Here is a 115,343-nt window from a genome sequence, read left to right as displayed (position 1 = left end):
ACCACACCGAGGGGCTCATGGATATGATACGCCACAGTGTGCTCGTCGATTTCCGCCATGGTGCCTTCTTGTGCACGAATACAGCCTGCGAAATAACGAAAATGATCTACGGCCAGCGGCACGTCAGCGGCCAGTGTTTCACGAACGGCTTTACCGTTGTCACAGGTCTCTGCGACCGCCAGAATTTCCAGGTTCTGCTCAATTCGGTCGGCGATCTTCAGCAGTACGTTGGAGCGTTCTGCTACCGACGTTTTGCCCCACGCATCTTTCGCTTTGTGGGCGGCATCCAACGCCAACTCGATATCTTCATGAGTTGAGCGAGGGATTTCACACAGAACGCGGCTGTCGACCGGCGAAATGTTTGAGAAGTAATTTCCCCCAACCGGGGCGACCCACTCGCCACCGATAAAGTTCTCGTAACGGGACTTGAAACTAAACAGTGAGTCTGCCTCACCTGGAAATGCGTAAATCATCTTATGACTCCATGTGTCTGGAATTTATTTGGTCTTAAAAATTAACAATCAGACCAAGGCCGATTGTATCTGTGTCTTCGGTCGCTGAGCCGATGGAAAGTTCATTACCATCGTACTCCGCGACTAAAGTGAGGTTATCGTTAAAGTTATAGAACCATGCAAATTGCGTTGCTTCCATGGTCCACTCTGCGGCGGTATCGACTTCGGTTTCACCGTAAGAGGCAACCAAACGGGACTTACCAAAAGTGTAAGATCCTTGAAACAGATAGCCATCGGTATCCACTTCATCGCCATTTTCAACGATCAGGTTAGTCAGCCCCAGCCCAGCATCGGTACCGGCTCCCAACAGAAAGCCTAAACCCTCACCAGTCACACCAGATGCGTGCAGAGACAAACCACCAAATTTAACTTGAGCGCCATAGGACAAGCCGTTGGACTCAATTGTGCCATCGACCTCACTGTCGGTTTCCTGTGATAGGAAGCCCAACCATGCGGTCACTGAACCACCATCGTATTCAGTACTGTAGGTGAATTCACCTTCAAAACGAGGCAGACTTTCTTCGCTGGTACGACCAGTGCCTCTATCCGTTGGCGCCGTGTTGCCCGGATCGACGATACCCAGTGCGACTTTAAAGCCACCCATATCCGGGGAGCGATACGTAATCTGGGCATGCGGGAAAGGGTAAAAATAACCCGTGCCAATATTACCGAAAGATACGCCCTGGCCATCGATCAATCCGAGCGTATCATTGACGTTCCCATAACCCATCAACATTTCATCAAGAAAAATATTGCTGCGACTAAAGAGCGTAAAATCTTTACCAATAAGAACCTGACCCCAGTCGGCATCGACAGTCCCGTAGAACTGACGAACATCAATACCCGTGCTGGTCAGATTGGTATCACTATCGTTAATGGTGACCCAAAAAGAGGAACGACCACCCAGTTTTAGGTCTCCCACCTGCTTACCAAAGTTAAATCCAATCCAGTTGGGTAGGAAACCCATTTTTACGCGAGCCTGGGAGCGATCGGTTCCTAAAATTTCGTTATCGGAATCACTCTGAACGTAAAAGGTATTGAAAGAACCGTCGACGGAAAACGTGGTGTCTTCCTGGTCGTATAGAGTAATCGCTGCGCTTGCCGGAAGACTGGCTGACATGGCCAAAAATAATCCGGAAACCGATACTCTGCAGGTGCTTATAGTCATTATTTGCCCTCTATTTTTCATTTGATTATTGTTAGATGTCGAGAGGCTCTAGTGACGGAATTCATCTGGTTTCACGGCGTCCAGTGAATTTTATTCCGGCCCGGCCCACTCTGCATGGCAGTATGCTGGCCGGGATCTTCAGGTAACAGTATTCGTTCTATGGTTTCAGACTACTTCTTTGGCCGAAGATTTTTTACACCTTAAGAAGTACTACCAACGAAGGACAAAAAGAGAGGGAATTTGGTAAGTTCCGCTGCGGCCAATACCAACCTGCGCAGACATTACTTATCGTATCAACCGCCCAAAATCCGCCGAACCAACGGCGAATTTTTGGGCAGAATTAACACACTAGAAGCGTAGCTTCACGCCCACCCACGCGCCTCTGGGCGCGCCGGCACCAAGAAACACCGGAGACGTCCCTTCTAGAGCGTCAATAGCCTCGCCAGGATCTTCTCCCAGCAAACCAAAGTTCTCGTACTCGGTATCAAAGACATTATCCACCTGTAAAAAAATCGATAATTGCTCAGTCAGCTGATACCAGGCATTGAGATCCACGATGCCGTACCCATCAACTTCATCCATTTGATTACTTTCATCTCCGCGTAGAACCTGACTGGAATTTGCCAGAATATCAATGGACGCATAAAGCGCATCGGTGAATCGGTAACCTGTGGAAAACTTCAATTGATGGTCTGGAATACCGGGTATACGGTCTCCCTTACTAACTTGGATTTCTCCCGCATCGTCGGCGTCGGGATGGTTCGGACTTAAGACGGCGAGAGATGAATCGAAGGTGGCATCAACCCATGCGTAATGCAGAGACCAATCCAGCGCGCCGACATCCCCCGCCAGTGAAAACTCAATCCCCTGGCGCTTGGTTGCATCAACGTTGGCAAAAAGTCCCGTCGAGCGACCGGTGGACTGAAACAGAATATCGTCGCGATTACGCGTCACGAAGCCGCCCAGGGTATAATTCATGGATTTCCACACACCTCGAGTGCCGACTTCAAAACTTTTCGCCACCACCTGTTGCAGCGGCGGGTCGGCAAGAAAGGCGTTGGGTAATCGACATTCAAAGTCGATATCATCCGGATCATCACCACGCGCCTCAGCAAATTGCCGGGCCACTTCAAAAACGCCCTCATTGCACGAGAGCTCAATGGGTGTCGGCGCTCGGGAAGACTCACTGTAGGACGCGTAGTAGAACTGCTCACTGGCCGCCTGATAGTTTAATCCGACAGAGGGATTAAAACGGCTAAAGCGGTGATCACCGTTCAACTCAGGACGCTCTCCAGATTGATCTCGTAAGGTAACGTCCGTGCGATTAAAGCGGCCCGCTATTGTCATGGTTAAAGCATCGCTCAAGCGCAGGGTATCCGCAATGTACAGGCTGCTGGTTTCATTTTCTGTCGCAACTTCAACCGCTTGATCATCCAAGAAAGTTCCGGTTCCCAAGCCTGCGGTGCTGCGTGTTACTGGATCAATATCCGACAGTTCGGTAACCGAGGTAAAATCACTTTCCCCTTTTAAATATCCGATACCGACGACCAAACTGTTGTCATAGCCAAAGAGCTCATTCAGAAAGGTAACTTGTGAATCAAAACCATAGCTTTCCTGATCCCGTGAGCTGATGTTATTAATGGCCTCATCAGACCACTCAGCGCCGGCTGGCAGATCCTGACTGATGTCCTCCAGCTCGAATTCCTCTGGATCAAGCCCCGCCGCTTCGGCTCTGGCCTCAATCAATTCTTCGAGATCATCAAAGCTGGTTACGGTATCGACACCGCCGTCACAAATATCATCCAGATCTATGCCCAAATCTTCCAGCGCATCCTCCTGCTCTTCCGCTTCATCCAGCAGAGCTTGTTGACCACCGGCGAAGGTACATTCTTCCAAATCCGAGCCATCCCCGTTAAACGAATCAGTATCGATAGCGCGGTAGAAGGCAGAACCGGCAAACTGGACAGAATCGGAAAAAAAGTGAAAGCCGTCCAACGTCACCATACGCATGTCATTTTCAGTAATGTCCGGTGCGGTGAAAATTGCGGCGCGATCTATATCCAACAATGCCGTTGGCGATGCTCCGTTGCCCGTAAGATCACTGCGACCGCTTTGCAGTGTGAGATTGACTGCGGAAAGGTCATCCTGACGCCAGCTGACTGTCGCCAAACCTCCCCAGGTATTCGACTCGGAAAGATCCCGCCAGCCATCTTCCTGCATGCCGTTAAGATTGACATACAGACCCCAAACACCATTATTCCAACCGTGCTCCAGGGAGCCACGCTGCCGATCCCAGGAACCGCTGGAGACCTCCAACTGCGTACCTTGAAAATTAAACCCGTTTTTCATTTCAAGCGTGATCGCGCCGCCCAGAGTGTTCAGCCCGAAAATGGGATTGGCGCCACTGATAAGAGTCATCTCGTTGACGGCCGACAGGGGAATCAAATCCCAACTCACTGAGTCCCCCAAAGGTTCGTTGAGCCGAGCGCCATTTTGGTAAACCGCCATGCCCTGAGGTAACCCCAACAACGGGGACGCCGTAAAACCGCGAAACTGTAAATCCGGTTGGAGTGGATTGTTCTGGGCAGAATTGATGGAAACACTGCCCAGTTTTGAATTGCTGAAATCGGTGAGATCGATCGCCAAGCTTTCATCCAACTGCTCAGCTGTCGCGCGCTGAATTGCAAATGGCAGTCGCATCATATCCGGAGTCAATCCCCTTACCGGTGATGGCGCAACAACGCGGACTTCCTCAATATTTTCTGCCGCAACCCCCGCATTGGCAGCGATTAACAGCGATAGTGGTAACTTTCGCCATAAAGCAGGACACCATGACGTCATAATCTTTTCCCTTGTTATTATTTTGTCTCAAATGTAGTCAGCTTTTTTAAACTGATCTTCCGTCGCAGTATCCCCCAGGGAATTTCGAAAGAAAACGGCCTTACGAAAATCCGGGAAAAGTTCCCTCCCCCTAAGGGATGACGCCTCTCATCAAAGAGTCTGATTGCCACGGCACCGAGGCTTGCTACCATCGGTTTTTGACACAAAAATTATAAGAAGACCTGTTTATGTCGTACAGAATGTCAGCAACCGTTGCCGGTTACTGGCTGTTGTGGGTTGTCCTGCTGTGGAACCTCGCTCTGCCCAGTTACGCCACCCCGGAAACCATTCCGGAGAAGATCGACGACGCCGCGCTTGACGCGCATATTTACAAACTCTTCCCCACCGCGACCCGTATCGAAACACCAGACTCAGAAGCGCCCGTCTGGAAAGCTTATCAACTCAATGAATTACTCGGATACGCCTATCGCAGCAACGATTATGTTGACTTACCGGGTTTTTCCGGTGATCGCGTCAACTTATTGATTGGCTTGGACCTTCAGGGAGACATTACCGGCATCGATGTTCTGCATCACCACGAGCCCATCTTTCTCCATGGATTGGGACCACAACCCATGCTGGATTTCATTGCCCAATATCCAGGTCACAAGGTCTCAGAGCGCATCATTGTCGGCCATGGTGACAGCAGTGACGACAGCGCCACGTATTTTGATGGTGTGACAAAAGCGACCGTTTCCGTAATCGTGATTAATGACACCATACTGTCCTCTGCACTCAAAGTTGCACGAGCACGATTGGAAGCCTTCGCACAACAGGCCCCGGCAGAGGTGAACCCTGAGGTATTCACCCCGCTGAGCTGGCCCCAGCTGCTAGAACAAGGATTGATAAAACGCTGGGAACTTCCCGGCCCGGTGCTGGAAGAACAACTGGGACAGGCCCTGGACGACTACCCTTTTGAAGGTGACGAAGACACCTATCCCGAAGACGGTATTACCGTTTTCTACGCGTATCTGAATCCGCCCACGGTCGGCCGTAATTTCCTTGGCGAAGACGAATATCAAAGAGTGATGGACGCCATAAAACCCGGCCAGCATGTATTGGCGGTTTACTCCCAGGGCTATCTGGATTTTATCGAGGATGACTTTCGTCCGGGAACCGCGCCACAACGCATCGGCCTGACGCAAAACGGCCTACCGTTGCCGCTGAGGGATATGAATACCTACGACCCCTCTGAAGACGCCCTACCGACATCCTTTCAGGGTGAGCCCAATGTACGGCTATTCGCGATTAATGGTCAGACTGGCTTCGATCCCAGCGCTCCGATGGAGCTCAATCTCAACCTGATCTTCGCCCGCAATCCACTCATCAAAGACTCAGCGCACTATACCGATACCTATCAGCTGCCGGCAGAATTCTTTACGACCGTCGACATTGACGCCAATGCTCTGGCGAGTCGCCCCCTGTGGATGCAGATCTGGGAGCGGCGTCTAGCGGAGATACTGGTGCTTGTCGCCGGATTGAGCCTTCTGACGGTAATGTTCTTCCGCCAACGTTGGCTCACCCGTCATTCACGCCGCACACATCTGTTCCGTTGGGGATACCTGGCTTTTACGTTGTTTTTTATCGGCTTTTATGCCCAAGGCCAACTGTCGGTGGTGAATATCTACACCCTACTGTTGGAAATCTATAACGGCTTCAGCCTCGATGTCTTTCTGCTCGATCCAATCATCTTCATTCTGTGGGTCTACACCGCCATCAGCCTGATTCTGTTTGGCAGGGGACTCTTCTGCGGCTGGCTGTGTCCGTTTGGAGCCCTACAAGAGGCTGTCGCTTGGGTGGCAGAAAAATGTCGCATTCGACAGATTAAAGTGCCCAACCGCTGGCACCGGCGGCTGATCTGGCTGAAATACGTCATCTTGCTCGGTCTGGTGGCTACCGCGTTTGTCTCTTTGCGGCTGGCAGAACAGCTGGCTGAGATCGAGCCGTTTAAAACATCAATCACACTGGTGTTCGTGCGTTACTGGCCCTTTGTACTCTACGCACTGTTACTGCTCGGTGCCGGCTTGTTCATACACAAATTTTACTGCCGCTACCTGTGCCCCCTTGGCGCGGGACTGGCCATCGCCGGCAAATTCCATCTGTTTAATTGGCTGGATCGTCGGCAGGAATGTGGTTCACCCTGCCAATTGTGTCGCCACCGCTGTGGCATCAATGCGATACGCAGCGACGGCAGAATCGACTACAACGAATGTATTCAATGCTTGGAATGTGTGGTGATTTTACGCGATGACGACCAGTGCGCACCGGCACGAGTCGCCAAGCGGAAATCTCAGGAATCGACAGGCGTGGTTGTACTGCAACCGGTCAAGGATGTTTAGGCTTGCGACGACCTTCCATCATACCCGCCAGGGCGATAATCAATACCGCAACACCTCCGATTAATAAGCCAACGCGCGCCATCTTTCCTACGATAGCCACCAGACCGTAATCCAGGTCAGCGATTACGCCCTGACGCTCACCATCAAGATAGGTGCGCATTTGCTCGTCACGGTATTCCAGAGTTATGCGCTGAGGTTGCCCCCATGCCACCGGAAAATCTCGCAGTCTCATACCGGAAAGCATGCCGCTGGACCCAGTCGCCCGTCCACGCCAGCGAGGGAAATAGCCGATGCCCACCTGGTCAATTGAGAGATTGGCGTCGTTACCAGCCCCCGACCAGCTGAACACCCGGGCTGGTCGACGTCGCTTGGTGGGATCGGGCAGGAACCACGCATCAACCAGGACGACGTCCGCCGCTTTAATTGCATGACAGAGATCGCGGGTATCCTGATTTAGAAATGAGCCGCGACCTTGGGTCAGGCTTAAGGATTCGGTGGCGCCCTCCAGATCCGGGAGATCACACTGGGGATTACTGGAACCGAGATCTGCTTTTAATACCTCACTGCCCGCAGTGATTTTCAGACACTCGAGCTTACCCCGCCAGGGATTACTCCCGTCCGCCTCACTGGCCAGCGTCAACGGCAGATTACAATCCCAGTTTGATAAGGGGCGCGCAGTAAAATAAGGAATCAGGACGATAATCGGAACGACAAGGGTAGCCAACAGGGCGAGCGGCCAGAGACTCAATAAGCGTTCGCGAGTCACCTTCCACGCCACAAAACGGATGCCAGCAAAACCGCCAATTGCCACGCCGGTACAGTTGGCAAGAAAATCGGCCACACTCATCTGTCGGTGAAACATCGACTGCAGCACTTCAATCGCCCCACCCAGCGCGATAATCAAGCCCAAAGCAATCACCCGAGACCAAGAGCGACGCGCCACATGAACGGCGGCAAACGCCCAGAGTGCGTAGGCCGACGTGTGATAAAACTTATCGAGAGGACCCGGTTGCAACTGTGGACTCAACGAGGCGGCACCGATAACTCCACCAACCAGACAAAAAACAACAAAAAACAGGGGACGACGCATTCACTACTCAGTGCAGACTCACCGCCGGAGGTTGCCAGCGAGACCATCTGCCAAATTTAAAGAAACAGCTCTGCCATTGATAATCAAACAATAGCTCATCAGCGGCATGGTGGAGTCTAGGCCACCATTATGACCGTGGGGCTATTGACCGCGAGACAGCGCTTCTGGTTCGTTACTTCGCTGAAATGAGAATTCACTTGTCAAACGAGGTAATCCGCCCCCTGAAGGATTACTGTAGGAAATCGGGATAAGCCTGTAGCTCAGCGAGCAGTCGTTGCTTGCGGTTATCCGCCAGATAGCTCGCCTCAAAAGCATTGGCCAACAGTTGCTTTACCTGCGCCCCTGACAAAGGAAAAGCACGCGCCAGGGCAGAGAAATTCTCCGAGAGAAAACCGCCAAAATAGGTGGGATCGTCGGAATTTACCGTGACCTTCACCCCCAGCGTCAGCAGCTGTAAAAGATTGTGTTCGGCCATGGTGTCGAACACACGCAGCCGCACATTGGAGAGAGGACACACGGTCAAAGGAACCCCCATTACCACCAAACGACGCAGGAGTTCTCGATCCTCAATGCAGCGAACACCGTGGTCAATGCGTGAGACCTGCAACCTATCCAACGCCTCCCAAATATAAGAAGGCGGCCCCTCTTCTCCCGCGTGGGCGGTCAAAGCAAGACCAATGTCTCTGGCTCGCTCATAGAGACGCGCAAACTTTTGCGGCGGGTTACCCACTTCAGAGCTGGCCAGGCCAATGGCGACAAAATCGTCGTACCAGGGCTCTGCCAGATTCAAAACGTTGAGGGCATCTTCTTCCGGTAGATGGCGCAAAAAGCTCAAGATTAACCCGACAGATATCCCCCAATCCTGACGCGCCTCGTGTATTGCCCGGCGAAATCCTTGCATCATCGCCGCCAAAGAGACGCCATTGGGCAAGTAGGTCTGAGGTTCCACCATGATTTCAGCGTGGCGAATATTTTCTTCGTGACAGCGAAGCAGATAATCTCGCATCAACCAATAAAAATCGCCTTCATCTCTCAGGACTGATGCGCCGAGATAATAGAGATCCAAAAAGCTCTGTAAATCAGTAAAGTCATAGGCCGCTTCAACGTCAGCAATGCGACTGTACGGTAGCTTGACGCCGTTCTTCTCAGCCAGCGACAGCATTCTGCCTGCCTGTAAGCTGCCATCAATGTGCAAGTGCAACTCGCACTTTGGAATACCCTTTAACCAATGATCAAATGCTGCTGACATGGTTTTTCTCCCGATTTTTTTGCATGCTAACACCGGCACTAAAAGCTCGCGAGCATCCCCCCCCCGGGGGAGTCAGTTACAGGATGCTTTACGCTTTTCTTAAAGCTTGCAGCAATTGCCGGGATTTCTCGGTGGAAATCGCCTCATCAGCGTAGTACCAACGCTCAAAATAGCGGGTGATATCCCCCAAAACAGAGCTTAATTGTGGCGCCTCAGTCACAACACGCGCCCGAAAACGCTCCGCCGACTCTCCCGGCAGGCGCTTAAAGCCACGTTTGCGCAATTGGGTTTCCACCCGCAGATAAAAGCGTTGTGCCGGCGTTAGAGGCTGTGGTCGGTTATGCCACCAGAGATGCAGAATCATAATGGCCAGCGCCAGCGAGCCACAGACCAAAAGAAAAACGGCGACTTTGAACGGATTCAGATGCCCAAGCAAGCGCTCTAGAAACGCATTACGGGTATTGTCATCGAAACCTAGGACCGCCCTGTCCCAACGATACTGTATGGCGTCCCACTGTAACCTCAATTTTCCCACCAAAGGGAACTCCCGATAACGACCCAGTGACGCCAAACTTTCCACCTGTTCTGGAAACGCATCGCCAAGGCTGCGCTCAATTCTCTCTGGCGCCACCGCAGCGGTGGGATCCACTCGTGTCCAACCACGCCCTGGCAACCAGACTTCGCTCCATGCATGCGCATCGTACTGATGCACCACCACGTAGTTTTCAAGGGGATTATATTCCCCGCCCAGATAGCCTGTTACGACTCGGGCTGGGATCCCTGCTGCGCGCATCATCACAACAAAACTGCTGGCAAAGTGTTCACAGAACCCGACTTTGGATTTGAACAGAAAGTCATCGACACTGTGGTAACCGAGGGTTGGTACTTCAATGTTGTAGCGGAATTCTTCGCGGAACAATTGCAAGACGCGGTTGATATACGCGCTCTCGTCGGCGGCTTCACGGCGCCAGCGCCGCGCGAGATCGACACTGCGAGGGTTCATCCGGCGGGGCAGATAGGTTTCAAACTGTCGCCGCCAAACGGGCAGGTTTTCTGATTCCAGGCGATACTCCAATGCGGAGGACACCCGGTACTGAATTCGCCGGTTCACGGTTTTTTCACTCACCAGCGTATAGTCTCGGTTCATTCCCAACACGCGGTCATCACTGGCGGCAAAGTCAGTCACCAATGGCAGGCCGAACAACCAGGGCTGCTGTGTCGGCTCCAGAATAACGCGATAATTCAGCGTTTTTCCATCGGCCCGCTTTGCGTCCATCCAATAGGGCATTTTCTGCCCCAACCAGGCGACGTTACTGCCATCGCGATAATAGTCCACCGGCCGCGCTGGTTGCCAACTGCGACCATCAAAGCGGGAAAAAACCGGCCCACGCCAGTAGAGCTGCGAAGCCGGTGGCCGCTCGCCTTCAAACGCAACGCGAAAAGCGACACCCCCGGATTTTGACAGTGCACTGAAGTCTCCCGGCGACATACTGTCAGAGATGCCTGTCACCGATGATTTCACCTCTTCAGGAACCGCCCATAAAGGATCCAACCGTGGCACCACCAAAAACATCAATAACATAAAGGGAATGCTGTGCAGCAACAGACGACCACTCAAGGCAGCGCTGCGTTTTGGGTTGCGGTTGTTTGGCGACTGGTGAATAACCAACAATGCTGTGGTGTTACACCAAAGGCAGAGCAATGCGTAGAGCGCTACCGGCAGAGATTGGATAAACAAAAAGTGGACAGCGATCAGAAAATACGTCAGCAACACCAGCAGAATGGCATCACGCCGCTGGCGCATTTCCAGCTGCTTGAGTAGCACGGCACAAGTCAGTAGCGTGACCATGGGCTCGATCCCGAAAAACCGGGTAAACGATATCATCAGGCCACACAGACACACGCCGATAAGTGCCAGGCGGGTTAACGTTGATGGCATCTGCCAGGCACCGCGATACACCTGCAGCTTCCAGAAGAAGACAATCAATGCCACAGCGGTTAGCCACAGGGGTAATTGAAACAGTAGCGGTGTCACCGCGAGTGATTGCGACGCCAATAACCAGGGAATACTGTTACGCAGTAGCGGTGGTGATTTTCGGCTGGACACCGGATACTCCTTCTCCCCGACTGGATAGCGATTCCTTGCCGTATAGCGCCAGAGCCTTCAGCAGTTGCCGACGCTGCTCATCGCCAGTGGCGGGACGAATGTCACAACCTGGCATGACAAGACCACAGGCCCGACCTTCAGAACTGAATTGAACGACCCAGTAGCTCAAGACCGACAAACGCTGCTCCACCTCCAGATTGATCAATCGCTCCCAATCCAACTGCACACTGGATGCCGCAGGTGAGACATAGTCTTTACTGAATAGGCCCTGGCCTCGGGCAAAGTGCTTCCAATCGATGTGCTTAATCGACATTCCCGGTTGATAGGGCCGCAGACCGAAGAAATCATCACTGCCGGCCACCTCACGCAAATCGCCTTCGCTGTCGGCACGCCCGCCCAATGGCGGCTGATAACTCATGACAGGTTTCGGATAAACCAAAATGTTCCGCTGGCAACCCAGCCAGGTCCAACAGCGAATCAATCCCAAAGGAAAGACGCTCTGCATTCGAATGCGTGGAATCTGCTGCCACCCTCGCTCGCTGCCGCCAACCAACAGATTCACGGTTGTACTGTCTTCGTCGAGCAGATCCAGGCGAGTTCGGGATTTATCTTGAGTTTCGAAGAAGATGCTCTCCCGATTGCCGCCTTTATCTCGACTCACACGAACCCGCAGCTCTCCCTGTTCACCAGCAAAACACGGAGACACACGCACAAACTCAATCCGCAATCCCGCCAGAGTCAGAAAGGTGTGGTATATACAGACCACCATTACGCTTAGCATAATAAAGCTAATCGACAGCACCAGGTTGTTCTGGTAATTGGTACCTGTTATCCACAACAGTAGCGCGGTAAAAAGATAGGACCAGCCTGCTTTCGTCGGTATGACCAACAAGTTGTGGCGATTGAGCACAATGGCATCCGCACGGGGAATACGTCGATCCAGCCAGCGGCCATAGTAGCGCCGACCAACTCGTACCAGCCAAAGTTGACTCCACCAAACCTTAAAAATACCGCGCAGGCGTTGCATTCGTAACATGGCATTAACTATAACCTAAACCGGAGACGTCGCCAGCACACATGCACTATGACGATCACTCAATAACCATATGCTCAATTCTTATCAAAGACCCCAAATGCCACGAAATAAAATCTAGCAACGGCGTCAAATTCAACTACACTTTCTACTATTCTTACTGTGAGCCGACCTTACTGTCAGAACACTGACACGTCAAAAGGTCAATTTGGCTTTCTCTATCGGGATGGATTCTGGTTACCAAGGCGTGGATTTGTCACCGCCGCGATGCTGGTGTGCCCTACGAGATTGTCACGCTAGGCCACATAGTTCCTAAGAGACTGTTTCCGCTACCCTCAGCTCAATTGTCAAATTGGGTGAGGAGCGATACGGCAAAAAGGAAGACCGGTCTGAAGGCGTTAAACCTCAGAATGTTTTATCTGATCAGCGGTTAAGATATGCCCATATTTGTGGTTCACGATGCGCAGGGACAGGTGGTACGCTCCGGTTGCTGCCTGCTAGAAGAAGTCACTGAACAAGCGTTATTTCCCGATGAAGTATCCCGGGAATATACAGAATTTGTCGATGGGAATGATAAGTATTGGAATGCCATATGTCGGCAGTTTCTGGACCGGCCAGTGTTGCAAATCAATCAGTCTCGCCAGTGTTTGCAAGCCGATGGTGACGACACTTTGAGATTCTCGAACCTCCCCTACGGGACGATGGTCACCATCAATGAAGACAGTCAGCGGGTCGCCAAAGGCTTTTTCTGTTTTAGTACCGATATACCCGGTCATTATGAGATAACCTTTGAGCGCTTCCCCTACCGGACGATGAGTGTCAGTGTCATTGCACTGCCTAAAGAAGAGCCTCCACAGATACTGGCCTTACCTGCACCAATGAGCGACTGACAGCGAACTAACGCTGTTCAGGCAAGTCCAACTCAACCAGCGCTTTACCTATTGTCGCACCGGACATGAGTCGACTGAACGCCATCGGCGTATTGGCAATTCCCTGGGTGATATCCTCGACAACTTTAATGTCACCTCGATGCACCCACTCCGCCAACTGGTCCAGTGCCGCAGGCACTTTGTCCTGATAGGTAAACAGTAAAAAGCCTTGCATTGTCAGCTGGCGCGCAACCACTTCCCAGAGATTGGTTATCGGGTTAGGGTTTTCGGTCTGATTGTAGTCGGCAATCATGCCGCAACACACGATACGCCCCTGTACCTTCATCGTCAGCAGCATGGCATTTAGAATGTCGCCACCGACGTTATCATAGTAGATATCCACCCCTTCCGGCGCCAACCTAGTTACCGCTCCGGCGAGGTCCTCCGTGGTTTTATAATTGATCGCCGCATCAAAGCCAAAATCCCGAGTGATCAAGTCGGCCTTTTCATCGCTGCCAACAAAGCCAATGACTTTACAATTGCGCTGCTTGGCAATCTGACCGACCATACTGCCAGTGGCACCAGCTGCGGCACTGACGACGACCGTCTGCCCCTCTTTGATCTGGCCAATTTCATGCAGGCCAACGTAAGCGGTGGTTCCAGACCCACCCAACGGGCCCACATAGTAGGACAGAGGGATGCCCTCTTTTGGCGTTAACTTTTCCAGCAACAAGGTCTGACTGTCGCAAACCGAATAATCCTCCCAGTGATTGAGGGAAAAAACGATGTCACCTTCTGCAAAATCTGCATTGCGGGATGCGATCACTCGGCCAACACTCGGCCCACGAATCACGCCATTTAAGGCGATAGGCTCAAAATAGTTGGCCTTTCCCTCCAGCCAACCTCGAATAGCGGGCTCCAGTGAAAAATACAGATTCCGGAGCAAGAACTGCCCGTCGGCAATCTCTGGCATCGGGGTTTCAATCATATCGAAATGGTCTTCATTAGGAACACCATAAACATAAGACCGTAAAACGATCTGACGATTAGCCGGCATAATGTAATCTCGTTTTAAATCATTATTTTTAGGAGCAATAGCGGGAATGGGAAAAACCTGGATGCTGCGAATCCAAGCCATCCGCAAACATTGGCGAATCACCTGAATCGCTAGCAGGAAAGCGCTGACAGCCATGCAATAAAAATGTCAGGGATTGAATTCGCCAAACGTCCTCTTGTCTGGTAAGCGTAAATTGATAGCGTCCAAAAAGTAGATCATCAACCAACGCCCCCTGCTCATCTGCAGCACGTAAGTAATTCACAAGTCCGACTTCTGCGGTGGCAGTACAATCACTGACTGAAATCGACTGAGCGGAAAAAAGATGTAATCGCCGTAGGTATGAATCTTCCAACGCTTTTACCCACGGCAGAAAATCCTTGGTCGAACCTTGCCAAATTCCAAAATCAAAATGCGCGTCATCTTCAAGAATACGCGTTAACGTCTGCCAATCTTTCCAATCCACGCAACGGCTGTAGGCTTCAAGAACTGAGCGACACTGAGCCTCTGAAATCAAACGTTGGAAAACTCGATACTCTTCATCAGAGAGAGAATGCATGACAACACCACCTCCAGGACATCAACAGCATGCTGCCCTACCAGTTACCAGGCAGCCGCCTCTTCAACAACCTGCGGTCCACAGAGCCAGTCACCGGTCACGGATATTGCAACAGAGGCGCCTTTAGGCAGATCTGCTCCGACCTCGGGCTCTGTCATCATGATACGATCTGGCGCCCATACGGAACCTTTTATTTCTTTGACGGATCCCAATTCAAGGCCAACTTTGGCAAGCATCTCCTTCGCTTTTTCAATGCCTTTACCCCGGATTTCCGGGACATAAGCACGCTCTGGATTTTCATGAATGGGCAACACCCGTGCAGCTTCTTTCTCCGCTTCTTCTCGAGCAGCATCCTCATCAAACTCTGGACCGTGATAGTCAATTTCCCAATCGAATGACATCATGTTTTCAAGGATCGATGGGAGATAAGGTGTCATGCGAAGATGAGCCCAGTGGGACATGTAACGCTCCATCGCCTCGTAAGAATCGACATCACAACAGTTCGCAAAATCAAAATCCCCACTGTGAAAGCGATGCCCGGTCACACACTGGCCGTGGCTGTAGTCCCGAATTTCTGGGTTTAAGTGCGGGAGTTTTTTCACTTCGGCAATAAACGTATCAATATCTTCCTGACGGGCGTCTTCTTTGAACTTTATCATGACAATATGACGAATCATTGCATTGGCCTTCCGTTATTATTATCCGTTTAAAACCGCTCATCTTCCGCTCACTGGCAACATTGGCGGAGGAATAGATGATGAAGGGTGACAACCGCATCCTTCAAACGGGCAGCAATGTTGAGCGATGAAAAATGGTGAACGATGAAAAAAGACTATCAGATGGAAGGAAAGGGCGTACAGAGTCCCGCGCACAATCCTATCGTATTGTATGTTTTTATGCAGGAAGGTCTTGGAAAGGTTGGCAATCCCACGCCCTAGAAAAGCTGAATAACCTCTGAAGGACGTTGCCAACCCTAGGCGCGCATAGGTGCTTGCTACTTCAGCTAAATTGATTCGTTCCCCAAACGCCACTGATGGCAACTTGCCGCGCCTGATCTGGCTCCATATGGCGCTCTTTAATGGCGGTTAAAAAAGCCTTCAGCCCCTCTTCTGCCGCTTGACGGTTAGGAAAGGGACCGACGTCAACCCCCTCGCGAGTGGCAAAAAACCATTGGTCATCAACGAGGAAATAGCGCTCGGATCGGAAGTGGGTTTTGTCAGATTCACCCCGTCGCACAGTCATAGGCAATGCCCTTTGGCAGAGTTTACGAGTAATTGGGAGCAAGTATCGTAACTGCCATCCGTAACTCAATGTACGACGCCTATTCTCTTACTGACTAGTGTAGCAGATTCATCACAAGGGATTAGAGATAGCCGCAGAAGCTCTAGTGCCTGTGGTTAGCACCCGCACGCTGGGAAGCCAAAATGGCGTCAAACTTATCACCATTAAACGCCGCCAGGTCCAGATATTCTTTTACCAGAGCATACCAGTTAGGATCACCACTGGCGCGAAACTGTTCCAGAGCCACCAACAGCAGCTTGGCGGCAGCACGCTGCTCACGCCTCTCTCCCTCTTCATAGTGGGCGACAATATCGTTGAAACACTGATCAACACGCTGCATAGGATTCATGGCAAAACACCTGTAACACGAATTAACCAATCAGCCTAAAACAATTACATGACAATTTATAGATATGGACCAACCCTCAAAGGATGTCGAGGGCGAGTTTGCGCGCCTGCTCTGGCGTGAGGTAACGCTCGTTTATAGCGCCAAGAAACACGGACAGACCTTTTGCAGCCTGCTCCTGACTGGGATATGGCCCCACCGAGAGAGCCTCCCGGGTTACAAAAAACCAGTCGGAACCGATATTAATAAAGCGATCAGAACGCTGTCGCTGCTTGGAAGAACTTTCTCCTCGGCGAATAAACATGACATTCATCTTATCCGTAAAATGTGAATACCAGGAATTGTCTGAAAGTCTATCGAACTTACCGCTTACATGAAATAGACCGTACCCCAGACGCCTTTGATGGCAAGATCCCGCGCCAGCTCCGGTGAACAATTGTTTTCAGAAACACATTTCAAAAATACGTCCAGGCCTTCCTGCGCTGAGTTACGATCACCGTAAGGGCCGACATCAACCCCCTCTCGAGTGGTAAAAAACCACTGATTATCGATAACAAAATAACGGTCGGAGCGGTACCAAGTTTTCGGTTTTTCACCAGCGCGAACATGCATAAATGAGCAATTACCATCCAGCAGTAGAGGGATAATAGCAGCCAGTCGATGACGACTTGCTGACAGCCTTCTACCAGATGTATAGCTCAAGCTACTCAATATACAAGTTTTTGACGCCAGATAACAAAGTAGCGAAAAAATATTTTAACGACAGTGCGCACGATACTGGGCGCGCAACTCCCGCCGCCTTGACTTAAGACGCGCCCCTTTACTTGCGGTATAGCCAGCCCTGAGCTGCGCCTGGATATGGTGAATACGTAACTGGATCGATTGGCAGGCGGGAGATTTTGCGTTGGATGCACCGACGAGAACGGCTTTTCCAGCCGTTGATTGTTTTATGCGGCTACTGCGTTTTGGCGGCTTTATGCGTGACAAGTTGAGATTTGGTGATATCTGCAGGTTTTCCTCTGCGTAGGCTTGAGCGTCACGACAGGAGATAGTCATCTGCAAATGCGCCCCGGCATTTTTATCTTTACGATACCATTCTTGCCAACGTTTACAGGTTGCCAGCATACGTTGATACACCGCCTTTTTCTGCGTGGCCTCGGTGCCGGAAACATGTGTTGGTTCTGGCGTCGCCTGAACGCAAACTGGGAATATAATAATCAGCACCAGTAGACGCCACGGATATTTGCCTGCTGATATCGTCTTACCCGTATGAATCCAAAGCTTTCTCAAACCCGCCATAACACATCCCTGTCGATCATCAAAACCGTCACATTGCGTGAAGATCTGGGACAATGGCCTCTTAGATCCCGAATTGGTATCCGCTAAAAGTAGACTCAGACATTCGCAATCCGATGTTAATAGGCTAACTAAGGCATAGGGGCTAGTCCGCTCTAACCTTGTTACGCCGCGCCGTCGAGCAATCCTGATCGGACACATTGAAGCGATTGACCATCGACTGCAGTTTACAACCCAAGTTTTTAACGTCTGAGCCGACGCGGTTTGCCAATTCCGAACAGTCTTCCGCGCGCTTAAAGTTTGCTTTCATTTCGGAGTACATCTGGCTGATTTGTTCGAAGTTGTTTTGTTGACTGTGAACAGCGGCCGAAATCAAGCCAACGTGACGAGTAATAACCTGGGTGGCTGCCGACACCTCATTGAGTTCTTCACACGAGGAAATAACCAACTGACGGGATTGTTCAGTACCCTCGCTGCCCCGACGCATCAGGTTGACCACGTCTTCGGTTCCGCTCTGAATGCCTTCGACCATATCAACAATCTCCTGTGTCGACTGGCGAGTCTTAGAAGCGAGCGACCGAACCTCATCCGCAACGACCGCAAATCCACGCCCCGCCTCCCCCGCCCGAGCTGCCTCGATAGCGGCATTAAGTGCCAAAAGATTGGTTTGTTCCGAGATACTTTTAATCACGTCGACAATAACAGCAATGCGATCGGTATCGGTTTTAAGTCGGTCAATCGCCGAAACCGTTTCTCCGATATTTCCCGCCAAGGCTTCCATGGAATGTTGCAAAGACGCAATCAGCGACAGCGCCTTTTTGACGACTTCATCCCCGGTTGCAGATGCGCTGCTGATCTCTTCGAGCTCCCGATCAACCGCTTGCGTCGATTCGTGAGTGGCAATCAGGCAATCATTCACACGATCGGCCTGGGCTTGTTGAACGTGGGTTAACGACCCGAGTTGCGTATTGATCTCGCCAAGGTCTTGCGAGATAGGAATCATACGTACAATCGATTTTAACAGCTCTGAAAATGTCTCATCCAGATAGGCAATAAACTGGTTGATGCCTTTTGCCAGATCACCAACCTCGCCACTGCCGGCAACCTCCAGACGCTGTGTCAGATCTCCGCATCCTTGGGAGAGATTTGATACGGTATTCACCGTTCTGCGCAGAGGTCGGGTCAACAGCGCTGCCGCGATGTAACCGAGCAAACCACCGACGCACAAGGCTACTGCACAGCTGGCAATCATTGCCAGAAAGTTTCGCTGGGTGATATCTTCAACAGGCGCCAGAGCCTCGCTCTGGTCAATTTCACTCATTACCACCCAGCGAAGTCCGTTGATATCCACGGGCTGATAGGCAGACATGACCGCGACACCTCGATAGTCAGGGAAGACATCAAACCCCGTTTTACCCGCCATCGCAGCCTCGGAGCCTCGGGTTTTCACACGCTGCAAGCCTATCGAGGTCTGCTTATTTTGCATCTGCTGGACTATATCTGCGCCGACACCGATATCAATTTGTGATTGCGCGAACGCGCTCGGGTCCTCTAACAGAAAGCGACCATCACTGCGCATGGTGAAGTCTTCACCCACCAGGTAAGTTTCGCCGGATTCACCCAGCCCCGACGCCTGCCACTGGCGATGATGAGTCATTACTGCGTTTATCCGGTCTACTGGCAGCTGAAAAACCAAAACCCCCAACAGGGTTCTTCCCTCATAAATTGGCGATGAGATAAATGACGCCGGCGCATTGTACGATGGTAAGTAAGGGGAAAAATCCGTAATAAACGTGTCGTCCGGCTGAGTGGCCGTCAGGGCTTTTTTATACGCAACACCAAGCCCGGACGAGGCATAAGGGCCGGTCTTTAACGAGGTCGCAAAATCCAACTCTTTGAAAACGGAATAAATCACATGACCACTGGCGGCATCGACGAGAAAAATATCGTAGTAACCGAACGCTTGCTGGTATTGGCGAACGACCGGATGAATGCGCTGATGAATTCTGTCGTAACGGGTTCCGGCGGCCCCCGCGTTTAACTTGTCTTTTTCACCCAACGGAAAGCTGTTTTTGCTGATATAGGACGACTGCAGAGCAATGGCTGGCTGACTGAGTTTCAGCATCTGCGCTACCGGACTCGACTGTCCGGCATTTAAAGCAGCAAATCGTTGATCAAATTCGGCGCGGTAGTAGTTTTCCAGCACGACGCGATCGGCACTGCCGGTATAGGTCTCCCGAGAAAATTGGAAGAAGGTCTCCTGCAGATCCTTCATGGCATCCACGACCATAAGATCACTGGAAAACGTGATCACCTGTTGTCGGATATCTTCAAAGTAACCGGTGATTGACTGGGCGGTCGTTTCCCGGATCGCCGTCAGTTTATTCTCCGCCTCGCGGGTCAGCGCCTTTTCCGCCGCCTGAGTAGAAATATGCGTCAACACCAAGCTGACAAGGAGCGTCGGCACGAACGCCAGAAAGGTGCCCATCAGGATAAGTCGAGTCTGAAGCCGCATGAATCCGCCGAAGTTGAAATTTATAGGACAGCAATCACCAGTATAGCCAGCAGACAAAAGGCTGAGAGATGATAGCTCAGGCAATCAAATACACCCTGCTCTTGGAGCCACCATCCTGAGATCATACGTTGACGCAACAGTTTTATTGTTATATCTATATATCGTTAATCCAATCCCCCTCACTCTCTTCGGCTCTGACAAACTCAGTCTGGGTGTTCAGTTATATAAGGAATTAGGAATACGATGTCGTTTAGCCCTCCATATTTTGGCCCCAGCGTAAGTCGCCGTGCCACATCCCGCTCTCGTCTCACTCAGCACCTACGCAGCCAGCTGAATGCCGTTAGCCTGCTCCTCGCTCTTCTGATCTCATTGTGCTCACCGAATCTCTTGGCAGCGGGAAGCCCACCCCCCGAACTGCCTGAAGCAACCATAACCGAATTGGCCGTCGGCGATCGAAAGATGCAAGTTTGGTCCTGGCCAATCGCAGGCCCCGAGCAGGGACGAATCCTGTTCTCCCATGGTGCGGCGTCGGCCCCCTGGAAATACGCGCCCTTGATCTCGCGTTGGATTGCCGCTGGCTACAAAGTCTATGCGCCTCTGCATGTAGATTCTGACGACCATCCACAGCAGAAAGACTACACCGGCATGAAATCCTGGGAGGCACGCTTGCAGGATATGCAGGTGCTGGCCGATACCTATGGCGGTGACCGCTATATTGTCGCGGGTCATAGCTATGGCGCGCTGGTCGCCTTGACCAAAGGCGGGGCAACGGCTGTTTTTCCTGAAGGTATACAGCAACCGGTGGCAGATAAGCGAGTCTCTATGGTGTTAGCCTTTTCACCGCCCGCAGCCATTCCCGGCTTTATCGAAAAAGAGGGCTATGGGAAAGTCAGCGTGCCCTCTTTGATCCAAACGGGCACCTTGGATGTTCCCCAGGGAAGCGACGCCAGCTGGAAAACACATCTCGATGCCTATGATGCCTCGCCTGCGTCCGGCAACCATTACGCTTTGGTTTTGGAAGGGGTTGACCACTACTTTGGAGGCGCCATTTGTCGACCGGAGCTCGACGCCCCCAAACAAATGGCACAGATAACCACGGCGGCAGACATCTCTCTCCTAATGATCTCGGCCTACCACGGTGAAGATTCAAGCGCCCAACAAGAACTTGAACAATGGCTCGCCGAATCAGGGCCTACCGCTCTACTGAAAAAATAATCTTACCCTGGGGCGTCTGACGCCCCTTTTTTTTGCTAAACGCTAACGCTGAGGATGGCATATGCGTAATTTTTTGTCGCGACGTTCCACATTAAAATTTCTTTCTGCCCTCGGAGCCGTTGGTGCCGGTACGGTCAGCCAAGCGAAAGAATCCCTACCCCAGAAAAGTCATCTGGTCACCAACGGCTATTCCACCGCTGATCTAGAGCTGGACACGCCGGCCAAACGCAACAGAGCCATCGCAAAAGTGATCGGAAGTATCGGCGACGATGAAGTCCATTCTTTTATGCGTTTCCATATCTATGGATTTGCCGGCAAGAATGCCGTTCCCTTTTTTTCGATGAACAACTACATCATTCAATACTGGTCGCCCACTGAAAAAGAAGATGAATTTCAGGTCAAGCACTATGAAGTGGGCTATTTTACCCAGTTTGATACAGACCAGCCGATTACGCACTGGAAGAACCCCTTTACCGATGAAACCGTAGAGTTACACCAATTCATCCTCGGCCCGGTTTTCCGCCGCTATACACCCGACGGTGTCATTTCTCTAGGCGTTGCACCGAAACCTCTGCGAGTTAACGTTATTGGTGATCGCGTATTTGTTCCCGCCCAATCGCTGGAAACCTTTCCCAATATGTTCCCCCCGTCCGAGTGGCCTGAGCTTTCCACAGACGATCAGGTGTACTGGGATTCCATGTTCACCTATTCCGCCGCATTGAAAGACGTTATCGATCCATCCGTCACAACGGCAAAAGCCGAAATTCATATGCAGAATCTGACCAGTTGGCAACCCTTTCTGCATTTAGGCAGGGTGCCAGGCCGGAGCATGGCACGAGCATTTGGCACCAACATTACTGGTTTTGAAGACCTCACCCCTGACGTCAGGCACGGTTTTGAAACCCATACGCCAGAAATTTTCGATACCAAAAACTGGACTCAAACGCGGTTTGACAATATCGATTACTATCAGAAAATGATGAAGGAGAAAGGCAAGTGAGGCTCGCTCGAACAATAACCAGCACACTGTCTATCTTGCTGGTAGGTCCTTTGTCCTCAGCTTTTGCCGATCCGGACTACGAGGCTCTCTACCAAGAACGCTTCAAGACGATAATGGAAAGCGGAGGAATGATGCCGAGCTATGACCCCATGGCGGAGGTTGTCGGCACCTCGGATTTTACACCACTCCCCAAAGCGGCCGCCGCAGACATCGAGATTCAAACCGAAGCACTGGAGGCGGCCAGAGACTACGCCAAGGCGAATAACTCCGATGCGTTTATTGTCTGGCACAAGGGTAAGATAGTCACCGCGGATTATTTTGGTGAGACCACCTCAACTACACCGCTGGTTTCCAAGTCGTTATCAAAACCCCTTTCCGCCATCGCGGTAGGGCGCGCCATTGCCCTTGGGTATATCGACTCGCTCGATCAGCCGGTCGCAGACTTTATTACCGAATGGCAAGGCACTGACAAAGCCGAAGTACTCATGCGTCATCTGCTGGATATGCGATCAGGGTTTCTCGCCCAAGGTTACAGTACCGACCCCGACCACCCCTGGAATCGCGCCTATCTCTCCTACCAGCTTGAGGATTATCTGATTCACAGCTATCCGCTGGTCGAAAAGCCTGGAGCCAAATATCAATACAACAATGCGACAGCGGACATGGTGTCCGTCTTGATCAAGCGCGCAACGGGAACGTCTTATCAAGATTTTATCGGTAAACAGGTATTGTCCCTTATCGGCGCTCGTGGCGGCAGCATCTGGACAGACCATGAAGACGGCCTCGCCCACTCAGGCTGCTGTATGTTACTGCCCGCAGACAGCTACCTGCGGCTGGCTCAGCTGTTGTTGCAAGATGGCAGCTACAATGACAAACGGCTTTTGCCGAAAGGTTATGTCCACGCCATGACGACTGCGACACCGCAAAACCCGCATTTCGGACTGGGAATCTGGATCGGCGGAGACTATACCGAAAGGCGCGGCTTTCAAGGCCCCGAGGGGAAAGGACCAAAAGTTCTTCACAGTGAACCTTACCTGGACAAAACCCTCTATCTTTTCGACGGCAACGCCAATCAAGTGGTTTATGTGATGCCCGAGTATCAAATGCTCGTTTTACGCCTCGGCAATAAACCGCCCACTTCGCCGGAATGGGATAACAGCCGTCTTCCCAACCTATTAATTCGCGGACTTCAACCACCGGTCAACTGACTTGCTTGCTGAGTGAAGGCGGCATAGCATGTTCGCCGCTTTCACGAACCTGGCTTTATCATGACCATTGATGCTCTGCTTGCTTTTATCGCCACTTCGATTCTCCTCAGCCTGGCTCCAGGCCCCGACAACCTTTTCGTTTTGACGCAGGCGGCCATTCACGGTCGCAAGTCCGGTATTTGGATTACGCTCGGCCTCTGCAGTGGTTTGATCGTTCACACCACGGCGGTCGCTCTTGGTGTTGCCGCCATCGTGCAATCTGCCCCTCTCGTGTTTACCCTTCTCAAAGTCTTGGGTGCTGGGTATCTGGCCTATTTGGCCTGGTGCGCCTGGAACGCGTCCCGGCAGGACATTGATCTCACAGGACAGCAAGCTGCCGCGCCCTTGTCCCTCTTTCGGCGCGGTGTCTTGATGAACATTACCAACCCCAAGGTATCGATTTTTTTCTTGGCGTTTCTCCCTCAATTCGCCAACCCTGACCAGGGCTCAATGGGGCTGCAGTTATTTTATCTTGGAATCTTATTTCTGCTGGTTGCACTGTTGGTGTTTTCCGCCATCGCCATAGCCGCCGGCACTTTAGGTCACTGGCTGACCCGTTCAGCTAAAGCTCAACGAAATCTCAATCGAATGTCTGCGGTCGTTCTCGCCGCACTGGCCATAAGATTGGCAACCAGTCACCACTAAACGGCTGAGAATTCTACAAATGTGTAATCCAGCCCGCCATTAACCTAAGATTGCAGAGACCTGCGCCTCGACAATTGGGAGGCTTTGCTGCCACTCAGACGCCCATACCGCCCCCGATAGAGGTTGATTGGAGTCACTTTGCGCATCGAGAATGCAAATGTTCCCCATCCGCTTTGCACCCGCATGATAGAGCCCTGCTTCCAAGGTGAGCCCGGCCCTAACAAATTGCGCATAGCCACTGTCGCCTAAAGCGATGACACCATAGTAACGACCGCGAAGATTTACCCGACCGTCATCCAATGCCAGAAACATCGGGATCAATGAGCGAGGAATATCCCCTTGGCCCGTGGTAGAACAACACAGCAGAAGTATTTCCGAGCCATCTCGGGTTAAATCCTGCGCATCCGGATCAAGATTTAATTCGACGCGATGCTCCGCTTTTTGCAAAACCAAAGCAACCGCTCGAGCGGTCTGCTCCGCACGCCCATTGACACTGCCCACCAAAATTTGAATTCTCGCCATAACGTCTACCCCAAAACCACGCTTCTACCGCAACAAGAATATCTCTATGAGCAAGAATCTCGCCCACGAAAGACGGGTGTAAAACCACGTGATTCGCCTCAAATACAGACAGGCTTGTTCTAAATGCGACCAATCCCCACAGTAGATTTGTCTCTGATATGACAAAACCCAATACCCAATCACGAAAATTAACGCAGGAGTCCAGGAATAGATCACTAAGGCGCTGTGGCATGATTTGTGAAAAACCATCGCGTATTTAGTAGCCATGAAGGACCGGCTATTTTTACGGCTTTGACATCCAGGTAATACGGCTCCCATGACCGGCCCAACGAAAATGCGTCTACCTTATGCCGCTAAGCGATTGCATCTGGTGAGCAACCCAATTGCTGAGAAGCAACATTCCAGAGAGACTCCGACGGAAAAGCTCTATCGAGGTGTCGGCTATGAACCTGAGTATCTGCAAGCTCACCCGGCGATTAGAGGCTCAGCGGATATACTTGAGCAGATAGGCGGCTTTCGATATACGTCTCAAAGCGGGAAGATAATTCCGTTGGAAACGGCGGACCGGCGTTTTCTATGGGAAGCCACACCAACAGAAAACAGTGACAATGAGTTCCGTTTACTTAATGCCAGCCTGGAAAGTCCAAGCCTTGAACAAGGCATCGACAGCACCCACCTAACGATTTCTCCGGAAATCCAATTCAGCTTCCACACCCATGCCTTCGGCGTACAAATCGGTGAAATTCGTTTGGTCAGCTCTGAACGATTTATCACAGATGTTAACGGCGAGGCCCACACGCTGATGAACACCCAAGCCGCTGAAGCGCCCGTACTCTACTATCCAGATCCTATCGAGAGCCCTTTACTCTACCAAGTCACCGATTGGCAGGCCCAGGGGCTGGATCGAACCTATGACTACAAGTACCGCATCCACCAAAGACTCTTTCCAAAATGGCAAGGGCATAACGTTCGCAGCATCACCGTACTGGAACACTATTCCAGCTACTTTTTGCAGAGAGCGATGACCCAAAATCGGTGTGACAGTATTTGGGTTCCCGTCTATGCACCCATATTCTGGGGATGGAGTGTCCGTGTCGAGCCGGATGACGATGAGTGGATGATCACGCGACGTAAATTAATCCTGCCGACCTGCGATGAAAACGGTTGGCAGCTTCCCCAATGGCAAGGCCGATCCTGCGATTTTGACAAGGAGACTTTCAGTGAGTGATGCAAATGGTGCTGTGACTGACTTTAAATCAAAGATTGCTGCCCGCTTGCCCGCCTTAAAGCGCGAATACCAACGTGGGGTAAACCGCGATCTTTCGCGGCATAGTGTCGAAGGCGTGTTTGGCAGGCAGACGGTCAATGTCATCTCAATCCTTTTAAACGACTCGTCAGGAATACTCTTGGAATTACAGGCAGAAGCAGTAACCATCCCCGATTCAGAACAGATCGCCTATCTGGATGCGCAGAAAGATGCTCTCGTCGACTATGCACTGAACTTTCAGCGCAGCTCTTGCGCCCTCTCCAACTTCCCGGATGAACATAATCCTAACACTGACTACTTCAGCCAAGTTCTCAGTGATGTCGATACGCTATGGAAAACCTGGTGCGTTGCGCACCAACATCTGCCATCAATTCAACCTGTACCTATCGGAAATAAACCATGAAGCCAGTGCTCGACTGGTCCAGCTATAAAGATGCCGGCATGGGCGATGCCTATGCCGATATTCCCAAACATGGTGGAGACTACGCAAAAGCCATTGCGGTATGTATCAATAGTGGACAATGCGAAACAGACAGCAAACTGGTTATGTGTCCCAGCTTTAAAGCTTTGGAAGACAAGGATCTGTCGACCGGCGGTCGTGTACGTCTACTCAAAGCCGCTTTGGCCAGTGATGATTGGGAAGACGCTCTTAAGGATATTCGCTTACAGAAAGCTATGGATTTGTGCCTGGCCTGCAAGGGTTGTAAGCGGGAGTGTGACAACAATGTCGACATGGCGATGATCAAATCCGAGTACCTGGCTTGGCGTATCAAACACGAAGGCGTGTCCTGGCGCAGTCGGCTTTTTGCAGCGACCCCACGATGGCTCGGCAGAAAGTCTGGCCTTGCAACGGCTATTCGCTGGCGCAATCGCAGCCCTTTGATTCGTCGCTGGATGGAAAAAAGTATCGGTATTAGCGCATCGATGCCGCTGCCCGAACCTGTATCAAAGAAAGTACTTCGACAGCTAAGAAGCCAGCAGCAAACACAGCCCATCAAGCCTCGAGATGACTCATTGGAAAGACCTGAAGTCGTCCTTTTTGTCGACACTTTTACACGGGGCTTCGAGCCTGAGATCGCCCTAGCTGCAGAAACAGTCCTTCTTACCGGAGGCTACTCCGTTCAGCGGCTAGAAACGAAGGGCAAAAAGCTCTGTTGTGGGCGCACCTATCTCGCCCAGGGTATGATTCGCGAAGCTCGTCGCGAAGTTGCGCATTTGATGGCCGCCCTGTTACCACACGTCGCCGCGGGCCGCGTTATCGTGGGACTGGAAGCATCTTGCGTTTTAGGGTTAAGGGACGATGCTTTAAAACTGGGACTTGGTGAACCTTTAGAAAACATCAGCAAGCAGGTGTTTCTGCTGGAAGAATTTCTTACCAAAGAAATTATGGCCAAGCGCCTTAAACTCCCGTTTAAATCTTGTGCAGGAAAAGAAACGCTTATTCATGGTCACTGCCATCAAAAAGCCGTTGGCGCCTTGAAAGCCGTACGCAAAGTGATGAAGTTGATACCCGATAATAATTTTAAATTCATCGATTCCGGTTGTTGCGGGATGGCAGGCACCTTTGGGTTGGAAGCAGAACATCAACAACTCGGAAGTCAATTAGCAAATCGCGAGCTGATTCCTGCTATCAATGAAGCGCCCGGCGCACGAGTGGTTGCCAACGGCTTTTCTTGCCGTCAGCAAATTCGCGCGCACAGCGACAGACAACCTGAACACTTGGCGATACTATTGCGGGACGCTCTCGACACGTGATTGCGCGTCTGATGTTAGGATTCCCTGCTCCTCAAGCCACACCAGAAACCGCGGCAACCAGAGACTTGCCGGCATCTCGAAATTTGGCCGGTTGTACATATGCAATTCAACCGGTCGCTCACCATCCCGCCACATCTGAGCTAACTGCAACAAACCATCAGTTACAGGACCATGATAGGTTTCAGTCGTTATAAACAACGGCGGCGCCTTCGGGCTAACATGAACATCGAGCAGCGACGGTCCATAATTTGACATAATAAAGGCCGGCTGCGCCTCCTCATCACCACGCAAATAAGTTGCCAAAGCAATACCACCGCCAGCCGAGGTGCCGATCAAACCGATGCGATCTTGATCGATGTTCCACTCCGACGCTTTTTGACGCAGGATGGAAAACGCCTTCACCGTGTCGTCAACCGCAAATTTAATCACTTGGTTTAAATCCGCGTCGTCAGGAGCGGGATTGGCGTTAGCATTTTCAATGGTGAGCTTTGGAAATTTTCGATTTGCATTCGGCGCTGCCGGTGTGCCGGTTTCCGGTTGATGCTGCAATACTCGATATTTGAGAACAGCAACCGCAAGCCCCTGTGCATTAAGCTGCTGAATCATGGCCTGATTATCATCACCAAGACTCAATTTACGTAATGCTCCCCCTGGCAAAATAATCGCCGCAGCACCATTAGCGACGTTTTTCTTTGGTAAATAAACCTGCAGCTCAGGAGCTGCCACGTTGTAAAAAATATGCGTGCCATCTTCTCTAACAACGACGGACTCTTTGATGCTCCAGGATTCCGATCCAGGCGCGGCGCCGTCATAAAGAGACAACACCTCTGGCGCGGCGATAACAGGCTCAACCGCGAGCAAAACAATTAAGCCAATCAATCCGTGTATTTTCATCTGTCGCGCTCTTCTTTAGACATTTTCTCTATTCTCTCTTCCCGATCAATGTAATACGTCGATTCTTCCAGTCATGCTGACCTTGACCAGAGAGATTATCGGCAACGACCGTCACATCGATGATATCGCGATCAATACCAATCCCGGTCAGGATACGAATCATTTTTTCGGCTCGCTGCTTGGCCATGCCGAGCCTTTCTGGCAATCGCTCGCCATTATCGAGTTTGGTTTCTGCTTGATAGCTGGTAAGTTCCAAGCGTTTAAATCGCGCTTGACCTCGTTCGGTGAACGTCAATAACTTGCCCGCCGTCACTCCATCGAGCCGGTCTTGGTTAAACGCAAAATACAGAGTGAAACTTTCCTCCCCGGTTGTCTTTTCCTCTTCTATCGCATCCGCCGTGGGGACGGAAACGGGCACAGGTTCAATCGACACTTCCGGTCGGGTTTTCATTTCTCGAAAAATCGGTTGATACTTGGGGTGATCGGCGCGCTTATCGGAACGCTGCTGCCCGATAATAACCCCATCGAAAGGGGTGTAGCTGTTACAACTCAAGTCGACTTCAGGCAGCACGGTGATTCGCCCAGTAAAGCGTTTGCCACCACAATAGTGCTCACCCTCCACCACTTCGCCTTCGACCAATAAGCGGTGTTTCAGCTGGGGCTCACCGGCGTCAATCAAGCCAATTGGCTGAAGGTGATATGTCTGCCCTTGATAATCGCTGTAAAAACAGACATCAACTTCTGGCCCTACATCCCTCACGATAGGACAGGTAATAAAATTAATATATTCCCCAGCACCTGCGCCTTCCGCAATGACCACAAAACTCAAGCTAGTAACGAACGTCTTCCATAGACCTAAATACCGTTTCATAGCGACCTCATAAAATTTACCAGATCGACTTTCTCTTTTTCGGTGTAGCCGATATTAAAGCGGCGATCATAAAAATCGACCAACTCACGTAACGTATTTGACGAGCCGTTGGCAAAATATGGCGGCCTTGCCGCCAGCGCGCGCATTTGTTGCGTCATGGTTGCGCCAACATCTCGGCAGCGACCGGTAATCAGCGCTCGACCTGGATCGTGGGTATAAATTTCGCGCCCCAGGTAGGAGTGAGGGTTTGCACCTTTATGGCAGGTGACTTTAAAAAGCGGAAGATCGTCACGGGCAGTTTGCCAGGGGTAGTTGTTCAATCCGAGATCCATTGGAAAAGGTCCCATGTCCATTCCCATGCCCATCGTATTGTGGCAACCACTGGCGCAGGAGCGCTTAAAAGGGTTACCCAGCCCTTTATCGTTGTACGCACCGACGTCGTTAATGTAGAAGCGCTTTTCAAAAAAGACGTCAGCACCTCTTGCCACCGAGGCTTGAAACTCTTTTTCTAAAGAAGATCCAGCATTTGAGTTTGCACCATCCTCACCCTTCCACATGGTGAAATCCCCAAACACACGATTGACCGGATTATTCCCTAAACGGCCTGGCAGTATGCTGGCAGGTGCTTGAGGGCCCAACCCAGGCGGCGAATCGTTTCCTGTCAAAGAGCCCGCGTCCTTGTCGTAGGCCTGCGCTCCGAAAATCTGCAACTCAAAAGCTTCCAGCTGAGACAGTTCGCTCTCGGTAAGCGGTCGCTTTAATTCCAGATGTTTTGCCGCGGCGTCTTTAGCTTGGTGTCGGGGGGTCAGACCTCGTACATCGGCCATCAAGATGCCTTGTACAAACTTTCCCGTCTCCGGATCTTTCGGCAATAAGGTTTTATCGGAATAGAAAAACACATCGTGAGGTCCAACCCCGTGGGGTAACTCAACCATATGTTTAATATTTAATACCGGTCTCGGACGACGATAAACCGAGATCGTTGGTGTGTCGCTGTAGAGCCCCCAGGTTTTACTTAAATTGCATCCGGTCGGATCTCGGACCACTTCGATATCAAACTCTGGTTCGACCGGATCTGGTTCAAATGGCGCGGGAGGCCAGGGCATCCCGATTCGAATTAAGCCTTTGTTTAGAAGCAGCGAATGGGACTCCGGATCTTCCTGTGGCAACTCTGGGCAATCAGAGCCGTCGTAGGCCGCGAACAGAGGGTCCTGCCCTTGAGTCGCCTGCCAGCGTTCGCGAACAGTGTTAACGGAAAGGCTCATTCCATCGGCTGGCTGATGACAGGTGACACAGGCGCGCCCGTTGGTGCTGTTGGGTTCAAAGAAGGGATGAGAGCGCGTATCGATGGGGCCGGAGGCATTGATAATACCAAGGCGACCAAACTCATTCGAATATTCCGAGTAAGCGGGAAATGTACGTCCATCGCCAGGCGCCCACCATTCCCGGTTCGCCTGATCACTTTCGGTTGTGTTGTCACCGGCTGCTTGAGGCCGCTTTCCTTCTCCGACCGCCTGACTCCAGACACCCCACGCCAAAAACGGCAGCAGGGAGGCAGCGACAGCGAGCTTCGTACGAACCAGACGTCGCTTTTTATGTGTGTGAATTCCCGAGTTCATCATACGCCCTACTGCATGCCTTTTTTCTGAACCTGCCATCCATCCTTAGTGCAAAGAACACAGTCTTCTCCGACAAACCAGTCGGCAGCGTCAGCATCTTTTTGCAGCTGCCAGGCCATCCACTGAGTTGCCACCTCACCGTAATCGCCGCCTTTCTCATCAAACAGATAGGTCCCTCCATGTCCAACGCCATTTTCCCCAAAGAAAACCGGAACATGTTCAATCAACGACAGGTCGTCCAAAGCATTCACATAAGCGATGTCTGAAGGCCCGCCGTTGATATAGGCGATGGGTCCCTGTAAACCCTGCAGGAGCGTCTTATCCATATGCAGATTACGATTTCTCTTCATCGGCCCTGGTGGCGGCGCTGTAAGAACACCACTGTTAAACGCAATCCCGGTATCAACTCGGGGATCCCCCAGTATCGTAATCGCTTGCAGGCCACCACAACTGGTGCCCATAACGCCAATACGGTCGGTGTCGATACGCTGGTAGTAAGGGCTTTCAGGATCAGCCGTCTGCGATTCGGCCCAGTCAATTCCCGCCAGTATGTCGTCGACCGTCGTATCCGGCGTTTCCTCCTCCTGTCGGTCAACAGGTGGCGAACCCGGGGGCTGAAGTTCACGCTCAAAACGTGGATGCCCGCTGGCAATTATGAAAAAGCCATGGGAGGCCACCTCCCGTAAAAATTGACTATAACGCAATCCGTTGTCACGACATCCGCCATTTCCCCACAGCACTAACGGCAGTTTTTGCCCTGTCGACTGCTGTGGATAATAGAGCGTATTTTGAGGCATGCTGGCGACGGCAACTGCTTGTGCGGGAAAACTTCCGCTGCCGGATACCTTGCCGATCGCACCCGGTGCATGCCACTGTGCTGTCGGTGATTGTTCTGTTGTTGTAGCGCAGGATGAGAGCCAACTCGATGCCAGCAGGATGGCAATAGGACGACTATAAGACATGGAAGCTTCCTTGGTGATTGATGGCCGCGACGCTCTGCGATCCTAGACGACCTCTGATTAATTACCTGCGTTGCCATCGCGGCGTTAATCAGAGGTTCCCGAGATTTCACAAAGATTGCAGATTCATCGCTAAATGAGGGGGCAACTAGAAGTTGTAACGCAGTTTTGCGCCAAACTCGCGAGGATTGCCTAACAGGTATGTCCCGATACCGTCAGCCGCCCCTGACGCCTTACTGGTGTATTCCTTATCGGTAAGGTTTTTAGCGTAGAGCTCAAAGCGCCAATCGCGGTTGGACTCATACGCAAGAAAGAAATCCACCAGAGTTTTCGATGGCGTCAGGTTGTAGTCGTAATGGTAAAAGGTGGTGTAATACTCATCCTGATAGGAAACGCGCAAGCTTGGAATCAAACTGCCGTCACCCCACTCCAATCCTTCGTAGGCTAGACCAAAGTTAACCGCCATTTCGGGCAAGTAATCGATGGGCTCTCCGTCCAGATTAATGGTTTGCGCCGTTGTTGGATTGACGGTATCAATAGCACCTACAGGCAATGCCATTTCCAACTCGCCATATTCACCATCGTTGTAAGCGACGGAGAAATCCCAGCGGAAGTCCGCCAGCAAACCAGAAAACTGCGCCTCAATGCCCTTGATGGTCGATCCATCAACATTACGGGTAACGGACAGGGCCACGTTTTCTGGATCGGGCGAGAAGGTTCTCTGGAATTGGTCGTATTCCATGTAGTAAACACTGATGGACGAATTGATTGTGTCGTCCAGCAGGCTGCCTTTCCAGCCCAATTCAAAATTGGTGACTTCTTCAGAATCGTACTCGTTAGCAAACGGTGTTATGCCACCGGGCTTATAACCACGGCTGACCGTTGCGTAAAACAATTGGCCATCCAGGGGCATCCAGTTCACCAATACCCGCCCGGTTGTTGCATCAAAGTCGAGGATATTTCCTGCCGCAGGCACCGGTGATCCCGCTGACGCTGGCGCATCGTAATGGGACAAGCGATCATCCGGGAAGGGACCGGCAGAAATGTATGAGCCACTCTCATAACCGACTTCATCCTGGTTGTAGCGCAGCCCCACTTTTACTTCGAGCGTAGAAGATAAGGCATAGCCGACTTCGCCATACACTGCTTGGTTTTTACGAGTGTTATCCAGATAAATAAACATGCGGGTATGCAGCGTTGGGTCATAGCCGGTGCCAGGATAACTCTCCTGGTTGTAACGGATAAAATTCAGGTAGTTGTCCTGACTGTAATCAAGAAAACTCGCGCCGACGGTCCATTCAAAAGGGCCATCGCTTTGCGATACCAGTGAGACTTCGCCAGTCCAATATTCGTCGTTGATGGTGAAGTTTCGACCACTTTGAACCGCGGAGGGATCTGTAAAGGGAGAACCATAATCCCCCTCACTCAACATGGTTTGGTCGGAGGCAAGAAATGACAGATTGGCGAGCACACGAAAGTAGTCATTGGCCGCCCAATCCACCTGCAAGGTCGTCCGATCATAGGTTACGTCACGGTAACCATCGAGGTCATAATTCAAATCCCGCTCGCCGGACGACGGGACGGTATTGGATCCGGGAGAGGCGAAATAGCGATAGGGAACGCCATCTGTAGAATTGTCACTGAACTCGTAGATGAGACGAGCTTCAAGAGCATCGGTAGGCTCATAGAGCAGCTGAAACCGGCCAAAAGACCGATCCAGATTTCCTGGCTGATTGTCGTAGCGACTGGGAGAAGTGCTGAGGTCTGGCCCGTGGTTATCGTAAAAACTGTCTCTTTGTTCCCAGTCCAATGCAATCCGTGCAGCCAGCGTTTCAGTTAATGGAAAGGAAACCCCTCCGCCCATACGTTTGTGGTCTTCCGTCCCATATTCCGTACTGATAAAACCCGAGGTTTCACCCAAAACCGGCTTTTTCGAATTAATGAAAATAGCACCACCGCTGGCGTTTTGACCGGAATAGGTTCCCTGAGGACCTCGCAGGACTTCGACACTTTCAACATCAAAAAACGCATCACCGTATACGTACTCGCGTGCGACATAGGCGCCATCAAGATGTACAGCCACACCCGCGGTTTGGTTGGGCGCCCCTTCTGACATACCGACACCGCGGATGTTGAGAAATTTTGTATTACCGTTATCCGAAAAGGTTAACGAGGGAACCTGATACTGCAATTGCTCAAACGTCGACACACCGCGATTATCAAGCGTGTTTCCTGTAATTGCGATTGCAGAAATAGGAATGTCTTGCAAGCTGACGGCGCGCCGCTCAGCCGTAACCACAACCTCCTCTAACTCCAGAGAAGATACTAATGGCGCCGCAAGCGCGGACACCAAACAGGCGGTTGACGTGGCAAGATATTTTGGCTGCTTGCGCAGCGGACGAGTGGATAATGACATGAGTGCCTCTGAACTATTCTTGTTATATGGCATAACAATAACAATGGATTTCCATTCATGCAAGCGCTTACATTTTGATTTTTACCGACTTCCTCCGAAAAGAGTGGCTATAAAACACCAATACAAAGCCAGAATGACCATAATTACTTCAATAACTTTGAATAAGCCTTGTAAAATCTAAACGAATCCAACCCTACATACCCTATAAAAACGATGTAAGCGCTTAATATTTGGACTAGATTCTCTGAAGTTCAGTGTTACTATGGCGCCTACGAGCACACATCTGTGCCAGCGAATCCCCATAAGATATAACGACAATAAGTCAGTGGAGTTTGTGCGAATGGAAAAGCAATTCTCAGCGTTTGCCCCCTCAATTCCGGCGTAATCCAGTGCCCCCTGTCGGCAGGACTAACAACGGCTTTCCGGCTCTGGAATGGCTCCTGGCTCTGTACCTGTGCAGCTACATCCCATTTATACTGATCACAAGGTTGTTGACCAGCCAGCCGTTACCCGAACTCGAACGGCCTCTGACCGCGTTTGAGATTCTGCCATCGCTACTGATTCTCAACGCGCTATTCACGTTTTTGTTTATCTGGAGGAGCGGTTGGTATCGGGAAGCAAAGCAGTTGACGGTTTGGCGTCGCCGCCTGCCCTGCCCCACGCGCTATACATTGCTGTCTGGAATTGGTACCGCACTGGTGCTGGTCACTGTGCCTTTATCGTACACGTTTGCCGACGTTAGTGTTCCATATATTCAATTGATTATGCGTGGCGATCTACTCATCCTCGCGCCTCTTGTGGATGTCATTTTTGGCCGACAGGTGCGCTGGTGGAGCTGGCTGTCGTTACTACTGGTGTTTGTTGCATTGACGATTACCATTACCGCGCGGGAAGGACTCGGACTCCCCCCGCTCGCCATATCGACCATTGCCCTCTACACATTGGGCCACCTTATTCGCTTGGGCGTCATGACCAAGGTCTCCAAATCCGGAGACCCTTGTTCTGCAAAAAAATACTTTGTCGAAGAAAAGCTTGTGGCGTTACCGTTAACAATTTTGATACTGGCCATACTAGGCAGCGGTGGCTTATCTGTCCATGAGGGCGAATTACAACGCGGCTTTCTCGGCATCTGGCATCAAGAAACCCTGATCTATATCGTATTAATCGCCGTCGCAATGACGTTGGTATCCGTATTTTCCGCACTGATTCTGTTATCCCCCCGAGAGAACAGTTATTGTGTGCCACTCGAGCGAGCTTCCAGTATTTTGGCGGGTATCATTGCGACCTATCTTCTGTCTGCATTCTGGCAACACAAACCGCCAACCTTTGCAGAATTGTGCGGCGCCACCATTCTGGTAGGAACCATCCTGCTGCTGTCACTCGCCCCAAGGCTCGAAGTCGCCCGAAGAAAACGGCTCCCGGCCACAGACGCCAAAACCTGGAATGCGAAATGATGAATAGCGCGGTTCGGGTTACACTTTAGCAAACGGTTATCTGTATTTTTAATGAACACCACCAATCCCCCCAAACTCAGCGACGTAGCCGCAGCGGCTGGCGTTTCATCGGCCACCGTGTCACGTTTTTTCAGTAATCCTGATTCCGTTGCCCAGAAAACCGCAGAGCGCATTCGAGCCGCCGTGAAAGCAACCGGCTATACGCCTAACCGAGTTGCCGGCAGTCTCGCCTCAAATAAAAGTCGGCTGGTCTCGATACTGATCCCTCAAATTGCGCCGTCTTTTTTTATTGAAACCATCGAGGCACTCGTTAGCAAGCTGTCCTCTTCCGGATGGATTGCAACGGTTGGTGTCACCGACTTTGATCCCGTACAAACCGAGGAACAGATCATGGCGGCTCTCGCCTATCGGGCAAGAGCCATCATTCTTACTGGCGAAGTCAGCGACGATGTAAAAACCTTTATTCGACAAAGCAACACAACCGCCATTGAAATATGGGATTTACCGGAGAAGCCTATCGACATTGCCATCGGTTTTTCTCATCGATTAATCGGTGAAAAACTCGCTCAATTTGTAAAATCCAGAGGGTATTCTCGCCCTCATTTTATTTATGGCACTGGACCAAGGGCGAAAAAACGTCGGGATGGATTTGTCGACGAATGGCATCGCCTTTCCGGAAAAAACTGCACCGAAAGCCTTCAACAAAGCCCTCTACATTACAGCTTGGGACGAGCCACCTTTGCTGAGATTCAGCGGATGGAAGAAAGACCTGATGTTGTTCTTTGTGGCCCAGACTGGCTGGCTCAAAGCTTGATCATTGAAGCAAAACACGTTGGCTTATCAATACCCAACGACTTTGCGGTCATCGGCTTTGGCAACAGCGCAATTGCCAGTGAGATGCGCCCCACCATCACCACCGTCGAAATAGATGGCGACAGCATCGCGACAGAAATCATTCGTGTGTTGGAGCAACGAGAAAATAACGAAATCCCGATAGAGCAGAAAGTTGATACCGGGTTTCGTATCATCGCTCGCGAAAGTGCATGATTTTTTCAAAAAGAATCAGCAGGGTTTCTTAAAGGACTTGCGAGCCTTAGCGACCTTCTTGCGAGAAACACATTCTTGCACATGATCATTCACCAATCCCATTGCCTGCATAAACGCAAAGGCTGTGGTCGGTCCAACAAACTTCCAACCACGCTTTTTTAATGCCTTTGAAAGCGCCACCGACTCTTCGGATGTTGTGAGTGATTGCGGCTCGATATCCGCCTTCGGATCCATTTCAAACTGCCAGAAAAAGGCCGCCAGCGAACCGGCTTCAACCACCAGTTCCTGCGCTCGCTGAGCATTATTTATCACCGATTCAATCTTTCCACGGTGGCGGACAATACCCGCATCGCTTAACAGTCGCTCGACATCTCTCTCATCGAAAGCAGCGACCTTGTTAAAATCAAAGCCTGCAAAGGCTTTGCGAAAGTTCTCCCGCTTGGCAAGAATCGTTCGCCAGCTCAATCCTGACTGAAAACTCTCAAGGCAGATTTTCTCGAATAAACGAATATCATCATCTACTGGATAACCCCATTCGTTATCGTGATAGGGAAAGAACTCTGGCACACTGCCACACCAACCACATCGGGGCTTTCCATCCGGCCCGGTTACTGTGCTACCCATATTGAATTCCTATTTCAGCTTTGTCGTTGAGTACTTGCTCGCCCACATAATTTCCGGCCTCTGTGCATCAAACCATCACGCCTCATCCGGGTTACTTTGTGGGCGCCCACATGTGTACCACGATAATGGCGGTCCCTCCAGTCGATCAATCGTTTTCCTTCAGCGATTCGATTTGACTGGTCAGTCAAAGCAGCTTTGCTACAATGCCTGTCATTCCAACGAGCAACTACTAGAAGACCATCACTATGGGTTTATCCCTTAACGACCAGCAATGGCGCAACATCACTTTTATTGCCGCTCTCTGCGAACGTCATGCCGGTAATTTTACGCTGTGGGCGGACGTCAGCGACAAGGCGCAAGACGGTGAAGAATACCGTCGCTGTTTAAATAAAATGTGGGAAGCTCTAGCGGGCCAATTGAAGTCAGAAAAAAACCTGGCCAAGGCCTTGGAACAGGCGGAATCATTGCAACCACAGCCCCAGGACGATGATGCCTATGGCATCTATCCGGCCACGGATGCCTGCCTGCTGCTGATCAGTGGACTGCAGATGCTCCTAGATGAAAGCATCGATGATTCGAGCACTGCGGCCAATCTATCACTGGCGACGGTGACTCAATTTTTGGAATTTACCGGTGAAGCCCCGGAAGCACATGAGCTTCTGGTCAATGAGCGAGATTTTCAAAACGAGCTCTTAGAACGCCTCAACACCGCCAGCGATCGCGCAGAGACGATCAAACGTCTGCGCCATCAGCTGGCTGACTACGAAACATCTAATCTCGGGATTTCTATAAACTGATTTCTGGATTAAGTGTCTTCTTCATCATCTTTATCGATGTCTTCCAAACTTAACGAGAGGCCGCTACTGCGCGGTGGACTGGACGCAGCAGGTGCTGGCTCAGGTTTCGCATGGTAGTTTCCACCCTGCTGATCCAACTTTATCCGCAAGCGCAAATTGTTCGCGGAATCCGCATTTTTGAGCGCTTCTTCCTGTGAGATTCGCCCTTCTTTAAAGAGGTGAAACAGCGCCGAATCAAAGGTTCGCATGCCTAAGTTTTCCGACTTTTCCATAATCTCTTTGATGCTTTCAAATTCACCACGCACGATCAATTCTTCGATCGTTTTCGTCCCAAGCAGCACTTCCACCGCGGCACAACGTTTACCATCCACCGTAGGTATCAAGCGCTGCGAGACAAAGGCCCGCAGGTTTTGACCTAGCCCCAATAAAAGCTGCCCCCGACGCTCCTCCGGAAACAAATTTACGATTCTCTCAAGCGCTTGGTTCGCGTTATTCGCATGCAGGGTTGAGATCGCCAAATGGCCGGTTTCCGCGAACGCCAGTGCGTGCTCCATGGTTTCTCGGTCCCGGATTTCACCAATTAAAATGACATCTGGCGCTTGGCGTAACGTGTTGATCAACGCATTGTGGAAACTGCGGGTATCCACCCCTACCTCGCGCTGATTAACGATACATTTTTTGTGTTTGTGGACATATTCCACTGGATCTTCGATGGTGATGATATGACCGCCACTGGAGCTGTTACGATGGTCTATCAGTGCCGCGAGAGACGTCGACTTACCAGATCCTGTACCTCCGACAAATAAAATCAGTCCGCGTTTGGATTCCACGACCTCTTTGAGGATGGGAGGTAACTTCAGATCATCAAAACGAGGGATCTCGGTATTGATGTTACGAGCGACAATGGAGACATCATTGCGTTGGCGAAAGATATTGATACGAAACCGGCCCGCGCTGGGAATCGAAATAGCCAGATTCATCTCAAGATCTTGTTCAAACTTCTCTCGCTGCTCAGCATCCATGATACTGTTCGCAATCTCTGCAATCTGACCATTGGCCAAGGACTCTCGTGTTAACGGTTTGAGCACCCCCTGAAACTTTGCACACGGCGGAGCGCCCGTGCTGAGGTATAAGTCAGAGCCATCGTTCTTTGCGAGTATTTGAAGATATTCTTCGATTTGCACCAGCCACTCCTGAGAAATGCGCGAGGATCGTCTCCGGCTATTGCAAGACCATCCGAGCAACGCCTCTCTAAGTGTTAACGCAGAATGACGGTTTTTCCAGCAGGATCCTACTGAATGACATCGACATCTTCGAGCATTTTCTCGACCAAGGCGTAGCCGCTTTGATCGCCGATATCCGACGAATCCCGCAAACGATGGGCTAGGACCGCCGGCATCACAGCCTGCACGTCCTCCGGCAAGACGTGATCGCGCTGATGAATCATTGCCCAGGTACGAGCACAGCGGATTAACGCGAGTGCGCCTCTCGTAGAAACGCCACACGCAAATTCTGGCGACGTTCGGGTGAATTGCACCAGCCGTTGCACATAGGCCAATAATCCGTCGCTGGCGTGAACCTCTTCAACTCGAGACTGGATGGCGGACAAGGTTCCCGCATTGATGACGGGCGTCATCGATTCCAGCAATGATGCTGGGTTCTGACCTTTAAAAATCGCCAACTCTGCCGCTGGTGGTGGATACCCCAACTCCAATCGCATTAGAAAACGGTCCAACTGGGATTCCGGCAGAGGAAAGGTACCCGATTGGCTCAGGGGATTCTGAGTGGCGATAACAAAAAATGGCTGAGGCAGAGCACGGGTTTCACCATCAATGGTTACCTGATATTCCGCCATAGCTTCAAGCAATGCACTCTGAGTCTTTGGCGTGGTGCGATTAATTTCATCCGCCAGCAGCACCTGTGTGAAAACTGGTCCTGGGTGAAAATTGAACTGATTGGTTGTGCGATCAAAGACCGAAACACCAAGAATATCTGCAGGAAGCAGGTCGCTGGTGAATTGCACCCGGTTATAGGACAACCCCAGAACGTTGGCTAAAGCATGTGCCAGAGTGGTTTTGCCCATGCCAGGCAGATCTTCAAGCAGGAGATGTCCGCGTGCGAAAAGGCACGTGAGTGCCAATTTAACCTGGGTTTCCTTTCCCATAAGAACGTTGCTGACAGCAGACAGCAAAGCACTGAAAGTGGACTCCATGATTTCAAACAACCCCTATTCCAGCAAAACAAACGATAGATCCCCACGGACCATCATTTCAGTATAGTGCTCTGGAGCGAGGCCGTCCGTTACCGAGCCGAAAATTGGCACAGGTTAAGAGTTGGCCTGCTCACTTGGCGGAGCAGACCAAAGAAACACTATCCAATAGCGTCGAGACCGCGCTGGAGATCTGCCTTCAAATCCGCAACGTCTTCGAGTCCAACGGCCAGGCGAATGAGGTTGGGACGAATGCCCGCCTGCTCCCGATCTTCGTCGCTGAGACGGCCATGGGTAGTGGTCGCAGGGTGAACGATTGTCGTTTTCGCATCGCCCAGGTTGGCGGTTAACGAGACCACTTTCGTTGCGTTAATAAAACGGAATGCTTCATCCTGTCCGCCTTTGACCTCAAAAGAGAGCACGCTGCCGAAAGCGCGCTGCTGCGCTTTGGCCAGTTCGTGACCAGGGTGACTTTCGAGCCCGGCGTAATACACCTTATCAACCAGGGCTTGGCCATCAAGCCATTGAGCAATCGCCAGTGCACTGCTACTGTGCGCATCCATACGCAAGCGCAACGTCTCTAAGCCTTTCAAAAACACCCAGGCGTTGAAAGGACTCATCGTAGGTCCGCAGGTCCGCAAGAACACTAAAACATCGTCTAAGTATTCTTTGGCGCCGACAACAACACCGCCAACACAACGCCCCTGCCCATCGAGATACTTTGTCGCGGAATGAACGACGATATCCGCACCTAAAGCCAGCGGTCGCTGTAGCGCAGGCGTACAGAAGCAGTTGTCCACGACAAGCAATGCATGAGCATCTTTTGCAATTGCTGAAATGGCGCCGAGATCGGCGACCTCACACAAAGGGTTAGAGGGCGTCTCCAGAAAGAACATGCGAGTATTGTCTTTCACAGCACGTCGCCACTCATCAACTTGTGTCAGTGAAACAAAGGTCGTTTCAACGCCGAATTTTTGCATGTAGCGGGTAAATAATGCCGTGGTTGTTCCAAAGACACTGCGCGAACAAACCACATGATCCCCAGACTTGAGGAGCGCCATGCAGGTGCTGAGAATGGCAGCCATCCCCGAGGAAGTTGCCACAGCCGCTTCCGCCCCTTCGAGTGCGGCAATCCGGTCCTGAAACATACGCATGGTCGGATTGGTATAACGTGAATACACGTTGCCAGGCTGCTCGCCACTGAATCGAGCAGCTGCGGCTTCCGCAGTGTCAAAAACATAACTCGACGTGGTAAAGATGGGCTCGCTGTGCTCTCCTTCTGCGGAGCGTGTTTGGCCCGCCCGCACAGCCAAAGTATCAATGCCCGCACCGATGAGAGGGTTGTCAGAATCGAAATCGTTCATGGTCATATCCAGTCGGGATCAAACCGACCTTAGTCAAAATTCTTGATGCCTACGAATGTACCGCGGCAAGTATCGAGATCACTTGGGCTTAGCCGGCTTCAGTGGCGCCTTCATTGTGCAAACCAAAAACCGACCCATAACCCTGGGACTTATCCGCTTTATTTCTGGCCTTGTCATTGCGACTGGCATCAAGCGCATCCAGATACTCTTGATCGACATCCCCGGTCACGTATTCTCCGGTGAAGACAGAACAATCGAATTCGTGAATGTCTTCGTTACCTTCCTGAGATGCGGCGATCAGATCATCCAGGTTCTGGTAAATTAACCAGTCGGCACCAATTTCTTGGCAGACTTCCTCATCACTCCGGCCATGGGCGATCAGCTCCCGTGCGCTCGGCATATCTATGCCGTAGACGTTGGGGTAACGCACAGCTGGCGCTGCAGACGCAAAATAAACCTTGTTAGCACCGGCATCTCGCGCCATTTGAATAATCTGCTGACACGTCGTCCCCCGTACGATGGAATCGTCTACCAACAGGACATTTTTGCCTTCAAACTCGAGACGAATCGGATTGAGTTTCTGACGCACCGACTTTTTACGCTGCTGTTGTCCGGGCATGATAAAGGTACGGCCGATGTATCGGTTTTTTACCAGACCCTCGCGAAACTTTACTCCGAGACAATGAGCCAGAGACTGGCCTGCAACACGGCTGCTGTCCGGAATTGGAATCACCACGTCAATATCGTGATTCGGACGCTCCTCCAAAATTTTTGCCGCGAGGCGCTCGCCCTGCCGCAGTCGGGATTTGTAAACGGAGATTCCGTCCATCAATGTATCCGGTCGAGCAAAATAGACATGCTCGAAAATGCAGGGAGTCAACCGGGTGTTATCGCTACAGACCTTGGTGAACAACTCCCCCTCTGTTGAGATAAACACAGCCTCGCCAGGTTGAACATCGCGAATTAATTCGTAACCGACCACATCAAATGCGACGCTCTCAGATGCCACCATATATTCAGTGCCTTCTGGGGTCTCACGCTTACCAAAAACCAGCGGACGAATGCCATTCGGATCGCGAAATGCAATCATTCCATAGCCCGCAATCAAGCCAACACACGCATAGCCACCGCGCACGCGTTTCTGCATCGCCGATATGGCTTGGAAAAAATCTTCTGGCGTTGGCTGCAGTTTATTGATTCTGTGCAGCTCTTGAGCAAAAACGTTAAGTAACACTTCGGAATCAGAATCGGTGTTCAGATGTCGCAAATCGGTTCGGAAGAGATCCTGACTCACCTGCGCGGTATTGGTCAGATTGCCGTTATGAGCCAGAGCAATGCCGTAGGGAGAATTCACATAAAACGGCTGCGCCAACGCGGGACCAGAGCTACCGGCTGTGGGGTAACGGCAGTGGCCGATTCCCGCTCTTCCTAGCAGGCGTTGCATGTGGCGGGTGCGGAAGACATCACGCACCAGTCCATTGCCTTTTTGCTGCCAGAAACGACCGTCGTTGTCCGTCAAGATTCCCGCTGCGTCCTGGCCACGATGTTGTAACATCGTTAGCGCATCATAGAGCTGCAAGTTGACGTTTGATTTGCCGACTACCCCGACCACACCACACATAGATTGGACCTATAGAGACTGTTGTTACTTATAACGACTTGGCTGCTGCCGCCGTCAAATCGCTCCAGACCGCACTCGCCCAACTTTCCATCGCTAGAAATTGCGGTATCAGTAAGCTCTGCTGCCACCATTCGTCTTCGCCAACCGGCAACAGACGCGGCACCAGCAACACAATCAAAAGGGTGAGGACGCCACCACGGGCGACACCGAAAACCAGGCCGAGTAATCTGTCCGTACCTGACAAACCGGTGATACGCACGAGCTCAGTGATTAAAAAGTTAATCAATGAGCCGACTAATAGCGTTAAGACGAAAAGGCCACCAAACGCAAGAATTCTGCGCAGAGAAGGAGTCTCAACCCATTGTGTCAGCAGGACTTCGAAAGAGTCAGCAAAGGTCACGGCGACAAACAGTGCAGCAATCCAGCACAGCAGTGCCAAAACCTCTTTCACGAATCCTCTTTTCAGCCCTATCAATCCGGAAATAACCAGAACCCCGATTATAGTCCAGTCCGCCCAATTCATTGTGCTGTACAGCTTCCCTGATATCTGTGAGGGCGGCATTCTAACAAAGCCTTGGGCTTGCTGACACTAGAACGCCACATGTGCCTGTGAAAATTCACGTAAACGCGCCATCAACCAGTCGTCGAAACTCAGCGGGTTTAGGGCTTAAAGCGGATGACAAGGGTGTCGATTCCCAACGCAGAATCCAACTCTTGCTTGAGGGATTGAGCCGAATCTCGATCCATTTTTAACCCCACATATACCCTCGATACAGTTCCCGACGCCACTTCACTGGGACGCAGAAACGCGGGATAACCCTGATTCAGCAATTTGTCCCGAAACGCTATCGCGCGAGGCTCTTGACTGAAGCTTCCAACCTGCACCGTCCAGCCTTCAGGCATGCCATCGACGCCAAGAATTTGTCTGGCATCTGCACTCGCTGTGGCTTGTTTGGATGGCGCTGAGGGGGTTTCTTTCGGACTTGGTGCCTGCTCACCGCCAGGTTCCGGAGAATCACCTTCTGGAATCGACTCACTGTCCGGAGAAACTTGGGCAACGGCTGGAGGCTCTTGGGGGGCGGGTTCCTCTTTTGCAACTAACTCGTCATTCGTTGACGGGCGTTCAATCGCTGAGGGTACTTTATCAGCTGAAGGCTCATTACCCGCTGAAGGTTCTTTATACGCTGAGGGCTCCTTACCCGCTGAGGGCTCCTTACCCGCTGAGGGCTCCTTACCCGCTGAGGGCTCCTTACCCGCTGAGGGCTCCTGCCCATCTGGAGGGGTTTCAGCAAACTCCGGAGACGGGAATTCCGTCAGAGTGGCATCCTCAGGCGGAGGAGGAATTTTCAGTGGTTCTATATGAGGTGCAGGGGGAATTTGAGAGGTTTCATCAACCTCGACAGGCGCTCCCCTGTCGAGAATGACAGGCACAAAAATGACCCCAAGCGCCAATAGCACTAAGCCGCCAGTCAAACGTTGTTTAAGCCCCTCTTCCACTCGTATTCCCTATTTTGGGGTAAGACTAATGCGCGACGCCAAAATGCTGCAACGCGTCAGCAACTGTGAAAAATGATCCCATTACCAATACACGGCTCCCTGGCGCCAACTCTTCACACAGCAATGTCAGTGCGGAGCCAACCGAATCGTATTGGTGTGCAGTAACCCCCAACCCCTCTAAATCGCTTGCCAATTGTGCAGCGGTTGCTGCCCTGTCTCCAAGGAGAGTGCAAACGTGCCAGTGCCCTACAACATCTTTGAGTGAGGCAAAAATCTGAACTCGATCTTTGTCCGCCATCATTCCTACTATACAGTGAATTGTCGAACAAGCAGATGGTTCTATGGTCGACATCGCCTGCTCGGCGTTTGCATCTGACAGGAAGCTGACACGCAGTTGCCTAGCTTGGTATTCGGCCGCGGGAGGGTTGTGGGCCACATCCAGTATAAAGTGAATCCCTTGGTGTTCCACTTTTTGAGATCGACCTGGCAACTGAATGGAAAGCAGAATATCAGCCAGGGCTTCTTTAGAAAGGTCAAATCCCAGTAATACATACGCTTGTAATGCGGCGCCGACACTCACCCTGGGCAGAGATATTGGAGGTAGGCCAGTGAGAGTCAAAGCTTCCCCTTTAGGCGTGATGCCGCGCCAGGACCAATGACCACCTGGCTCCTCCTGCAACGACATTGCCTGAGGTGGAACCCACTTGGCACCAACAGCACGGGCACAAGCAGCAACCGAATCCGGCACGGTAGTATCTGCAGTTACTGCCCAGCTACCCTCGCGAAAAATTCCCGCCTTCTCACGGCCAATTTCTGCCAACGTCGACCCCAGCCAGTCGGTATGGTCCAGCCCAATCGACGTGACAATACCGACATCCGCATCCAGAATATTCACCGCATCCAGACGCCCACCCAGTCCGACCTCCAGCAACATCACATCGACGTCATGACGAGTAAAGACATCAATGGCTGCGAGAGCGGAAAATTCAAAATAGGTTAACGAGATAGCGCCCCGAGCGGCATCGATGCGAGCAAAAGAATGGCAAATTTCTGCGTCGCTTACTGGCTTTCCCTGAAGACGAATACGTTCGTTGTAGCGAAGAAAGTGCGGCGATGTAAAAGCGCCGACCGTCCGCCCCTCTGCCAGCAGTAACGCTTCCAGCGTTGCCACACAAGACCCCTTGCCGTTAGTGCCGGCAACGGTAACAACCTTGGCGGAGGGCGAAAGAAGTTGTAGGTTGGCAGCAACTTGGCGAATGCGCCCCAATCCAAGATCAATTTCTTTTTCATGGGAGTGGAGCTGCCAGTCCAACCAGGACTGCAAGGTGTTAAAACGGGGCATAGATGATGTGTCTACTGGGTAGTGCTAAAACGGTGCATTGTAATGAAAGCTCCGACACAGCAACAGCCCACCCAGTGACAAAGATGTACCTTACGGCCGCAGATTACTGCGGCTCGTAGTCGGTTTCTTCTTTTTCTGATTGATCTTCAATCAGCTCCACCGGCTTTTCCAGTTGCTCCAGTGGCAACGCCGGGCGCTCGGTAAACTTAGCCAGCAGTCCGTAGATACGATCACGCATCTCCAAGCGGGGAATGATCATATCGATCGCTCCGTGATCCAGCAAAAATTCCGCCCGCTGAAAACCTTTGGGCAGTTTCTGCCGGATGGTTTGCTCAATAATATTTGGGCCTGCAAACCCTGCTCTGGCGCCAGGCTCAGCGGCGTTGATATCGCCAAGCAGTGCCAGGGACGCAGAAACGCCACCATAGACAGGATCGGTCATCACGGAAATGTAAGGCGTGCCCTGCTGCTTGAGCTTCTCGATAACGGCGCTGGTTTTCGCCATTTGCATCAGCGAAATCAAGGCTTCCTGCATTCGCGCGCCGCCGGTTGCTGAAAAGCACACCAATGGAATGTCTTCTTTCAGGGCAATCTGTGCAGCCCGAGTGAAGCGCTCGCCAACCGCATAGCCCATTGACCCACCGTGAAAGGCAAATTCAAAAGCAACGGCAACCACGGGCATACCCTGCAGTGTTCCCTTCATAGCCACCAGCGCGTCTTTCTCCCCGGTACTTTTTTGAGCGGTGGTCAAGCGATCCTTGTATTTTTTAACATCTTTAAACTTTAACCGGTCGATAGGCTCAATGTCTGCACCCAGCTCTTGACGCTCTTCCTGATCTAGAAAAATATCCAAGCGCCGACGACCACCAATTCGCATGTGATGATCACATTTTGGGCAGACATCGAGATTCCGTTCCAGCTCAGGCCGATAGAGTACGGCCGCGCATTTAACACACTTCTTCCAGAGCCCTTCCGGCACCTTGCTCTGGCCCCGCTGTCGCTGCGAATTACTTGACTTCACGACATTGGGAACGATCTTATCGATCCAACTCATAGCTGACTCCCTATTATTTACTCACAGTTCCCAGTCGGTTACTGCACTTGATCCAGACCTTGTCTGATTGGCCTGACGAGATCAGCCACCGCCTCAGCTACATCGGAGCCCGGCTGACCTGTGAATTTACCCATGCAATCTACCAGTAAACTGCCGACAACCACACCATCCGCCGTCGCGGAGATCGCCGCTGCTGTGGCCGCATCTTTGATACCAAAACCCACACACAAGGGCAGTGTCGTCAACTCGCGTAACTCCGCAATTTTCAGATTGACACTGTCCACATCGAGATGTCCGGCCCCCGTCACGCCTTTGAGAGAGACGTAATACAAAAAGCCTCCAGCTAGACTGACAATGTGGGTCGCGCGGTCGGCTTTGGTCGTCGGCGCCAACAAAAAGATATTTTCTAACCCCGCTTTTTTCAGCTCGACATTGAGATCAGAGGCTTCCTCCGGCGGCAGATCGACCGTCAACAGGCCGTCGACACCGGCTGCACTTGCCGCTTCGGCGAATGCGGTATAACCCATACGTTCAACGGGATTGGCATAGCCCATTAGTACGATCGGCGTGTCATTGTCAGTGGTTCGAAATTCCCGAACCAGTTCGAGTGTATCCCGCAAAGATACGTTGTTTTCCAAGGCGCGCTCGTGCCCCTTTGCGATGACGGGCCCTTCAGCCATTGGATCACTAAAGGGAACACCAAGCTCGATGATATTGGCTCCTGCCGCCACCATTTCCTTCATCGTTGCCAAGGTCGCTTCTAAAGAGGGGTCGCCACAAACGATGTAAGTGACCAACGCTTTTCGTTTGGCCACGCGTAGATCCGCGAGCGTTTGATTGATTCGATTCATCGTTTAGACCTCAATACCGTCTATCTTGGCAACCGTTAAAATGTCCTTATCTCCACGGCCAGACAAATTAACCACCAGCGTTTGCTCGGGGCTCATGGTCGGCGCGATTTTAGCCGCATAGGCCAATGCGTGACTGGACTCCAGAGCTGGCATGATTCCCTCTACACGCGTCAGCGATCGGAACGCCGCCATGGCTTCGTCATCGTTGATCGCAACATAGTTAACCCGACCGATATCTTTCAACCACGCGTGCTCAGGACCAACCCCAGGGTAATCAAGACCCGCAGATACAGAATGAGTTTCGATAATCTGACCGTTTTCATCTTCCATCAGATAGGTACGATTGCCGTGCAACACACCGGGGATGCCGTCATTGAGAGGAGCCGCGTGCTTACCGGTCTCTACCCCAAACCCGCCGGCCTCAACCCCATACATGGCGACCGTGTCATCGCTAAGAAACGGATGGAACAAACCGATCGCATTTGAACCGCCACCCACACAAGCAATCAGGGCGTCGGGCAGTTTCCCGGTCATTTCCAAACATTGGCTGCGCGCTTCACGGCCAATTACCGATTGGAAATCCCGCACCAGTTGCGGATATGGGTGCGGCCCGGCCACGGTGCCAATGATATAAAACGTATTATCGACGTTGGTGACCCAATCACGCATAGCCTCATTCATGGCATCTTTTAGCGTTCGCGACCCAGATTCTACCGCGTTGACTTTGGCACCCAGTAGGCGCATCCGGTAGACGTTAAGAGACTGCCGCTGAACATCCTCAGCGCCCATATAGACTTCGCATTCCAGGCCCAGACGCGCGGCAACCGTCGCCGATGCAACACCATGCTGTCCCGCACCTGTCTCTGCAATAATGCGAGTCTTGCCACTGTATTTCGCCAATAGCGCCTGACCAATCGTGTTATTGACCTTGTGGGCCCCCGTGTGATTGAGGTCTTCACGCTTCAAATAAATCCGAGCGCCGCCCAATTGCTCACTCCAGCGCTTGGCAAAATAAAGCGGTGAGGGTCTGCCGACGTAGTAAGCCAGATCCTCGTCAAATTCCTTTTGGAAATCCGGATCGTCTTTAAGGCGTCGATACATCGCCTCCAGCTCTTCAAGGGCGGGCATTAAAGTCTCAGAGACAAATTTACCGCCATAGATGCCGAAGTGCCCGTTTGCATCAGGAAATTGGGAATAATCAACCGGGTCGTAATTGCTGGTCTTAGTCACCTGCTCTCTCTCCACAGTCAGGTGGCGCTGCGCGCGCACCTGATAAATTTATTAATTAGGGCGGGGTCTTTTTGTCCTGGCGCGGATTCAACACCACCACTTACATCAACCGCATTCACATGCGTTGCCGCCACGGCCTCGGCCACGTTTTCCGGCGTTAATCCCCCTGCTAACACCAAGGGTAAGGACGAATCTTTGGGCACCCTTTGCCAATCAAAACATGCCCCTGTTCCACCGGGTACCCCTGGAACATAAGCGTCCAGCAATACTCCACTAGCACGCTCGTATCGACGTATTTCTGCCGCAACATCAAGCTCTGGTCGCACACGCAGTGCTTTCATGTACGGGCGTTCAAAGCTAGAACAATAATCCGGAGTTTCTTCGCCGTGAAACTGCAAAAGGTTCAAAGGGACGTCAGCCAGAGTCGCGTTCACATCATCTACAGACGCGTTGACAAATAACCCGGTTACCGTCACGAAGGGTCCCGCATGCCGAGCAATGGCAGCAGCCGTTTTCACATCGATACATCGGGGGCTGGGTTTGTAAAAGACGAGGCCAATGGCATCAGCGCCAGCATTTATTGCCTGTAGCGCTGCGTCTACAGATGTGATTCCACAGATTTTAACTCGGACGATGGACACCGGGGATTACCGAAACACGTTTTGCTGCCTGCGGTGGCCATCCATATCAACCACAAATACAGCAGAGGAAAAAAAGTGACATACCAGAAAAAGATTTCTGATAGTAGCAGAAATCAGAGTCATTTGTTGATAAATAGCAGTTAATTTCGGCCAAATTTCACCGTCACATTAAAAACCGTACAAATTTTCAACATCAGCAAAAATGTGCCGTTATCGAGTCTGCGAGAGGAAGATCGAAATGCTTGGGATAGTCCACAGCGACTAAATGTAAGCCATCAGGTTTGGCCGTTGCCCCTGCCCTACGACGGTCGCCTTCAACGAGTAATTCCGCTAACCAATCTACAGGTCGACGGCCTTTGCCAATCATCAGCAAACTGCCCATGATGTTGCGCACCATATGGTGAAGGAAGGCATTCGCCTTGATTTCCATCGTAATCACAGAGCCATTCTGGAAAAACAAAATCGACTCCACCGTTCGCACAGGACTGTGAGCCTGACACTGAGCCGCACGAAACGCACTGAAGTCATGAGTTCCCTGCAAGTAGGCCGCAGCTTCTGTCATGCGCGCCATATCCAGAGGCACATCTTCCCAAGTCATGAAGTCTCCTGCCAAGGCGGGACGCGCTTGCGAATTATATAGCAGGTAACGATAGGTCCGAGCAGACGCTGAAAATCGTGCGTGAAACGCCGGCTCAACCGCTCTGGCCCAATGAACACTCACAGCGTCCGAAAGGCGCGCATTCACACCACGGGTCCAGGCACGCACAGGACGCTCAGCCAGCGTATCGAAATGAATCACCTGTCCGCTGGCATGCACACCCGCATCCGTACGCCCCGCGCACACGAGAGTAATGGGCTCAGCTGCAATTTCTGACAGGACAGACTCCAGCGCCGCCTGAACCGTCGGAACACCACTGGGTTGTTTTTGAAAACCATGAAAACAGCGACCGTTATACTCGACGCCCAACGCATAGCGATGCATGCCCTGAGGATAGACTTCGGGATCGATAATTTCAGCGTTGCGGGTATAAGGTTTTTGAGAGGGGGGGTATTCGGCGGCCATGGGTGAATTTTAGCGATTGTGGCCGCCTGCGCCAAGCTCGAAGATCTCGAGCCTGACGCGAGGGTTTACCATTTAGCCAAGTCTAGCGAGCAGCTCTTCAGCATCGGAACGCTGACCATCATCGCCTTCTTGTACGACCTCATCCAGGATATCCCGAGCTCCGGCATGGTCGCCCATATCGATGTAGGCCCTAGCCAAATCCAATTTGGTCGCGGTTTCATCGGTGTCAGCAAGGAAGTCAAATTCGCCATCCAGATCCTCATCCGACAGCTCATCATCGGCAAAGACATCCTCCGGCGATGGCAGATCACCCAGTGCGGCAGAGAAGAGATCATCATCATTGCCTGGAGCGTCATCAGAGGAATCGCTTGCACCCAATTCTTCAGCCAGATTCGGTGAAAACTCGGTCGCCTCCCCCGTGAGATCCTCGAGAGCATCAACATCGGATGTGTCGGCACCGTCCAAATCCAAAGTCGGGAAAGGTTCTGCCGTAGCAGCTTCAGCGGTCAGCGAGTCGAGAGAAAACTCATCAGCGTCCTCTCCTCCACCAAAGGATGCAGGATCAAACTCCATGGTTTCGGAGCCATCCACCGGGCTCTCGAGCCCCATATCAACCCCAGTTTCAACCGTCAGATCCAATTCAGACTCAAGCACCTCTTCGGCGGGACGAGTATCCGGATCACCATCCAACACCTCAGCAACCGCTTCAGTTGTCGACGGCTCATCATCCAAATCGAGTACGAACTCCAATGGCTCTGCACTCGCGGCGGAATCGTCATCTGCCTCACTGTCGATCAGAGGATTCAGCGCAACCTCAGATTGCACGTCTTCACTTTCGACATCTTTTTCAGCCAGCGGCGAATCCAACGTCAGCTCAGGAATGTCAGACTCATCGGCGTCGCTCAAGGCATCATAGTCAAGCTCGGTCGCCGTCTCCGCAGCGGGCTCATCCAGGGCAGTCTGCTCTCTGAGTCTCGCCTGAAGCGTTTCCGCCCGTGTAATTTCCGCCGCAGTCGCGACAGAAGTGAGCGCCGCAAAGTTCTGCTCGAAACCGTGGGCATCGCCTCTATCAGCGCAGATCTCCATGAGCTTCAAACGCGCGCCACTGTGATCTGGATCGGCCTCCAGTGTTTGCCGTAAAAGCTCCTCAGCTTGCGCGGTCTTACCAAGCCCTAAATAGATATCTGCTTCCGCTACGGCATCAGCTGTTTGCGCTTTTACCGTAGGTGTCACTGGAGCCTCAACAACGGGAGCTGGCTCAGGAACGACTGGCGTCTCGGCATCCATCTCTGCCGCTTCCGCCGATGCAAAACTTCCCGCCGTTACCGGTGGCGCCTGCTCTGCAGAGAATGCTTCCGATGAATCTTCTTCCTGTCGGCGACTCAGCAGGAAAAAGACCGCGGCAAGCAGGGCAACCACGCCCGCACCCGCGTAGAGGATATTGTCTTTGAGGATATCCAGCCAGCCACCAGTACTCGCCGCAGGAGTCTCCGGCGCCTGACTCTGTTGTGCGGACGCAGCTGCATTCTGGACCGCCTCAAGCTCGGCATTGGAAACTTCAACCAGGCGCTCCATCGTTTCGAGCTGCGCCTCCAGCTCGGTCACTTTATCTCTCAGCTCCGTGTTTTCACGCTCCGTTGCAGCAACAACTTCTTGAGAACTGGTAAGCTCTTCCTCGAGATCGGCAATAGCAGCGGCGGTTTCCGTTGCTGTCGATGATGCAGCATCTGGATCCGCAACTTCAGTGGTCGCAACGCCAGAGCCTTGCTGAGCACCCAGCGTTAAACGCCCTTCTACAGGCCCGGTGGATTCCGCCGTGTCTTGCAGTCGATCAGCGGCCTGCACAGGAGCTTCAGCGTCGACATTTGAATTCCAATCAGTATTCTGCTGAGCAACTTCAGCAAGAGCTTGCTGTTCGGTGAGCGCGTCGATCTCATCCAGAGCAGGCACCTGCAATATCTGCCCGCGTCTCAACAAATTAATATTATTGTTTATAAAGGCTTCGGGATTCTTGCGCTGCAAGGCCAGCATGGTTTTGCGCGCAGAGACCTCGGAGGAAGGGCGAACTTCGAGAGCAATTTCCCATAAGGTATCTGAGGCTTTTACTGGCCCGTAAGTACCAGCGGGTGTCGACATGGATGATGACGGTGTCGACGCAGAAGAAGAACCTGATGTGCTACCTGCCGTCGGACGGGACTGTGTGCTGGCAGCAGGTGCAACCGACTCCGTCATTTCCCGAGGGGGATCCAGCAGCAAAGTATATTCTCGCAGGATTCGACCGCTCGGCCAGCGCCCTTCCAGCAGAAAATTCAAATAAGGTTCACGGACTGGACGCTCAGTGGAAATTCGGACTGCAGGGCCTCCAGGCGCCTCCATATCAACGGCGAACTTGAGCCCCGTCAGAAAAAATAATCGATCAACACCGGCGCGACTGAAGTCCTCTCGGGACGCCAATTGAACCATAACCTCTTCGGCACTGAGATCTTTGGTTTGCAGCAGTTTGATTTCTGCCTGCAAGGGTTGATTAAGATGAGAGTTGAGCTTGATGTCACCCAACCCGAGAGAACTGGCAAATTCAGCGTTGAATACACCCACCAGACCCATCGCCAAAGCCAGCTTTCGAAGACGCATAAAATAATCCTTGTTAACCCTGACCAGAAATGTTCCCAATAATGCCTGCGTGAAACATTCGCATCACGCAGCGCCACCCGTTCGTTTACGCCCCTGGCGCCTAAAAATCCTTACGCGTCTATCAGAGCAACAAAGATTCGCCCTATCTATAGCGTCACCGTTGTCACGTAATCGGGTCATACCTCCCTATCAGAATAGAACAGATCACCATCAGCTCAAGAGGTTTACGAAGGATTCTGTGGGTTTTATCCTCGAATTGTTACACCCATCACGTGTTTATGCGTCCTGCAAGATGCGTAACATTCTGCGCAGCGGCTCTGCGGCCCCCCAAAGCAACTGATCACCAACCGTAAAGGCATTGAGGAAATCTGGTCCCATGGACAATTTACGCAGGCGCCCTACAGGAATCTTTAGGGTACCGGTAACGTTGGTCGGAGTAAGGCGAGCCATGGTGTCGTCGCGATCATTCGGAATCACCTCAACCCAATCATTGGCTTCGGCAATGATGGCTTCGATATCACTCAGGGGCAAATCCTTCTTGAGCTTCAAGGTCAATGCCTGACTGTGGCAACGCATTGCGCCAATACGCACACAGGTGCCATCGACAGGCACTGGAGTCGAAGACCGCCCGAGAATTTTGTTGGCTTCTGCCTGGGCTTTCCACTCCTCTCGACTTTGGCCGTTTTCCAGCTGAGTGTCGATAAATGGGAGCAGACTTCCAGCCAGTGGGTGGCCAAATTTATCCGTTGGAAAATCGGAACTGCGCATCAACGCGGTAACTTTTTGATCGATGTCTAAAATCGCTGAGGCCGGTTGCGCCAGCTCTTCGGCCACACAGTCACGCAACGCGCCCATTTGTAACAGCAGTTCACGCATATTTTGCGCGCCAGCGCCGCTCGCGGCCTGATAGGTTTGAGCACTGACCCACTCAACCAGATCTTCGCGAAACAGTCCGCCAAGCCCCATCAACATCAAACTGACAGTGCAGTTGCCGCCGACAAATGTTTTGCAGCCTGCGGAGAGCGCATCTGCAATCACAGAACGGTTGACCGGATCCAGCACAATCACGGCATCGTCAGCCATACGCAGTGACGACGCTGCGTCAATCCAGTAGCCCTGCCAGCCACTGTCACGCAGCGCTGGATACACCTGCTTGGTATAGTCGCCCCCTTGACAGGTGACGATCACATCTACTGCCGACAACGCGTCAATATCATTGGCGTCTCCAAGCGCAGGGATCTCTTTTCCAATATCAGGTCCCTTGCCGCCAGCGTTGGAGGTACTGAAGAACACCGGTTCAATCGTCGCAAAGTCGTTTTCTGCGATCATGCGCTCCATGAGCACTGAACCAACCATTCCCCGCCAACCAACAAAACCAACGCGCATTGTCTCTACTCTCTATATTGACCTGTCATAAAATGACTTGGTGATGATATCTGACGAAGCTCTGTGCTGATAGCTCAACAACTTCCGTCAGATGCCTAGTAATGGACGCCCGCTCTGCCGCCTTTAAGTAGCAGTAACAGGCACCTGAATTCGAACGGGTAATTTTACCGCGATGCCGACGCGAATGCACCGGCGGAGGGAGGTTTTCAGTCAGATTGGTGTCGCTAAGTCACTGGAGTGCGGCTAGAACAGCATCACCCATGGCAGAAGTCGACACTCGCTGACAACCGTCTGACATTAAATCCCCTGTGCGCAACCCTTGATCCAACACGCTTGCCACCGCAGCTTCGATGCGATCGGCGGAAGCGCCTGCGTCGAGCGAGTAACGCAACATCATGGCCGCAGAGAGAATAGTCGCAAGAGGATTGGCAATATTCTGACCGGCAATATCTGGCGCTGAACCATGACAGGGTTCATACAGGCCTTTACTGGTCTGATTCAGTGAGGCCGATGGCAGCATGCCGATCGAACCGGTCAGCATTGAGGCTTCATCAGAGAGAATATCGCCAAATAAATTGCCGGTGACAATGACATCGAACTGCTTCGGATTTATCACCAACTGCATGGCTGCGTTGTCGACGTACATGTGGCTGAGTTCGACGTCTGGATAGTCTTTGGCGACCTCTTCCATAATTTCTCGCCACAGGACAGTCACCTCAAGAACATTGGCTTTGTCGACGGAGCATACCCGACCGTTGCGGCGCTGAGCAGCTTCGAAGGCCACCTTGGCAATACGGCGGATTTCCGACTCGCTGTAGACATCCGTATTGAAGCCCTGACGCTCACCATTTTCCAGAGTTCGCACTCCGCGCGGCTCACCAAAATAAATACCGCCGGTCAGCTCTCGCACGATCAGAATATCCAGACCGGAGACCAATTCAGGTTTCAACGGAGACGCCGCTGCCAGCTGCGGGAAGGTAATTGCCGGGCGCAAATTGGCAAACAATCCGAGATCTGAGCGGATTCCCAGCAATCCAGCCTCCGGACGCAGATGACGCTCGGTTTTACCATCCCACTGAGGCCCACCCAACGCGCCGAACAAAATCGCATCCACAGCATGGGCTTGCTCGCGCGTCACATCAGGATAGGGATGACCGTACTGATCATAGGCACGACCGCCCAGCATCCCTTCAATAAACTCTAGATCGAGATTGTCCTGCTGATTGACCAATTCCAACACTCGACGGGCCTGGGCAATGATTTCGATACCAATACCATCGCCTTCTATAACAAGAACTTTTTTCGTCATTCCTTTCTCCTTAGCCTATCGCGTCAAATAACCAGGGCGCTTCTTGGCGGCGGCGGGTTTCATAATCTTTGATCGCGTCGGCCTCCTGTAAGGTCAGCCCAATATCGTCTAAGCCATTGAGCAGGCAATGACGACGGAACGGATCCACCTCAAAGGCAATGACCTCCCCTCCTGGCGTGGTAATCTGCTGCTTATCGAGATCAATCGTCAGTCGATAACCTTCACTGGCATACATCTCCTGAAAAAGGCGGTCGACAATGGCGTCGTCGAGAGTGATCGGCAGCAAGCCATTTTTAAACGAGTTGTTGTAAAAAATATCTGCGAAGCTCGGCGCAATAATCGCTCGAAACCCATAGTCATCCAGCGCCCAAGGCGCATGCTCGCGACTGGAACCACAGCCGAAATTTTCTCGCGCCAAAAGGACACTTGCGCCCTTGTAACGGGGAAAGTTCAGAGGAAAATCCGGGTTAATCGGACGCCCGTCACAAGGCTGGTCTGGCTGCCCCTCATCGAGATAACGCAGCTCGTCGAACAGGTTTTTACCAAAGCCAGTGCGCGAGATCGACTTGAGAAAGTTCTTGGGGATAATCATATCGGTGTCGACATTGGCTCGATCCATGGGTGCAACCAAGCCGTCAACCTGAGTAAAGCTCTTCATCGTTAGTGCAACTCCAGATCCTGAACGTTGACAATATGGCCCGCAACGGCGGCGGCGGCTGCCATGGCTGGACTTAACAAATGCGTGCGACCACCATAACCCTGACGCCCTTCAAAGTTGCGGTTGGACGTAGAGGCACAGTGCTCACCGTTACCTAACTTATCGGCATTCATAGCCAGACACATTGAGCAACCTGGCTCGCGCCACTCAAAGCCCGCTTCGGTAAAAATTTTATCCAATCCTTCGGACTCTGCCTGAGCTTTTACCAGGCCAGAACCGGGAACCACCATGGCCTGCTTAACCGATGCAGCAACCTGGCGGCCCGCCACGACCTGCGCTGCGGAGCGCATATCTTCAATGCGAGAATTGGTGCAGGAGCCGATAAACACTCGATCGATAGGGATATCCGTAATCTTTTGGCCGGCAGTCAAACCCATGTAATGGAGTGCACGCTCAATACCCGCGCGACGCACGGCGTCCGCTTCTGCTTCTGGATCAGGAACATTAGCGGTAACTGGCAGAACCATCTCCGGCGAGGTACCCCAACTGACTTGTGGCAGTATTTCTGAACCATCCAGTTCAACAACCTTGTCAAAAACCGCATCTGCATCACTGACCAGCTGGGTCCAATTCGCTACGGCCTGATCCCAAACCTCGTCCTTGGGTGCAAACGGCCGACCTTTGACATAGTCGAGTGTGGTCTGATCCACGGCAACCATTCCCGCACGCGCTCCAGCTTCAATCGCCATATTGCATACGGTCATGCGACCTTCCATCGACATCGCGCGCATAACGTCGCCACCAAACTCAATGGCGAAGCCAGTTCCTCCGGCGGTACCGATCTTACCGATAACGGCCAAAACAACATCTTTCGCCGTAACCCCTGGTGCCAGCTGACCATCGATTTTGACCAACATGCTCTTCATCTTTTTGCTGACGAGGCACTGGGTAGCCAAAACATGCTCAACTTCGGAGGTCCCGATACCATGCGCCAATGCACCTAATGCGCCATTGGTAGCCGTATGAGAATCACCACAAACGACAGTCATTCCGGGCAGACAGGCTCCGGATTCCGGGCCAACCACATGCACAATACCCTGGCGCTGATCGTTAATTTTGAATTCCAGAATGCCGAATTCATCGCAGTTGTCGTCCAAGGTTTGCACCTGAATTCGAGACACGGGGTCTTCGATACCACTGACACCAGATTCCCGCTCCGCGATCGTCGTCGGTACGTTGTGGTCCGGTGTGGCGACTATCGAATCCAGACGCCAGGGTTTACGTCCCGCCAAGCGCAGTCCGGCAAACGCCTGGGGTGACGTCACCTCGTGGACGATGTGACGATCGATATAAATCAGCGCCGAACCATCATCCCGCGCTTTAACCAAGTGGGATTCCCACAATTTGTCGTAAAGGGTCTTGCCCGCCATTGAACTGACCTCCTGAAAAGTTGTGCGTATTTTAACGGGGCTGCAACAATCAAACAAATTCATTATATTTATAATTTTGATTCCAAACAGGAATACATGACCAATGGATACCCATAACCTAAAGGCGTTTTTGAGCGTTGCGGAGTCCGGCTCATTCACCTTGGCAGCGGAGCAATTACATCTGACCCAGCCTGCAGTCAGTAAGCGGGTAGCCCTGCTTGAACAACAATTAAACTGCCGGCTTTTTGATCGTATCGGTCGCTCAATTACCTTGACCGAGGCTGGTACAGCACTTCTAGGCCGCGCTCGTCAGGTCTTACAGCTGGTTGCCGATACCGAACTGACGTTGAGTAATTTGTCGGGGGATGTCGGGGGAACGCTGCGCCTCGCGACCAGTCATCACATCGGCCTCCACCATCTTCCGCAAATATTGCGTGACTTTACCCGGGCCTACCCACAGGTTGAACTGCGTCTGGAATTTGTCGATTCGGACCACGCCTTCGCGGCGATTGACAGTGGCAGTGCCGAACTGGGGTTGCTGACATTGCCCAGCCGTTTGCCCGACAACATCACCTCCCAATCGATTTTAGACGACCCACTTGCCTTTGTCGTAGCGACAGATCACCCGCTAGCTCAGCGAGACGATATCAGCCTGGAACACCTGAGCCCTTATCCGGCCATCCTTCCAGATGCCAACACCTATACCAGCCAGTTGGTCAGCAACCTGTTTGCTGAGCATCACCAGCAACTGCAAATCAGTATGGCAACCAATTATCTGGAAACCATCAAAATGATGATTTCCATTGGACTGGGATGGAGCGTTCTGCCGCTGACCATAATCGATGGTTTGCACTCACTGCCGCTGGAAACTCATCCACTGACTCGACAGTTGGGCTACATCCACCATCGCCAAAGAACCCTGAGCAACGCTGCCAGAGCGTTTATTGAAGCTTTGCATGAGCATGCCGGGCGAGCAGATTAAGCCAAACCTATCCGCGATGATTAAGCCTGTGGTGGAATCACCGGGAAATTATGTTCAACACCACCATTCTGCCCTCGATGGCGCAATAGGTGATCGATAAGGACCAGAGCCATCATCGCCTCAGCAATGGGTGTTGCACGAATGCCAACGCAGGGATCGTGGCGACCGGTCGTGCGAACCTCTACAGCTTCGCCGGCACTGTTAACACTGCGCCCGGGGAGATGAATACTGGAAGTTGGTTTGAGCGCGATGCTGGCGACGATGTCCTGACCGGTGGAAATTCCCCCTAAAACACCCCCGGCATGATTGCTGAGAAAGCCTTCCGGTGTCATTTCATCACGATGTTCCGTACCTCGCTGAGCGACTGAGTCAAAACCATCGCCGATCTCCACACCTTTCACGGCATTGATTCCCATTAGGGCGTGAGCCAGATCGGCATCCAGACGATCAAACACGGGTTCACCCAATCCTACCGGCACACCGCGGGCAACGACGGTAATCCGCGCACCGATGGAATCCCCCTCTTTATTCAGCGCTTTCATAAAGTCTTCCATTTCGGTGACTTTACTCGCGTCTGGACAAAAGAACGGATTATTGGGAATTTCCTGCCATTCTACTCGATCAATTTTGATGGGGCCCAATTGCGACAGATAGCCACCAATTTTGATTCCGTAACGATCGAATAGGTATTTTTTGGCAATGGCTCCAGCGGCAACGCGCATGGCCGTCTCCCGTGCGGAAGCACGCCCGCCGCCACGGTAATCACGAATGCCGTATTTTTGCAGATAGGTGTAATCCGCATGGGCGGGACGAAAGAGATCTTTGATATTGGAATAGTCTTTGGAGCGCTGATCGGTGTTCTCAATCAATAAGCCAATCGATGTTCCGGTTGTCTTGCCTTCGAACACACCTGACAGGATTTTGACCTGATCTGCCTCACGACGCTGAGTGGTATAGCGCGACTGCCCCGGCTTGCGGCGATCAAGATCACCTTGAATATCTGCTTCTGAAAGCTCTATGCCCGGAGGGCACCCATCAATGATGCAACCAAGCGCTGCACCGTGACTCTCGCCAAAAGTGGTTACTGTAAAAAGCTTGCCGAATGTGTTGCCGGACATACGCCTACTACCAATTTGTCTGTGTTTTCAAGAGCGTCAGTTTTCGACACCCAATATCAAGGAGCGCGGATTATACGTAACTTTCGCCACCAGGGTCACGTCGGGTCAATCTACAGGCAATCGGCAAAGTGCTTCAGTTCTTCTGCCGTAATAGCGAATACGCCGTGTCCGCCCCTCTCGAACTCCACCCAGGTGAAAGGGATTTCTGGAAATGCAGCTTCGAGGGCCGGCCAGCTATTGCCGACCTCAACAAAAAGTATACCTTCAGCGCTCAAATGTGCGTGCGCATCTCTCAAAATTCGCCGGGTAACATCCAAACCGTCATCACCACTGGCCAAAGCCATACGAGGCTCTGCGAGATATTCCTGTGGAAGACTCGCCATGTCGTCAGCATCCACATAAGGCGGATTGGCGATAATCAGATCGAAAACCTCACCTTTGAGCCCATCGAAGACATCTGACTGCCGAATAGCAACACTCTCTTCGAGCTGATGGAATTGAATATTGCTCTGCGCCACAGCCAGAGCATCGTCGGAAATATCGGCCACAACAACGTCAGAGTCAGGGTACCAAACCGCTGCAGCTAATCCGATGCAGCCACTGCCACAACACAGATCAAGAATTCGTTCAGGAGCCGTGGTCAGCCACGGCGAAAACTCCTGCTCAATCAGCTCCGCAAAAGGCGAGCGAGGAATTAACACTCGTTCATCGACAATAAACTCTAGTCCGGCAAACCACGCTTTTCCGGTCAGGTAGGCAACGGGAATACGCTCGTCAACACGCTTTTCGATGAGCGATATCAGCTGTTGTCGCTCCTCTAAAGTCAATCGCGCGTCCAACAAATGTGGGGGCGAATCGATGTCGAGACTGAGACTCGGCAGTACCAATTGAATCGCTTCGTCCCAGGCATTGTCAGTACCATGCCCAAAATACACGCCCGCGCGATTGAAACAGCTGGTTGCCCAGCGCAGGTAGTCGCGAATGGTGACTAATTCCTGAAGGGGGGATTCTCGCATGTCGTTCACTGTTATAATCCTCGCCGAAATGAGATCGAGCCTGCTTGTAAGGGCGGGGATATTACCGGAAATTGCGGACAAGCGCTCAAATTGAGTTGTCGCCAATCCGTCCTGCAGTTCAAAACGTAATCGCAGATGGCCCGCTCAAACTAGGGGCAAGCCAGAGCCTCAACTCGGAATTGCACTGAATGCACATACGGGCGCAACACGCTTAGAACTGGAAATAACTATGCAAGAAGAATTCAAAAACATCCTCCTCGCGATCGGCGAAGACCCCCAGCGGCCTGGCTTGGTCGATACCCCTCAGAGAGCCGCAAAGGCCATGCAGTTTCTGACCAAAGGGTATCAGCAAACCGTAGAGCAGGTCGTTAACAACGCTCTCTTTCCGTCAGATTCCAGTGAGATGATTATCGTTAAAGACATCGAACTGTATTCCATGTGTGAACACCACATGCTGCCGTTTATTGGTCGCGCTCATGTCGCCTACATACCCACCGGCAAAGTTCTCGGCTTATCCAAAGTTGCCCGTATCGTCGATATGTACGCGCGCCGCCTACAGATTCAGGAGCAACTCACCCTGCAAATCGCTGAAACGGTGCTAAATGTGACGGAAGCTGCTGGTGTTGGCGTCATCATCGAAGCCAAACATATGTGCATGATGATGCGCGGTGTGGAAAAGCAGAACTCCGTCATGAAGACATCTGCCATGCTTGGGAGCTTTCGCTCCGATACCGCGACTCGAACCGAGTTTCTGTCATTGATCAGTTAGGGTGTTGCCCATTACGGGTATTACTCTTCGATCAATACAATCTGCAAAACCCTCTCCCGCTGCCCAATTCTGGCGGCGGGAATCAGCGCACCGACGCCGTGGGCCGCAACGCGCTTGTCATCTACCCCGGCTTCGATCAGCTGCCCACGAACGCGATTCGCTAATTGTTCTGATGCGGCCAATTGCTCAGAGAGGGAAAGGCGCGAGAAATTGTGCCCCACCAAGGCAATATTCCATGATCGATGTCGCCGCAGAGTTTCAACCAAGCTCTTCAGGTGTTCGTCATCAAGGCCACCATCGGACTTAAAAGCATCGACGAAAGTGAAACTCTCGCCAGCATCCAAGCGAGCACTGATTGCACCATAGGAACTCGATATCCGCGGAGCTTCAGCCGTCGTCATAACATCGACTTGCAGATAATTGCGGCGGTTGCCCCTCTGCACACCATAAATGGCAACGAAAGAGCGCATCTCTTCGCTGTCGATGACTTCAAACGCAGAATAATACTGATGGGCATCAAGACCATAAAGCTCACGAACATCAAACCGGGTGGTTGCCCAAGCACTGCTGCTGCCACAGCGACGAGACTCACAATAGTAGAGCTCCCGCCCGCCTTGAGCCAGTAATTGATCACGATAGAAATTAAAGATTCGCGTAATATCCTGATCGGCAGGATACTCCCACGTTTGGCGATGTAAGTTCCCCTGCAGCCGCTGCTCCCGCTCCGCAATCCACTCGCTGTTTATTTTTTTCAGTTCACCCAGTGTTAGCCGATAGTCGGCGGATTCCACGGTTTTGTCGTGAATAACGCGTCCAGAATCATCACTTTGAAGTGTCACCGCCTGGGAAATTCCAGCGACAAGCCACATCGCCAGAGTGAATCCCCCAGCCAGCCAACCTTTATCGTGCTTCTTCATTGTTTTAATAATCACTGATGTTGATGGTTCCTCTGAATATGGAAAGCGACAACTTTGTCGCCATGCAAGGAAGTTATTTTTGCAGCCATCTTAGCGCCCCCTCGCAACTTTTGCATGCCGCCCTACCCCTCTCGCGGCAAATACCCATAGTGGTATTGGTACGCTCGAGGAACCTTGGCGACAAAACTCTACCAATTATTCAAAAGGGGCTGAATACAATATGAATACCACGCCTATTCGCTGCGAACCCAATGCAACTGACCACAATCTCGCGCAAAGATGTCCAGCTCTACCTTCGCGAGGCCGCTGGTTTCCAGAAAAGGTGCAGGTCGCCGAGAATCACATAACCACTGAATCAATCTGCTCACCAGCGGTTGGTGGCTAACCAATAAGATTCCCTGACTCTGATGTGTCTCAACACGGTTGTTAAGGGTGTCAGCCAAAGTTTCAACCGATGCATTTGGCACCAAATCAGGCAAGGTTTCGGAGGCACATTTGAGCTTTGTATTAACGATCTCCGCGGTCTGTTGGGCACGCAAATAGGGACTGACGAGAAGACAGTCAACATGTGATAGGTCGGTCGAATTTTCGTCGAGACGCGCTTGAACATTGGCGCGACCAGCGGCAGTAAGCTGCCGAAGTGAATCGACACTGGCGAAAGACTCAGCGTCTCCGTGTCGTAAAATAAAGACATCCATGATCGCAGCCTCGATGATAACTGAATAACAGTATAGATCTGTCGCGTCAGGAAATCGATGAGCTCTCGAACAGAGTGAGGAGTGATGCGTTAAAAATGAAAATCGGTCAGCAGGCTACGCCCACTTTCTAGGCGACAGCTGCTGACCATTATGCGCTTAGTGACTCAGCTCAAGTAGCAACTTGTTCAGCCTGGCAACATAGGCTGCCGGGTCTTCCAGAGCACCACCTTCAGCCAAATTAGCCTGATCAAAAAGAATATTCGCCAAATCTCCAAAACGATCTTCGTCCGGCTCCTGATCCAACTTGATGACCAACGGGTGCTCAGGATTGATTTCGAAGATCGGCTTGGTATCAGGTAGCGCCTGCCCAGCCTGTTCAAGGATACGACGCATTTGCGCCCCCATATCGTCATCACCGACGACAATACACGCGGGAGAAGACGTCAGACGATCGGTGACACGTACAGATTCAACACGATCTTTGAGGACATCAGAAATGCGCTTGATGAGATCTTCACTCTTTTTCGCAGTCTCTTCTTTAGCCTTCTTGTCTTCTTCCGTATCCAGCTCACCCAGATCAAACTGGCCCTTGCCGACATCCTGGAATTTCTTGTCTTTGTACTCGGCTAAATGGCTCATCAACCACTCATCGACACGATCAAACAAGAGAAGAACTTCAATGTCTTTTTTGCGCAAAGCTTCCAAATGAGGGCTGTTTTTCGCAGTGTTAAAATTTTCAGCCGCGACGTAATAAATTTTGTCCTGCCCGTCTTTCATCCGCTCAATGTACTGATCTAACGACTGATCTTGTACATCGGTGTTGGTATGGGTTGTCGCGAAACGCAACAGGGAGGCAATTTTCTCCCGATTTCCGAAGTCTTCCGCCGGCCCTTCTTTCAGTACCTGCCCAAATGCAGTCCAGAACTTCGCGTACTCTTCCGGTTTGTTGGCCAATTTACCCAACATATCCAGGACGCGCTTGGTCAGCGCAGAGCGCATGGCGTCAACATTCGGATCTTTCTGCAAAATCTCCCGCGAGACATTTAAAGAAAGATCATTAGAATCGACAACCCCTTTAACGAAGCGCAGATATAAGGGCAAGAACTGCTCCGCCTCATCCATAATAAACGTGCGCTGGACGTAAAGCTTTAAGCCTCGTGAACCTTCGCGGTTATAGAGATCGAAAGGCGCTTTACCAGGGATATACAGCAAGCTGCTGTACTCCAACTTACCCTCCACACGATTGTGACTCCAATAGAGCGGGTCTTCAAAGTCGTGTGAAATATGCTTATAAAATTCCTTGTACTCTTCGTCACTCACGTCAGTACGCGAACGGGTCCAAAGAGCGGTCGCTTTGTTGACGGTCTCATCTTCGGGTGCTGGCTTTTCTTCTCCCTCTTCAGCGTAGCTTTCTTTCAGCATAACGACGGGGATAGAAATATGATCAGAGTACTTCTTCACAATGGAGCGTAAGCGCCAGCCATCGGCAAACTCTGTCGCATCGGATTTTAAGTGCAAGACGATGGACGTTCCACGATCGGCTTTATCGACCGTTTCCACGGTAAATTCTGCCTCTCCAGTGCACTCCCAATGGACACCTGTCGATGAATCCTGGCCGGCTTTACGAGTGAAGACTTCAACCCGGTCAGCGACGATAAACGCCGAATAAAATCCAACCCCAAACTGCCCGATAAGTTGCGAATCCTTCTTCGCATCGCCCGACAGATTTTGCATGAACTGAGCCGTGCCCGATTTGGCGATGGTACCCAGGTTTTCAACAACCTCTTCTCGGGTCATCCCGATACCATTATCGGAAATGGTTACGGTATTAGCCTCTTTGTCAAAAGCAACCCGGACCTTAAGGTCTGGATCGTTTTCGAAAAGGCTGCTGTCAGACAGCGCCTCAAAACGCAATTTATCGGCAGCATCCGATGCGTTGGATACCAATTCCCGGAGAAAAATTTCTCGATTTGAATAGAGGGAATGGATCATCAGGTGCAGAAGCTGCTTGGCTTCTGTCTGAAATCCACGAGTCTCTTTCTGGGCTTCCACGGACATGTGAATAGAGCTCCTGAGCTATCAATATGGGACAAACAGTTGTTCAAGAGGCGAGATGGGGCCACTAGCAGGGATTTCAACCCCAGAACATGGCATCAGACAGATAGAAAGCCGAAGCACTGCAATAGAAAAAGGCCCACGGCGACGGTTACGAAACTCGCCGCAGTCGTTAGCAATAGTGCGGAGGCGCCAAAATGTCCTAAACCATAGCGGCTGCCAATGACTGGATAGAGACCAAACATCGGCACCAAACACAGAATAACCAGGCTCGCCTGGAGTACAGGATCAAAACTCGGCAAGAGTAAAATCAGCGCAACAACAACCAAAGGGTGGATAATAAGCTTGGCGAAAGCGACCAGCGCCAACTCCACACCGAATTCCGCCGATGAAACTTTCGCCAAAACCGCGCCACCATAAAAGAGAGAGACTCCGCTAACCGTGGTTGCCAATAGCGAGAGACTTCGATCAATGACCGAAGGCAACTGGACGGATAGAAGAGACAACAGTAAGCCAACACCGATAGCGGCCATGAGTGGCGTCTTCAGTGCATTGATCAACTTTTCCACAAACCCAGGGGCTGATTCACCATTCTCTGAACGGCCAGAAAAATGCTCCAGCAGAAAGATTCCGAGCGGCAACAGCAATAGATTTTCAACAATCAGGGCCATAGCAAAAGCTTCTTTCGGCGTCTCCGTCATAACTTGACTAAGTAACGGAAAACCAACTGCAATACTGTTTGGAAATGCCGCCCCAAGAGCAAGATAAGATGCATTTAGAACTGGCCGCTTCAAAAAATGACGGCATAGCGTAAAGACTAACCCCAAAATCAAGAGATTTCCGAGGGCATAAATCAGCATAAACCAGCCATTGATGACACGCCCAAGGGGCATAGACGCAAGTGACTGGATGATTAATGCAGGAATGGCGATATTCAAAACGAAGGCACCCAACGTCTGCAGGCCGGATGTCGGAATCACCTCCCTTCTGGCGGCAACAAACCCGAGAGCCAACAAGATGAAAATTGGCGCGGTCAGCGTCATTACGTTGAGCATGTTACCCACCCCGAAAAAGCTCTATCTTATAACAGTTTTTTGTCGCACAACCCGAACAATTGCGAAGGATGAATTCAAATCAGTATTTAGCAGGCAAAAAAAAGCCCTTCCGAAGAAGGGCTTTCTGGAAGATAACTGAAGCGGTAAATTACCAGCCAGTTACCTCTTTCAGTGCATCACCGATGCCTGCCAGCGAACGCACGGTTTTAACGCCTGCGTCATTGAGCGCTGCAAATTTCTCATCTGCAGTTCCCTTACCGCCAGAAATGATCGCACCAGCGTGGCCCATGCGCTTTCCAGGAGGAGCAGTTACGCCCGCAATGTAAGAAACAACTGGCTTGGAGACGTTGTCCTTGATGAAAGCAGCGGCTTCTTCTTCCGCTGAACCACCGATTTCACCGATCATAACGATCGCTTCAGTCTGTGGGTCTTTCTCAAACATACCGAGAATATCGATAAAGTTTGAACCTGGAATTGGATCACCACCGATACCAACACAGGTAGATTGACCAAAACCGTAATCCGTTGTCTGTTTTACGGCTTCATATGTCAAGGTACCAGAACGCGATACGATACCCACTTTACCAGGAAGGTGGATGTGTGCTGGCATAATACCGATTTTACATTCCCCAGGAGTTATGACACCTGGACAGTTAGGACCAATAAGGCGAACACCCAGCTCATCGCACTTGACCTTACACTCCAGCATATCCATAACGGGAATGTGCTCGGTGATACAAACGATCAACTTAACGCCGCTGTAGGCCGCTTCCAGGATTGAATCCTTACAGAAAGGTGCTGGCACGTAGATAACAGATGCGTCAGCGCCAGTAGCGTCAACGGCTTCTGCCATAGTGTTAAACACTGGCAGACCAAGGTGAGTTTGACCGCCTTTACCCGGAGTTACTCCGCCCACCATTTGAGTGCCATAATCGATCGCCTGCTGGCAATGAAATGTGCCCTGGGAACCGGTAAAACCCTGACAAAGGACTTTGGTATCTTTGTTAATTAATACGCTCATTTGCTCGCTCCCCAATTATCCCTTAGCTGCTTTAACGACTTGCTCAGCAGCATCGGTCAAACTTGTCGCAGCAATAATATTCAATCCGCTGTCAGCCAGTACTTTGGCTCCCAGCTCGGCATTGTTACCTTCCAGACGCACAACAACGGGGACTTTTACGCCCACCTCTTCGACGGCACCGATAACACCTTCAGCGATCAGGTCACAGCGTACGATACCACCGAAAATGTTGATCAGAACGGCATTAACCGCCTGGTCTGACAGGATGATTTTGAACGCTTCGATAACACGCTCTTTGGTCGCACCGCCACCGACGTCCAGGAAGTTCGCCGGCGCACCACCGTGCAACTTAACGATATCCATGGTGCCCATAGCCAAACCGGCGCCATTTACCATACAGCCGATGTTGCCTTCCAAAGCAACGTAGTTCAGATCCCATTGAGCCGCGTGAGCTTCACGGTCATCTTCCTGAGTTGGATCATGCATTTCTTTAAGATCTGGATGACGGTAAACCGAGTTTCCATCAATGACAACTTTGGCATCCAGGCAGTGCAGATCATCAGCAGGAGTGATAACCAGAGGGTTGATTTCCAACAGCGCGAGATCTTTCTCTTTGAACATCTTCGCCAAGCCCAAAAAGATTTGGGTGAACTGCTTGATTTGCTTGCCTTCCAAGCCGAGCTTGAAAGCCAGGTCACGGGCCTGGTATGGCTGCGCACCGGTCAGAGGATCGATGGTTGCTTTGAGAATTTTCTCAGGCGTTGCCTCCGCCACTTTCTCAATTTCGACACCACCTTCAGTGGAAGCCATAAAGACAATACGACGGCTAGAGCGGTCGACAACAGCACCAAGATACAGCTCTTTGGCGATGTCTGTGCATGGCTCAACCAGTATACGGCTGACCGGCTGACCTTTTTCGTCTGTCTGGTAAGTTACCAGGTTATTACCCAGCCACTTCTTGGCAAACTCTTCGATTTCCGCCTTCGATTTGACCAGCTTGACACCACCAGCCTTACCGCGACCACCTGCGTGTACCTGCGCTTTAACTACGAACTCACCGCCACCGATAATATCGGCTGCAGCGACCGCTTCCGCAGGAGTTTCCGCAGCGATACCTTTGGAGACGGGCAGGCCGTATTCGGCAAATAACTGCTTACCCTGATACTCATGCAAATTCATGTCTTCTTTCCATCCACTTATGCGCAAGGCGCGTGTTTATGATACGGCGGTGGTATAGAGCTCCAGCCGCCAGGATTGAGGTGGTAAACTGTGCACACACCACCTCCCCTTGTTTGCGCTTTCAGTCTTATTATTTGCGCTTTTTGCGGTTTGGCATGTGAATCGCGTGGCCGTTAACCGCCAGAGCTGCTTCTTTGACAGCTTCTGAAAAGGTTGGGTGACCAAATACTGTCATGCCAATGTCCTCTGCAGTGGAACCAAACTCCATTGCAATGGCCACCTGCTGCACCAAATCAGACGCCGCAGGACCCACGATATGACACCCCAGAATACGATCTGTTTTGGCGTCAGAAATCATTTTAACCATCCCTTCAGCTTCGTCGGCGGCAACCGCACGACCAATCGCCATGAATGGGAAAGTACCGACGTTATAATCTTCACCATCCGCTTTCAGCTGCTCTTCGGTACGACCAACTGATGCAACTTCAGGGTGGGTGTAAATGACGTTCGGGATAATATCATAGTTAACCAGCGTCTTTTGGCCGGCAATGCGTTCGGCGACAACAACACCCTCTTCAGAGCCTTTGTGCGCCAACATTGGGCCGCGAACAACATCACCGACAGCCCAAACGCCCGGGGCGTCAGTAGAACACAGGTCATTGACATAAATACAGCCGCGTTCATCCAGATTGACGCCACTGTCGGCAGCAAGCAGTCCTTCTGTATAGGGACGACGGCCAACACAGACAATCAACTTGTCAAAAGTTTCTTTCTGCTCGTTTCCATCTTTGTCTGAATAGGTAACTTCAACTTCTTTACCCTTAACCTCAGAGCCAGTTACCCGACACCCAAGACGAATATCCAGCCCCTGCTTAGAGAAAATTTTCTGAGCTTCTTTGGCAATCTGCTGATCCATCATTGCAAGAAAGTCTTCCAGAGCTTCCAGCAAAACGACCTCGGATCCCAGACGCTTCCATACGCTGCCAAGCTCGAGACCAATGACGCCAGCACCAATGATTCCCAAACGCTTGGGCACTTCCTGAAATTCCAAAGCACCGGAAGAATCGACAATGGTTTCGCCATCAACAGGCGCCACTGGGATATTTACCGGTACCGAGCCAGACGCGAGAATAACGTTGTCCGCTTCCAGTACTTTTACATTTCCCTCAAAGTCCGTGTATTCGACTTTGTGATTAGCCAGCACCTTGCCGCTACCGTAAAGGGAAGTGACCTTGTTTGCCTGAAAGAGTCCAGAGATGCCACCAGACATCTGCTTAACGACACCTTCCTTACGCTTGATCATCGCAGGCACATCAATGGAGACGTCTCCTGTTCCGATACCGTGACCGGAAAAAGAGGCCTTTGCCTCATGAAATTTGTGGGAGCTATCCAGCAATGCTTTCGAAGGGATACAGCCGACCTGCAGACAGGTTCCGCCATTAACACCTTTGCCTGCCTTGTCTTTCCACTTCTCGATGCAAGCCGTTTTTAATCCCAACTGCGCGGCTCTGATCGCGGCAACATATCCAGCGGGGCCAGAGCCAATGACAATGACATCGAATTTATCCGACATAAGCGGGTCCTAATGATTAAGTGAGTTGCTTTAATACATCTGCGACCCCATCGGGGGCCGCGTATGAACAGATGAGGTTGTACCGACGAGAGAATATCGGCTGGAAATTACAATTCCAATAAGATACGGGCTGGATCTTCGATCATATCCTTGATCGCAACCAGGAACTGCACAGCGTCTTTTCCATCGACCAAACGGTGATCGTAGGATACTGCCAAGTACATCATCGGCAAAATCTTGACCTCACCATTTACCGCCATTGGGCGCTCTTGGATCGAGTGCATACCCAGAATCGCCGTCTGTGGCGGATTCAAAATAGGTGTAGACATCAGTGAGCCAAATACACCGCCATTGGTGATTGAGAAAGTACCGCCTGTCATCTCCTCCATGGACAGCTTACCTTCTTTAGCACGAATTCCATAATCGCGAATGGTATTTTCAATTTCTGCCAGGCTGAGGAATTCGGCATTACGGATCACAGGAACAACCAACCCTTTATCAGTAGAAACAGCGACACTGATGTCCTGGTAACCGTGGTATACGATATCGTCATTATCGATAGATGCATTGACCGCTGGGAATCGTCTCAGAGCTTCAACTGCCGCTTTTACAAAAAAGCCCATAAAGCCTAAGCGAGTGCCATTGTGCGCTTTCTCAAACTGGTCTTTGTACTTCTTACGGAGAGCCATAACCGGCGCCATATTAACTTCGTTAAATGTGGTCAACATGGCGGTTTCATTTGACGCATACAGTAGACGCTCGGCGATACGCTTACGCATCCGAGTCATGGGTACACGCTTTTCGACTCGCTCACCGGCAAGAGCTGCCGGAGCCGCTGCAGGTGCAGCCGCAGGAGCGGCCTTGGCCGCAGGCGCTTCCGACTTGGCGGGCGCGTTAGCAACATCTTCTTTAGTGATCAAGCCACCTTTACCGGTGCCTTTAACTGCAGACAGGTCAATGCCTTTCTCACTGGCCAGCTTGCGCGCAGAAGGGCTCGCAACCACGTCACCGGAAGCAGCAGGGGCCTCAGCCGCAGCTTCTGCAGGAGCAGCTTCAGCAGGCGCTGGCGCAGCGGAACCACCGGCGCCCTCGGCAAATTTAGCAATAACTTCATTACTGAGGATGGTTTCACCCTCACCTTTCAGGATTTCGGCAAGCGCGCCGTCGGCAGGTGCAACGACTTCAAGTACAACCTTATCGGTTTCAATATCGACGATCAGCTCGTCGCGTTTGACAGCCTCGCCCGGTTGCTTGTGCCAGGTGGCAACAGTGCCATCCTGTACAGATTCCGGAAACGTGGGCGCCTTTATTTCTATAGTCATTCTGTTTTCCTTTAGCCTCGCAGGCTTCTATCTTTTCTCAAATTGCGAATGTTGTTTGTGTACATCGATGTCTTGCGCGCCCGATGCGCACACGCCACCGGCCTAGCGAACAGTTAACGCCTCTTCAACGAAACGATTCTGCTCTTCCAGGTGCACAGACATATAGCCGGCCGCCGGCGCCGCTGAAGGCTCGCGACCCGCATACAGCAGAGGCATTGCTGGATCCAACGTGTCCACAACTCTGCGCAAATGATGTTGGCTGGCATACCAACATCCCTGATTCATTGGCTCTTCCTGACACCAGACCACTTCTTTCAAGTTAGCAAAAGGCGCGAGAGCTTCGGCAAGCTCATCACCTGGGAAGGGGTAAAGCTGTTCCATACGAATCAATGCCACATTTTCGATCTGCGCTTCGGTACGGGCTTCCAACAAGTGGTAGTAAACCTTGCCGCTGCATATAACCGCACGAGTAACGCCCTCTGGAGCGAGCTGCTGCTCTCCCAGAACGTTGTGGAACTTGCCATCCGCCAACTCTTCCAGTGTCGACGTTGCAAGCTTGTGGCGCAAAATCCATTTGGGGCTCATCACCACCAACGGACGCCGCATGGGTCGAATTGCCTGACGACGCAACATGTGGAAAACCTGAGCGGGCGTCGTTGGGATGCACACCTGAATGTTGTGCTCTGCACACAATTGCATGTAACGCTCGAGTCGCGCGGAGGAATGCTCTGGCCCCTGCCCTTCATAACCGTGAGGCAGAAGCATGACTAACCCGCAAAGGCGCCCCCACTTATGCTCACCACTGGTGATAAACTGATCAATTACGACTTGAGCGCCGTTGGCAAAGTCACCAAACTGTGCCTCCCATACCACCAAAGCATCGGGTGTCGTGGTCGCATAGCCATACTCAAACGCCAACACCGCCTCTTCCGACAACAAAGAATCGAAGATGTCGAATTCTTTTTGTTCTTCAGCAAGATTCGCCAATGGCAGATAAGAGCTGCCGTCCTTCTGATTGTGAATTACTACGTGACGATGCGAGAAGGTTCCCCGACCAACGTCCTGCCCCGTCAGACGGACTCGGAAGCCATTCGTAAGCAAGGTGGCGTACGCCAGAGTTTCCGCCATGCCCCAATTAATCGGTAGCGCCCCACCCGCCATTTTACGGCGATCGTCGTAGATCTTCGTTACCTGGCGCTGTACCTGAACACCATCAGGAATATCGCAAGACTTTGCAGCTAGCGCTTGCAACTCCTTCAGATTGTAGGAAGTGTCAGCAGGCGTATACCAGTCGTGACCGATATAAGGAGACCAATCGACGAACATGCTCTTGTCTGGCTCGTTGACGAGTCCTGTTGCAACATGCTCTCCACGGTCTAGTGCGGCGCGGTAATCTGTCGCAGCTTGATCCGCCTCTGCTTGAGTCAAAACACTGTCATTGACCAGTTTTTCCGCATACAGCGTACGAGTCGTCTTATGCTTACGAATGGTCTTGTACATCAGCGGTTGTGTCGCTGAAGGCTCATCCGTTTCATTGTGGCCACGGCGACGATAGCAAAACATATCGATAACGACATCTTTCTTAAACTCGTAGCGATAGTCCATAGCAAGCAGAGATACAAACAACACCGCTTCTGGGTCATCAGCGTTAACGTGGAAGATCGGCGCCTCGATCATCTTCGCCACATCGGTACAGTATTCGGTAGAGCGAGCATCATCACGACGGCTCGTCGTGAAGCCTACTTGGTTGTTGATGACAACGTGAATTGTACCGCCAGTCTTGTAAGCACGGGTCTGAGACATCTGGAAGGTTTCCATAACCACGCCTTGACCAGCAAAAGCCGCATCGCCGTGCACAGAAATGGGAACCACTTTATTACCTAAAGGATCTTCACGGCGATCTTGCCGCGCTCTAACAGATCCCTCAACCACTGGAGATACAATTTCCAAATGAGACGGGTTAAAGGACATCGCCAGATGCACCTCGCCGCCAGGTGTCATGATGTTAGAAGAAAAGCCTTGGTGATATTTAACGTCACCAGAGCTGTCGATGATACGCTTGCCTTCAAACTCATCGAACAGAGCCGCCGGGTTTTTACCCAGGGTGTTTACCAGTGTGTTTAGGCGACCACGGTGTGCCATACCCAGCACGAGTTCTTTTGCCCCGTGCTCACCGGCACGACGAATCAGAGAGTCCAGTAGAGGGATAAAACTCTCTCCACCTTCGAGACCAAAGCGCTTGGTGCCCGGATATTTGCTATCGAGGTGTCGCTCGAGCCCTTCCGCCGCTGTGAGCCGGTCGAGCAAGCGCATTTTATCCGCTTTTTCGAACACCGGCTGCGAACGCACGCCCTCTAGACGCTGCTGCAACCACTGTTTTTCGGCATAGTTGGTGATATGCATGATTTCTGGACCAATGGAGCCGCAGTAGGTCTCCTCCAGAGCACCAATAATATCTCGCAATGGCGCTTCAGTTTTACCGAAAAACGTATTTCCAGTTTGAAACACTGTATCGAGATCAGCGCTAGTCAACCCGTGAAAATGCAAATCAAGATCAGGCACTTGATCTCGCTGCATGATTCCCAAAGGATCTAGCTGAGCTTTCTGATGGCCGCGGAAACGGTAGGAGCTAATTAACTGAACAACCTTGACTTGCTTGCGTTCATGCTCGACATCAACACCACCTGAACCTGGCGCCGCCAACGGACGTGAACGATTTTTCCCTAGGAGTTCAAAGTGCTGACGGATCACAGAATGGGGAACATCCTGAGAAACGACACCTTCTACTCGAGGCAATTGGTCGAAATAGTCCCGCCACTCACTGGAAACAGAGTTGGGATCGTGGAGATAAGAGTCGTACAACTCTTCCACATAGGCCGCGTTACCTCCGGAGATATGGGAGGTCCGGCGAAGTTGTTCCATGATACTGTCTTGCATTTACTTGCCCACCTTGCACTCATCAGTCCATGGGCGAGGAACAGCGGGGAAATGCTGTGTAAGACTCTTTGACCTAAGGCGTCGGACGATCAAATCAGGTTCTCGGTCGAACCATCCGCTCCATCGCCCGCTATACACCGCAGACAACGGTACCAGGGTTAGTGAATCTGCACTCAGATCGTGTTGATCTAAACATAAACGCCGCATGTTCGGCTTGTACTCGACCATGCATTTTTCGTTAAGCCCCGGCGCCAACCAGGTCTGCGCTTAGACGATATAGTTTAAAAAAATATCCCTCAAATCATCGTCCAACGCCATTAAAATGACACTATCTGATGTGAAAAGGGTGCTAGTTTGGTTGTGCCTGCAGACCAGCATACCAAACCCTCTTTATACACTCACCCGTGTGCTTAAAACCTTAGCAGCAAAATGCAGATTTTACCCCGGCCCTCACCACCTTGAGGGCCGGAACATAGCATCAGCTCGCGCTGCTCAACAACATACCCCGAATATGGCCAATTGCCTTGGTGGGGTTCAACCCTTTCGGGCAGACAGACACACAGTTCATGATTCCATGGCAACGGAACAGACTGAAAGGATCATCCAAGTTAGAAAGACGTGCCTCAGTCGCGTTATCCCTGCTGTCAGCCAGGAAGCGATATGCCTGCAACAATCCAGCAGGACCAATGAACTTATCAGGGTTCCACCAGAAAGATGGGCAGCTTGTAGAGCAACAAGCACACAGAATACACTCATACAACCCATCTAGCTTTGCCCGGTCCTCAGGGGACTGAAGGCGTTCAATAGCTGGCGCTGGTGTATCGTTCTGCAAAAATGGCTCGATCTTGCGGTATTGAGCATAAAACTGACTCATATCAATGACCAAGTCGCGGATAACCGGCAAACCTGGCAATGGACGCAAAATCAGTGTGTTGTTTTCAACGCACTCTGATAAAGGCTTAATACATGCCAAGCCGTTCTTGCCGTTTATGTTCATGCCATCGGAGCCACAAACCCCTTCGCGACAGGAGCGACGGTAGGCCAATGTAGGATCCTGGGCTTTAAGCAGCTCCAGCACATCGAGCACCATCAAATCCTTACCCTGCGTATCCACTTGATAGCTCTGCATGTAAGGCGCAGAGTCAGAATCCGGGTTATAGCGATAAACTTCTACATTCAACATTGCTGTAATCTCCCCGTCGTCGATTAGTAGGTACGAATTTTAGGTTCAAAAGCTTCCATAGATTTAGGAGCAAAATTCACCGCTCGCTTCCCTACGCGCTTCTCCTCTGGGAAATACATGGAGTGGCACAACCAGTTGGTATCATCACGATCCTGATAATCATCACGGGCATGTGCCCCCCTGGATTCCTTCCGCTCTTCTGCAGTAATTGCTGTCGCCTCGGCCACCTCTAGCAGATTTTGCAATTCGAGCGCCTCAATACGGGCTGTGTTGAATGAAGAGGAAGTATCGGCCAAATTCACATTCTCAATACGAGTACGCAAATCAGCAAGGTTACGGATCCCTTCTTGCATGTATTCGCCCTTACGGAATACACCAAAGAAGTTTTGCATGGTGCTCTGAAGCTCCTTGCGAAGAGCACTGGTTTCTTCTCCGCCAGTGCCACTGTTGAGCTTATTAAGGCGCACCATAGCCGCTTCAATATCACTATCAGAAGCCTCTCTATGTTCAACACCCTCGCGCAGAGCCTTCTCGATAAAGAGGCCAGAAGCACGACCGAACACGACCAAGTCAAGAAGTGAATTACCGCCGAGACGGTTGGCACCATGTACAGAAACACACGCGGCCTCACCACAGGCGTAAAACCCTTCGATGACCTTGTCTTGACCGTTGGCGTCCACAGTCAACGCTTGGCCATCAACGTTAGTCGGGATACCACCCATCATATAGTGACAGGTCGGCACGACTGGAATCGGCTCTTTGACCGGATCGGCATGTGCAAAGGTACGGGAAAGCTCCAGAATACCAGGCAACTTGGCATTCAGGGTTTCTTCGCCCAAATGATCCAGCTTCAGGAATACATGATCGCCTTCAGGTCCACAGCCACGGCCACCGAGAATTTCAAGCACCATCGAACGGGCAACAACGTCGCGGCCAGCCAAATCTTTGGCATTGGGCGCGTAACGCTCCATAAAGCGTTCGCCATCTTTATTAATGAGATAACCGCCCTCACCACGACATCCTTCAGTCACGAGAGTTCCCGCGCCATGGATTCCGGTTGGGTGGAACTGCCACATTTCGATATCCTGCACAGGAAAACCTGCGCGCAGGGCCATACCGATACCGTCACCGGTATTAATGTGGGCATTGGTTGTTGAAGCGTAGATCCGGCCGGCACCGCCTGTCGCGAAAACCGTCGCCTTAGACTTAATGTATACGACTTCACCGTCTTCGATACACATGGCAATAACGCCAGTAACAACACCATCCTGGTTTTTGACGATATCGATCGCAAACCACTCATTCAGGAAGACAGTTTCGTTTTTGACATTACTCTGATAGAGAGTATGTAAAAGTGCATGGCCAGTACGGTCTGCAGCAGCACAGGTACGGGCAGCTTGACCACCTTTACCAAAATCTTTGGATTGACCACCGAACGGACGCTGGTAGATACGGCCATTATCTTTACGAGAAAACGGCAAGCCCATATGTTCAAGCTCAAAGACCGCCTCGGGTCCAACAGAGCACATATATTCAATCGCGTCTTGGTCACCGATATAGTCAGACCCCTTGACGGTGTCGTACATGTGCCAGCGCCAATCATCATTAGGATCTTCAGACGCGATCGCGCAGGTAATGCCGCCTTGGGCAGACACAGTGTGTGACCGGGTTGGAAAAACTTTCGTAATAACCGCAGTCTTATAACCGGATTGAGCCAGTTGCAGCGCTGCGCGCATACCGGCCCCACCGCCGCCTACAACAATACCGTCGAAGGATATGGTTCTCATATTTGCCATTGCTTAAAACCCCCAGAGAATTTCTATACCCCAAACGATATAGGTAACCGTTACAACGCCGAGCACAACCTGAACCAGTGCACGGATGACTGTGGCTTTGCCGCCCATCATTCTGACGGTGAGATAATCCGTCAGAACTGACCACAGGCCGATCCACGCGTGTGCGGCGATGGAGATCAATGCAATCAGACTAAAGATGCGCATCCACAGATGGCTGAAAAGTGCGTGCCATTCTTCATATCCCATATCCGGGGTGAAGAGCACATAAAGCACCAGAAAAACCGTATAAGCAGCAAGAACAACGGCTGTACCCCGTTGAACAACCCAATCGTAAAGGCCGCTGCGACCAAAACTAGAAACTGCAGTTACCATACCCAAACTCCCGCCAGCAGAATCAATACAACAGCAACAACGGCAACGATTTTCGCGCCACTGCGGCCACTTTCCAAAGTTTCACCTATCCCCATATCCATGATCAGGTGACGCACACCTGCAACAAAATGGTACGCCAAGGCGGCCAAGGTTCCCCACACGAAGAACTTGTAGACTGGATTGTCCATTCCCTCGACGAGCGAGTTGAAACTATCTTCGGAGGACAGACTCAAATCGAGCATCAATAGGAGGATTCCGATTCCGGCGAAAAGGATAACGCCCGAAATTCGATGGAGAATAGAAACGTAGGAAGTGATGGGAAGCTTTATAGTAGCTATGTCTAAATTAACAGGTCGGTTCTTCTTCACGGCTAGGATTTACCTCTTGTGGCCCCTCAATGGGCTGAATGGGCTTGTACAGTGGCTTACTGTAAGGTTTCTTGACGGATACGCATGAAGACGCAAGATGCGCCATCCGTAGGCTCCCGCAGAACGCGCGGAATTATAGATATCACATTGTAAAAAAACAACAAAATGCCGAAGTGGATTATAGCTTGTAGACCATCGTCTAACCTGTTTGGCAGCTAAATAACCCTATTTTACGGCGCCCCTGCGCGGATTGGGCAGCTCCTCCAAAGGAATAGGGTTTTACTCCGCCTTAAGTAGCAGAACACCCCTACCTGTGGAATGATCGCTTAGCGATGCCTCTCCACCATATAACAATTGACAATCGAATCCGGCGCCTTATAGTGAATGCGCCCCTACTTCTTCAAATTGCTTCGCCGTTTTTGAAGGCTTAGAAGCGTATCATACATAGTCAACAGGAGTCCGTGATGACTGATAAGAAAGCTTACCTTTCGGTCGACGGTTTGGACGAACCACTTGAGCTACCCATGTATTCCGGAACAACAGGCCCAGACGTTATCGACGTTTCAAGCCTGAGTGGAAAAGGATATTTCACTTACGACCCCGGATTTATGTCCACCGGCTCGTGCGAATCCAAACTAACCTACATCGACGGAGGTAAAGGGGTTCTACTGCACGGCGGTTACCCGATCGAACAACTGGCAACGCACTCTGACTACCTCGAACTCTGCTACCTGCTCCTCAATGGCGAACTGCCAAATGCGACAGAAAAAGATGAGTTCGTACGCGTCATTACCAACCACACAATGGTCCATGAGAACATCGCCCGCTTCTTCCGGGGTTTCCGTTCTGATGCTCACCCGATGGCAATAATGTGTGGCGTTGTTGGCGCACTGTCTTCCTTTTACCATGACTCACTGGATATCAATAATCCAGAACATCGCAAAGTATCAGCACACCGCTTGATTGCTAAAATGCCAACTCTGGCAGCGATGTGCCACAAACATCATGTTGGGCAACCCTTTATGTACCCCAACAATGATATGTCATACTCAGAGAACTTTCTTCATATGATGTTCGGCACGCCATGCGACGAGCCCTACGTCAATCCGGTTCTGGCAAAGGCGATGGATAAAATCTTCCTTCTCCACGCCGACCATGAGCAAAACGCTTCCACATCGACTGTTCGTCTTGCAGGATCTTCCGGCGCCAACCCGTTTGCGTGTATTGCTGCTGGTATCGCCACCTTGTGGGGACCTTCGCACGGCGGCGCTAACGAAGCCGTACTGAACATGCTCAACCAGATTGGCGATGTCAGCAACATCGACAAATTTGTCGCTAAGGCCAAAGACAAAGATGATCCATTCCGCCTGATGGGATTTGGTCACCGCGTCTACAAGAACTTTGACCCTCGCGCCAAAGTGATGAAAGAGACCTGTGATGAAGTGCTTTCAGAACTGGGCATCCAAGATCCGCTGTTGGATGTCGCCATGAAGCTGGAACAGATTGCTTTGGAAGATGAGTACTTCGTTGAGAAGAAACTCTACCCCAACGTAGATTTCTATTCCGGCATTATCATGAAGGCGATTGGCATTCCAACCGATATGTTCACTGTGATCTTCGCAACAGGCCGCACCGTTGGCTGGATCGCGCACTGGCATGAAATGATTAGCAACCCATACAAGATTGGCCGTCCACGCCAGCTTTATACGGGTTACACACCTCGCGATTACGTTCCTCTGGAGCAGCGTTAAGCGTTATACACCTCCCCCTTCTGGGGAGGTTGTTCTCACTCCCTAAATCTTCAGTATTTGCTCAAATCGCCGACTCATTTCCATCCAAAACCCTGAGTTTTGTATCGCCTGCGCAGCCCCCTGGTGCTCTTCCCTCCGCATTTTTGCCATCCACAGTTCTGCACCGTCAAAGTGATAGACTGGGATCAAATCTCGTCGCTGTGACGCGAGCAAAACACTTCCCTCAATATTGTCGAGAATAAGTGGTTCAGAGCCATCTTCAGGATAATAAGCCAGCACCATGTGAGCCTGATTTTTCGTTTTAGACGTCACGTAAGTCATTTTCAATCGGCGAGAATCTAAACCCAAACTCACAACAGAAAAATACTTGGCGATGGCAAAGTCCTCTTCATCTCCGCCATCAACAGACAGCATCTCTACGGGTGTTGCCCAGTAGTCTTCAACCCCCCACACCTCAACATCGCTCGTCGCTGGAATTCGATTGAAGAAATCATTAACACGTTGAGCAATCAGATAGGTATCGACTCCAGAAAGATCTTGCAACAACTTGCGCCAGTCCGACAGTCTTCGCTGCGCAGAGTCGCCGAATTGCACACCAACTCTATCAATCATAGAGTCATCAAGTACCATCAATAAGTTAAAGCGACGCTCCCCCCACACAGCAGCAGCGACAACTAACAGGCAAAACAGCAACAAACCACGCGAAAAACCCATGAACCTCTGACCACTAAACTCATCTACTTTGACTATAGACCAGCCAGATATGGTCGATACCAAAGGCGACCTTGAAAAGCCTATGCTAGCCTTTAAACATGGAAGCCGATGCCTCACACCAATTCAATTCACTTGGCGCCGCCATCATCGAAGGCGACGTTCAAAGTCTATTGCGGGCCTTCCACATTCTCGAACAAGTCTTTCCTGTGCAGCCGTCGGCAAGAGAATCTTATTCAATAGAAGCTCTATTGGAAAAGGCGGCGTTACTCCCCGAAACACCGGTAAAAGCCAACCAGCTTCAACTAAAAGAATTTAGCCGCCAAATATTCCCGGGGGTGGCCATCGACAAGAAACATCGCGGTGCGTTTATGTTTGTTGACCTGCTTTTTTCTAAGTGGTTACACGCGACTCACTGCCACCCCAAAGCTTATCTATACGCCAGCCAGCTCACCATTGTGGCGGCCATCCGGCTAATTCAGAGACCGGATATCGCTATCCGCTCAGAGCATCCACTAAGTGCTTATCTGGAAAAGCTGTTCAACCACCTTACTCAATGGAATCCTCTTCCAGGCAAGCAGGGAGACGAACTTCCAAATTATCTCAAAGCGACATACCAACGCCTACGCACGTTGGATTTTTCAGATCACGCAGCGCTGGCAAGCCTTGAGAATGATTTATCGTCCATTGTCGATAAAGAGCTCGCTAGAGCGACGATGGTTAACCAGAGAGCGATGCAAAGTGCGCGTGACCGAGAGCGCCTCGACACTGCTAAATCGACACTGAATGAATTTGTAGACCAAACTCTTTGCAATTCACCGATGCCTCGTTGGATCACCGATTATATAGAAAGTGATTTACTCCAGTACTTGCAACACTTGTTAATGACAGATCAAAAAACAGATGACCGCTGGCAAACCTGGCGACACCTTCTCTCAATACTTGCGGAAATTTTTAACAAGATTGATCAGCAGGCCGCCCCATCCCAAACCGAGATCAATGAGAGCCTACGCATTATTGAGAATGTACCTCCACCCACACCGACAGACACGCTCGATTACACTGAGTTTTTGGACTCACTGTCAGCAATGTTAATTGCACTTGCGAACGGAACTCCGTGGGACACTTCCACGCCAATGCACACACTAGCACTACGAGGCATGCCGCCCACAATCCAAGTGTCGCAAACGATCATTGATGAACTCTCTCACTATCAAAAGGGAAGTTGGTTTCAACTTTCGACAAAAGACGAGCCACATTGCAAAGCACACTTAAGCTCAACAAACGAACTCACGGGCGAACTTACACTCACCCGATACGACGGCAAGCAATTGACTTATTCAAGCCAACAAGACTTCGCCGTCGGCATCGCCGCCAACATTGTATGCCCTCTGGCTTATCCGAATCGACACTCAGCAAACCTAAAAAAATGTCTGGCACTGCTCACGGATAAAATTAAACACGCCGAAGCGCACAGTCACACCCAAAGAAACACTGCCGCAAACAAGGCGATGTCAGAAGCCGCCACGATTGAAGCTCAAAGCGCCACGACGACCACAGAAGCGTTAGCGCAACCAGAGTATCTACCAAAGGACTACGCAGGAAACCTGAGATGCGGAGCCTGGCTAGAGTCCTATCTGGAAGGATCACCTTTGCACATGCGCCTCGCAGTAAAACTGACAGCCAAAGACTGCTATATTTTTACTGATCGACAGGGGCGTAAGCTCGCAGAACTCTCTGAACATGACATTGATCAGCACCTCGCCAGCGGCCAGTTTAGAATTCTAAGTAACGGCGAAGACATAGATAACAGCCTCAAAAAAATCGTCCGAGGGTTACGGAAAACACCATGAATTCTCAAAATAACAAACCCGAGCAGCGCCAGGAGTTGCGACTGAACACGAAGGAAACCGTGTACATTGAATTATCAGCCGCACTACCTCAATCAAATAGCATTCCTGAAATCCTGGCCTGCCAGAGTATCGACATTTCCGCGAATGGATTGCAACTGCGACTCGACCAGGCTGTGGAAATCGGCAGCTTGCTAAATATTGTCATACAGTCTGAAAATGGCGTCGCACCGCTGCAATTAGTTGCGGAAGTTCGCTGGCTGATCGAAATACCGGATAACCAAGGTTATATGGCTGGATTCTGCCTAGTTGAATCGGACCACACCCAGCTCGCAGACTGGAAACACTTTATTGCGAATAGCCTGCGACAAACAGAAGACATGTAATCCTACACCCTGAATAACCCCCTATTTCCTAAAGTATCGTGGATTTAAAAATCACGGTGACGTCCTATGACGCAGCGAAAAAAATCAAGCCAATCACGCGATTAATGATTAAAACGATCCATACCATCTGTGGCATTCACAAGCGGTTTACCCCACAGAGCATGTGTGATTCCATTCCCCAATTCGCTTGATAACGACAATAATGAAAAAGGAAATCACCCATGAATGCTCAAGATTCTTTGGTTCAACGCATGTCGGAAGATGATGCCCGAGCCGTTTCCACACAGATGCTCTATCTAGCGCCAGGATCCACCGTCAACCGACGCTTTGTTTGGCCGGGTCACGAAGTGAACACCGGTGAAAACCGCTCCTACGATGTCATCGTCAGGGATGGCCGCGGCCTGGAGGATTATTTCACCTTGGATAATCACGGTTTTAAAATCGCTCACCACCCGACTTCGGTAACAGATTTCTATAACAACGAAGCCATTGCTACATCCTATACCGAAGAGATTGCCAAATTGGTAAAAGAGGAAACCGGCGCCGATTTGGTTGCAACAACCAATTGGATGGTAAGAACGTCAGCGGAAATTGAAGAAAGAGCCCAAACGCCTGGGGACTATCAACATATTGGAGGCATTCAGCCTGTCGGAGGAGATGTCCATGTGGATTTTGATACGCGCTCGTCCGAAAGAGGCGCGCAGATGTATTTTCAAAAGCACTTTCCAGACGCCCCGGGCTTTAAACGCTGTGTGATTCTAAGCGTCTGGCGAGCCTTTTCGCCAGCGCCCCAGGACTGGCCACTGGCGGTATGTGATTTTAATTCCGTTGATGATAGCGAAGGGTTTTCCAACGCTCTCGTCGTTGTTAATCAAGAGCCGAGTCGCAAAGAAATGTATGCGCCAATGGCGAAGGAAGAGGACCTGGTGGCCGCCTGGATATTCTTACACAACCCCGGCCATCGCTGGTGGTACTTTTCCAATATGAGTATTGACGAAACCTTGCTTTTCAAGTTTTACGACACCGACCACAGTAAAGCCTGGCGGACCCCTCATGTCGCATTTAGAGACCTTTCCGCCGACAAGCCGAACCACAGAGCCAGTATTGAGTATCGCGTCTTCGCGTATTTTACCTAACACAGGCATCGCCGTCAGACGTCGGGCCGAGTTTCGATCTCCAATATGCGAAGCCTTTGCCCAGCCTCCGCCTGAGTGTTGCCACAGTAGACTGGGTCAGCCTGAAAGCGTTGGCAGACAACCGGATAATCCGGCGTATTCCAGATACGGCAAGTAAAAGCATCGCGATCAAGATTAACGCAAACTTGCCCTGCGGGCTTGCCTTCAGGCATGCCCGGTATCGGCTGAGTTATGGATATTTCGATGCAGCACATGCCACATCCTTTACGACACTCCATGACTCATCCCCACGATGGATTGAAATTAGAGGCCCGATTTTGCGGATTTTAGCGCCCATGTCTACATGAAATTACCCGAAAAAACGAGAGCGCCACAAAATGGAGGTATCGCTGCGATCAAAAATCTTCGCCTCGGCATACTGCCTCAAAAAACGTCGATTCCTGTTGGCGTCGAGATTGAAGGATGAGAGGACTCTAACCAGGATAGAAACGCGTCGGCCGGAAGTGGTTTCGCGAAGCGGAAACCCTGCCCTAAAGAACAACCCAAAATCCTAAGAGACTCACATTGGGCAGTGTTTTCTACACCTTCTGCGAGCACCTGAAGATCGAACGCTCGGGCCATTCCCATTATCCCCTGCAAAATCGCAAAATTGCCTTTATCAGAGGGAAGACCGCGAATAAAACTCTGATCAATCTTCAATTGATTGGCCGGCAGCTGCTTTAAATACATCAGCGAAGAATAGCCTGTGCCAAAATCATCCAACGCAAATGTAATGCCCATTTCCTTACAGGCTTTCATCACTGAAATGATATGGGCAGTGTCGTCAGCCAAGACCGATTCTAAAATCTCAAACTGAAACATACCCTCCTCAAGCGAGGAAATGTCACCTAAAACAACTTCAAGCCGAGAGATAAAATCCCTACGCTTCATATGAAATGCAGAGATATTAACGCTGACAGGAACTGAGACCCCCGTCTTCTCCCACGCCCGCATTTGTTGCAAGGCTTCGCAAATCACCCATTCACCGATTCTGGCCGAGAGCTCATGCTCTTCCACCGGCTGCAAAAAACTTCCTGGTAACAACACACCATATTCAGGATGCTGCCAGCGAAGTAAAGCCTCAGCACCAATACACTCGCCGGTCAGCAAGTTCACTTTGGGTTGATACATCAAAAATAATTCGCCTTGCTCCAACGCCACCTCAACACTTTCAATATGATTGTTACGGTGGCGTAATTTATCGTCGCGATGTATATCAAAAAAATGAAACTGATTGCGCCCAGAAATCTTGCAGAGGTACATCGCTCGATCCGCCTGCCGCAACAGCTGATCGGCACTCATAACACGCCCGGCTTCATAGACACTGATTCCAATAGACACCGTCAGAGAGAGCTCTTTGCCGTCAACAGTCATGGGTTGATTAATCACCCCCAACAACCCCTCAAGCAACGCGATTCCACGATCCCCGGTAGGGAAATCAACAAGCGTAATCGCAAATTCGTCCCCCCCCAAGCGTGCCACTTGATCCCTATCGCGTAGATACTCTCGAATACGCTGTGCGATTCGCAACAAGACCTGATTGCCGCCAGTGTAACCAAGCATCTCATTGATTTGATCGAAATTATCCAAGTCCAGCAGCAAAACAGCCAGACTACTGTCGAGACGCTGGGTTAGCGCCATGGCGTCATTGAGGTAATCAGAAAATAGCTGACGATTCGGCAAACCCGTCAAGGGATCGTGACAAGCCGAATGCTGTAATGCATCACGAAAAGAGATTTCTGCGGAAATATCCCGACATAATCCAACCCATTGCATCACACCAAGATCGCCGATCACCGCGGGAATCGCATCAGTACACCAGCAGCGATACAAGCCCTCACTGTCTCGAATTCGATATTCAAAATGCAATCGCTCTTCCCCAAATGAAAAAGATCGGCACGCCGCGAGAAACCGTGATTGATCGTCTGGATGTATATAGTCCGCCCAGCTGTGAAATTGGCTTCCGAGTTGATTATCTGTATAGCCGAGCGCGCGGCCAGGGTCGCCAAACCACTGCACCCTGTCGTCTCCATGGTGCCACTCAAAAACCTGGTCGTACAAGAGCTGCCCAACCAACCTCTGACGGCGTTCACTGGCTTCCAAATCTTGCGTCCTAAGGCGCACTCGCTCCTCAAGGGTCTCCTGGTATGCCGCCAATTGTGAAAGCGCCGACTCCGTTGCAATACGTTCATATTCAACGGTAGCTACGGCCTTCTTTGATTCAGTAATGTCCTCACAGAGAACCAGAATACCTCCTCTGTTACCCTCCGAATCTTTCCAGGGTTGCGCAAAGTGGCGGAACCAGCGCGGATTTCCCCGCACATCGATGATGAGTAACTCAGGGGAAAACATTTTTTCACCACTCATTGCCCGGTGATGAATTTGCTTTAAGCTGTCTGGGATATCTGGGAATAATTCGTAGTGTCGCCGCCCTAATAGTGCCTCCCTCGTCATCTCAACACCCTCACACCATAAATCGCTGACCGCCAAATACGTCATCTGCGGATCAAACATCGCAATCGCATTTGGCGCCTGTTCACTCATTACCTGATAGCAGTCAGGCCGAATCTGATTAGCGGCTTGAGGAACCGAACCTTCACCTTCCGGACCAATCGAGATTAACCAGCGACTCACTCTAGATACGGGATCGAGCAACATCCGGGCTGTCGCGACGATAGGAGCATTTAAATCAAAAGGCTCACCATCATTAGAGGCTGGCACCCTGGCCGGCTCAAAACGTCGTTCAACCAGTGCGACAGGCGACTCCATGTTGTCCACAACAGTCGACGGTTTTTTCTGCATTGCCGCAATTGCATCGCGGATTATTGCATCTGTAAATCTACCAGGGTCTTGTCGCTGTAATAGACCCAACAGTTGATGGAAAGGCGCATCTGCAAACAGCAGTTTTCCAGAATCATCACAGAGAGCAAAACCACAACATTCACTCGGGCAATAACTCAGGTACTCCGATACTACGGAATTGAAAGGCATGGGGAATAACCTTTTATCGTTGTTTTCGGTACACCCTACTTCTAAAAAAAATCAACACGCTTTTAATCAATCTAAAGCAATTCAAATACAAACCCGATCACAGAATATTTTTCGTCTGAAGACTGGTTGTCAGTCATGATGACTTGCCATTAAAAAGCGTTACAGTCGAGATAAAAATAATTTTCATTCAAAGGTGTATATCCAAAGCATGAAATAATGATACGAGCATTCCGAGTCCCGTCAATTCGAAACGGTCGTCAGAGCGATCATATTGATCTAAAACAAGCATTCAACTGCCATTATTGAATGTTCAAACGACATATCTGGATTGATCTGGCAATAATCAATGAATGTATCGAAAAGACTCACCAGGCAATAAGTAACCATGCTTACAGTTAAGGAAAACATGTCCATAGTTATTGATCGTTGCCAATGGCAGTCCAAACAACATTTTTGGCGGACTTGGTGAAAAATAGCAATCAAAATCGATCAAAAAAAATGGCAAACGATTGTGTCGCTTGCCATTGTGCCACCACATCTATTAGGTGTGGATTGCTTTTCGTTAGGAGGCGCCGTTAATTTCGATTCCAGATATCATCGCGGTATTCAGCGATCGTCCGATCACTGGAGAATCGACCACTACAGGCGGTATTGAGAATACTCATGACAGCCCAATTCATTTTATCTTTATACGCTAGGCCTGCCGCTTTTTGAGCCTCAACAAAACTGCGAAAATCTGCCGCCGTGAGCCATTGATCCTGAGGGTTAAAGATTGAATGGATAATCTGATCAAAAATGCCTGGCTCGAACAGGTTAAAGTGGCCGCTTTGCAACAAAGACATGACTCTGGCGAAGTCTTCGTCACCATCAATAATCGCTTTCGGATTGTAATCTTTACGGGTTTCGACAACTTCTTGTGCGGTCAAGCCGAACAAAAAGAAGTAATCCTCACCGACAGCATCACGAATTTCGATATTGGCGCCATCCAACGTGCCGATGGTCACAGCACCGTTCATCATGAATTTCATATTGCCCGTACCAGACGCCTCTTTACCAGCGGTAGAGATCTGTTCTGACAAGTCTGTACCAGGACAAATCACCTCCATAGCACTGACTTTATAATCGGGAATAAACGCGACTCGCAACCAAGGTTTGGCACGAACATCTTTATTGACCACTTCGGCCACGTTATTAATCAGTTTAATAATCTGCTTCGCCATCTCATAGCCAGGGGCAGCTTTACCCCCAATTAATACACAGCGGGGTTGCATACCATCTGTATCGCCGCGAGAAATTCTGTCATAAAGATGGATGACATGGAGAATATTCAACAGCTGCCGCTTATATTCATGAATGCGCTTAACTTGAACGTCATACATAAACGTTGCATCAAAGTCGACATGGCAGGCTTTTTTAACCAGTGCTGAGAGCGCCTGTTTATTATCCCGCTTAATGGCTAACCAGCGCTCAACAAACTCGGGATCATTGACGTAATTCTTCAACTTCGACAGTTGATCCAGATCCCTGACCCACTCATCCCCGATACGGCTGGAAATGAGCTTATGCAAAGCGGGATTGCAGTGCGATAACCAACGACGAGGCGTCACACCGTTGGTCTTATTGTTGAATTTGGAGGGCCACAGCTCGTAGAAGTCTTTGAACAAACCCGCCTTCAGCAAATCCGTATGCAGCGCAGCGACACCATTTACGGAGTAACTTCCCACAATGGCCAAATACGCCATACGCACTCGTGGCTCACCATCTTCATCAATAATGGACATTCGACGCTGGCGATCAAGGTCACCGGGCCACTTCTGAGCGACTTCTGCCAAATAGCGAGCATTGATCTCATAAATGATATCCAACAGTCGAGGCAACAGTTCCCGGAACAGATGCACCGCCCAAGTTTCCAACGCCTCAGGTAACAGCGTATGGTTGGTATAAGCCATTGTACGGGTGGTAATCGACCAGGCCTCATCCCACCCCATATGGTGCTCGTCGATCAGCAATCGCATCAGCTCCGCAACGGCGATGGTGGGATGAGTATCGTTTAACTGAAAGACATGCTTCTCTGCAAAATTCTCCAGTGAACTGTCATTACGATCAAGCCAGCGCGCCAGAATGTCCTGCAGGCTCGCCGAGCTCAGGAAATACTGTTGCCGCAAACGCAAAACCTTACCGGCCTCACTGACATCATTGGGGTAGAGCACCATTGAAATTTGCTCAGCCTGATTTTTTGCAGCTACGGCATCTGAATAGCTGCCTGCATTAAACTCACCCAAGTCAAATTCGTCGGTGGCCTCTGCTTTCCAGAGTCGAAGAGTGTTAATGGTTTCATTGCGATAGCCGGGAATCGGCACATCGTATGGCACAGCAAGCACGTCCTGGGTATCGACCCACCGCATACGCAAATCGCCTCGGTGGTCCGTGTAATATTCGCTGCGCCCGTAAAATTTTACTTTGCGCTTATTTTCAGGGCTTTCAATTTCCCAAATATTGCCGTTGCGTAACCAATTGTCTGGCTGTTCCATCTGGTAGCCGTTGCGAATCTGCTGATGGAACATTCCGTACTGATAACGGATACCATAGCCGGTTACCGGAATTTCTAAGGTTGCGCAGCTATCGAGAAAGCACGCGGCAAGACGTCCTAAGCCACCATTACCAAGACCGGCATCCATTTCTTCCTCTGCCAGTGTTTCCAAATCAACGGAATACTGCAGCAGCGCCTCGCGCACACCTTTTTCTAAATCGAGATTGAGCAGTGCATTATTTAAGCTACGCCCCATAAGAAATTCCAGAGACAAATAACTTACCCGCTTCGGCATTTCATTTTTATACTTCTCGCGAGTCTTGCGCCATTTTGCCACTAGCTGATCCCGCACTGTCATGGCCAGAGCAGCATAGAGATAATGGTGTGATTCATCATCTTTATCGCGGCCCAAAGTCACCTCAAAGTGCCGCATCAAATCCTCATTCATGCTGAGGACCGGCAAATTCTCAGACGTCTTCGTTGATTCAGTTTTCTTGGCGCCTGACGCCTTTAATTTTGACTTGCCGGGTTTTGCGTTTGTTGCCATTTGAACCTCACACCTTTTTCTTTGGTGACTTTTTTCGCGCCGGCATGCCCGACGCGAGTATACGGAGAGACTTCGGCGTCATAGGAAGGGACGCACCGGGGAGATAGCGATCATCATCATCAGCATCACTATCGGTATTTATAATGTTTTGCCAGAAACTGACATCATCCAGCTTTGGCAGAGTGAAGGTTTCTTCCAGAGAGGAATTGCAAAAAATGACCAGCAAGTGGGGCTTTTCCAATTGAAACGTACTGTAATCGGTCATTAATAAGCCCAACAGAACCGCCTCACGTTCGTGCCAGTGAGAGTCCATCATGGCTCTCCCCTCTGCATTCAACCAACGGATGCTGACGTCGTCCGGGCTATCGGGCTGATGCTTGTATCTGTCGGCCTGCAGAATGGGGAACTCCTGCCGCAATGACGTCAAATTGGCTGTAAATTCAATCAGGTCTAGAGCTTCGGGCGACAAATCTTGCCACGACAGCCAATTGATCTCGTTATCCTGGCAATAAGCATTGTTATTGCCCTGTTGTGACCGACCAAACTCATCCCCAGCACACAACATCGGCACCCCTTGAGAGACCAACAGCGTGGCAATCATATTACGCTGTTGCCGCCAACGAATACTGTTGATGTCATAATCATCGGTCGGCCCCTCGTGACCGTGGTTATAGCTAAAATTTTCGCGATGGCCATCATTATTGTCTTCTTTGTTTAATTCATTATGACGATGGTCATAACTCACCAAATCCCGCAGAGTAAAGCCGTCGTGAGCGACAATAAAATTAGTGGTTGCAAAGGGTTTGCGTCCGGCATGCTCAAAAATATCTCCCGAGCCGTGCAGACGTCGAGCCAGCTCAGGCAATAGATTGCGATCACCACGCCAAAAGCGCCTAACCGTATCCCGATAACGGTCGTTCCATTCACTAAAGCCAGGCGGGAAATTGCCCAGCTGGTAACCCCCCGGACCAATATCCCAAGGCTCCGCGATCATCTTCACCCGTGATAAGACAGGATCCTGACTTATCGCCTGAAAGATTGGTGCGCTTTTACTGTAGCCATGCCCATCGCGTCCAAGAATCGGCGCCAAATCAAACCGGAAGCCATCAACGCCCATTTTTGTCACCCAGTATCGCAGACTGTCCATAATCATCTGCATGACTCGGGGATGCGCTACATTAACGGTGTTGCCGCAACCTGTATCATTGATATAGAACCGTCGATCCGAAGGAAGCAGCTGGTAGTAGGAGGCATTGTCAATACCACGGAAGCTGAGTGTCGGCCCCATGTGGTTGCCCTCACAGGTGTGGTTAAAGACCACATCCATGATGACCTCTAGGCCCGCATCGTGAAACCGGTTGACCATATCCTGAAATTCCAAAACGGAATCACCCGATAGGTAAGCAGGATGCGGTGCGAAAAATCCGAGAGTGTTGTAACCCCAGTAATTCGACAGTCCCTTGGTATCCAGAAACTGTTCATTGATAAAGGCATTTACCGGTAGCAACTCCACACTGGTGATACCCAGCGACTTCAGATAGTCAATAACAGCTGGCTGCGACATACCCGCAAAACTGCCGCGCAGTGATTCAGGGATCTCCGGATGCCGCATCGTGAAGCCACGCACATGGGTTTCATAGATGACAGCTTGATGCCAAGGCGCCAACTGCTGACGACGGGTGGGCATACGCGGCAAATCATCGACAATCATCGCCTTAGGCATATAGGCAGCGTTGTCACGGGTATCAAAACTGAGGTCCTGTTCAGGACTCTCAGCCTGATAGCCGAAATGGCTGTCATGCCAGACAAAGTTGCCCTGTAACTGCTGCGCATAAGGATCTAACAGGAGTTTATGGCGGTTGAATCTCTGTCCCGCACTTGGCTGATAGGGGCCGTGAACCCGGTATCCATAACAGTAGCCGGGTAAGAGTACCGGCACATAGCCATGCCACACACCATGAGTGTGCTCCGGTAGAGGGATGCGTGTCAGTTCTCGGTTGCCCGTGGAATCAAACAAACACAGTTCGACGGCGGTGGCGTGCTCGGAAAAAAGAGCAAAATTAACACCGTGACCGTCAAAGGTGGCGCCCAGGGTGTATGGGTCGCCCGCTTCAATCACTGCTTTCACTGGAATTCTGTGCGCTCGGAAGTAGAGTTAACGAAATGTCCTCAGGAGGATCTCACCTGATCGACAACGGCCAAAATGGCTTTGGCTTCTGGTTGATCAAAAACCGCTGCGGTTGTTGCGCCTTGCTTACGTCGCCAATTAGGGTACTCACGGAAGGTCCCTGGAATGTTAATGGGCTCATCCAACAACTGAAGATCTTCAATCTGCATCAATAAAAGCTGCGAACTGGACGAAGCGGCCGCTCTGTGAATACTGCTGCACAGAGCAAGGTCAAACGCTTTCTCGGATGAATTTGCATCCCAACCGTTATCGAGAAACCCGCCCCGCTCCAGCCAACTCAACATTTGCCATTTATCTTCGTCTCTCTCTTGCAACTGTCTTTCCATTTCGTCAGATTGAATCAGTCCAAGAACTCCACGGCGCCGGATATCTGTTCCTTGCCACCAATCGGTCAAGGTTGGAACATCATGATTAGTCACCATCAACAAGGCTTTTACCTGATGGTACTCCAGATCTCGGAAGCGGCCATCTAATTCCCGTTCAAAATAAAAAAGGTTGTTGCTGTATAGGCCATTTTCAGCCATTGCGACTTTAAAGTCCTCAGGAACGACCCCTAAATCCTCACCGATGACAAGGCACTGATTGCGGTGACTTTCCAACCGCAGCAGCGCCATCAGGTCATCAAGAGGATAATACACATAAACACCGGTATTACCCTCCGGGCGGCGAATGCACCACCAAAGACGCAAAAGCGACATGGCGTGATCGATTCGCAGCGCACCACAATGAGCCATATTGCTCCGCAAAAGTTCGATAAAATGGCTGTATTGTTGCGCCTTAAGAGCTCGAGGATTGAGAACCGGCAGCCCCCAGTCTTGTCCTTCCCAGGCGAATGGATCCGGCGGTGCGCCAATGGTCGCCTTTAAATTGAACAAATCAGTGTTGCGGCCAGACTCACAACCACTGCCCACAGCGCCCACCGCCAGATCTCTTACAAGCCCAACCGCCATCCCCTGCTCAACAGCAGTACGCTGGCAAGACTCAAACTGCTCTTCAGCACGCCACTGCAACCAGGCAAAGAAGCCGTCATCTGAAACATATTTCTTGGCAAATGGATTGTTGTTCTTTTCGTATTCAACAAACTGCTGCAGCGTATCACCCTTCGCCTCGCAATAGGCTTTAAACCCACCACCAGACTGCCTTTTATCCATATCCAGGAATACGGGATATAGCCACTCAAAGCATTGATATTTCAGGATGTTAATCCGGTCGTAATCGACGTATTTCTCGTTTCTAAGTGCCGCTAGATGTTGCTTGAAATCAGCGCGATTAAGAGCCTGCTGGAGCGGCTTGCACTCCTTAGCTTCCGGTAGAGACTCAATATCGATATAAATGGGATTCAAAAAACGTCGGTCCGAAGGGCTGTAAGGACTGGCGTAATCGGGACTGCTGGTGCAAGGCGCATGCAGAGGATTGATACCCACCATATCCGCCTTCGCCTCAGCACTGGCCGTCACCAGCTCCCTCAAATCCGTAAAATCACCAACGCCCCAATTTCGCTCTGACTTCAAGGTGTAGAGCTGACAGCTGACCCCCCAAAGTTTTTCGCCAGCATCCTTAACCGGATCAAAACAACGCGGAGGACTGGCAATGAGACGACCATGATCTGAACGTTCGCCACAGGTTAAATCTGCGGTGTGATAGCCAGCGGGTAAGCCAGGTAATGGAAGCAAATAGGACGAATAACGGTCAGGCCCAATGTAGTATTCGCCCGTCTCCGCCAAATCAGCCGCTCGACACTCCCCCTGAGTTACCTCACCTGATTCCAAGGTAACGGTATAGGCAATCACCGCATGCTTTTCAGATTCGTGCACATGAAAGCGTAATCCGGGAGCGTCAGTACTGGTAATGAAAAACGGTAATACCAATGACTGCCAGGGCTTTGCATCAATGTCGTACAGATGCTGTTCCACCGCATCGTGGTTGTGGATGTCGTAACCCATAAGCTCCAGCACAGACTCACGATCCCCTCGGGGAATCGTGCAGTGCTCGCCAGAGTAGTTCAGATACTCGGTTGATATTCCACAGAAATACATCAACCTTTCAAGGCTATCCATACATCCCCTTCTTGCTGGAGACAACCGAACTCAGACTCTGGTGGTACTGGCTTCAGATGTCATGACGCACAAAAATATTTGCAAACTGACAGGCCGCTGCCAGAAAACAAAACGTTATCGGTAACAGCTTAGCGGGCAATTCAGATCGGTGCCCTGCATAACGGCTGTCGGGTAGCTACGAACATCTTTCACATTTGGTTGACCAACAGGCCGTCTTTGATGGGGATTTAACCTTTGCTCTCCCGCATGCCTAGAGTAATGCTCAAGAATAGAGCTGCTCCACATAGTCCATTGCTACATCCGACCAAAGAAATCTGGCATCGGCAGCACTTTGGCGAATCGCCTGCCAGCGTTGCGGATCATTTGCCTTGACGTGTAGGACTTCGCCAAATCGCCAAATCATCGCTTGTGCCTGCTCGAAGGTAGATTCACCGGAGAAAGAAAAACCATTGACGCCATCTGTAACCGTATCAGCCAAACCACCGACATGATGCACGAGACAGGGTTGACCTGAACGCATCGCCAGCATTTGGCTGATACCACAGGGCTCAAAGGAGCTTGGCATCAGAAAAAGATCACCACAGTTGTACAATTGTTGTGCGATCTCATCGGAATAGCCCTGGAGAAAAATGAAATTATCACGCACCTCGGCCAAATGACGGCAAAAGCCCTCCAGGTGCGCCTCACCGCTGCCCAACATGATCATCAAGCCTCCGCCGTCTATAACATCAAGCAGATGCTCAAGACAACTGCGGCCATCCCCCATCGGCTGTCGCAAAATACGTACTTTTTGATCAACAACTCGACCAACCGACGTTGCTAAAAGTCCGGGTGCCTCACCACGTTCCTGCCAGAATGAAATTTTGTGCAAGGCATCATGGTGTACTGGCTGAGGATTGAGGTGTAACCACTGCTCCAGCTTTTCGCGGATCCCCCCAAGAAGATCTGAAAAGTCATCGGTCGCAGGATAGAATCCGGAGTATTCACATCCGTTCAGAATGCCTTTTAATCTGCCCTCGTGGGAGGCCCTCTGTAGATCCAGCTCGAGACCTTCACCGCCGACAAAGCCTCTTTCAGGCTGGCTGGGCCGCTGAATTTCCTCGATATAATGTGGGGAGACCCCATGGACCCGCTGACACAAATTGATCGCCGCGCGCATCGGATTAAAACAATTTAGATAACGGGGATCATGAATCTCTGCATAGTTGTAGGCCAATTGAGGACACCAACCGTGTAGTGAAGACTCATCGCCCGCCAGCGGGCGAATACCCTGTAGCGAAAGATTATGGATGGTATAAACCAAAGGGAGCTGACGAATAGGCGCGTAGGCTGGGTCAAAACTCAGGACTACCGCTAATAACGCGGTATGCCAGTCGTGCAAATGCACAACGTCAACAGCATCGCAGCGCTGCTCTAACAGTAGCTGAGCAACCGCCAGGGAGAAAAGCGCGAATTTCGACGCATCCGAGGCGAAAGGACGTTCGGGCGGATCATCGCAATAGATACGCCCGGCCCCCATGGGAGCAAACAGCGGATGATCCAGAACCCAGGTGCGAATACCTGGGTAACGTGGATCCTCGGGCAACTGAAGCAGCTCTACGCCAATCTCTTCACCGCGAAACGGGACCTTGATAACGTCGAGACTGACCGCTCCTGGCAGAGTGGAAAAATACTGATAGCCAGGAACCACCACCTCCACCTGGTGCCCCAACCGCGCCAACGCACGGGGAATGTCTCTTACAACATCCCCCATACCGCCGACTTTTCCACCGGGCAGCGCGCCATTTTCGGCGGCTACCATCATGACCTTCATCTACGCGCGCCCGCAATCAGATTAGGTAATCACATCCGGTTCTGTGCGCCCCGTAAAGGCTTCTATCCCAGCGATGGCATCGGCTGCGGCCAACACATCAGCCAACGCTTTTTGAGGATCCATACCAATATACGCGGGATCTCTCTGGTGCTTATCACAATAGACACGCAGCGTTGCACCGGATGTTCCCGTACCCGACAGGCGGAAAACAACCCGGGAGTCATTGGTAAAGTGAATGCGAATGCCCTGCCCCGAGCTCTCGCTGTTATCGACAGGATCCCGGTAATGAAAATCATCGGCTGCGGCAACTTCGAGATCACCAAACGACTGTCCAGGCAAACTGCTCAACTTGGCGCGCAACTCAGTGAACATGGTATTGGCTTTATCAGAGTCGATCTGCTCATAATCATGGCGGGTAAAAAAGTCCCGGCCAAAGCGCTCCCAGTGTTCGCGAACGATCGAGCGAGCAGGCTTGCCGCGCTCAGCAACCACATTGAGCCAGAAAAGTACCGCCCACAAGCCATCCTTTTCCCGGACATGACTGGAGCCTGTACCGAAACTCTCTTCACCACACAGAGTAATCTTGTCGGCATCCATCAAATTGCCGAAGAATTTCCAACCTGTCGGCGTTTCGTAACAGGGAATACCCAAAGCTTCGGCAACCCGATCAACGGCGCGGCTGGTGGGCATGGAGCGAGCCACACCGGACAGCCCAGCGCGGTAGCCCGGCACCAATTTGGCGTTTGCGGTTAACACGGCCAGAGAATCACAGGGGTTGATGTAAAAACCGCTGCCCAACACCATGTTGCGATCGCCATCACCGTCAGAGGCTGCACCAAAAGCCAAAGGCTCATCACCGTTCATTAGAGCAACCAGCTCTTTGGCGTGCACCAGGTTGGGATCTGGGTGACCGCCGCCAAAATCCTCCAGAGGCTCAGAATTGATTACCGTTCCCGCTTTGGCGCCGAGACGATTTTCCAGAATTTCTTTCGCATAGGGTCCGGTAATCGCGTGCATGGCGTCGAAACACATGTGGAAGCGCGCGTGACTGAGCAGACCTTTAATCTTTTCAAAATCGAACAGAGACTCCATCAAGTCCGCATAATCCGCGACCGGATCAATAATTTGAACCGTCATACCAGCGACATCGGTCTCGCCTTCAGAATCCAAGTCGATGTCTGCGCTTTCTAGCGTCAGGTATTCGCTGATCGTCTGAGTCCCTTGATAGATCTCGTTGGTTACCGTCTCCGTCGCTGGACCACCGTTGGGACCATTGAACTTAATACCGAAGTCTTCATCAGGGCCGCCGGGATTATGGCTCGCGGATAGGACAATCCCGCCGTCGGTTTCGTATTTGCGAATCACACAGGATGCAGCTGGCGTCGACAGCCAACCGCAACGGCCGATCAGCAAGCGGCCAAAGCCATTGGCTGCTGCCATTCTGACGATGGTCTGAATGGCCTGACGATTAAAGTAGCGACCGTCCCCTCCGACCACCAGGGTTTTGCCGGAACAGTCACCCAGCATATTGAATATTGACTGGACGAAGTTTTCCAAATAGCCAGGTTGGGCAAATTCCTTGACCTTTTTGCGCAAGCCGGAGGTACCGGGCTTTTGGCCGGAAAAGGGTTGAGTTGCGACGTTAATCACTGTCATAAATAGTTTTCTCACATCATTTGTAACTGCGGCATCATGCCTGCGGTATTCATCCCATACCGCAATGAGACGGTTCACTCCGTCACAGGAGACACCTTTCCACACACTCGGTCAGAGCGCAAATCCTTCAGGCTGTCCAAGCATCCCTCGTGTGACCAGAACCACACCTTTGTCTGTGACCCTAAAGCCGTTCTTTCTATCCTGCTCGGGATCAAAGCCAATTACCATCTCGTCAGGAATCTCCACCCCGCGGTCCACAATTGTCTTGCGCATGCGGACATGCCGGCCAATCGACGCCTCGGGCAAAATGACGGACTCTTCCACTTCAGAATAGGAGTCAATATAGACATTGGAAAATAACACCGAGCGTCGCAACACGCTGCCGGAGACGATACAGCCGCCAGACACCATGGAATCCACAGCCATACCGCGCCGATCATCGGAATCAAAAACGAACTTCGCCGGCGGCATTTGTTCTTGATAGGTCCACAGAGGCCACTCAGCATCATAGAGGTTCAGTTGTGGCGTTGTCTCAATCAATTCCATATTGGCCAGCCAGAAAGAATCCAGTGTGCCCACGTCTCGCCAATAGGCTCTCTCGCCAGTTTTTGTGTCACGGAAGGGGTAGGCCTGAATATGGCCCTTATTGATCATTGAAGGAATCAGATCATTCCCGAAATCGTGGGAAGATTTCATGTTGGCCGCATCTTTGATCAATTGATCAAAGAGAAAGTCAGTATTAAAAATATAATTTCCCATAGACGCCAACGTCATACCGGGCATACCGGGAATTTCAGCGGGTTCCGCGGGCTTTTCTTGAAATGCAATAACCCGATTGGTTTCGTCGACCCCCATCACACCGAAGGCATTGGCGGCTTCCTCAACCGGCACCTCCAGACAGCAGACTGTCATGTCGGCGCCACTTTCCACGTGTTTTACCAACATCGGGCCGTAATCCATCTTGTAGATATGATCACCAGACAGAATCAAGACATACTCAGGCATTTCAGCGCGAATAATGTCCAGATTCTGATAGATGGCATCGGCTGTCCCCTGATACCAATCGTCAGAGAAGCGCTGCGAGGCTGGCAAAATTTCAACAAACTCGCCAAGCTCTTTCTTAAAGTGGCTCCACCCCCTCACCAGATGGCGCACCAGGGAGTGCGCTTTGTATTGGGTCAGAACACCTACCCGTCGAATCCCCGAGTTGATGCAATTGGAAAGCGGAAAGTCGATGATTCGATATTTGCCGCCAAAATACAGCGCGGGCTTTGCCCGCCAATTGGTCAACTCGTAAAGCCTCGAACCTCGCCCTCCAGCCAGTACCAATGCCAGGGTATTCTTTGTTAAGCGACTAACGTATCGGGGGTTTTGATCCAGCATAATGACTTGACCTGACTCGTCTAATTATCCTTGACTAGGAAAAATGGGCTTATGCAAGCCGACCCTTCACCTCTCAGTTTCGACACCAACCCAAAAGATTAACCGGTGTCGAAATTAAATCCTGTGCACTATCGCACCCTCTTGCATCCACTAGGCTTGGCAGTATTCAAAAATCACCGTCGCCAAGGGAGGAAGATCAAAAATCAACGTATGGGGTTGATCGTCCCAAGGCATGTCCTGGCTATCGACCCAACCGCCATTACCCACGTTTGAACCGCCATAGAGCTCTGAATCGGTATTGATACGCTCTCGGTAGGGACCTGGCCTTGGTACACCCAAATGGTACTGCGCCTGGGGAACAGGGGTGAAATTCGTGACCGAAATGAGCAAAGAGGTCCTGTCTGAACTGTATCTGACCCAGGCAAACACCGATGTTTCGCTCTGCTCACATTGCAGCCAGTTAAAACCGCCGGGTTCGCAATCCATCTCGGCCATAGCAGGCCGCTCCCGGTAAAGCTGGTTGAGGTCACGCACTAGCCTCTGCAGCCCCTGATGTAGTGGGAACTCCGTCAACGCCCAATCCAAACCGGTATCGTGATTCCATTCGTTCCACTGCCCAAATTCACTGCCCATAAACAGCAGCTTTTTGCCAGGATGCGTCCACATAAAACCATAATAAGCCCGCAAGTTGGCAAATTTTTGCCAGTAATCACCGGGCATTTTATCCAGCAAAGTTCGCTTGCCATGAACCACTTCATCGTGACTGAGCGAGAGAATAAAATTTTCATCGTAGGCGTAAATCATGCTGAACGTCATTTCACCATGATGATACTTACGATGAACAGGGTCTCGACTCATATAGCTTAGAGAGTCATTCATCCACCCCATATTCCATTTAAAACCAAAGCCGAGCCCATCCTGGTCAACAGGTCGTGACACACCAGGCCAGGCAGTTGACTCTTCAGCGACCATCATGACGCCAGGATGATTTGCATACACGCGTCGGTTGACCGATCTCAGAAAGGCGATCGCCTCCAGATTTTCGCGACCGCCAAACTTGTTGGGAATCCACTCGCCCGGCTGCCGACTGTAATCGAGATACAACATGGATGCGACAGCATCCACTCGCAAACCATCGAGATGGAATTCTTCCAACCAATAATTGGCGTTACTGATTAGATAACTGAGAACCTCACCGCGGCCATAATTGTAAATCAACGTATCCCAGTCAGGGTGAAAGCCCTGGCGACGATCCATATGCTCGTAAAGACAGCTACCATCGAAGTGTCCCAACCCATGGGGATCAGATGGGAAGTGTCCTGGCACCCAGTCGATCAGCACTCCCAAATCCGCTTGATGGCACTGGTCGACAAAATAACGAAACTCATCGGGATTACCAAAGCGAATTGTCGGCGCGTACATCCCTACGGGCTGATACCCCCAGGAACCGTCAAAGGGATACTCATTGATCGGCATTAATTGAATATGGGTAAACCCCAATTCCAGAACATAGGGGATTAATTGCTCCGCAAGTTCCCGGTAAGAGAGATAACGACCATGATCGGCGCGCCGCCAGGAACCGGCATGGACTTCGTATATCGAAATCGGCTGCTGCACACCATGGCGTTGCTGACGTTTTTTCATCCAGTCGGCGTCGCCCCAAGCATAAGAGCGATCGTAAACGACGCGCGATGCGGTCTCGGGTGGATGCTGCATAGACTTGGCGTAGGGGTCGGCCTTCAAAGGAAGAAGGTTACCGTTGGCGTCGATAATCTCATATTTGTAGAGCGCCAGATCTTCCACTCCGGGAACAAAGATCTCCCAAATGCCCGCCGCAGGATGCTTGCGCATCACGTGGCGACGTCCATCCCAGTGATTAAAGCTACCGATCAAGGATACCCGTAGCGCCGATGGCGCCCAAACCACGAAAAGAACGCCGTCGACGCCGTTAACCTGACGCTGATTGGCGCCCATCCAGCGCCAGACGTGTTCGTGGGTTCCCTCATTAAAGTAGTGCAGATCATCCTCGTTGAGGCAGCTCTCAAAATGATATGGGTCTTCCTGCGTCCAGGTTTCACCACTGTTATGACAGCGAAGCACGAAATCGAAAGTTTGTTTGCGATTGTGGATGACGGTTTCAAAAATTCCGTCGTCGTGAATACGAGATAACTTGTAGAGCGTTTTGCCCGACTCTCGCCCCACCATTTCGACGGTGTCGGCTCCAGGAACATAGAAACGCGCAACCAGCCCGCCTCGCTGGGCATCAGGGTGCAAACCCAGAGCGCTGAAAATGTCGTAGAAATGGCCCTCGGCAATAGCGTCTAACTCGCCAGACGAGAGCTTGGATACCACCGGTTGTTTGTTTGGCATTTACCCTTTTCCAAATCCATTTTGCAAGCAAGCTGCTATCTTGCCAAGTGCCGACGGCTCAAGGGTGTAGCATCGCGAACCGCCGCTAGCGGATGGCCCAACCAACTGTCATCCAGATTCTTTTATCTGATTTTGCTCAGCCAGCCGCGTCTTTGCAACAGGGTAATGATGTCTTAAGTCAATTAAATGACGAGATTGCGGCCGCCGTTCCCTCAGCGGCCTTAAGAACGCACTTATTCGTTCCAGCTTCGACCGTCACGCTCGATTAACAATTCAGCTTTGGCCGGTCCCCATGAGCCCGCGCTGTATGGTTTTACCTCGGTAGCCTGCTTGCCCCAGGACTCGATAATGGTGTCACACCAACGCCAGGCTTCTTCTACTTCTTCACGACCGACAAACAGCGATTGATCGCCGTTGATCACGTCGAGAAAGAGGCGCTCGTAGGCATCGGGAATCCGGTCCATTTCAGCAGTGCCGAGAAAATCCAGGCTGAGATCATGACGCTCTAGCGCCATCCGATGTTTCAAACTGTGCTTCTTCGAGACCATCTGCATTTCAATGCCTTCGTTGGGCTGCAGACGAATCACTAAACGATTGGGAATGTTGGCCCCGTTGGAGAAAATATTGTGTGGCAGGCTTTTATAAACGATGACGATTTCTGTCAATTTATCCGGCATGCGCTTACCAGTTCTGAGATAGAACGGCACACCAGACCAGCGCCAGTTATCAATGTATGCTTTCAGAGCGACGAAGGTTTCCGTATCACTCTTCTTGTTAACACACCCCTCTTCATCCATGTAGCCAGGTGCAGGATTCCCCTTGTACCAGCCCTGCGAATACTGACCGCGCACAGAGTGATCGGCAACATCCGCCGCACCGACACGCCGCAGTGCACGCAGAATCTTAACTTTCTCGTCGCGAATACCTTCAGCGGTCATAGAATTGGGCGGCTCCATCGCCACCAGGCAGAGCAGCTGCAATAAGTGGTTCTGCACCATATCGCGCAATTGACCCACCTTGTCATAATATGACCAGCGGCCTTCGATACCGACCATTTCAGCTACGGTAATTTGCACGTGATCAATACAGCCTTGATCCCATTGCGTGTTAATAAACCGATTCGCGAACCGAAGCACTAACAAGTTCTGCACGGTTTCCTTGCCGAGGTAGTGATCAATCCGGTAAATCTGCCGCTCACTAAAGTACTCGGCTACCGTTGCATTCACCGCTTTACAGGTCTCAAGATCGGATCCGATCGGTTTTTCCAGAACGATCCGCGTGGTGTCATGGACACAGTCGGACTTGCCGAGGTTGTGGCAAATGTCCATATAAATACTGGGAGGCGTCGCCAGATAAAAGATATTGGTACGGTCGGCATGGAGTCTTTCACTAAGCGCGGAAAAATCTTCTGGATTGGTAAAATCCATAACGATGTAATCCAAACGCGCGGAAAATCTCTCCCACACCTGATCACTCCAGCTGGATTCGTAGACCGCTTCACGGAGCTTGCTTTCCATATGGCTCTTGAATTCATCAACCGAAACATCGTTTCGCGCAAGACCGAGGATATTGACCTCTTTCGGCAACAGATCGGCATTGTCCAGATGAAACAGCGCACGGTATAACTTGCGTGCCGATAGATCTCCCATAGCACCAAAGATGACAAGATCCGTATTTGTAGTCATTCAGTTCTCCGAATATTGACGGCAGGGGCTGAGATCACCAACGTAGGTGATGACCTCCAACAGTGATCGAAACAGGCGTCTGGTAGCGCCTAAGGGACTAACGCAGCGCGCGACTCGCGCCAATCAAACCCAGGTTTTGACGTGTAACCAGGCGAATTGGAATCTCTTTAAGATAGCCTTCAAAACGCCCTTTATCCTCAAACCTTGCTCGCAACGGGCTGCGGGTCAAATAGGGAACAAATCGCTGCGCTATTCCACCGGCGATATAGATACCTCCGCGCGCACCAATAGTCAGCGCCAGATTGCCTGCCACAGCCCCCAATACACCACAAAAAAGTGACAGTGTTTTTTCGCAAATGGGGTCTGTTCCTGCAATCGCAGCATCGGTGACTTCCTCGGGGCGGAAGCAAGATGCGGGCTGCCCACTCATGGATATCAGGGCATCATAAATGTTCAGCAACCCCATCCCGGACAACAACCGCTCGACAGAAACATGACCGAAGCGGCCGATCAGAAATCTAAGGACTTCAATTTCTTCGTCATTGATTGGCGCAAACTCAACGTGCCCGCCTTCGCCCTCGATGACCGAAAACCCATTCTCTGAGGGCATCAAACAGCACATTCCAAGGCCAGTACCCGGCCCTAAAACGCCGATGGGTGAATGTGCTCTCGGTTCAGAACCCCCGAGCTGTACCCAGTCACCCTCGGTTAAATCCATCACAGCGTAACCGACGGCGGCAAAATCGTTGATGATGTCAACACGAGCGCCGCCCAACAAGGGTGACAGCTCCATGGGTACAATTTCCCAAGGACTGTTGGTAAATTGAATTCGTTCCTGAGACACAGGCGCGGCTACAGCAAAACAGGCTGCCACAGGCGCGCCAGCACAACCTGCCTGTAACATTTCCTGCTGGAAATGCACCACGGCGTCGTTAAACCGCGCGTAATCTGCCACGGAATAATGTCGAATATCGATGAGTTCGCCACTTTGACTGTCTGCTCTGGCGAAACGAGCGTTTGTGCCCCCAATGTCGGCGACCAGGTTCCAAGATCGATTCATAGCTAGTTCTTATCTACACACAGGCTGCATTTTAGGCTTGTCGGCAAAGGATGCAACGCCCAAGCCACGATTTCGAAAGGGTTTTCTTCCGACGCGAGGAATCATAGCAGACAGCGTTGTCAGTCTGCACTTTTTCTAGTGATAGCAGCTGTTTATGAACCTTATGCCACTGCTGGAAGGAAAACGGCTCCTCCCAACAGTGCAACCTCAGGAACCCTAACCGGTGTTGCGCATCCCTGCCGCCACCCCGGCAATGGTCACCATAATCGCCCGCTCCAGCGCCTTGTCCTGCACGGCGCGATTACGTCGCAGCAGCTCCGCCTGCAGTACATTCAAAGGGTCTGTATAAATATTGCGCAAGCCAATCGACTGACTTGACCATGCCTGATCTTGCAGTAGCTCTGCAATTCCTTTTAAGGATTTGAGCGTTTCAATATCGGTTGCAAGTTGATTGCGCAGATTTTCGCCAATGAAACGCAGCTCTGGCACCACCAGCTTCTCCTCATAATACGCCGACAGCCCCACGTCGCTCTTCGCGTAAACCATTTCAAGCATGGACAGACGCGTTTCAAAAAACGGCCAGTCTTTGCACATCTCTTGCAGCATGTCTTGCTTGCCGGATTCGATGGCCTGGCCTAACGCAGCCCCCGCCCCCAGCCACGCGGGCAGCATTAAGCGGTTTTGGCTCCAGGCAAAAATCCAGGGAATCGCCCGTAAACTGGCGATGCCACCACCGGTTTTACGGCGCGCAGGCCGAGAACCCAAAGGCAGATTCGCGAGCTCCAACTCCGGTGTCGCCTGACGAAAATACTCAACAAAACGAGGCTCATCGCGGACGTAAGCTCGATATGCATCACAGGAACTCTCCGCCATGGTGTCCATGAGTTCACGCCATTCCGGTTTAGGTGTCGGCGGTCCCATCAGGTTTGCCTGAGTTACCGCACTGGCGTACAACGCCAAGGTTTTGACCGCAACACTGCTCATTCCCAGTTTGTTGCGGATCATCTCACCCTGCTCGGTTACCCGCAGACCGCCTCGCAAAGTGCCGGGTGGCTGCGACAACAAAGCCGCATGAGCTGGCGCACCACCGCGCCCGATGGTGCCTCCGCGGCCGTGAAACAAGGTCAAGCCAACACCATAGGAATCGCAAATACCCTGCAATTCTTCCTGAGCACGATACTGGGCCCAGCCAGCCGCCAACATGCCCGCATCTTTGGCAGAATCGGAATAACCGATCATAATCATCAGCTTGTTGTCGATGCGCTGTAAATAATCCTTATCCTGCAGCAAGTCCTCGATCACCTGAGGTGCCCGATTTAAGTCGTCGAGGGTTTCAAACAGGGGCGCTACAGGTAGATGGGTACAGCCTGCTGACTTCAACAACAGCTGTACAGCGAGGATGTCCGACGCCTGACGCGCCATCGAGATTACGTAAGCAGCGATGGCACCACGGGGCTGGCGCGCCACCACCTGACACGTATCCAGAACCTCTTTAACATCCGCCGATGGGGACCAATCGGCAGGCATCAATGGACGTCGACTTGAAAGCTCTTTCTTGAGGAACGCAAGCTTTTCCGCTTCAGACCACTCGGCATAATCTCCGAGCTCATAGTGCTGGGTGAGCTCTGAAAACACCTGCATATGGCGGCCGGATTCCTGACGAATATCCAACTTGACCAGATTGACACCAAAGCACTTCACACGCCGCAACGTATCTAAAAGCCTGCTGTTGGCAATCAACGACATTCCACTATCACACAGGGACTGATAACACGCGTAAAACGGATTCCAAAGCTCACTATCGGCAGTTATGACATCGGTATCGTCAGCACTCTGGCCCGCCAACCTGGCATTGATGTACGCGAGAGTGGCTCTCAGTTTTGTACGTACTTCCCGCAGAACGGCTCGATAGGGTTCGCGAACGTTGCCTGACAAGTCGGCCAACGCGGGATTACATTCGGACATCGACAGCTCGTCGATCAAACGCGCAACATCTTTCAGATAAAGCGTTGTTGCCTGCCAGCGGGCAAGCAACAAAACTTCTTCGGTAATGGTGGCCGTAACATTGGGATTACCGTCCCGGTCACCGCCCATCCAGGACGCAAAGGTCACCGGTGCCACATCGACAGGTAAGTGAGTTCCGCAGGCACTAAAAAGAGTTTTATCGAGACGCCGCAGGAAATCCGGCACCGCCTGCCACAAGGATTCTTCGACCACATTGTAGCCCCACTTAGCCTCGTCGACCGGAGTTGGGCGCTCTTCCCGAAAGTCATGAGTGTGCCAAATTTGCGCAACCAACTCTTCCAGGCGCGTGTTAATGGCATCCAATTCCCGTGGTGTACGTCCGCTCAACTCATATTGACGCAGACAGAAATCGATTTCCGCATGCTTATGGATCAGTGTTCGTCGGGTAATTTCCGTGGGATGTGCCGTTAACACCAACTCAATGTTCAGTGACGCAATCGCTTCCAGAATTTGGTCTGAAGAGAAATCGTTCGATTTAAGCAGATCAAACAACGTTGATAGAGTTTGTGTCGCCGAAAAGACCTCATCCATCTCTCGGGACAAGGTGTGATGCTGATCAGCGATATTAGCCAGGTTGAGAAACTGACTAAACGCCCGCGATACCGGCACCAACTCTTCCGGACTTAGGTTGGCGAGAACATCCTGAAGCTTGGCCTGATCTTCAGCGACGCCGCCACGCGCGGATTTCGACAGGGTACGAATTAATTCAATTTTTTCGAGAAATTCCGGCCCGCGGGCGCTGCTAATGGAATCACCTAATATGCGCCCGAGCAACTTCACGTTACTGCGCAGCGAGGCGTAATTCTCTTCGGTCATGTAAAAAGTCCCCATCCAGTAAGAAGATATTGGCAAAAAGCCTAGCCGGCGATCTTATCGACGCCAAAGACATGCTTTGGCACATTGTCATGCTTTGGTAAACCATGCCACCGGTGGCATTACTTTACAGGAAATTCGGCAAGGGCGCACTCCACCCGCTAATTTGGCCATTAAGGTTTCTTGTAACGATCACTCTACATTCCACGTTATGGCAAACATTGAGATGACACCTGCAGTCTTCAAGCGCCGCCTGCTCCTGGTATCGGAAGGATTCCGGGCGGCGATGGCTTCTGCTTCCCGGAATGATGATCCTCTATATTGCGCCAAACAGACGGAAAAGGAAAATTCTACTTACGAAGGAATCTGAGGCGTCAAAGTGCGTTCACATTCGATCGATAGTCGCTGGCTTGTTTTAAGATGCCCTTCTGTCGAGAGGAATCCATCTTATCCCAGCTGCGATACATCATTGTCATCCGCTGATTGCCTTCGAACCGCTTGCGGTGCCGTAGCAGAAAATCCCAATACAAAGAATTGAACGGGCATGCCTTGTCACCGGTTGACTCAGATACCTTGTAGTCACAGTGGCGACAGTAATCGCTCATGCGGTTCACATAGGAACCACTGGCACAGTAGGGTTTGCTCGCGAGCAATCCTCCGTCGGCAAACTGACTCATACCACGGGTATTGGGCGACTCCACCCATTCCAACGCATCGACATAAATCCCTAAATACCAGCTCTCAACCTCGTCCGGATTAACCCCTGCTAAAAGACAAAAATTACCGGTAATCATCAGTCGCTGAATGTGATGGGCATAGGCATGGTGAAGCGACTGCTTGATCACTTCAGACAGGCAGCGCATGCGCGTATTACCATCCCAGAAGTAATCTGGCAGTGTTGTTTTTGCCTGCAATACATTGGCGTTGACGTAATCCGGCATATTCGCCCAATAGATGCCGCGGACGAACTCCCGCCAACCCAAGATCTGACGAACGAAGCCTTCGATTTGAGCAATGTCGATCTCGGCAGATGACTCAAACGCAGCAATTGCTGTATTGATCACCTCTAACGGATGTAGCAGCTTGGCGTTGAGAGCAAATGACAGACGTGAATGCAACAGAGTCCAGTTGGCAGGAGCCTGGCAGCTCATGGCATCCTGAAAACGACCAAATTCGGGCAAGCAGTAGTCACAGAAAAATGCCAGCAGATCCCTGGCTTGGCGACGGGTTATTGGCCAGGACAACCGATCAGTCGCATCACCGAAAGTGCTCACCCGATGGGATTTTAATCGTTTATCTATGGAACCCACATCATTGTCAAAGAGCAATGGTTCGGGAATCCGGTCAAAATCCTCGGCCTTTAATTTCTGCCGATTCTCTTTATCGAAATTCCAACGCCCTCCTCTAGGCGCCCCATCGGGCTCCAACAAGATCCCATGACGCTTACGCATCTTGCGATAAAAGCTCTCCATCCTCTGGGCTTTTCCCTCTGTAAACAGACCGTCGATATCATCAAAAGGCAGCAAAAAATGATCTGAATCGACTTCCACACACTCCGCCGGACAGGACATAGAACGCAGCTGTTGCAGCACCCGATATTCGTCCGGTCGCTGATACTCAAATCGGCTGGCGCCAGTGTTTTCAAGTTGATGCCTTAAAAGTTGAGGCAGATCCCGAAAGCGGCAGGTTTCGTCGAGAGTAAGGTGCACGACCTGATGCCCGGCTTTTGTCAGCGCTTCAGCAAAACGCTCCATAGCCGCAAAAAACGCCAAGACTTTCTGACGGTGATGACGCACATAATTGAGCTCTTGGTTTAACTCTGCAATCAGATACACCACCGAATCATCCCGACATTTATACCAGTGATGGCCGGCGTTCAACTGATCACCAAGAATCAGACGCAGCGTTTTAGCTGTAGGATTGTTTTTGGTTGCTGATGACATTCATGCTCCTCCGCGACTACATACGTTGCCAATCTCACAGAGGTTTTTGAGAGTCACCCTCAAAAGCCCCAGCCATGGCATGTGGCTTGCTGATTCTCTCTCGGCAAGTTTGTCCATGGGGGCAAATTCACGCCTAAGGCAGTGCCCCCTGCGCCATAAACGACACGGGAAAGAACAATTGTCGGTTTACTGACATTTTTGAAAACCAACCTGCGGATGCATGCACATGAAACTGACTGACATCGACTTTAAGGATGAAAATTTCAAACGTTGCGTTCTGGCGACAGGCGCAGAAAACGCCGAGGATATCGACGAGATCAACTGCCGAAAGTGCCGAATTAAAAGCCTTGCAGGAATAGAGTATTTTACAAACCTGAAATTTCTTGATGCCACTCGCAACAGCTTGACGGATGTCGATCTCTCAGCGAATACCAAGCTGGAAGAAGTTTTTCTCGGCAACAATGCCATATCCACCTTGAATCTCTCTGGCTGTGCTGAACTGACTCACCTTGAAGTCTTTATGAATGAACTAGAAGAACTGGACGTAAGTAGCAGCCCACTGTTGGAAGAGCTATGGGCCGACCTTAATGATCTGGAAACACTGGACCTCAGTAGCAATCCCGCATTGGTTGATATTCGCGTCAACAATAACAATTTGACTCATATCGAACTTGAGGATGGCGGTTCATTAAAGAAACTGTTCATTGCCGAAAATCCGATCGAACCGGCATTGATCAGCCAGTGGCAATCGATGGAAGCACTGCAGCTGAAACTCTGATGCTAGAGAAGCTCTCATTTCAGGGCTTCACCAGGATACATTATCGCAACTGCAACAAAAGCTTTTTGGCGTGGTATTTTTCTTCTGTAGATGAGATGCTTGTTCGTTGAGCATCTACAGAATTTTACATCACGTCAAAAGAGCTTTATGGCAATTTCCAACGATAGAAATACCCGACGACATTTCCTCAAAACCGGCATTGCTGCAGCCGCCATTGGCGCTACAGGACACTCATACGGCGATGATCGCCTGGAAAAATCCTTCAGTTTCAACCCCGAGCTTACATCAAAGGATATCAATGAAGTCGCAAGAGACGAATCCTACTGGCAATACGTCGGCAAATTTTATGACCGTACCGAAGGAATTATTAATCTTGAGCATGGCTACTGGGGCAAAATGGCCAAGCCCATTGAAGAGCACTACCAAGAGCTAACGCACCGCGTCAATCAACAGCTTTCTTACTACGCCAGGAAACACTGGCATGATGATGTCGAAGCCATCAACAAAAAAATGGCTGCCGCATTAGAGGTAAAAAGCACCGAAATAACCCTTACCCGCAACGCCACAGAATCCCTCCACAGTATCATTGGTCAGTATCGAAATTTTAAGCCAGGGGATGCCCTGCTCTGGGCAGACATCGATTACCCCGCCTTTAAACGATCGATGCAGTGGCTAGCCGAGTCTAAAGGCTTGCAACCCGTTATTCTGGAAATACCGACACAAGCTACCGAATCACAACTTGTCGAACTCTACCAACAAGCCTTCAAAGAACATCCTAATATTCGTATGGCGTTAGTCACCCACGTCAGCAATCAGCACGGTTTGAAGCTCCCTGTTAAAGCTATTGCGGAACTGGCTAGAAAAGCGGACATTGATCTCATTTGTGATTGCGCTCAATCGTGGGGATTGGTTGATTTTACGATGCCAGAACTGGGCGTAGATTGGGCACTGTTTAATTTGCATAAGTGGATTGGATCCCCGGTTGGCGTCGGCGCCCTCTACATGAAAGAAGGTACGCTTTCTAAAGTTGGTCCTTTCCCCGGCGAATCTGATCCTGACAACACCCTTCTGGCAAGTCGAGTTCACATGGCCACATCAAATTTTGCCAGTTTTCTTGCCGTTCCAGCCGCCCTGGATTTTCATTTTTTGGTGGGCGGAAAATACAAAGAAGCACGCCTAACGTATCTTCGACAACTTTGGGTCGATAGCGTCTCGGACAATGCAAAGATTGAAATACTGGGAGCGACCGATGCAGCCTCAGCGACGGGAATGGGGGGATTTCGCATTGCCGGCCAATTTCGCGAAGAAGAGGCGGATCAGCTGCAGAAAAAACTGGAAGCAGAGTATGGAATTTTCACCGTGGTCAGAACGGGGCTGAGCAGTGGCGCCAATTTACGCGTGACACCTCAGGTTTTTACTCGTGCGGATGACGTAAAACGCCTCGCCCAAGCCATTAATGAACTGTCCTGATTTGGTCACCAAACACCACCCATCAGCGTAGATTCACACAGCAGCCCGAAAGGGCTGCATTCAGCGATCCAAACATGTGCTGAAATACGCCGGCTTCACTCCATATAATCGGCACAGAGAAAGTCATCAATTTGCTGCATAATGTAAGGACTGCGAGAAATATCCTGTGCGATCGCCCGACATTCAACGGGACTGAATTCATGCAATCCAAAACTCAAGGTTCCGATAGGCTCAGCTTGATGATAAATGTGGGCGATTAATTCCGTCGAATTTGGACGCGATAAAGCCGGATGCAGGGTAACCATAACGCGGATTCCACCATCCAGACAATTTAAGAACGTCATTCCTGACAAATCTTCCATAGTCACTATCTGCGTTTTTTGAACGTGGGCTGCTACTGCAGAATATCTCATTTCCGATCTCCTGATCAGCCTGACAAGCGTGAACACGACCCCATTTAGGCGGGTTTTGGCAACACTCGTCGAAAAGTCAAATTGACTCGAGGACCACAAGGTTTTGCCAACCTGGGAATCGAGTGTACATAGCGCTGCTGAAAACTCGGTGTCATCAACAGCAAGCTGCCCGGGGGCAGATCAACAGATTCGATTTGTCCGGTTTCCTGATTCTTAACGGCAAACGTTCGAGTTGCACCGAAAGAAACGGAAGTAATAAAGGGCTTGGGCCCCATCTCCAGATCATCGTCAGCATGCCAACCGACATAATCATCCTGATTTCTATAAAGATTCACCAAAACGGCGTTATATGTCTGATTTAAAAAGTGTTCGATTTTTATCCGCAACACAGCCAAAGGTGCTGACCATTCCCGGCGAACCAGTAAGTTATTACTGTAGCTGTACTCGACACCAGGATCTGCGTGCCACGTCTGCAATCTTGGCAACTCAAAGCGACGCCCTGCCATTTCGTAGCTGTTTGCGGGCCAAGCGTGCTGCTGTGTAAAGTACTCAAGCAATGCGCCGGCAAGTTCCATATCCAAAAAATCTGGCCACAAATGCAATCCCGGTAGATTCTGCGACAGAGGGTTTGATCGCATACCGAGCGTCAGCAGATTGCTCGAGACCGTCATTGTGCGACGCACCTCCCTTTTTATGTCATAGAGTGTAGACCGACCTGGCAAAAGCGCCAGAATTTTGACTCTCAAACCGCTGAACAATTGCCCAATAGTTAATCCTACAGACAATTGGTCAGCGGCATAGCAATAAGCCTCAGGCTCGCAACAACGCTTTTACGAGACGCTCTGACAATTGCTCTTCTGTGAATTGAGGTTCATTGGGTGGGTAGAGTGAATCCTCATCGAATTGGTATCCATTGTCCCGCGCTAAAGCAAACATTTCTTTCATTTTTTGACAGGACTTTAACTGCTCACCCAACTCGGCATCATCACGAGCTTTTTGGGCAAAGGCAGCGATTTGATCAATAGACATTTTTGCTCTCCTAACTGACATAGAACCGGCAGGCATTATAGGTACACATGTGCGCCTGCCTTATATAAGACCTACGATCGCAGGTTCTCGCCTAGGCCATAGCAACAATCGAACCCGCTTACGAATGTCCTGAACAGAAACGCCTTAACCCGACAAACACTCCAATTTTCAAATAGTTAGCCGCTAGCTTATGCTGTGATTAAGCGACAATAATCGCTATAGCTTGTCAGCTATTCGACAATTTCTGTGACATATCTGCGACGAGCTGGCGATAGTGGTTGTATTCGAAGGATTGCTGCACTTCCAGAAAAAAATCCCGGGCATTATCGATAGCGTCTTCAATCACAGCCAAAACATACGCCTGAGCCCGACTTGAATTCAGCATTGTCGCCGGAACAGCAGCTTCGACACACAATGTCTTGTTGTCGGTGTCGTAGGATCGATAACGCATACCAGTAAATTCTGGCGCATCCGTCTCTCCCGGCAGCAAAAAATGCAGATCGACATCTGGCCTCGCCTGCTGAGCAGCGGACTGTCGATTGGCGGCGAGAGCGACCGCGACTTGTGTGACCGCTTGATTAAACCCGGAATCCTGCAGTTGTCTTTCTGGAAAATAGGCACCGATAAAAAGCGTCATGGGAATCTCCATAGAAAATTCAGAAAATCATCGATAAGACGCGCATCGTATTCTGGCGACAAGATGCGTACTTACGGTTCACAAGGTCTTGCAACTCTTCTGCCGTGATCCGCGGAGAAGAGCATCCCTAAAAATCAGACATCCAAATTCAGAAAACCCCTTGATTGCAAGGAAGGAAAAGATTCATTCAATCCGCTACTGATATATAGGTCTATGTTTGATTGCCGACACAGTTTCTCTCGATGCACTGATTTTGTCGCGAATCCTTCCAAACACCATGACATGATCAATAACATATGAAGACATTCACCAAAGATCACTTTGACAACAGGCTTAACAGGCACCGCCTAAACGCCTTTTTTTCCGAGCAAACCTTTCACTGACCACCATTTTCCTTTGCCGTCAATTCACTCAACAGCTGTTACACATCTATACATTCCATGGAATAGCTTTTGCTGAAGCCTCCCTAGAGAAATTGATCAGTGATAGGAGAAACCAATGACGCCGGAGCATGTTAGATCCTGGCTGGACCGAAATGCACTTTCTCCCATAGAAGTCGATTGTATAACTACGGTAAAACTAAAGATTCTTGACGGCAAATGTAAGATGCGTCCCAATTCAAAAGTCATCATGTCGTTGCTCTATGAGCAGACGTGGGACAGGCCATCCAGCCTGCTGGGAGACGATATTCATCAATTCATTGCGACCGTGGATGATGAGCCCGACGAGCATCTGCGCATGCAAATCTACGAGCGGCGATTACTGGCTGAAACGGCCATTTCACGCCCGGTGATGAAAGCCTTCA

Annotated in this window: 94 protein-coding genes (2 of these 94 running past the window's edge); 21 read left to right on the top strand and 73 right to left on the bottom strand. The window is 51.1% G+C overall.

Annotated elements, in window-relative coordinates; genetic code table 11:
* From exaC to ACXAFR_RS11295, 3 genes are all read right to left on the bottom strand, one after another.
* On the bottom strand, positions 1 to 473 hold the start of the coding sequence (gene exaC / locus ACXAFR_RS11305; RefSeq protein WP_475176771.1) for an acetaldehyde dehydrogenase ExaC. 1,045 nt of this gene lie to the left of the window's left edge; only the first 473 of its 1,518 coding nucleotides appear in the window; the start codon lies at positions 471 to 473; its stop codon lies off the left edge, out of view.
* A gap of 34 nt (positions 474 to 507) precedes the next feature.
* Positions 508 to 1,632: a porin gene (locus tag ACXAFR_RS11300; RefSeq protein ID WP_475176770.1), complete on the bottom strand. Its 1,125-nt coding sequence runs from the start codon at positions 1,630 to 1,632 to the stop codon at positions 508 to 510.
* Positions 1,633 to 2,028: 396 nt separating this feature from the next.
* Complete coding sequence (locus tag ACXAFR_RS11295; RefSeq protein ID WP_475176768.1) at positions 2,029 to 4,521, bottom strand: TonB-dependent receptor; 2,493 nt, start codon at positions 4,519 to 4,521, stop codon at positions 2,029 to 2,031.
* A gap of 227 nt (positions 4,522 to 4,748) precedes the next feature.
* Here ACXAFR_RS11295 and ACXAFR_RS11290 point away from each other — a divergent pair, with 227 nt between their 5' ends.
* Positions 4,749 to 6,899, top strand: a complete 2,151-nt coding sequence (locus tag ACXAFR_RS11290) for a 4Fe-4S binding protein (RefSeq protein WP_475176766.1) — start codon at positions 4,749 to 4,751, stop codon at positions 6,897 to 6,899.
* Here ACXAFR_RS11290 and ACXAFR_RS11285 read toward each other — a convergent pair.
* The 4 genes from ACXAFR_RS11285 to ACXAFR_RS11270 form a co-directional block, all read right to left on the bottom strand.
* Positions 6,886 to 7,989 carry a VanZ family protein gene (locus ACXAFR_RS11285; RefSeq protein WP_475176763.1) on the bottom strand — a complete coding sequence of 368 codons (1,104 nt, stop codon included), beginning with the start codon at positions 7,987 to 7,989 and terminating at the stop codon, positions 6,886 to 6,888. The genes ACXAFR_RS11290 and ACXAFR_RS11285 overlap by 14 nt on opposite strands.
* A gap of 229 nt (positions 7,990 to 8,218) precedes the next feature.
* Positions 8,219 to 9,238 carry an adenosine deaminase gene (locus ACXAFR_RS11280; RefSeq protein ID WP_475176761.1) on the bottom strand — a complete coding sequence of 340 codons (1,020 nt, stop codon included), beginning with the start codon at positions 9,236 to 9,238 and terminating at the stop codon, positions 8,219 to 8,221.
* An 88-nt stretch (positions 9,239 to 9,326) separates the two neighbouring features.
* Complete coding sequence (locus ACXAFR_RS11275; protein ID WP_475176759.1) at positions 9,327 to 11,345, bottom strand: transglutaminase TgpA family protein; 2,019 nt, start codon at positions 11,343 to 11,345, stop codon at positions 9,327 to 9,329.
* Positions 11,311 to 12,381, bottom strand: a complete 1,071-nt coding sequence (locus tag ACXAFR_RS11270) for a DUF58 domain-containing protein (RefSeq protein WP_475176757.1) — start codon at positions 12,379 to 12,381, stop codon at positions 11,311 to 11,313. The genes ACXAFR_RS11275 and ACXAFR_RS11270 overlap by 35 nt, the downstream gene beginning before the upstream one ends.
* Positions 12,382 to 12,815: 434 nt before the next feature.
* Here ACXAFR_RS11270 and ACXAFR_RS11265 point away from each other — a divergent pair, with 434 nt between their 5' ends.
* The gene (locus ACXAFR_RS11265) at positions 12,816 to 13,268 is read left to right on the top strand and encodes a hypothetical protein (protein WP_475176755.1); all 453 of its coding nucleotides are present in this window, start codon (positions 12,816 to 12,818) and stop codon (positions 13,266 to 13,268) included.
* A 7-nt stretch (positions 13,269 to 13,275) separates the two neighbouring features.
* On the opposite strand, the gene ACXAFR_RS11260 is transcribed toward ACXAFR_RS11265, so the two are convergent.
* The 9 genes from ACXAFR_RS11260 to ACXAFR_RS11220 form a co-directional block, all read right to left on the bottom strand.
* Positions 13,276 to 14,304, bottom strand: coding sequence for an NADP-dependent oxidoreductase (locus ACXAFR_RS11260; protein WP_475176754.1), 1,029 nt, complete (start codon positions 14,302 to 14,304; stop codon positions 13,276 to 13,278).
* Between the two features lie 28 nt (positions 14,305 to 14,332).
* Positions 14,333 to 14,860, bottom strand: coding sequence for a nuclear transport factor 2 family protein (locus tag ACXAFR_RS11255; RefSeq protein ID WP_475176751.1), 528 nt, complete (start codon positions 14,858 to 14,860; stop codon positions 14,333 to 14,335).
* Positions 14,861 to 14,904: 44 nt separating this feature from the next.
* Positions 14,905 to 15,537, bottom strand: a complete 633-nt coding sequence (locus ACXAFR_RS11250; RefSeq protein WP_475176750.1) for a Dabb family protein — start codon at positions 15,535 to 15,537, stop codon at positions 14,905 to 14,907.
* 322 nt (positions 15,538 to 15,859) lie between these two features.
* A complete protein-coding gene (locus ACXAFR_RS11245; protein WP_475176747.1) occupies positions 15,860 to 16,102 on the bottom strand; it encodes a DUF6316 family protein in 243 nt (80 codons plus the stop codon).
* 142 nt (positions 16,103 to 16,244) lie between these two features.
* Positions 16,245 to 16,490, bottom strand: coding sequence for a hypothetical protein (locus ACXAFR_RS11240; RefSeq protein WP_475176745.1), 246 nt, complete (start codon positions 16,488 to 16,490; stop codon positions 16,245 to 16,247).
* 76 nt (positions 16,491 to 16,566) lie between these two features.
* Positions 16,567 to 16,791 carry a DUF6316 family protein gene (locus tag ACXAFR_RS11235; RefSeq protein ID WP_475176743.1) on the bottom strand — a complete coding sequence of 75 codons (225 nt, stop codon included), beginning with the start codon at positions 16,789 to 16,791 and terminating at the stop codon, positions 16,567 to 16,569.
* A 65-nt stretch (positions 16,792 to 16,856) separates the two neighbouring features.
* Positions 16,857 to 17,189, bottom strand: a complete 333-nt coding sequence (locus ACXAFR_RS11230; RefSeq protein ID WP_475176741.1) for a DUF6316 family protein — start codon at positions 17,187 to 17,189, stop codon at positions 16,857 to 16,859.
* A 54-nt stretch (positions 17,190 to 17,243) separates the two neighbouring features.
* Positions 17,244 to 17,786, bottom strand: coding sequence for a hypothetical protein (locus ACXAFR_RS11225; RefSeq protein ID WP_475176739.1), 543 nt, complete (start codon positions 17,784 to 17,786; stop codon positions 17,244 to 17,246).
* 142 nt (positions 17,787 to 17,928) lie between these two features.
* Positions 17,929 to 20,298, bottom strand: coding sequence for a methyl-accepting chemotaxis protein (locus tag ACXAFR_RS11220; RefSeq protein ID WP_475176738.1), 2,370 nt, complete (start codon positions 20,296 to 20,298; stop codon positions 17,929 to 17,931).
* A 243-nt stretch (positions 20,299 to 20,541) separates the two neighbouring features.
* Between ACXAFR_RS11220 and ACXAFR_RS11215 the strand changes: the two genes are divergently transcribed.
* The 4 genes from ACXAFR_RS11215 to ACXAFR_RS11200 all read left to right on the top strand — a co-directional run bounded on the left by ACXAFR_RS11215 (position 20,542) and on the right by ACXAFR_RS11200 (position 24,405).
* Positions 20,542 to 21,513, top strand: a complete 972-nt coding sequence (locus ACXAFR_RS11215; RefSeq protein ID WP_475176735.1) for an alpha/beta hydrolase family protein — start codon at positions 20,542 to 20,544, stop codon at positions 21,511 to 21,513.
* A 61-nt stretch (positions 21,514 to 21,574) separates the two neighbouring features.
* Positions 21,575 to 22,513 (top strand): DUF1838 family protein, encoded by a 939-nt coding sequence (locus tag ACXAFR_RS11210; protein ID WP_475176734.1) that lies wholly within the window; start codon positions 21,575 to 21,577, stop codon positions 22,511 to 22,513.
* A complete protein-coding gene (locus tag ACXAFR_RS11205; protein ID WP_475176731.1) occupies positions 22,510 to 23,721 on the top strand; it encodes a serine hydrolase domain-containing protein in 1,212 nt (403 codons plus the stop codon). The genes ACXAFR_RS11210 and ACXAFR_RS11205 overlap by 4 nt, the downstream gene beginning before the upstream one ends.
* A gap of 60 nt (positions 23,722 to 23,781) precedes the next feature.
* Entirely contained in the window at positions 23,782 to 24,405 is a 624-nt protein-coding gene (locus ACXAFR_RS11200; protein WP_475176728.1) for a LysE family translocator, read from the top strand.
* Between the two features lie 39 nt (positions 24,406 to 24,444).
* On the opposite strand, the gene ACXAFR_RS11195 is transcribed toward ACXAFR_RS11200, so the two are convergent.
* Positions 24,445 to 24,927 carry a flavodoxin domain-containing protein gene (locus tag ACXAFR_RS11195; protein ID WP_475176727.1) on the bottom strand — a complete coding sequence of 161 codons (483 nt, stop codon included), beginning with the start codon at positions 24,925 to 24,927 and terminating at the stop codon, positions 24,445 to 24,447.
* A 316-nt stretch (positions 24,928 to 25,243) separates the two neighbouring features.
* Between ACXAFR_RS11195 and ACXAFR_RS11190 the strand changes: the two genes are divergently transcribed.
* The 3 genes from ACXAFR_RS11190 to ACXAFR_RS11180 are packed head-to-tail and all read left to right on the top strand — an operon-like array spanning position 25,244 to position 27,949.
* Positions 25,244 to 26,155 (top strand): hypothetical protein, encoded by a 912-nt coding sequence (locus ACXAFR_RS11190; protein WP_475176725.1) that lies wholly within the window; start codon positions 25,244 to 25,246, stop codon positions 26,153 to 26,155.
* Positions 26,148 to 26,597, top strand: coding sequence for a hypothetical protein (locus tag ACXAFR_RS11185; protein WP_475176722.1), 450 nt, complete (start codon positions 26,148 to 26,150; stop codon positions 26,595 to 26,597). Before ACXAFR_RS11190 ends, ACXAFR_RS11185 begins: the two co-directional genes overlap by 8 nt.
* Positions 26,594 to 27,949: a (Fe-S)-binding protein gene (locus ACXAFR_RS11180; RefSeq protein WP_475176720.1), complete on the top strand. Its 1,356-nt coding sequence runs from the start codon at positions 26,594 to 26,596 to the stop codon at positions 27,947 to 27,949. The genes ACXAFR_RS11185 and ACXAFR_RS11180 overlap by 4 nt, the downstream gene beginning before the upstream one ends.
* Here the strand turns inward: ACXAFR_RS11180 and ACXAFR_RS11175 are convergent.
* The 5 genes from ACXAFR_RS11175 to ACXAFR_RS11155 form a co-directional block, all read right to left on the bottom strand.
* Positions 27,923 to 28,843, bottom strand: a complete 921-nt coding sequence (locus ACXAFR_RS11175; protein ID WP_475176718.1) for an alpha/beta hydrolase — start codon at positions 28,841 to 28,843, stop codon at positions 27,923 to 27,925. The two genes, ACXAFR_RS11180 and ACXAFR_RS11175, sit on opposite strands and share 27 nt — an antisense overlap.
* 28 nt (positions 28,844 to 28,871) lie before the next feature.
* A complete protein-coding gene (locus ACXAFR_RS11170) occupies positions 28,872 to 29,714 on the bottom strand; it encodes a hypothetical protein (RefSeq protein WP_475176715.1) in 843 nt (280 codons plus the stop codon).
* Positions 29,711 to 31,336 (bottom strand): hypothetical protein, encoded by a 1,626-nt coding sequence (locus ACXAFR_RS11165; RefSeq protein ID WP_475176714.1) that lies wholly within the window; start codon positions 31,334 to 31,336, stop codon positions 29,711 to 29,713. The genes ACXAFR_RS11170 and ACXAFR_RS11165 overlap by 4 nt, the downstream gene beginning before the upstream one ends.
* A 5-nt stretch (positions 31,337 to 31,341) precedes the next feature.
* Positions 31,342 to 32,295 carry an alpha/beta hydrolase family protein gene (locus tag ACXAFR_RS11160; protein WP_475176713.1) on the bottom strand — a complete coding sequence of 318 codons (954 nt, stop codon included), beginning with the start codon at positions 32,293 to 32,295 and terminating at the stop codon, positions 31,342 to 31,344.
* Between the two features lie 145 nt (positions 32,296 to 32,440).
* The gene (locus tag ACXAFR_RS11155) at positions 32,441 to 34,708 is read right to left on the bottom strand and encodes a TonB-dependent receptor (protein ID WP_475176710.1); all 2,268 of its coding nucleotides are present in this window, start codon (positions 34,706 to 34,708) and stop codon (positions 32,441 to 32,443) included.
* A 389-nt stretch (positions 34,709 to 35,097) separates the two neighbouring features.
* On the opposite strand from ACXAFR_RS11155, the gene ACXAFR_RS11150 reads away from it, so the two are divergent.
* Together ACXAFR_RS11150 and ACXAFR_RS11145 are read left to right on the top strand one after the other, a co-directional pair.
* A complete protein-coding gene (locus ACXAFR_RS11150; RefSeq protein WP_475176708.1) occupies positions 35,098 to 36,162 on the top strand; it encodes a hypothetical protein in 1,065 nt (354 codons plus the stop codon).
* Positions 36,163 to 36,213: 51 nt separating this feature from the next.
* A complete protein-coding gene (locus tag ACXAFR_RS11145; protein WP_475176706.1) occupies positions 36,214 to 37,209 on the top strand; it encodes a LacI family DNA-binding transcriptional regulator in 996 nt (331 codons plus the stop codon).
* Between the two features lie 15 nt (positions 37,210 to 37,224).
* On the opposite strand, the gene ACXAFR_RS11140 is transcribed toward ACXAFR_RS11145, so the two are convergent.
* Positions 37,225 to 37,833, bottom strand: a complete 609-nt coding sequence (locus tag ACXAFR_RS11140; RefSeq protein WP_475176704.1) for a DNA-3-methyladenine glycosylase I — start codon at positions 37,831 to 37,833, stop codon at positions 37,225 to 37,227.
* A 245-nt stretch (positions 37,834 to 38,078) separates the two neighbouring features.
* Here ACXAFR_RS11140 and ACXAFR_RS11135 point away from each other — a divergent pair, with 245 nt between their 5' ends.
* Positions 38,079 to 38,630, top strand: coding sequence for a DUF416 family protein (locus tag ACXAFR_RS11135; protein WP_475176702.1), 552 nt, complete (start codon positions 38,079 to 38,081; stop codon positions 38,628 to 38,630).
* Between the two features lie 8 nt (positions 38,631 to 38,638).
* Here ACXAFR_RS11135 and ACXAFR_RS11130 read toward each other — a convergent pair whose 3' ends face one another.
* The 17 genes from ACXAFR_RS11130 to leuC form a co-directional block, all read right to left on the bottom strand.
* Positions 38,639 to 39,814, bottom strand: a complete 1,176-nt coding sequence (locus tag ACXAFR_RS11130; protein WP_475176701.1) for a PilT/PilU family type 4a pilus ATPase — start codon at positions 39,812 to 39,814, stop codon at positions 38,639 to 38,641.
* A 107-nt stretch (positions 39,815 to 39,921) separates the two neighbouring features.
* Positions 39,922 to 40,842, bottom strand: coding sequence for an AAA family ATPase (locus tag ACXAFR_RS11125; RefSeq protein WP_475176697.1), 921 nt, complete (start codon positions 40,840 to 40,842; stop codon positions 39,922 to 39,924).
* 158 nt (positions 40,843 to 41,000) lie between these two features.
* Positions 41,001 to 42,203: an O-succinylhomoserine sulfhydrylase gene (locus ACXAFR_RS11120; protein WP_475176696.1), complete on the bottom strand. Its 1,203-nt coding sequence runs from the start codon at positions 42,201 to 42,203 to the stop codon at positions 41,001 to 41,003.
* Positions 42,204 to 42,291: 88 nt separating this feature from the next.
* Positions 42,292 to 43,824: an amidophosphoribosyltransferase gene (purF, locus tag ACXAFR_RS11115; protein WP_475176693.1), complete on the bottom strand. Its 1,533-nt coding sequence runs from the start codon at positions 43,822 to 43,824 to the stop codon at positions 42,292 to 42,294.
* Positions 43,825 to 43,852: 28 nt separating this feature from the next.
* On the bottom strand, positions 43,853 to 44,347 hold the full coding sequence (locus tag ACXAFR_RS11110; RefSeq protein WP_475176890.1) for a CvpA family protein: 495 nt from the start codon (positions 44,345 to 44,347) through the stop codon (positions 43,853 to 43,855).
* Between the two features lie 137 nt (positions 44,348 to 44,484).
* Positions 44,485 to 45,321, bottom strand: a complete 837-nt coding sequence (locus tag ACXAFR_RS11105) for an SPOR domain-containing protein (RefSeq protein ID WP_475176691.1) — start codon at positions 45,319 to 45,321, stop codon at positions 44,485 to 44,487.
* Positions 45,322 to 45,346: 25 nt separating this feature from the next.
* On the bottom strand, positions 45,347 to 46,663 hold the full coding sequence (folC, locus tag ACXAFR_RS11100) for a bifunctional tetrahydrofolate synthase/dihydrofolate synthase (protein ID WP_475176688.1): 1,317 nt from the start codon (positions 46,661 to 46,663) through the stop codon (positions 45,347 to 45,349).
* Positions 46,664 to 46,766: 103 nt separating this feature from the next.
* On the bottom strand, positions 46,767 to 47,717 hold the full coding sequence (accD, locus tag ACXAFR_RS11095; protein WP_475176685.1) for an acetyl-CoA carboxylase, carboxyltransferase subunit beta: 951 nt from the start codon (positions 47,715 to 47,717) through the stop codon (positions 46,767 to 46,769).
* A 38-nt stretch (positions 47,718 to 47,755) separates the two neighbouring features.
* A complete protein-coding gene (trpA, locus tag ACXAFR_RS11090; protein ID WP_475176683.1) occupies positions 47,756 to 48,568 on the bottom strand; it encodes a tryptophan synthase subunit alpha in 813 nt (270 codons plus the stop codon).
* 3 nt (positions 48,569 to 48,571) lie between these two features.
* Positions 48,572 to 49,798, bottom strand: coding sequence for a tryptophan synthase subunit beta (gene trpB, locus ACXAFR_RS11085; RefSeq protein WP_475176682.1), 1,227 nt, complete (start codon positions 49,796 to 49,798; stop codon positions 48,572 to 48,574).
* A 17-nt stretch (positions 49,799 to 49,815) separates the two neighbouring features.
* Complete coding sequence (locus ACXAFR_RS11080) at positions 49,816 to 50,439, bottom strand: phosphoribosylanthranilate isomerase (protein WP_475176679.1); 624 nt, start codon at positions 50,437 to 50,439, stop codon at positions 49,816 to 49,818.
* Positions 50,440 to 50,632: 193 nt separating this feature from the next.
* The gene (gene truA, locus ACXAFR_RS11075) at positions 50,633 to 51,502 is read right to left on the bottom strand and encodes a tRNA pseudouridine(38-40) synthase TruA (RefSeq protein WP_475176678.1); all 870 of its coding nucleotides are present in this window, start codon (positions 51,500 to 51,502) and stop codon (positions 50,633 to 50,635) included.
* A 72-nt stretch (positions 51,503 to 51,574) separates the two neighbouring features.
* Positions 51,575 to 54,133 carry a motility hub landmark protein FimV gene (locus ACXAFR_RS11070; RefSeq protein WP_475176677.1) on the bottom strand — a complete coding sequence of 853 codons (2,559 nt, stop codon included), beginning with the start codon at positions 54,131 to 54,133 and terminating at the stop codon, positions 51,575 to 51,577.
* Between the two features lie 276 nt (positions 54,134 to 54,409).
* Entirely contained in the window at positions 54,410 to 55,519 is a 1,110-nt protein-coding gene (gene asd, locus ACXAFR_RS11065; protein ID WP_475176674.1) for an aspartate-semialdehyde dehydrogenase, read from the bottom strand.
* A gap of 229 nt (positions 55,520 to 55,748) precedes the next feature.
* Positions 55,749 to 56,828 (bottom strand): 3-isopropylmalate dehydrogenase, encoded by a 1,080-nt coding sequence (gene leuB / locus ACXAFR_RS11060; RefSeq protein WP_475176671.1) that lies wholly within the window; start codon positions 56,826 to 56,828, stop codon positions 55,749 to 55,751.
* 10 nt (positions 56,829 to 56,838) lie between these two features.
* Positions 56,839 to 57,486, bottom strand: coding sequence for a 3-isopropylmalate dehydratase small subunit (gene leuD / locus ACXAFR_RS11055; RefSeq protein WP_475176668.1), 648 nt, complete (start codon positions 57,484 to 57,486; stop codon positions 56,839 to 56,841).
* Between the two features lie 2 nt (positions 57,487 to 57,488).
* A complete protein-coding gene (gene leuC / locus ACXAFR_RS11050) occupies positions 57,489 to 58,916 on the bottom strand; it encodes a 3-isopropylmalate dehydratase large subunit (protein ID WP_475176665.1) in 1,428 nt (475 codons plus the stop codon).
* A 103-nt stretch (positions 58,917 to 59,019) separates the two neighbouring features.
* Here leuC and ACXAFR_RS11045 point away from each other — a divergent pair, with 103 nt between their 5' ends.
* Positions 59,020 to 59,898 (top strand): LysR family transcriptional regulator, encoded by an 879-nt coding sequence (locus ACXAFR_RS11045; protein WP_475176664.1) that lies wholly within the window; start codon positions 59,020 to 59,022, stop codon positions 59,896 to 59,898.
* Positions 59,899 to 59,918: 20 nt separating this feature from the next.
* Here ACXAFR_RS11045 and aroC read toward each other — a convergent pair whose 3' ends face one another.
* The gene (aroC, locus tag ACXAFR_RS11040) at positions 59,919 to 61,016 is read right to left on the bottom strand and encodes a chorismate synthase (RefSeq protein ID WP_475176661.1); all 1,098 of its coding nucleotides are present in this window, start codon (positions 61,014 to 61,016) and stop codon (positions 59,919 to 59,921) included.
* 110 nt (positions 61,017 to 61,126) lie between these two features.
* Complete coding sequence (prmB, locus tag ACXAFR_RS11035) at positions 61,127 to 62,032, bottom strand: 50S ribosomal protein L3 N(5)-glutamine methyltransferase (RefSeq protein ID WP_475176889.1); 906 nt, start codon at positions 62,030 to 62,032, stop codon at positions 61,127 to 61,129.
* 229 nt (positions 62,033 to 62,261) lie between these two features.
* On the opposite strand from prmB, the gene folE reads away from it, so the two are divergent.
* Positions 62,262 to 62,801 (top strand): GTP cyclohydrolase I FolE, encoded by a 540-nt coding sequence (folE, locus tag ACXAFR_RS11030; RefSeq protein ID WP_475176660.1) that lies wholly within the window; start codon positions 62,262 to 62,264, stop codon positions 62,799 to 62,801.
* A 20-nt stretch (positions 62,802 to 62,821) separates the two neighbouring features.
* Here folE and ACXAFR_RS11025 read toward each other — a convergent pair whose 3' ends face one another.
* From ACXAFR_RS11025 to sdhC, 13 genes are all read right to left on the bottom strand, one after another.
* Positions 62,822 to 63,733 (bottom strand): DUF4892 domain-containing protein, encoded by a 912-nt coding sequence (locus tag ACXAFR_RS11025; RefSeq protein ID WP_475176658.1) that lies wholly within the window; start codon positions 63,731 to 63,733, stop codon positions 62,822 to 62,824.
* Between the two features lie 218 nt (positions 63,734 to 63,951).
* Positions 63,952 to 64,416: a phosphohistidine phosphatase SixA gene (gene sixA, locus ACXAFR_RS11020; RefSeq protein WP_475176656.1), complete on the bottom strand. Its 465-nt coding sequence runs from the start codon at positions 64,414 to 64,416 to the stop codon at positions 63,952 to 63,954.
* A 156-nt stretch (positions 64,417 to 64,572) separates the two neighbouring features.
* Positions 64,573 to 66,474, bottom strand: a complete 1,902-nt coding sequence (gene htpG, locus ACXAFR_RS11015; protein WP_475176655.1) for a molecular chaperone HtpG — start codon at positions 66,472 to 66,474, stop codon at positions 64,573 to 64,575.
* Positions 66,475 to 66,569: 95 nt separating this feature from the next.
* Positions 66,570 to 67,526, bottom strand: a complete 957-nt coding sequence (locus ACXAFR_RS11010; protein ID WP_475176653.1) for an AEC family transporter — start codon at positions 67,524 to 67,526, stop codon at positions 66,570 to 66,572.
* Between the two features lie 148 nt (positions 67,527 to 67,674).
* The gene (sucD, locus tag ACXAFR_RS11005; protein WP_475176650.1) at positions 67,675 to 68,547 is read right to left on the bottom strand and encodes a succinate--CoA ligase subunit alpha; all 873 of its coding nucleotides are present in this window, start codon (positions 68,545 to 68,547) and stop codon (positions 67,675 to 67,677) included.
* Between the two features lie 15 nt (positions 68,548 to 68,562).
* Positions 68,563 to 69,726: an ADP-forming succinate--CoA ligase subunit beta gene (gene sucC / locus ACXAFR_RS11000; RefSeq protein WP_475176648.1), complete on the bottom strand. Its 1,164-nt coding sequence runs from the start codon at positions 69,724 to 69,726 to the stop codon at positions 68,563 to 68,565.
* 130 nt (positions 69,727 to 69,856) lie between these two features.
* Positions 69,857 to 71,299: a dihydrolipoyl dehydrogenase gene (lpdA, locus tag ACXAFR_RS10995; RefSeq protein ID WP_475176647.1), complete on the bottom strand. Its 1,443-nt coding sequence runs from the start codon at positions 71,297 to 71,299 to the stop codon at positions 69,857 to 69,859.
* Between the two features lie 107 nt (positions 71,300 to 71,406).
* On the bottom strand, positions 71,407 to 72,621 hold the full coding sequence (gene odhB, locus ACXAFR_RS10990) for a 2-oxoglutarate dehydrogenase complex dihydrolipoyllysine-residue succinyltransferase (RefSeq protein WP_475176644.1): 1,215 nt from the start codon (positions 72,619 to 72,621) through the stop codon (positions 71,407 to 71,409).
* A 102-nt stretch (positions 72,622 to 72,723) separates the two neighbouring features.
* Positions 72,724 to 75,558 (bottom strand): 2-oxoglutarate dehydrogenase E1 component, encoded by a 2,835-nt coding sequence (locus ACXAFR_RS10985; protein ID WP_475176642.1) that lies wholly within the window; start codon positions 75,556 to 75,558, stop codon positions 72,724 to 72,726.
* A gap of 478 nt (positions 75,559 to 76,036) precedes the next feature.
* Positions 76,037 to 76,741 carry a succinate dehydrogenase iron-sulfur subunit gene (locus ACXAFR_RS10980; protein ID WP_475176641.1) on the bottom strand — a complete coding sequence of 235 codons (705 nt, stop codon included), beginning with the start codon at positions 76,739 to 76,741 and terminating at the stop codon, positions 76,037 to 76,039.
* Between the two features lie 23 nt (positions 76,742 to 76,764).
* Entirely contained in the window at positions 76,765 to 78,537 is a 1,773-nt protein-coding gene (gene sdhA / locus ACXAFR_RS10975; protein ID WP_475176638.1) for a succinate dehydrogenase flavoprotein subunit, read from the bottom strand.
* Between the two features lie 3 nt (positions 78,538 to 78,540).
* Positions 78,541 to 78,909: a succinate dehydrogenase, hydrophobic membrane anchor protein gene (sdhD, locus tag ACXAFR_RS10970; RefSeq protein WP_475176635.1), complete on the bottom strand. Its 369-nt coding sequence runs from the start codon at positions 78,907 to 78,909 to the stop codon at positions 78,541 to 78,543.
* A complete protein-coding gene (sdhC, locus tag ACXAFR_RS10965; RefSeq protein ID WP_475176633.1) occupies positions 78,903 to 79,277 on the bottom strand; it encodes a succinate dehydrogenase, cytochrome b556 subunit in 375 nt (124 codons plus the stop codon). The genes sdhD and sdhC overlap by 7 nt, the downstream gene beginning before the upstream one ends.
* 464 nt (positions 79,278 to 79,741) lie before the next feature.
* Here sdhC and gltA point away from each other — a divergent pair, with 464 nt between their 5' ends.
* On the top strand, positions 79,742 to 81,028 hold the full coding sequence (gltA, locus tag ACXAFR_RS10960; RefSeq protein WP_475176631.1) for a citrate synthase: 1,287 nt from the start codon (positions 79,742 to 79,744) through the stop codon (positions 81,026 to 81,028).
* A gap of 42 nt (positions 81,029 to 81,070) precedes the next feature.
* Here gltA and ACXAFR_RS10955 read toward each other — a convergent pair whose 3' ends face one another.
* Positions 81,071 to 81,742, bottom strand: coding sequence for a transglutaminase-like cysteine peptidase (locus ACXAFR_RS10955; RefSeq protein WP_475176629.1), 672 nt, complete (start codon positions 81,740 to 81,742; stop codon positions 81,071 to 81,073).
* Positions 81,743 to 81,840: 98 nt separating this feature from the next.
* Here ACXAFR_RS10955 and ACXAFR_RS10950 point away from each other — a divergent pair, with 98 nt between their 5' ends.
* The 3 genes from ACXAFR_RS10950 to ACXAFR_RS10940 all read left to right on the top strand — a co-directional run bounded on the left by ACXAFR_RS10950 (position 81,841) and on the right by ACXAFR_RS10940 (position 85,111).
* Entirely contained in the window at positions 81,841 to 83,592 is a 1,752-nt protein-coding gene (locus tag ACXAFR_RS10950; protein ID WP_475176627.1) for a DUF1631 family protein, read from the top strand.
* Entirely contained in the window at positions 83,589 to 83,975 is a 387-nt protein-coding gene (locus tag ACXAFR_RS10945; RefSeq protein ID WP_475176626.1) for a PilZ domain-containing protein, read from the top strand. The genes ACXAFR_RS10950 and ACXAFR_RS10945 overlap by 4 nt, the downstream gene beginning before the upstream one ends.
* A gap of 221 nt (positions 83,976 to 84,196) precedes the next feature.
* On the top strand, positions 84,197 to 85,111 hold the full coding sequence (locus ACXAFR_RS10940; protein ID WP_475176623.1) for a CmcJ/NvfI family oxidoreductase: 915 nt from the start codon (positions 84,197 to 84,199) through the stop codon (positions 85,109 to 85,111).
* A gap of 14 nt (positions 85,112 to 85,125) precedes the next feature.
* On the opposite strand, the gene ACXAFR_RS10935 is transcribed toward ACXAFR_RS10940, so the two are convergent.
* The 13 genes from ACXAFR_RS10935 to ACXAFR_RS10875 form a co-directional block, all read right to left on the bottom strand.
* Positions 85,126 to 85,389, bottom strand: coding sequence for a YkgJ family cysteine cluster protein (locus ACXAFR_RS10935; RefSeq protein ID WP_475176620.1), 264 nt, complete (start codon positions 85,387 to 85,389; stop codon positions 85,126 to 85,128).
* A 145-nt stretch (positions 85,390 to 85,534) separates the two neighbouring features.
* Positions 85,535 to 88,141 (bottom strand): sensor domain-containing protein, encoded by a 2,607-nt coding sequence (locus tag ACXAFR_RS10930; RefSeq protein WP_475176616.1) that lies wholly within the window; start codon positions 88,139 to 88,141, stop codon positions 85,535 to 85,537.
* Positions 88,142 to 88,716: 575 nt separating this feature from the next.
* Positions 88,717 to 91,218 carry a glycogen/starch/alpha-glucan phosphorylase gene (locus ACXAFR_RS10925; RefSeq protein WP_475176613.1) on the bottom strand — a complete coding sequence of 834 codons (2,502 nt, stop codon included), beginning with the start codon at positions 91,216 to 91,218 and terminating at the stop codon, positions 88,717 to 88,719.
* 7 nt (positions 91,219 to 91,225) lie between these two features.
* A complete protein-coding gene (glgX, locus tag ACXAFR_RS10920) occupies positions 91,226 to 93,346 on the bottom strand; it encodes a glycogen debranching protein GlgX (protein ID WP_475176611.1) in 2,121 nt (706 codons plus the stop codon).
* 41 nt (positions 93,347 to 93,387) lie between these two features.
* Complete coding sequence (gene malQ / locus ACXAFR_RS10915) at positions 93,388 to 95,463, bottom strand: 4-alpha-glucanotransferase (RefSeq protein WP_475176610.1); 2,076 nt, start codon at positions 95,461 to 95,463, stop codon at positions 93,388 to 93,390.
* 262 nt (positions 95,464 to 95,725) lie between these two features.
* Positions 95,726 to 97,267 (bottom strand): glycogen synthase, encoded by a 1,542-nt coding sequence (locus tag ACXAFR_RS10910; RefSeq protein ID WP_475176608.1) that lies wholly within the window; start codon positions 97,265 to 97,267, stop codon positions 95,726 to 95,728.
* Positions 97,268 to 97,297: 30 nt separating this feature from the next.
* The gene (locus ACXAFR_RS10905; protein WP_475176606.1) at positions 97,298 to 98,932 is read right to left on the bottom strand and encodes an alpha-D-glucose phosphate-specific phosphoglucomutase; all 1,635 of its coding nucleotides are present in this window, start codon (positions 98,930 to 98,932) and stop codon (positions 97,298 to 97,300) included.
* 111 nt (positions 98,933 to 99,043) lie between these two features.
* Positions 99,044 to 100,315: a glucose-1-phosphate adenylyltransferase gene (gene glgC / locus ACXAFR_RS10900; protein WP_475176605.1), complete on the bottom strand. Its 1,272-nt coding sequence runs from the start codon at positions 100,313 to 100,315 to the stop codon at positions 99,044 to 99,046.
* A 150-nt stretch (positions 100,316 to 100,465) separates the two neighbouring features.
* Positions 100,466 to 102,685 (bottom strand): 1,4-alpha-glucan branching protein GlgB, encoded by a 2,220-nt coding sequence (gene glgB, locus ACXAFR_RS10895; RefSeq protein WP_475176602.1) that lies wholly within the window; start codon positions 102,683 to 102,685, stop codon positions 100,466 to 100,468.
* A 233-nt stretch (positions 102,686 to 102,918) separates the two neighbouring features.
* Positions 102,919 to 104,370: a glucose-6-phosphate dehydrogenase gene (gene zwf, locus ACXAFR_RS10890; protein WP_475176601.1), complete on the bottom strand. Its 1,452-nt coding sequence runs from the start codon at positions 104,368 to 104,370 to the stop codon at positions 102,919 to 102,921.
* A 97-nt stretch (positions 104,371 to 104,467) separates the two neighbouring features.
* The gene (gene glk, locus ACXAFR_RS10885) at positions 104,468 to 105,430 is read right to left on the bottom strand and encodes a glucokinase (protein ID WP_475176599.1); all 963 of its coding nucleotides are present in this window, start codon (positions 105,428 to 105,430) and stop codon (positions 104,468 to 104,470) included.
* Positions 105,431 to 105,646: 216 nt separating this feature from the next.
* Positions 105,647 to 108,271, bottom strand: coding sequence for a phosphoenolpyruvate carboxylase (ppc, locus tag ACXAFR_RS10880; RefSeq protein WP_475176596.1), 2,625 nt, complete (start codon positions 108,269 to 108,271; stop codon positions 105,647 to 105,649).
* 371 nt (positions 108,272 to 108,642) lie between these two features.
* The gene (locus tag ACXAFR_RS10875; protein ID WP_475176593.1) at positions 108,643 to 110,211 is read right to left on the bottom strand and encodes a cryptochrome/photolyase family protein; all 1,569 of its coding nucleotides are present in this window, start codon (positions 110,209 to 110,211) and stop codon (positions 108,643 to 108,645) included.
* A gap of 226 nt (positions 110,212 to 110,437) precedes the next feature.
* Here ACXAFR_RS10875 and ACXAFR_RS10870 point away from each other — a divergent pair, with 226 nt between their 5' ends.
* Positions 110,438 to 110,989 (top strand): leucine-rich repeat domain-containing protein, encoded by a 552-nt coding sequence (locus ACXAFR_RS10870; protein WP_475176591.1) that lies wholly within the window; start codon positions 110,438 to 110,440, stop codon positions 110,987 to 110,989.
* A gap of 147 nt (positions 110,990 to 111,136) precedes the next feature.
* Positions 111,137 to 112,459 (top strand): aminotransferase class V-fold PLP-dependent enzyme, encoded by a 1,323-nt coding sequence (locus ACXAFR_RS10865; RefSeq protein WP_475176588.1) that lies wholly within the window; start codon positions 111,137 to 111,139, stop codon positions 112,457 to 112,459.
* Between the two features lie 95 nt (positions 112,460 to 112,554).
* Here the strand turns inward: ACXAFR_RS10865 and ACXAFR_RS10860 are convergent, their stop codons facing one another.
* The 4 genes from ACXAFR_RS10860 to ACXAFR_RS10845 all read right to left on the bottom strand — a co-directional run bounded on the left by ACXAFR_RS10860 (position 112,555) and on the right by ACXAFR_RS10845 (position 114,538).
* On the bottom strand, positions 112,555 to 112,872 hold the full coding sequence (locus ACXAFR_RS10860) for a hypothetical protein (protein WP_475176586.1): 318 nt from the start codon (positions 112,870 to 112,872) through the stop codon (positions 112,555 to 112,557).
* Between the two features lie 44 nt (positions 112,873 to 112,916).
* Positions 112,917 to 113,543 (bottom strand): alpha-ketoglutarate-dependent dioxygenase AlkB family protein, encoded by a 627-nt coding sequence (locus ACXAFR_RS10855; RefSeq protein ID WP_475176585.1) that lies wholly within the window; start codon positions 113,541 to 113,543, stop codon positions 112,917 to 112,919.
* A gap of 139 nt (positions 113,544 to 113,682) precedes the next feature.
* Positions 113,683 to 113,901, bottom strand: a complete 219-nt coding sequence (locus ACXAFR_RS10850) for a Nif11-like leader peptide family natural product precursor (protein WP_475176582.1) — start codon at positions 113,899 to 113,901, stop codon at positions 113,683 to 113,685.
* Between the two features lie 226 nt (positions 113,902 to 114,127).
* Positions 114,128 to 114,538 carry a hypothetical protein gene (locus ACXAFR_RS10845; RefSeq protein ID WP_475176580.1) on the bottom strand — a complete coding sequence of 137 codons (411 nt, stop codon included), beginning with the start codon at positions 114,536 to 114,538 and terminating at the stop codon, positions 114,128 to 114,130.
* Positions 114,539 to 115,036: 498 nt separating this feature from the next.
* Between ACXAFR_RS10845 and ACXAFR_RS10840 the strand changes: the two genes are divergently transcribed.
* Positions 115,037 to 115,343, top strand: the 5' portion of a protein-coding gene (locus tag ACXAFR_RS10840) for a hypothetical protein (RefSeq protein WP_475176579.1). 41 nt of this gene lie beyond the right edge of the window; the window shows 307 of its 348 coding nt (coding positions 1-307); it begins with the start codon at positions 115,037 to 115,039; its stop codon lies beyond the right edge, outside the window.

The organism is Pseudomaricurvus sp. ABR4_320 (assembly GCF_056159445.1).
Note: the sequence above shows the minus strand (reverse complement) of the source record. Positions and strands in the feature narration are given on the sequence as shown.

What these genes read in the sequence shown, in the direction of transcription:
- ACXAFR_RS11300 (WP_475176770.1), bottom strand. Translation starts at nt 1,632, where the DNA reads ATGTCAGCCAGTCTTCCGGCAAGCGCAGCGATTACTCTATACGACCAG.
- ACXAFR_RS11295 (WP_475176768.1), bottom strand. Translation starts at nt 4,521, where the DNA reads ATGACGTCATGGTGTCCTGCTTTATGGCGAAAGTTACCACTATCGCTG.
- ACXAFR_RS11290 (WP_475176766.1), top strand. Translation starts at nt 4,749, where the DNA reads ATGTCGTACAGAATGTCAGCAACCGTTGCCGGTTACTGGCTGTTGTGG.
- ACXAFR_RS11285 (WP_475176763.1), bottom strand. Translation starts at nt 7,989, where the DNA reads ATGCGTCGTCCCCTGTTTTTTGTTGTTTTTTGTCTGGTTGGTGGAGTT.
- ACXAFR_RS11280 (WP_475176761.1), bottom strand. Translation starts at nt 9,238, where the DNA reads ATGTCAGCAGCATTTGATCATTGGTTAAAGGGTATTCCAAAGTGCGAG.
- ACXAFR_RS11270 (WP_475176757.1), bottom strand. Translation starts at nt 12,381, where the DNA reads ATGTTACGAATGCAACGCCTGCGCGGTATTTTTAAGGTTTGGTGGAGT.
- ACXAFR_RS11265 (WP_475176755.1), top strand. Translation starts at nt 12,816, where the DNA reads ATGCCCATATTTGTGGTTCACGATGCGCAGGGACAGGTGGTACGCTCC.
- ACXAFR_RS11260 (WP_475176754.1), bottom strand. Translation starts at nt 14,304, where the DNA reads ATGCCGGCTAATCGTCAGATCGTTTTACGGTCTTATGTTTATGGTGTT.
- ACXAFR_RS11255 (WP_475176751.1), bottom strand. Translation starts at nt 14,860, where the DNA reads ATGCATTCTCTCTCTGATGAAGAGTATCGAGTTTTCCAACGTTTGATT.
- ACXAFR_RS11250 (WP_475176750.1), bottom strand. Translation starts at nt 15,537, where the DNA reads ATGATTCGTCATATTGTCATGATAAAGTTCAAAGAAGACGCCCGTCAG.
- ACXAFR_RS11245 (WP_475176747.1), bottom strand. Translation starts at nt 16,102, where the DNA reads ATGACTGTGCGACGGGGTGAATCTGACAAAACCCACTTCCGATCCGAG.
- ACXAFR_RS11240 (WP_475176745.1), bottom strand. Translation starts at nt 16,490, where the DNA reads ATGAATCCTATGCAGCGTGTTGATCAGTGTTTCAACGATATTGTCGCC.
- ACXAFR_RS11235 (WP_475176743.1), bottom strand. Translation starts at nt 16,791, where the DNA reads ATGTTTATTCGCCGAGGAGAAAGTTCTTCCAAGCAGCGACAGCGTTCT.
- ACXAFR_RS11225 (WP_475176739.1), bottom strand. Translation starts at nt 17,786, where the DNA reads ATGGCGGGTTTGAGAAAGCTTTGGATTCATACGGGTAAGACGATATCA.
- ACXAFR_RS11220 (WP_475176738.1), bottom strand. Translation starts at nt 20,298, where the DNA reads ATGCGGCTTCAGACTCGACTTATCCTGATGGGCACCTTTCTGGCGTTC.
- ACXAFR_RS11215 (WP_475176735.1), top strand. Translation starts at nt 20,542, where the DNA reads ATGTCGTTTAGCCCTCCATATTTTGGCCCCAGCGTAAGTCGCCGTGCC.
- ACXAFR_RS11210 (WP_475176734.1), top strand. Translation starts at nt 21,575, where the DNA reads ATGCGTAATTTTTTGTCGCGACGTTCCACATTAAAATTTCTTTCTGCC.
- ACXAFR_RS11200 (WP_475176728.1), top strand. Translation starts at nt 23,782, where the DNA reads ATGACCATTGATGCTCTGCTTGCTTTTATCGCCACTTCGATTCTCCTC.
- ACXAFR_RS11195 (WP_475176727.1), bottom strand. Translation starts at nt 24,927, where the DNA reads ATGGCGAGAATTCAAATTTTGGTGGGCAGTGTCAATGGGCGTGCGGAG.
- ACXAFR_RS11190 (WP_475176725.1), top strand. Translation starts at nt 25,244, where the DNA reads ATGACCGGCCCAACGAAAATGCGTCTACCTTATGCCGCTAAGCGATTG.
- ACXAFR_RS11180 (WP_475176720.1), top strand. Translation starts at nt 26,594, where the DNA reads ATGAAGCCAGTGCTCGACTGGTCCAGCTATAAAGATGCCGGCATGGGC.
- ACXAFR_RS11175 (WP_475176718.1), bottom strand. Translation starts at nt 28,843, where the DNA reads ATGAAAATACACGGATTGATTGGCTTAATTGTTTTGCTCGCGGTTGAG.
- ACXAFR_RS11170 (WP_475176715.1), bottom strand. Translation starts at nt 29,714, where the DNA reads ATGAAACGGTATTTAGGTCTATGGAAGACGTTCGTTACTAGCTTGAGT.
- ACXAFR_RS11165 (WP_475176714.1), bottom strand. Translation starts at nt 31,336, where the DNA reads ATGATGAACTCGGGAATTCACACACATAAAAAGCGACGTCTGGTTCGT.
- ACXAFR_RS11160 (WP_475176713.1), bottom strand. Translation starts at nt 32,295, where the DNA reads ATGTCTTATAGTCGTCCTATTGCCATCCTGCTGGCATCGAGTTGGCTC.
- ACXAFR_RS11155 (WP_475176710.1), bottom strand. Translation starts at nt 34,708, where the DNA reads ATGTCATTATCCACTCGTCCGCTGCGCAAGCAGCCAAAATATCTTGCC.
- ACXAFR_RS11145 (WP_475176706.1), top strand. Translation starts at nt 36,214, where the DNA reads ATGAACACCACCAATCCCCCCAAACTCAGCGACGTAGCCGCAGCGGCT.
- ACXAFR_RS11140 (WP_475176704.1), bottom strand. Translation starts at nt 37,833, where the DNA reads ATGGGTAGCACAGTAACCGGGCCGGATGGAAAGCCCCGATGTGGTTGG.
- ACXAFR_RS11135 (WP_475176702.1), top strand. Translation starts at nt 38,079, where the DNA reads ATGGGTTTATCCCTTAACGACCAGCAATGGCGCAACATCACTTTTATT.
- ACXAFR_RS11125 (WP_475176697.1), bottom strand. Translation starts at nt 40,842, where the DNA reads ATGGAGTCCACTTTCAGTGCTTTGCTGTCTGCTGTCAGCAACGTTCTT.
- ACXAFR_RS11120 (WP_475176696.1), bottom strand. Translation starts at nt 42,203, where the DNA reads ATGAACGATTTCGATTCTGACAACCCTCTCATCGGTGCGGGCATTGAT.
- purF (WP_475176693.1), bottom strand. Translation starts at nt 43,824, where the DNA reads ATGTGTGGTGTGGTCGGGGTAGTCGGCAAATCAAACGTCAACTTGCAG.
- ACXAFR_RS11110 (WP_475176890.1), bottom strand. Translation starts at nt 44,347, where the DNA reads ATGAATTGGGCGGACTGGACTATAATCGGGGTTCTGGTTATTTCCGGA.
- folC (WP_475176688.1), bottom strand. Translation starts at nt 46,663, where the DNA reads ATGCCCCGTTTTAACACCTTGCAGTCCTGGTTGGACTGGCAGCTCCAC.
- accD (WP_475176685.1), bottom strand. Translation starts at nt 47,717, where the DNA reads ATGAGTTGGATCGATAAGATCGTTCCCAATGTCGTGAAGTCAAGTAAT.
- trpA (WP_475176683.1), bottom strand. Translation starts at nt 48,568, where the DNA reads ATGAATCGAATCAATCAAACGCTCGCGGATCTACGCGTGGCCAAACGA.
- truA (WP_475176678.1), bottom strand. Translation starts at nt 51,502, where the DNA reads ATGGCCGCCGAATACCCCCCCTCTCAAAAACCTTATACCCGCAACGCT.
- ACXAFR_RS11070 (WP_475176677.1), bottom strand. Translation starts at nt 54,133, where the DNA reads ATGCGTCTTCGAAAGCTGGCTTTGGCGATGGGTCTGGTGGGTGTATTC.
- asd (WP_475176674.1), bottom strand. Translation starts at nt 55,519, where the DNA reads ATGCGCGTTGGTTTTGTTGGTTGGCGGGGAATGGTTGGTTCAGTGCTC.
- leuB (WP_475176671.1), bottom strand. Translation starts at nt 56,828, where the DNA reads ATGACGAAAAAAGTTCTTGTTATAGAAGGCGATGGTATTGGTATCGAA.
- leuD (WP_475176668.1), bottom strand. Translation starts at nt 57,486, where the DNA reads ATGAAGAGCTTTACTCAGGTTGACGGCTTGGTTGCACCCATGGATCGA.
- leuC (WP_475176665.1), bottom strand. Translation starts at nt 58,916, where the DNA reads ATGGCGGGCAAGACCCTTTACGACAAATTGTGGGAATCCCACTTGGTT.
- ACXAFR_RS11045 (WP_475176664.1), top strand. Translation starts at nt 59,020, where the DNA reads ATGGATACCCATAACCTAAAGGCGTTTTTGAGCGTTGCGGAGTCCGGC.
- aroC (WP_475176661.1), bottom strand. Translation starts at nt 61,016, where the DNA reads ATGTCCGGCAACACATTCGGCAAGCTTTTTACAGTAACCACTTTTGGC.
- prmB (WP_475176889.1), bottom strand. Translation starts at nt 62,032, where the DNA reads ATGCGAGAATCCCCCCTTCAGGAATTAGTCACCATTCGCGACTACCTG.
- folE (WP_475176660.1), top strand. Translation starts at nt 62,262, where the DNA reads ATGCAAGAAGAATTCAAAAACATCCTCCTCGCGATCGGCGAAGACCCC.
- sixA (WP_475176656.1), bottom strand. Translation starts at nt 64,416, where the DNA reads ATGGATGTCTTTATTTTACGACACGGAGACGCTGAGTCTTTCGCCAGT.
- htpG (WP_475176655.1), bottom strand. Translation starts at nt 66,474, where the DNA reads ATGTCCGTGGAAGCCCAGAAAGAGACTCGTGGATTTCAGACAGAAGCC.
- ACXAFR_RS11010 (WP_475176653.1), bottom strand. Translation starts at nt 67,526, where the DNA reads ATGCTCAACGTAATGACGCTGACCGCGCCAATTTTCATCTTGTTGGCT.
- sucD (WP_475176650.1), bottom strand. Translation starts at nt 68,547, where the DNA reads ATGAGCGTATTAATTAACAAAGATACCAAAGTCCTTTGTCAGGGTTTT.
- sucC (WP_475176648.1), bottom strand. Translation starts at nt 69,726, where the DNA reads ATGAATTTGCATGAGTATCAGGGTAAGCAGTTATTTGCCGAATACGGC.
- lpdA (WP_475176647.1), bottom strand. Translation starts at nt 71,299, where the DNA reads ATGTCGGATAAATTCGATGTCATTGTCATTGGCTCTGGCCCCGCTGGA.
- odhB (WP_475176644.1), bottom strand. Translation starts at nt 72,621, where the DNA reads ATGACTATAGAAATAAAGGCGCCCACGTTTCCGGAATCTGTACAGGAT.
- ACXAFR_RS10985 (WP_475176642.1), bottom strand. Translation starts at nt 75,558, where the DNA reads ATGCAAGACAGTATCATGGAACAACTTCGCCGGACCTCCCATATCTCC.
- ACXAFR_RS10980 (WP_475176641.1), bottom strand. Translation starts at nt 76,741, where the DNA reads ATGTTGAATGTAGAAGTTTATCGCTATAACCCGGATTCTGACTCTGCG.
- sdhA (WP_475176638.1), bottom strand. Translation starts at nt 78,537, where the DNA reads ATGGCAAATATGAGAACCATATCCTTCGACGGTATTGTTGTAGGCGGC.
- sdhD (WP_475176635.1), bottom strand. Translation starts at nt 78,909, where the DNA reads ATGGTAACTGCAGTTTCTAGTTTTGGTCGCAGCGGCCTTTACGATTGG.
- gltA (WP_475176631.1), top strand. Translation starts at nt 79,742, where the DNA reads ATGACTGATAAGAAAGCTTACCTTTCGGTCGACGGTTTGGACGAACCA.
- ACXAFR_RS10955 (WP_475176629.1), bottom strand. Translation starts at nt 81,742, where the DNA reads ATGGGTTTTTCGCGTGGTTTGTTGCTGTTTTGCCTGTTAGTTGTCGCT.
- ACXAFR_RS10950 (WP_475176627.1), top strand. Translation starts at nt 81,841, where the DNA reads ATGGAAGCCGATGCCTCACACCAATTCAATTCACTTGGCGCCGCCATC.
- ACXAFR_RS10945 (WP_475176626.1), top strand. Translation starts at nt 83,589, where the DNA reads ATGAATTCTCAAAATAACAAACCCGAGCAGCGCCAGGAGTTGCGACTG.
- ACXAFR_RS10940 (WP_475176623.1), top strand. Translation starts at nt 84,197, where the DNA reads ATGAATGCTCAAGATTCTTTGGTTCAACGCATGTCGGAAGATGATGCC.
- ACXAFR_RS10935 (WP_475176620.1), bottom strand. Translation starts at nt 85,389, where the DNA reads ATGGAGTGTCGTAAAGGATGTGGCATGTGCTGCATCGAAATATCCATA.
- ACXAFR_RS10930 (WP_475176616.1), bottom strand. Translation starts at nt 88,141, where the DNA reads ATGCCTTTCAATTCCGTAGTATCGGAGTACCTGAGTTATTGCCCGAGT.
- ACXAFR_RS10925 (WP_475176613.1), bottom strand. Translation starts at nt 91,218, where the DNA reads ATGGCAACAAACGCAAAACCCGGCAAGTCAAAATTAAAGGCGTCAGGC.
- malQ (WP_475176610.1), bottom strand. Translation starts at nt 95,463, where the DNA reads ATGGATAGCCTTGAAAGGTTGATGTATTTCTGTGGAATATCAACCGAG.
- ACXAFR_RS10910 (WP_475176608.1), bottom strand. Translation starts at nt 97,267, where the DNA reads ATGATGGTAGCCGCCGAAAATGGCGCGCTGCCCGGTGGAAAAGTCGGC.
- ACXAFR_RS10905 (WP_475176606.1), bottom strand. Translation starts at nt 98,932, where the DNA reads ATGACAGTGATTAACGTCGCAACTCAACCCTTTTCCGGCCAAAAGCCC.
- glgC (WP_475176605.1), bottom strand. Translation starts at nt 100,315, where the DNA reads ATGCTGGATCAAAACCCCCGATACGTTAGTCGCTTAACAAAGAATACC.
- glgB (WP_475176602.1), bottom strand. Translation starts at nt 102,685, where the DNA reads ATGCCAAACAAACAACCGGTGGTATCCAAGCTCTCGTCTGGCGAGTTA.
- zwf (WP_475176601.1), bottom strand. Translation starts at nt 104,370, where the DNA reads ATGACTACAAATACGGATCTTGTCATCTTTGGTGCTATGGGAGATCTA.
- glk (WP_475176599.1), bottom strand. Translation starts at nt 105,430, where the DNA reads ATGAATCGATCTTGGAACCTGGTCGCCGACATTGGGGGCACAAACGCT.
- ppc (WP_475176596.1), bottom strand. Translation starts at nt 108,271, where the DNA reads ATGACCGAAGAGAATTACGCCTCGCTGCGCAGTAACGTGAAGTTGCTC.
- ACXAFR_RS10875 (WP_475176593.1), bottom strand. Translation starts at nt 110,211, where the DNA reads ATGTCATCAGCAACCAAAAACAATCCTACAGCTAAAACGCTGCGTCTG.
- ACXAFR_RS10870 (WP_475176591.1), top strand. Translation starts at nt 110,438, where the DNA reads ATGAAACTGACTGACATCGACTTTAAGGATGAAAATTTCAAACGTTGC.
- ACXAFR_RS10865 (WP_475176588.1), top strand. Translation starts at nt 111,137, where the DNA reads ATGGCAATTTCCAACGATAGAAATACCCGACGACATTTCCTCAAAACC.
- ACXAFR_RS10860 (WP_475176586.1), bottom strand. Translation starts at nt 112,872, where the DNA reads ATGAGATATTCTGCAGTAGCAGCCCACGTTCAAAAAACGCAGATAGTG.
- ACXAFR_RS10855 (WP_475176585.1), bottom strand. Translation starts at nt 113,543, where the DNA reads ATGACGGTCTCGAGCAATCTGCTGACGCTCGGTATGCGATCAAACCCT.
- ACXAFR_RS10850 (WP_475176582.1), bottom strand. Translation starts at nt 113,901, where the DNA reads ATGTCTATTGATCAAATCGCTGCCTTTGCCCAAAAAGCTCGTGATGAT.
- ACXAFR_RS10845 (WP_475176580.1), bottom strand. Translation starts at nt 114,538, where the DNA reads ATGACGCTTTTTATCGGTGCCTATTTTCCAGAAAGACAACTGCAGGAT.